A 113975-nucleotide genomic window follows, 5' to 3' on the forward strand; every position below is an offset into this window, starting at 1 on the left:
GTGGGGAGAACCGCCGCGGAGCGGCGGGGAGGGTTGCCGTGCGGCGGCCGAGGGGGCGATCCGGTGCAGGCCCAGGGGCCCGGTTCAGCAGCCGTCGTACCCAGCCGTAGGCATCGACAACCGCCGGTGCACCCGCGCCTTCATCCCCGAGTCGTACGCCGGCTCGGCGAACCCCGCGGTCTCGATCCGCACCCCCCGCCGAGCGCACTCCGCGGTGAACTCGTCGGCGGACCGCAGGGCGAGTTCGAGCACCCGGCGGCAGGGGACGACGAAGAGGTCGACGAGCCCGGCGTCGACGTCGCCCCACAGGACGGCGTGGTCGGCGCGCAGGCCACGGACGACCAGCTCACGGGTCACCACGTACCCCTGGGCGGCAGCCCACTTCGCGCACATGGCGTGCTGGCTGCGCGAGTCCACGAGGAAGGGGTCGGCGTCCAGCTCCTCCAGGGGCGTCAGGCTGGCGATCGCAGCGACCCGCACCGCGCGGGCGGCGCTCCCCCCGCCGGCATCTCCCATGGCGTCCCCCCTCACCTCTGGCGTCAGCCGACGACACTACTCCTGGCCGTAGGCTCGGAGACAGTCACACGAAGGAGGAACGGGTGCGGGCCGACGTCACGGTCACCTGGTGGGGCCATGCCACGTGCACGGTGGAGGACTCGGGCACCCGCGTGCTGACCGATCCGCTGTTCGTGCGCCGTCTCGCGCACCTGCGCCGGCGCAGAGGGGCGCTCCCGCCCGCGCAGGCCGCCGTCGCGGACGTCGTCCTCCTGTCCCACCTGCACGCCGACCATCTGCACGTGCCGTCCCTGGCCCGCCTGGCCCCGGGCACGCGCGTCCTGGTCCCGCGCGGCGCCCCCCGCTCCGTGCCGGGCCTGCGCAAGCTGTCCCACCTGCGCTTCACGGAGGTCGCCCCGGGCGACGAGGTCCCGGTCGAGAGCGGCGGCGGCACGGGCGGCGTCGTCGTACGCGTCGTGCCCGCCCTCCACGACGGCCGCCGCCTCCCCCTCGGCCCGCACCGTTCCCCCGCCCTCGGCTATGTCGTCGAGGGCCGCGCCCGCACGTACTTCGCGGGCGACACGGGCCTGTTCGACGCGATGGCCGACGAGGTGGGCCCCGTCGACGTGGCGCTGCTTCCCGTCGGCGGCTGGGGCCCCTACCTGGGCCACGGCCATCTGGATCCGGCCCGCGCCGCCGAGGCCCTGGCGCGGATCGCGCCGCGCAGCGCGGTGCCGGTGCACTACGGCACGTACTGGCCGATCGGCATGGACGCGGTGCGGCCGCACGAATTCCACGGCCCCGGCGACGAGTTCGTGCGCCAGGCGGCCCGCCGCGCGCCGGACGTCGCCGTGCACCGGCTCGGGCACGGCGAGTCCGTACGGCCGGAGGTCGCTCGATGATCCTGGCCGCCGCGGCGACCGTGACGCCGGAGTCCACACAGCAGGCGGTGGGCTATCCGTCGCTGTTCCTGCTGGTGGTGCTCGGCGCGCTGGTGCCGGTGGTGCCGACGGGCGCGCTGGTGAGTTCGGCGGCGGTGGTGGCTTTCCACCAGACCGACACGTCGCCGTTCGCGCTGCTCATCGTGTTCGGGGTGGCGTCGCTCGCGGCGTTCGCCGGGGACATGGGCCTGTACTGGCTCGGGCAGCGCGGCATGCGGTCGAGGAACGGCTCGCGCTGGCTGGAGGCCATCCGGGACCGGGCTCCGGAGGAGCGGCTCGCCCAGGCCCAGGACAAGCTCCAGGACCACGGCGTGCTGGTGCTCGTCCTGTCGCGCCTGGTCCCCGCGGGCCGCCTCCCGGTGATGCTGGCCTGCCTCCTGGCGAAGCTGCCGCTGCGCCGGTTCGCCCGCGGCAACCTCCCGGCCTGCCTGGCCTGGGCCGTGACGTACCAGCTCATCGGGATTCTCGGCGGCTCCCTGTTCCCGGAACCCTGGCAGGGCGTGGCCCTGGCCGTCGGCCTCACGGTCGTCATCAGCCTGGCCCCGACGGCGTGGCGCCGCCTCCGCAGGACCCGCTCGACGGCCACCTGACCGCACCGGCACCACGGCCGCCTCACCCGCCTCAGCCAGGAAGCACCCGGGACCCGCCCACCGGCAGATCCCACAGCTCCCCCCGCTCCCTCCCGGCCGCCGCCCAGGCGTCCCGTACCCGCGCCAGCGGCTCCAGGACCGGCTCCGCCGACAGCAGGAACGTCCCCCAGTGCATGGGCGCCATCCGCCGCGCCCCCACGTCCAGCGCGGCCCGCACCGCCTCCTCCGGGTCGCAGTGCACGTCCCGCAGCCACCAGCGCGGCTCGTACGCCCCGATGGGAAGCAGCGCCAGGTCGATCCCGGGGTAGCGCTCCCCGATCCGCTCGAACCAGTGCCCGTACCCCGTGTCCCCCGCGAAGTACACCCGCTGCCCGTCCACGTCGGTGAGCACCCAGCCGCCCCACAGGCTCCGGCAGGTGTCCCGCAGCCCCCGCTTGGACCAGTGGTGCGCCGGTACGAAGTCGAAGCGGACCCCGCCGAGTTCGGCGCCCTCCCACCAGTCGAGCTCGACGACCCGGGTGAAGCGGCGGCGCGTGAACCACCGGGCGAGGCCCGCGGGGACGAGGACGGGGGTGTCGCGCGGGAGCCTTCTGAGGGTGGGCGCGTCCAGGTGGTCGTAGTGGTTGTGGCTGATGACCACGGCGTCGACGCGGGGCAGCGCGCTCCAGGGGACACCGACGGGCGTGACCCGGGCGGGGGTGCCGAGGATCCTGCGGGACCAGACGGGGTCGGTGAGGACGGTGAGCCCACCGACGCGCACCACCCAGCTGGCGTGCCCGACCCAGGTCACCGCGACCGTGCGGGAGTCGACGCGGGGCAGCGGACCCGGTTCGTACGGCAGCCGCGGAATGTCGGCGAGCGCCGCGAGCGGCGGCCTCAGCGCCCCCTCGCGGGCGAACCGCGCGAAGGCCCGGAGGCCGGGCAGCGGCGCGGTGAGCCGGTCGGCAAAGGACTTGGGCCACAGCCGGACGGTGCCGGGGGTACGGGGAGCGACCGGGACGGCCCCGGTCCGGACGGCCCGCGCACCCCGCCCGTCCGGCACGCCCCGCGCCTGCGGCCCGCCACCTCCACCCCGCGCCGCGTCCCGCGCCTGCGGCCCGCCCGCGTCGCCCCGTACGTCCTGCGCGACCCGTGTCTCCGTCCGGTCGCGCCCACCTCGTGCGTCCCGGGTCTCCGACCGGCCCCCGCCGCCGTCGAGCCCGCCCCCACCGTCCTGCGCCTCCCGGCCCCGTCGTACCGGCTGTGTCTGCTCCGTCTGTTCGCTGTCCCGTGGCTGCTGCTGCGTCTGCTGCGTCACCGAGGATGCTCCCATCGCTGTGCTTCGGCACGGAGGTCGTCGAAGGCCGCTGCGAACGAGGTCAACGCCCGTTCCACATGCGGCAGTTCCAGGGGGTCGGGGGCGCCGAGCGCGGCCATCCGCTCCCCCGGGTCCGTGCCGAGGAGCGGCCCCGTGGAGAGGCGGACGCGCAGCGCGGCGATGTCGTCGCCGAAGCGGTGGCCGCCGGGGGCGGGCATGCCGAGGCGGTCGCCCAGGAAGTCCTCCAGGTCCTGCGCGTCGCCCACCCCGCGCGCCGCCAGCTCGGAGCGCAGCGGCCCGAGGTCGGCGTACAGGTGCCGCCCCGCGCTCGGCGGCCGGGCGAAGCCGCCCGCCGCGACCACCGCCTGCCGCAGGGCGACGGCAACGCGCGCGTGCAGCCTCGTCGCCGCGGCCAGGCGGGCGGTGATCTCGTCCGGCTCCCCCAGGGCGTACGCGGCCGCGGCGGCGACCGGCGCGGCCGGGGACGCGCCGAGCGCGGTGAGGACGTCGAGGACGCGGGCGCGCAGGGCCGCCGCGGGGCCACCCGCCGGGAACCGGGCGACGGCGGCGGGCAGCGCGGGCGGCAGGAAGGCGCCGGACAGGTCGCAGACGACGGTGACCCGTTCGGGGGCCATCTCGGCGGGGCCGACCAGGACGGTCTCGCGGGGGCGGTGCAGGGTGTCGCGCCAGGTCTCGTCGCTGACGATGTGCAGGCCCTCGCCCGCCGCCGCCTCGACGGCCTCGAGCACGACCTCCGGCGGCGGCACCGTGGCCGTCGGGTCGTCGGCGACCGACATCACGAGCAGGCGCGGCGAGCCGCCCTCGACGCGGACGCGGCGGACGGTTTCGAGGAGGGCGTACGGGTCGGGCACGCCGCCGCACTCGGCGGGCGTCGGCACGTGGTACACCGACCGGCCGAGGAGGCGTACCTGGGGCTCCCACCAGGCGGCGCACGGGCGGGGCAGGAGGACGTCGCCGCCGACGGCCGCGGTGAGCGCGAGCAGCAGCGGCGCGGCTCCGGGCGCGGCGGCGACGTGGTCGCGCTCGGCGGGCAGGCCGCGCCGGGTCCAGTAGCCGCAGGCCGCGTCCAGAAGCGCCGGGCCGCCGCCGGGCGGCTGCGCGTGCGAGCGGCCCGCGGCGGACGCGAGGACGGCGGTCAGCTCCGCGAGGACCGGGAGCCCCGGCTCCGGCAGGGGCGGGCCGTACCGGACGCGGCCGCGGCCCTCGTGGTCCGTCCGCCGCATGGGTACCTCCGTGCGCTCCCGTGACCTCTCGTGTGCCGTCGGGTGTCTCCGTACCCACGGCGGCGCCGCTCCACGTCCCGGTGGTCGGCCGCTTGACCTGACCGGCGGTCAGCGAGCGGACGTCCGGTCGCGGCGCAGCCGGTGCACGGCGGCGCCCAGGGCCCCGCTGACCAGCAGGCCGCCCGCGGCGAGCGCCGCCGGCGAGTCGGTGAAGCCGCCGTCACGGCCGGCGTGGACGCCGTGGGCGGCGGGGGCCGTATGGGTGGGGGTGTGCGTGGGCCGGTGGGTGGGGGTGTGGGCGGTACGGGTGACGGTGAACGTCGCCTTCCACCGGCCGTCGTCGTGGCAGGCGCCGTCCACGGCCCACTGCGACTCGGGGCCGACGGCGTTCGGGCCGCCGCCTTCGAAGGACGCGGCGGCGGCAATGCGGGCTGTGCCCTGGTAGGCGACCCCGGCGCCGCCGCTGTTCGCGCCGTCGTCGTGGTTCCCGGCGTCGTCGCCGTTCGCGCCGTCATCGCCGTTCGCAGCGGCGTCCCCGTTCGCTGCGTTCTCGGCGTCGCCCCTGATCCCGGCCTCGTCCCCCACCCCCGTGTCCGTCCCTGTCCCCGTGCCCGCCCCCATGTCCGTCCCCGACCCCATGTCCGTCCCCGTCCCGGGGTCGAACTCCTCGCCGGGCATGGTCCCCAGGTCGGGCTCCAGGCCGGGCTCGCTGTCGGGTTCGAGTCCCTGCGGGTCCGTTCCCTGCGGGTCGGTGAGGCCGTACGGGTCGGCCTGCTCGTGCTGCCGTTCGTCCGGGAGCCCCTGGCCGGTCTGGACGCGGTGGAGCTGGACGCTGCCCTGCTCGAAGGCCTGGGAGCTCGCGGTCATGGTCTGCGGAGGTGTGCCGCCGGTGTCGGGGCAGGACACGGAGACGGTGATCTGTTCGCCGGGGGCGAGGTGCGTGGGGGTCACTTCGGCGGTGGCGTCTCCCGCGTACGCGGACGGGGCGGCGGCGAGGGTGCAGAGGGCGGCCGTGGTCAGGGTCAGGGCGAGGTGCGGGACGGAAGTGCGCATGAGGTCATTCGAGCGTGGGGGTGCGTCATCCGCGCGGTGTGGCCTCCGGCCGGGTGACCGCGGGCCCGGCCCGCGGCTCACTCGGCCAGTGCCGTCAGCTCGTCCTCAAGACCCCTGCCCCGCGTCTGGACCAGCGCCGCCGCCACTTCGGCGAGTTTGCGGTTGGACTGCTGGGAGATGCGGCGCAGCAGGGTGAAGGCGCGGTCGGCGTCGCAGGTCACGATGTGCATGATGATGCCGCACGCCTGGTCGACGACGGGGCGCGTGCGCAGCGCCTCGCCCAGGTGGTCCAGTTCGGTGAGCGCGGCGCGGTAGTGCCGGTCGCGGACCAGGCCCGCCGCCGCGAGGTCGCCGAGTGCCTGCGCGGGGCCGCAGCCCGCGTCGTCCAGGGTGCCGGGGCGGAAGCTGAACAGCGTGAGGGTGAGGGTGAGCCCCGAGCGCCGGAAAGGCAGCGTGACACTCGCGCGGACCCCGGAGTCCAGGGCGAGCGCGCGGTACTCCGGCCACCGGTCGTCGTGCAGCAGGTCCCCCGCGTCCACCGGCGCGCCCCGCTCCTGGGCCGCGGGGATGGGCCCGTCGCCGGAGCGCAGCTGCGCCGAGACGAGGCCCGACAGGTCGGGGTGGGTGACGGCGGCCGGATGCATCTGGCCGCCCTCGGTGACGGTCACGCCGGCGCCGCAGCACTCCGTGGTGCAGCGCAGCGCCTGTTCGGCCAGTTCTGAGAGCCTGCGCGCCGGCAGGGTGGATTCCGGGCCGTCCGCTCCGGGCAGCATCGGCATCGGGACGCGCCTCCTCGCCTCCTGGTCTCCCTCTTTTCTCTTTTTCGAGTTCCCGGTGACTCCCCCGGGAAACGGCCCCACGCGCTACGTTCATGGCATGGCGGACACCGACCGTTTCGGCGAGGACCTGGCGGATTTCGTGCGCCGGGTCGCGGAGTTGAAGACATCGCGCACGGTCCCCTCCGGCGACCTGCGCACCATGCTCGACGCGGCCCTGTTCGAACTCGACCACGTGGCGGAGCGGCTGTGGCCCGGCTACGAGCGGCTCAACGCGGACGGCCCGGCGATGGGCACGACAGCGGTACGGGACGAACAGCGGCTGCTGCGCGCCGTCTTCCAGCGGTTCCCGCTGCCGGTCGCGCTGGTCGACGGCGAGACGGTGGTGCGGCGCCTGAACGCCGCGGCGGCGGATCTCACGGGTCTGCGCGGCGGGTACGCGACGGGGCGGCCGCTCGCCGGAGTCCTGACGCCGTCCGACCGGACCGCGTTCCGCTCGCAGGCCGCCGCGGTGGCCCGCAGGGAGGGCGACCGCAGCCTGACGGTCCGACTTCAGCACCAGCCGGGGGTCCCGGTGCAGGCGACGCTGACCGCGCTGCACCCCGGCAACGAGCCCCGCACGGTCGTCCTCGTCGTCCTGCAGCCGCCGGGCACCCGGGACCCGATGCCGCGCAGCGTACGGGGGCGCGTCCCCGACCTCGCGGAGGCGACCCGCAACGCCGAACTCCTGGAGCTGACCGACGCCATGACGGTCGCGCTGCTCACCGCGCCGGGCGGGGACCCCGGCCGGGTGCTCGCCCGGGTCCCCGAGGTGCTGCACGGCCGGTTCGCCGACTGGGTGATCGCCGACGAGGACGCCGAGCGGCCGCGGCGGCGCACGGTCCTCGGCCCCGAGGACGGACCGGTCGCCGACGTGCTCGCGCAGGATCCGGCCGACTGTCCGCTGGTCATGGAGACGGCGCGCTGCGGGGCGCCGACGCTGCAGGTGCGGCCGGATCCGCCGGACAGCTTCGGCCGGGACGCGAGCGGCGCCCCGGTCCTGGTGCGCGCGCACGTCACGTCCCTGCTGTGCGTGCCGATCACGCCGGGCCCGGGCGGTCCGGTCGAAGGGGTGCTCAGCCTGTTCAGGACCGGCGCGCGCCTCGCGTTCTCGATGGCGGAGGCGCGCGCCGTGGATGTGATGTCCCGGCACATCGCCCTGGCTATGCGGCGCTCGGGGTGACCCGGGCGGCGCGGGCCCGGTCCTCGTGCCGGGCGGCGGCCGCGTGGTGGGTGGCCTCGCGCAGGACCTCCTCGCGCATCCGCCCGCAGCAGCGGCTGATCAGACGCGACACGTGCATCTGGGAGATGCCCAGGTGCTCGGCGATGCGGCTCTGTGTCATGTCGCGGAAGAACCGCAGGTAGAGGATGGTGCGCTCGCGTTCCGGGAGTTGCGCGAGGCGGGGTTTGACGGCCTCGCGGTCGACGACGACGTCGAGCGCCGGGTCGGGGCCGCCGAGGGTGTCCCGCAGGGCGTAGCCGTCGTCGCTGCCGGGGAGTTCGGCGTCCAGGGACAGCGCGGTGAAGCTGTCGAGCGCTTCGAGTCCGGTCGCCGCGTCCTCCTCGCTCATCCCGGCGCGCTCGGCGATCTCGGCGACGCTGGGGTGGCGTCCGGGGGTGGTCTGGGTCAGGTCCTGGCAGGCGAACCGCACACGGTTGCGCAGGTCCTGGACCCGGCGGGGCACGTGCAGCGTCCACATGTGGTCGCGGAAGTGGCGCTTGATCTCGCCGGTGACGGTCGGCACGGCGTAGCTCTCGAAGGCGTTGCCGCGCTCGGGGTCGTAGCGGTCGACGGCCTTGACCAGGCCGAGGGCGGCGACCTGACGGAGGTCGTCGAGGGCTTCGCCGCGGTTGCGGAAGCGGCCCGCGAGCCGTTCGGCCATGGGCAGCCAGGCCCGCACGAGTTCTTCGCGCAGGGCGTCGCGCTCGGGTCCGTGGGGCAGTTCGCACAGCCGCCGGAAGGCCGCGGCGGTGTCGGGGGCGTCGTCGTGCGGGTGCCGCTTGGACCGCGACCGCTGCGGACGCGGCGGCTGGGGGTGCGGAGGCTGGGGGTGCGGGGTCTTGGAGTGTGCGGGGCGGACCGCGCCGTGGTGACGGGGCGTGTCCTGGAATCGTGCTGCATCGGATCGCATGATGCGTGCAACTCCCTTTGAGCCGGTGCCTGGTGTGGACGGTCACCGTGGGAGGGCGTGCGCTCATCGCACCTGGGCACACCCGGGCGAGCACAACCGCTCCCACGGACGTGCCTCCGGTCCGAAGCACTGCCCTTCCGCCTGCCCCGGGCTCCGCGCGGCAAACGCCCGCACGGGCAGACCGGAGCCGCACCGTCCGGGGGAGGTCGCCTCCGTATCCTGTGCGTCGGGCCGCCGAATCCTGTGCGTCAGACCGCCGACCAGCAGAGGAGCGCACGTGGGGCTGATGCTGTACCCGGCGGGCGCCGAAGCCGAAAGTCCGGACGTCTCCTGGTCGTACACCGGCTTCTCGATGTTCCGGCAGTGGCTGGCGCGGGCCGAGGGTCTCGTGCCGGACCCGATGAGCGGCTTCGGCGGCACCCGCCCCCGGAGCGACGCCGCGACGCCGCGCCCGGGCTCCCCGGGCTCCCCGGTCCGTGGAACCTCGATGTGAGAACCCCCGCCGGATGGGCACCCGGACGGCGGTGGCTCGGACCGCGAGACCGGTCGGACGGAAAAGAGGGGCTCAAGCCATGGAGCGGACGGAGCGGTACGTGAGGGAAGTCATGACACCGGGAGTGGCGGCGGTCAGGCCCGACGCCTCCCTGGTGGAGGCCGCGCAACTGATGCGCGCCGAGGACATCGGCGGTGTCGTCGTGACGGGCGGCGGTCAGGTCCTCGGAGTGCTCACCGACCGGGACATCACCCTGCGTGCCGTGGCCGACGGCGCCGACCCGCTGACGGTCAGCGCGCAGTCCGTGTGCACGCCGAACCCCGTGGTGGTCGCCCCGGACGACGCGGTGTCGGAGGCCCTCGGCCTGATGCGGGCCCACGCGGTGCACCGGCTGCCCGTCGTCGAGGACGGCAGGCCCGTGGGCATGCTGTGCATCGGTGACCTGCCGGTCGAGCGGGGCGCCTGGGACGGACGCTGAGGGACGGGCTCCGAAGGCTCCGGCGTCACCCGGGCGTCACCCGGGCGTCAAGGGGTGCGGCCCAGCAGGTTCAGGAGCGCGGTCTGGGCGTCCGCTCCCGGCGGGGGCTGCACGGCGGGCGCGAACAGGCCGCTCTTGCTCAACTCGGCTGCGTACGGCGTCACTTCGCGTACGGCGTCGGCGACGAGGTCGTCCGGGAGCCGCTCGTCGGCGCCGATCGCCCGGGACAGGTCCCAGGTGTGCACGACGAGGTCGGTGACCATCTGGGCGCAGTAGTCGGTCGCGGGTGTCTCGCCGTACGAGAGGTGCACGGCGCGGTCCAGGGCACCGGGTTCGCCGAACGCGGCGCGGGCCGCGTCGGCCGCGGTGTCCCAGGCGGCGACCGGGTCGGGGCCGAGGACGTCGCCGTCGAAGGCGTCGCCGACGGCCGCGATGGTGGCGCCGTCGCGGACCAGCGGCGGGACCCACAGCTGCTCGAAGACGAGGTGGCCGACAAGGTCCCGCACCGTCCACTCGGCACAGGGCGTCGGCGCGTCCCACTGGTCGGCGCGGACGGCGTGCACCCGGCCGGTGAACAGGTCGACGGCCCGGCCGTGGCGCCGCAGCAGGGGGGTGGTGCCGGTCGTGCTCATGCCGCCTCCGGTGCGTCTGAGGTGCGCGGCACCGCCGCACGCGCACGCACCTTCGAGTGTGGCCCCGGCGGGCGGGCCGGGCAGCGGGAGGCGGCCGGATGGCCGGAAAAGCCGGAAAAGGGAGGCCGGAAGAAGCGGGCCCGATGGCACCGCGTGGGTGCCGAGGGGGAGCGACCGGGCCCGCTGGTCCGAGCCGGCCCGGCGGACTGCGCCGGGCCGGAAGCACCGGGGTTCCGTCCACGGCCGACGCCCCGGAAGAAGGCTAGGGCTCCCGCGACGGCGACCGGTCCATCCGGCACCAGCGACACCCTAGGCGGGCACCCCGGAGCCGACGATCCGCTCGACGCGCCCGGTGTCCGAATAACGCACCGCGACACGCCGTTCCGCGTCACGGACCACGCCGCACCACCCCGCGCGCGGCCGCACACCAGTCGCCCGCGCACCACTCACCCGCGCAGCTCACCGGCACACCGGTCACTCGCGCGACTCACCCGCGCAGCGTCTGCGACGGCAGTTCCCCGAAGCGCGCCCGGTACTGCTCGGCGAACCGCCCGAGGTGCGTGAAGCCCCAGCGGTGGGCGACGGCGCTCACGCACTGCTCCTCGGGCACAGCCGCGCGCAGTTCGTCCCGCACACGCTGGAGGCGCACATCGCGTACGTACGCCATCGGGGACATCCCCACATAGCGGCGGAAGGCCTCCTGGAGCCAGCGCACCCCGACGCGGGCCTCGGCGGCGAGGGTCGCCGCGGTGAAGGGGTGCTCGGGCCGCTCCTGTACGGCGTCCATGGCGCGCTTGACCGGGGCGGGCCGCAGCCGGGCGACGGGGTCGGTGAGCTGGTCGCGCCAGCGGTGTCCGGCGGCGAGCAGGAAGCCGTTCAGGAGCGCCTCCTGGAGGGGGGCGGCCACCAGGGATCCGCTCAGTGTCGCGGACTCGTCGAGGAGGTCGTCCGCGACCGCGCGCACGAGCCGGGTCCAGCTCCGGCCGGGCCCCTGGCCGGTGTCGAAGCCCGGGTCGAACGGGACCGGGCCGCGGGCGGGCCGGTCGAGCAGGGTCTCCAGGCACTCCTCCAGGGCCACCCGGTCCAGCTTCACGGCGAGCACCCGGCAGTCGCCCGACCAGCGGTCGACGACGGTGTCGCCGCACGGCTGGTAGACGGCGGCGCTGTCGGGCGTGGTGAGCACCGGGGCGGCGGAGCCCTGACGCCACGTCATGTGGCCGCTGAGCGGGATGTTGACGTGGTACGCCCCGAGTTCCCCGAGGCGCACCCGCACGTCCGTATTGCAGGTGAGGCCCCCGACAGTGACCGCGCCGAGCCGCCCGATGGCGAACTCGGCCCGGAAGGACCGCTGCCGGTCCAGCACGTCGAGGAAGTTGCTGTAGTAGGCAGCTACCAACACCTCCCGGGCCTCGTCCACATCACTGGTCCGAAAGGGCGTCCTGACAGCCACGGTCTCTCCAACTGCGCAGCGTACGGCGTGGTTTCACCACGCTACCCGGCGCGCTAGCGGGCCCGTTCCACTCTTTGCTCGTCCCATACGGCCTCCGGGGTCTCCCGGACCCGGCCGTCGGCGCCGAAGACCAGGTACCGGTCGAAGGAGCGGGCGAACCAGCGGTCGTGGGTCACGGCGAGCACCGTGCCCTCGTACGCCTCAAGGCCCTCCTGCAGTGCCTCGGCCGACTCCAGGTCGAGGTTGTCGGTGGGCTCGTCGAGCAGCAGGGCGGTGGCGCCCTCCAGCTCCAGGAGCAGGATCTGGAAGCGGGCCTGCTGGCCGCCGGAGAGCTTCTCGAAGCGCTGCTCGGCCTGCCCGGTGAGTTCGTAGCGGCGCAGCCGTGACATCGCCGCGCCCCTGTCCTTGGCGTGCTCGCGCCACAGGATGTCGAGGAGGGTGCGGCCGATCAGCTCCGGGTGGGCGTGGGTCTGCGCGAAGTGTCCCGGCACGACGCGCGCGCCGAGCTTCCACTCCCCCGTGTGGGCCACCGGGTTGTCGGCGTCACCCGCGAGGAGGCGCAGGAAGTGCGACTTTCCGGAGCCGTTGGAGCCGAGGACGGCGACGCGCTCGCCGTAGAAGACCTCCAGGTCGAAGGGTTTCATCAGGCCGGTCAGTTCGAGGTTCTTGCAGGTGACGGCGCGCACTCCGGTGCGGCCGCCGTGCAGGCGCATGGTGATCTCCTGCTTGCGCGGCGGCTCGGGCGGCGGTCCCGCCTCCTCGAACTTGCGCAGCCTGGTCTTGGCCGCCTGGTAGCGCGACGCCATCTCGTCGCTGCGCTTGGCGTACTGCTGCATGTCCAGGACGAGCTTCTTGAGCTGGGCGTGCTTCTCGTCCCAGCGGCGGCGCAGCTCCTCGAAGCGCTCGAAGCGCTCCTGCCGCGCCTCGTGGTACGTCGCGAAGCCCGCGCCGTGCACCCACACCTCCGAGCCGCCGGGGCTCGGCTCCACGCTGACGATCTTCTCGGCGGAGCGGGCGAGGAGCTCCCGGTCGTGGCTGACGAACAGGACGGTCTTGCGGGTCTCCTTCAGGCGCTCCTCCAGCCAGCGCTTGCCGGGGACGTCCAGGTAGTTGTCGGGCTCGTCGAGGAGCAGCACCTCGTCGGTGCCGCGCAGCAGCGCCTCCAGGACCAGGCGCTTCTGCTCGCCGCCGGAGAGCGTGCGCACCTCGCGCCACTGGGCCTTGTCGTACGGGACGCCGAGCGCCGCCGTCGTGCAGATGTCCCAGAGCGTCTCGGCCTCGTACCCTCGGGCCTCCGCCCAGTCGGAGAGTGCCTGTGCGTAGGCCAGCTGGGCCGCCTCGTCGTCGACCGTCATGATCGCGTGCTCGGCGCGGTCGACGGCCCGGGCTGCCTCGCGGATGCGGGGCTGCGCCACGGAGACCAGCAGGTCGCGCACGGTCGTGCCGTCGCGGACCGAGCCGACGAACTGGGGCATCACGCCGAGGCCGCCGCTCACCGTCACGCCGCCGCCGTGCGGCTGCAGCTCCCCCGCGATGAGCCGGAGCAGTGTCGTCTTGCCCGCGCCGTTCGCCCCGACCAGCGCCACCACCGCGCCCTCGCCGACCCGGAACGAGACGTCACCGAGCAGCGCTCGCCCGTCCGGCAGGTAGTACTCGAGGTGCGCGGCTTCCAGATGTCCCATGGGGGCGATTCTCCGGGGCGCCGTTCGGTGGCGGCAAACGGATTGTTGGGAGGGGGCGAGAGGCGGGCCGGCGGAGCGGATTTCGCGGGCGCGGGGGTGCCCGAGCCGCCAGGACGGCGTCAGGGGGCCTCAGAGGGCCTCGGCGGGTCGATCCGTTGCAGAACGCCGTCGGGGGGTACGCGACTCGTATGACCTCAGATGCCGACCGCCCCCTGTCCCCGGCCCGCGGCCCCAGGAGCCGGATGATCGCCCTGGACCGCCGGGTCTTCGAGGCCGTGGCCGCCCGGCACTGGCCGGGAGCCGACCGGCTCCTGCCGCGGCTGAGCCACGCCGCGAACCACGGGCGGCTCTGGTTCGCCGTGGCGGGCACCCTCGCCGCGACCCGGGGCCCCCGGGCCAAGCGCGCCGCCGCCCGTGGCGTGGCCTCCCTCGCGGTGGCGTCCGCGACGATCAACACGCTCGGCAAGCGCTCCGTGCGGCGGACCCGGCCCGCCCTGGACACCGTGCCGCTCGTGCGCAGGCTGAAGCGGCAGCCCATCACCACGTCCTTCCCCTCGGGGCACGCCGCGTCCGCGGCGGCCTTCGCCGTCGGTGTGGCCCTGGAGTCGCCCCGGCTCGGCGCGGCCGTCGCCCCGCTCGCGGGCGCCGTCGCGCTGTCCCGCGTCTACACGGGCGTGCACTTCCCGAGCGACGTCCTCGCCGGTGCCGCCCTGGGCGCGGGCGCCGCGTACGCCGTACGCGGCCTGGTGCCGACCCGGTCCCAGCTGCCGCTGCCCGGCCGTCCGCGCGCCGAGGCCCCCGCCCTGCCCGGCGGGCGCGGCCTCGTCGTGGTCGCCAACAGCGGCGCGAAGACCTCCGACCGGGTGCGCGAGCTGCTCGACGTCCTGCCGCACGCCGAGGTGGTGACGTGCGCGCCGGACGGCCTGGTGGCCGAGCTGGAGAAGGCGGCGGCCCGCGCCCGCGCCCTCGGGGTGTGCGGCGGCGACGGCACGGTCAACGCGGCCGCGTCGGTGGCCCTGCGGCACGGCGTGCCGCTGGCGGTCCTGCCCGGCGGCACGCTCAACCACTTCGCGTACGACCTGGGCGTCGAGGGGCCGCGCGAGCTGGCGCGGGCCGTCGAGGTGGGCGACGCGGTCGCGGTGGACGTGGGCCGCTTCCGCTCCCACTCCGGGTCCGGGTACTTCCTCAACACCTTCAGCCTCGGCGTCTACCCGGAGCTGGTGCGCGAGCGGGAGCGGTGGTCGCCCCGGATCGGCGGCTGGCCCGCGGGCGTGGTCGCCGCCGCGCGGGTCCTGCGCTCCGACCAGCACCCGCTGCGCGCCGAGATCGGCGGCACCGAGCGGGCCCTGTGGCTGCTCTTCGCCGGGAACTGCGCGTACAACCGCCTGGGCCCCGCGCCCACGCGGCGCTTCGACCTCGCCGACGGCCTGCTGGACGTGCGCGTCGTGCACGGCGGCCGCAGGCCCGGATCCCGGCTGCTCGCGGCGGCGCTGACGGCTCCGCTGGAGCGCTCCCCCGTCCAGACCACGGCCCGGCCGCGCCGGCTGCGCGTCGACGGTCTCGCACCCGGTACGAAGATCGCCTATGACGGCGAACTCACCTCTGCCGAGGGTGAGTTGCTGCTCGACAAGCTGCCGGAGGCGCTCGCTGTGTACCGGCCTTCGCTGGCGACGTGACCCGCGCCGCCACCGAGCGCCGTCGAGCGCCGTCGAGCGCCGTCGACAGTGAGCCGCCCACCTGGCTGACCACATCGCGAGACGGGGGTCTCATCATTCGACATGACCGGCTTACAGTGCGGTCATGTCAGCACCCCAGCAGCAGCATGCCGAGACCGCCGTCTACACGCACGGCCACCACGAGTCCGTCCTGCGCTCCCACACCTGGCGCACGGCCGCCAACTCGGCGGCCTACCTCCTCGATTCGCTCCGGCCGCACCTGCGGATCCTGGACGTCGGATGCGGCCCGGGCACCATCACCGCCGACCTGGCCGCGCTGGTCCCCGACGGCCACGTCACCGCCGTCGACCACGCGCCCGGCATCCTCGACCAGGCGCGCGCCACGGCCGCCGACCGCGGCCTGGACAACGTGTCGTTCGGCGTCGCCGACGTGCACGCCCTCGACCACGCCGACGACACCTTCGACGTCGTGCACGCCCACCAGGTGCTCCAGCACGTCGGCGACCCCGTGCGGGCGCTGCGCGAGATGCGCCGGGTGTGCCGCCCTGGGGGGATCGTCGCGGTGCGCGACAGCGACTACGAGGCGATGACCTGGCATCCGCACGTGGCGGGCCTGGACGACTGGCTCGACCTGTACCGGCGGGTCGCCCGCGCAGGCGGCGGCGAGCCGGACGCCGGGCGGCGCCTCAAATCCTGGGCGCTGGCGGCCGGGTTCACCGACATCACGGCGTCGGCGGGCACCTGGTGCTACAGCACGCCCGAGGAGCGGGCCTGGTGGAGCGGGCTGTGGGCGGACCGCACGGTGGTGTCCGCGTACGCGGAGCACGCGACGGCGGGCGGGCACGCGGACCAGGAGCAGCTCGACGCGATCGCGGCGGCCTGGCGGGAGTGGGGACAGGCCGAGGACGGCTGGTTCACGGTGCTGCACGGGGAGTTGCTGTGCCGCGTCTGAGGTGAGCCGCCGAGGCCGGAGGGGGCGCGGGCGGCGGTGGGGTCCGTCCCGGGCGGGCGGCGGGCTCAGTCCCGGGGCAGCAGGGGGCCCAGGGGGCCGAGGTCCAGGTTCAGGTCCTCGGGCCGCAGCCCGTAGCGCTCGCGCAGCCGCGTCATGCGGTCCTCCAGGAGCATCAACGTCATGCCGACCCGCTCTTCCTGATCCTCCGTCAGCTCACCGGACTCGAAGCGGCGGACGGCCTGGCGCTCCATCAGCTCGCGCAGCAGCTCGACGACGGTCAGGACGAGGGCGACGAGGTCGCGCTCCACGGTGTCCGGTTCCAGGTCCATCTTCATGACGCCTCCCGTTCGATCGCTCGCTCCGGCTCCGCACCCCGCCCGCCCGGGTCCCCGCCGCCCTCCCCGGCCGTCGGCCACGGCGAGGGCACCTGTGCGTTGACCGCGCTGATCAGCGCCTTCAGGTCGATACGGACGAGGTCGACGTCCGCGATGCGCAGGGTGATGTCGCCCGTGATGACCACCCCACCGGCGAGCAGCCGGTCGAGCACGTCGACGAGCGCGATCTCCCGCCGCGCGAACGGCTCGGCGAAGCCGGGCCCGGCGTGGCCGTCCGACGCGCTCACGGCGTCCCGCCCGCGTCCTGGCGCGCCGCGCCCTCCCCTCCGTGCGGTTCCTCTCGCGCGTCGGGGTCGTCCGTGAAGGAGTACGCCGCCCACGGCCCGGTCACCTCCACGCGCAGCCCCGGCCGGGTGCCCTCCGTGCGGCCGATCAGCTCCAGGAATTCCTCGGACCACGTACGCGGCACCAGATAGGCGGAGTTGAGGATGTTCCTGCCGGATCCGGCGTCGGTCAGCGGCCCGCTCTGCACGGGGTGCAGCCGCGCGTCGGCCGCGTACCGGCTGAGGTCGCCGTGCAAGCGGCGCGCGAACACGTCGGCCCGCGCCAGGGCCTCCTCGCGCGCGGCGTTCCCGGCCCGGCGGCGGCGCAGATAGTCCCGCCCCGACCTCGGCGCGCGCGAGGACGCCGCGGCGGCGGACCCGCTGTCCCCGCTCCCGTCGCCGTCCGCGGACGCGGCACCCAGCCACACCTTCACGCCCCACTCCACATGGCCGTCGATCCGGTCCAGGATCCGGTGCAGGCGCTCGGACTCGTCCTCCAGCATGGCGCGTACGCCGCTGTCGTCGTGGAAGACCGTGGCGAGCCGCAGCGGCAGCGGACAGGTCACCGTCGCGAGGGCGGCGACGACGTTCTGGTGGGCGCGGGCCGTCTCCGCCAGCCAGCGCAGGTCCTCCAGGTGCGCGCGCAGCGGCTCCCGGCCGAAGTCCCGTTCGGGCACGGGGCTGACGACGGCCACCAGGCCCTCGTGGGTGAGCTGGCGCGGCGGCGCGCCGCCCACGCCGGTGAGGTCGGCGTGCAGCGGCGCGGCCGGCGGGCGGCACACGGCATACACATAGCGCAGGTCATCGTTCACGTTCACGTTCTCCTCGGCCGTCTTGCCCCGTGCCGTCGTCCGTCGTCCCGGCGCCGCGGTCGAGGGCGCCACGGCCCTCCGCTCCCGTGCCCGCCTCCAACTGCTCGACACGGCGCCGCAGTTCCTCGTTCTCCCGCGCGAGCGCGGTCCGGCGCGCGCCGCTGGACAGCGCCGGGTCGTCCTCCCACCAGTCGATGCCCATTTCCTTGGCGCGCTCCACGGACGCGACGACGAGGCGGAGCTTGATGGTGAGGAGTTCGATGTCGAGCAGGTTGATCCGGATGTCCCCCGCGATGACGATGCCCTTGTCCAGGACGCGTTCGAGGATGTCGGCGAGGTTCGCACCGCCCTGCGGATAGGGCTCCGGCAGCCGGCTCGCCGTGGTCATCGGCGGTTCCGGCCGCCGCCGACCGCGACACGCTCTTCATCGGCGTCCGTGTCGTCGACGTAGTCCGCATCGTCGTCGGCGTCGGTCACGTCCTCGCCGTCGTCGGCCGCCTCCGGGGGCATGTCGTCCTCATCGGCCTCCTCGCCCTCGCCTTCCTCCTCGGCGAGCGCGTCCTCGTCGACCTCCTCGTACTCCCCCTCGTCCTCGTCGGCCTCGTCCGGCTCGTCGTAGGACTCCCCCTCGTGACCACCCTGGTCGTCGTCCTCGTACGAACCCTCCTGGTCCGTACGCTCCTCGTCCGCGACCGCCTCCTCGTGGCCGCGCACCACCTCGCCGTCGCGGATCTCGCCGCGCCAGCCGTCGCTCGCCTCGCCGCGCATCGAGAGGTGCCGGGCGAAGTGCTTGAGGTCGAGGCGGACCCGGCGGCCCTGGGCCCGCCAGATGTTGCCGGTCTTCTCGAACAGGCCCTTCGGGTAGTACTCGACGACGAGCAGGACGCGGGTCAGGTGCTCGCCGAGCGGGTGGAAGGTGACCACACCCTTCGTGGTGCCCTTCGCGCCCTCCGACGTCCAGGAGATCCGCTGGTCCGGCACCTGCTCGGTGACGTGGGCCTTCCAGCTGCGGCTCGACCAGAAGATCTTGAGCTGCCAGTCGGAGTCCGTGTCGCCCGCGGCGCTCGCGCTCTTGACGCCCTTGGCGTACGTCGAGAACTCCTGGAACTGCGTCCACTGGTCGTAGGCCTCGCGCACCGGCACGCCGACGTCGACGTACTCCAGGATGACGGTGGGCTTCTGCCCGCCGCCGCCCTTCTTGCGGCGCCCGGTGAGGTTCTTCACGGCGCCCTTGACGGAGTCCTTGAGGTGGCTGCCGCCCAGCTCCAGGGCGCTGCGCACCGGGCCCTTGCCCTGGGCGAGCTTGCGGCCGCCTTCGAGGGCGAGCTTGCCGAAGCCGGGGCTGCGGCCGTCGGCGATGTCGTTGAGCTTGACGGTGGTCTCGCCGAGCTTGCGGCCGACGCCGATCAGGGCGCGCTCGGCCTGCGCCATCGCGTAGGCCTTGGCCTCGTCCTTCAGGCGGTCCGCCGCCGGGCTGTTGGCGGCGGACCGCAGCATGTTCGGGGCGGCGGACCGGCCGCCGTTCCCGGTGTCCTCGCGGGTCTGCTCGCGGGTGTCAGTCATCGCTGCCTCCCCGGGCCCGGGTGGCCTTCTTCGCGGTACGCCGCTGGGTGCCGCGCGCGCTGTCCGTGCCGCGCGTGTCCTGCGCCTTGCGGGCCGGGCCCTTCTTGCGCTCGCCCCGGGCGGCCGACGTGGCCTTCTTCGTCGCCGAACCCGCCTTGCGCGTACCCGACTTGGCCGCTCCGCCCGCACTCTTGCCCGCGTCCCCGGCCTTGTCGGACGCCTCGGCCGCGCCGGGCACGGCATCCGTGGCCCCGGAGAGCCGGTCGCGCACGTCGAGGGTGCGGTCGTGCAGCCGGTCGGCGAGGCCTTCGAGCTGCCGGTCGAGCAGCGATCCCGTCGCCGCCTTGCCGACGCCCCGCAGGTCCTGCTTCAGCTGGTCGCCGATCTCCTTGAACTGCGGGTTGTTCTCCAGTTGCCGGGTCACCGCGCCGACGAGCGCGCCGGGGCTGAGCTGAAGCCTGCGGCCCGCCACCATCGTGCCCACGGCGAAGGCGAGTTTCGCCTTCTTCGTGCGTCCGAGAAGGTACCCCGCGCCCACGGCGAGGCCCACTGCCAGTCGATTCATGACGTTCCTGTCCTCACTGCCCTGACGGTGCCGGCGGTCGGCCGTCCGTCCCTGCCACGCCGCCGACGGGACCGTGGCCGAGACGGGCGAGGAGTTCGTCCTCGCGGCGGTCGAATTCGTCCTCGTCGATCTCACCGGCGTCCAACCGCTCGGTGAGAAGGGCGAGTTCCTGGGTGATGGCCGAGGGGTCGTAGTACTGCCGCTCCGCCTCCGTGACCACCTGGCGGAGCACCCACAGGGTGCCCCGGGCAGGGGCAAGGGGCAGGGCGAGCAGTTCGCCGATGAGTCCCATGGCCGGGCCTCAGCGCCCTCGGCCCACGCTCGCGGCGTCGTCGGCGGGCCGCGCCGGGCCCGGGTCGACGAAGCTGTACGGGGGCAGCGGGCCGTGCACGCGCAGCTCCAGGTGGGGCTGCTCGCGGCGCAGTTCCTCGACGGCGGCGACGAATCCGTCGGCGCTGTCGCGGTTCACCAGGAACGACACGTTGGCGAGCCAGCCGGTGCCCTCGGGGGCGACGCTCACGGAGTCGGCGCACGGCTCGAGGGCACGCAGCACCTCGGCCCCGTCGCCGGCCTCGCGGGCCCGCACGGCCGCGGTCACCTGCTCGCCGAGGTGCAGCTTCTGTTCGTAACTGCCGCCTCCCGCACGCCGGTTGGCCTCGACCAGGGCGCGCAGCTCGGGGTTCTCGGCGAGCACGTGGTGCAGCACGGCCTGCTCGTCGTGTGCGGCCTTCACGTTGTACTCGGCCTTGCCTTCGAGGGCGCGCAGCCGCTCCGCGTAGTGCCCGGCCCGGTCGGCGAGCACCGCGACGACGGCGTCGTCGTCCGGCGCGAGGCTGCCGAAGCGCATCGGGAGGACGGGGCCGCCCGCGCCCGCCTCGTCCAGGACGCTCTGGTGCGCGAGCAGGTCGCGGCGCTTGGGCCGCAGGTCCTCGGGGCTGTCGGAGACGAGTGCGGCGAGGTCGCCGTGCCGGAGCACGCGCACCTTGTGCGCGGGGTCGCCGATGCCGCCCATGCCTTCGGGAAGCGCCGGGTGCGTGGTGGCGGCGATGCCGTAGATGTACGTGGTCACTCCTGCTCCTCCTTCCGGGCGCGGGACGGTGCGCGGCGGGTGCGCGATCGTGCGGGCTCCTCCTCGCCGCGGCCCTCGTCACGGGCCTGCCGGAACGCGTCGGAGATGGTCTCCGCCGCGCCGGAGAGCGCGCCCTTGGACTTGCCGCGCGCGCCGGACTCGGTGATCTCGCCGACGAGGTCGGGCAGGCCGGGGCTCTTGTGCGGGCCCGCCTCCAGGTCGAGGCGGTTGCAGGCCTCGGCGAACCGCAGGTACGTGTCGACGCTCGCGACCACGACCCGCACGTCGATCTTGAGGATCTCGATGCCGACGAGCGAGACACGGACGAAGGCGTCGATCACGAGCCCGCGGTCCAGGATGAGTTCGATGACGTCGTACAGGCCGCTGGTGCCGCCTGCGCCGCCGGATTGCTGTGCCGGGACGACGGTCATGCCGACCGGTCCTCCTTGCGTCGGGGATGTCTGGGGGTTGTCGGGGCGGGCCGGGGTCCGCGGACGCGTGGCCCGGCGAGGGGGATCGGGCACGCCGCGGGGGTCCGGGGCGGGTCTGCCGCCGTCCGGTGGGGCGGGGGTCAGCCGCCGCCCGGCCGGGGCGGGTCGGCCCGCCCTCGTTCGTAGCGCCGCACGCGCCGGTACCCGGTCAGGTCGCCCTGCGGGTCGAGGGTCACGGTGTAGGTCGCGAGCAGGCTCATCGTGTCCGGCACGCGGACCAGTTCGAGCACCTCGACGGCCAGGTCCCAGCCCTCTTCGGTCCGTTCGAAGGACGACACGGACTCGACGGTCTGACCGGTGAGTTCCGCCAGTTGCTCACGCGCGCGGCGCAGCACGGTGACAGGTCCCGGCAGGCCGTCGGTGTCGGCCTTGGTCTTGTTCGTGTTCGCGCTCTGCTTTCTCGACGTCTGGGTCATGGCCACCTCCTGGTCCGAGTGACCCTGTGGGCGCGGGCCAAACGCCGTCCGTCCTCACTCCTCCCCGGTCCGCTCGGCGGCGTCCCGCGTCCGCTCCGGCGCCCCCGCCACCCGCGCGGTCTCCGGCGACGCCGTGTCCAGCGGCACCGACCAGGACCGGACCAGGCCCAACTGCACGCCCTGGCGCGGGAGTACGGCGTCCAGGAGCCAGTCGGCGGCGACCCGGACCCGGTTGCCGGGCATCGCCGCCAGGTGGTAGCCGCGGGTGACGGCCCCGGCGAGGGGGCCGGACAGCGGGACGCCCAGCGGGTTGGCGGCGCCGCTGACGCCGCCGAGGTCGACGGTGAAGCCGAGGTCGTGGTGGCGGTAGGAGCGCCGCCGGCCGAGGCCGAGGGAGGCGGCGACGTTGTTGCCCGCGGTCTTGCCCTGCCGCCAGGCGTGCTGCGCGGTCATCGCCGTGTACTGCCCCTTCGCGGTCAGGTCGGGCACGGCCGCCGCGTCGCCGCACGCGAACACCTCGGGGTGCTCCGGCACGTTCAGGAACGGGTCGACGAGCAGCCGTCCCCGCTCCAGGGCGCTGCCGATCCCGGCGACGAGCGGGTCGGGCCGCACGCCCACGCACCACAGCAGGGTGCGCGTGGGCAGGTGGTCGCCGTCGGAGAGGAGCACGCCCTCGCGGGTCGCCTCCTTCACGGACGTCTCCGTGCGGACCTCCACGCCGCGCCGCCGCAGCACCCGGTCCGCGGTGGCCGAGAGCCGCCGGTCGAGCTCCGGCAGGACCCGCGGCGCGATGTCGAGCAGCACCCAGCGCGGCTCGATCCCGGTCCGCAGCGGCTGCCGCCGCACCAGGGAGCGCGTGAACAGCTCGCCGTGCGCGGCGACCTCGACGCCCGTGTAGCCGGCGCCCGCCACGACGAACGTGCAGCGCGCCCGGCACGCCGACGGGTCGTCCGAGGCCGCGGCCAGCTCGATCTGCCGCGTCACGTGGTCGCGCAGGTACAGGGCCTCGGGAAGCCCGCGGAAGCCGTGCGCGTGCTCGGCGACCCCGGGCACGGGCAGCAGCTTGTTGACGCTGCCGACGGCGAGCACCAGGCGGTCGTAGGAGAGTTCGCCGTCCTGGCCCTCGGGGTCGGCGTAGTGCACGGCGCGCCGCGTCAGGTCGATGCGGTCGGCCTCGCCGAGCACGAGGCGTACGTGGCGCAGTGCGCCGGCGAGCGACACGGTGACGCGGCGCGGTTCGAGCACGCCCGCGGCGACCTGGGGAAGCAGCGGCAGATACAGGAAGTAGTCGGTGGGGTTGAGCAGGGTGATGTCGGCCCGGCCGCGGGTCAGGCGGGACAAGGTGCGGGCGGCCTGGAACCCCGCGAAGCCCGCGCCGACGATGACGACGTGCGGTCGGACGGCGGTTCGGCTCACAGTGTGCCTCCTGCGTGGTCCGGTACGTCCGGTGTGTTCCGGCGGACCTCCCGCGTGCCCTGGCCCGGCCGCGGTGAAACGCCCGCCGTTTGCCGTCGCGCCCCCGGGTTACCCGGCCCGCACACCAGAGCGAAGGGCGTGTGCCCCATGGCCGAGTCCGGATACGTCAGCGTGGAGCCGCCCATGATGTCGGCGTACACGATCCCGGCGGACGCCCCGGAAGCCGACGGCACGTTCGCGTGGGACACGACCACGATCGTCGTCGCGGAGGTCTCCGCGGGCGACGCGACCGGCACCGGCTGGACCTACGCGCCCGCCGCCACCGTCGACCTCGTACGGGAACAGCTCTCGCCCGTCCTCGCGGGCCGCGACGCCCTCGACATCCCCGCCGCGCACGACGCGCTCACCAAGGCGATGCGCGACACCGGCCGCGAGGGGCTCGCCGCCCGCGCGATCTCGGCCCTCGACATCGCCCTGTGGGACCTCAAGGCCCGCCTGTTCGAGGTCCCCCTGGTCCGGCTCGTCGGCGCGGCCCGCGACGACGTGCCGGTCTACGGCAGCGGCGGCTTCACCACGTACCACGACACGCATCTGGCGGCCCAGCTCAACGGCTGGGTGCACGGCCAGCGGATACCGCGCGTCAAGATCAAGGTCGGCGAGGGCTGGGGGCGGGCGGCGGCGCGCGACGTGTCGCGGGTGCGCAGGGCCCGCGATGTCATCGGGCGGCAGGCCGAGCTGTACGTCGACGCGGGTGGCGCGTACACCCGCAAGCAGGCGGTGCGGATCGGCCGGGTGCTCGCCGAGCACGGCGTGGGCTGGTTCGAGGAGCCGGTGTCCGCCGACGACCTGACGGGCCTCGCGCTGGTGCGCGACGCCCTCGTCTGCGACATCGCGGCGGGCGGCTACGGGCACGGCCTCCCCTACTTCGCCCGGATGGTCCCTGCCGTCGACTGCCTCCAGGCCGACGCCACCCGCTGCGGCGGCCTCACCGCGTGGCTGCGCGCCGCCGCGCTCGCCGAGGCCCACGGCCTGGAGGTGTCGGCGCGCGGCGCCCCGCACGCGCACGCGGCGGTCGCGGCGTGCGTGCCGAACCTGCGGCACGTCGAGTGGTTCCACGACCACGTCCGGGTCGAGTCGATCGTCTTCGACGGCGTCCTGGACCCGACCGGCGGCACGGTCCGCCCGGGCGGCGGCACCGGCCACGGGCTGCTCCTGCGCACGCCGGACGTGGAGGAGTACCGGGTCGCGTGAGGGTGCTCGCGCGGCGGGGAACACCGGGTCGGGAATATCGGGTCGCGCGCGGTGGTGGGGCGCGGGCATGCTCGGCGGTCATGGACGCGATGAGGGATACGGGGCCGAGCAGGGATACGGGGCCGAGCCTGGACGTGACGACGGTCGGCGGGGGCGCGGATCCGGCCGCCGGGCCGGAGGTCGTGCTGATCGGAGGGCGTTCGGGGGTGGGAAAGTCGTCCGTCGGCTGGGAGGTCGCGGCCCAGCTGGTGGCCGCGGACATCGGGCACGCCCTGATCGAGGGCGACTTCCTGGACGCGGTCCACCCCGCCCCGGCGGGCGACCCGCACCGCTCCCGGCTCACCTGCCAGAACCTCGCCGCCCTCTGGGCGAACTACGCCGACCTCGGCTGCCGCCGCCTCGTCTACACGAACACGGCCGGCGTCCTGCCCTCCGAGGAGTGGCTGTTCACCGAGGCCATCGGCCGCCCCCGGATCGTCCGGATCCTGCTCACGGCGACCGACGCCACCGCCGAACAGCGCCTCAGGGAGCGGGAGGTGGGCTCCGAGCTGGACCGGCACCTGCGGCGCAGCGCGTTCATGGCCCGGCACCTGGACGACCTGGTGCCGCCGGACACCCACCGTGTGCCGACGGACGGCCGGACGGTGGGTGACATCGCGGCGGACGTGATCAGACGGGCGGGTTGGGCGGCCTGAGGGGCGCGCGGGACGGCGGGACCGTCGGAAAGTCGTCGGTGCCGCCGGTACTGCCGGTGCCGCTCGTGCCGCCCGTGGGGGCGGGCGGGGTCGTCGGGGGTGCGGGTTCCGCAGGGGTCACCGGCGGCGCCGGGGCCGGGGTTGCCGGGGCCGCCGGAGGGTTCGCCGCCGCCGGGGTGCCGGTCGGCGCGGGTGCCTCGGGGACTGCCGGGGCTCCGGGAGCGGCGGCGGCCGCGCGGGCCACGGGCGCCTCCGGGACCACCGGAGCCTTGGAGGCCTCGCGCGCCCCGGGCCTCTTCCCCGGGGAACGGGCCGCGTTGCGCATCACGACGGCGGCCACGGCGAGCAGCGCGGTCACGATCAGCGCGGCCGCCCACCCGGGCAGGCCGAGGGCGATGACCAGGCCGAGGGTGAGCGCGGCGGCGGCGCCCGCGTACAGGGCGGCGGCGCCGGAGGACGCGTACAGCGCGGCCCTTCGGCGCTGCTTGCGCGCCACCGCGGAGGCCTCCGTGCGCAGTTCCTCGCGCAACTCGTGGTGCAGCTCCTCCCGCAGCGACTGCCGCACCGTCTGCCGCAGGGACTCGTCCACCGCGTCGCGGACGACCTGCGACAGGGCGTCGCCCAGGGTGTCCGTCAGCGGTGCGTTCTTGTCCTGGACCGGCATGTTCTCGTCCTTCCTTCCGGAGCGGTCGGGGCGGACGAGTACCCGGCGCCCGCGTCGCGTAACGGCGCGGGGCCGCCGGTGCCCGAGAACCGGAAACGATCTCGTGTCCGCGCGGCGCCAACTAGGCTCGTCCCCATGGAGATCCTGGGAACCGTGCTGCGCGTCTGCGTCAGCGACTTGGAGGCGTCCGTCACGTTCTACGAACGGCTGACGGGCAGCACCGCGATGCGCTTCGAGCGGGGTGGCGTCGCCGTCGCCTCGGTCGGCTGCTTTCTGCTCATGAGCGGCCCCGAGGCGGAGTTGGAGGTGCTGCGCAAGGTCGCGGCGACCATCGCCGTCAAGGACATCGACGAGGCGCTCGCGACCCTCACCGCCTCCGGCGCGCACATCGTCGCGGGCCCCGTGCCCACCCCCGCGGGACGCAACCTCATCGCGATGCACCCCGACGGCGCGGTCTTCGAGTACGTCGACCGGAACGCCCCCGCCCCCCACTGATCCCCACCCGCACCCACGAGCACCCGCCCGTCACCCCCGCCCCGGCACCGCACCGGGGCGGACCAGGGCGGACCGGGACGGCGTGGGCGCGGAAGCGGGCCGACGCGCTCCGGCAGCGGCCGAGGCCCCCGGCTCACCGCACAGGCACCCTCATGGCCGCATCCGGAAGTCGTACCTCTCCGGCAGGGGTTCGTCCGACACCGCCGCCCACACCTCGCCTATGACCTCGTCGGCCTCCCGGAGGTCGGCCACCTCGAAGCCCTCCTCGAAAACGGCGCGAGCAGCGCGGAGTTCGCCCTCCGCAAGGAGCAACTGGGCCTCGATCAGCCGGAATCGGCCCGTCTGGCGCGTGTGCGCGTGCAGGCGGTCCCAGACGCTCCGCGCCGCCTCCGCGCGCCCCGCGGCCACCAGGGCGCCGATGACCTCCCGGCCGAGGGCGGCGGTCGCCGCGGACCACACCACGCCGTCGTCGCGACGCTCGGCGCACAGGTCGTCGAAGGCCTCGGCGTACCGGTCGGCGGCGCGCTCCACATGGCCGGACTCCTGGTCGGCGACGGCGAGGCAGCGCAGCAACGGCCAGCGGGACGGGGCGAGTTCCAGGCCGCGCTCCCAGCTGCGCACCGCCTGGGCCAGGTCCCCGGCGTGCCACTGGGCGACGCCGAGGTGGTACTCGGCGTGCGGCCGCGCGGGCGCGGTCTCCAGCATGTCCCGCCAGTGCGGGGCGACCAGGGTGGGCCCGGGCGGCCCGACCTTCCGGGGCTCCGGCACGGCCCCGCTGTGCAGCAGTTCCAGCCACGGCTCCTGTTCGGGGCCGAGCGTGGCCTCCGCGAAGGGCGTGCCTGGCAGCTTGTACTGCCCGCGCAGGACTTCGAGGGCGCCCCACCCCGACCCGACGGCGAGGGTCTCCTCCGGCTCGGCGTCGGCGCGGGGCCGCCACTGGTCGTAGGCGGCGTCCACGGCCGCGGCGGGCAGCGCCTGTGCGAGCCGTGCCTGCGCCTCGCCGCGCGCGGCCGCCCAGTCGGCGCCGTGCACGACGTCCGGGTCGGCGGTGAGCGGCCCGTACGACTCCAGCCACGCGAACTCGCTCTCCGCGTCGAGGCGTACGTGCTCCAGCTGGGTGCGCGCGAGCCCGGCCTGGATCTCGGCGTAGCCGCCGGTGCCGGGTTCGGTGAGCCAGCGCTGCCAGCGGCGCCCGCCCGTGCCGGTGCCCCACACGAAGAGCTTGCGGCCGCGCAGCGTCGGCGTGGAGGTCTGCGCGAGGCCGTGCCCGTCCTCGTCGAGGGCGGCGATCCAGCGGCGCGCCCCGTCCGGGACGTCGTAGAAGTAGTCGGCGGGGAACTCGGCGCGCGGCGGCCGGGTGCGGTCCACGCCGTCGTGCTCGGGCACCGGCACCTTCCGCAGGGTGCGCGCGTAGCCGTAGTGCCAGGCCTCGTCGGCGGGGGCGAGGACCCTGCGCTCCTCGGGCACGGCGATGTTGGACCACCAGTAGACAGGCACGGGCCGCTCGTGGGGGTTGCGGATCCGCACGCCGACGTGCAGGAAGTCGGAGTCCTCCGGCAGCCACAGGTCGACCTGGAAGGGGATGTCGCGCAGCCGCTCCCACTCCCACAGGCGCACCATCTCGCCGCCGTCGGGCGCGGTCAGGCGGGCGGCGTGCAGGGGCGCGCAGGACAGCGCGGTGTGGCCGGTGGCGCCGATGTTCCACTCGATGCCGCCGGAGTACCAGGCGCCGTTGAGCGCGAAGTCGGCGGGCTGGAACACCGGGTTGCGGTAGAGGAGTTCGCGGCCGGTCGGCTTGTGGAAGAGGGAGTGGATCCGGCCGCCGAGGCCGGGCAGGACCGTGACGCGCAACCGGGTGTTCTCGATGACGAGGGTGTCGAAGGACGTGGGGGTCCGCTCGCGGCCGTAGCCGTCGCGGACGCGCGCGGGCAGCACCGACCGGAGCGGTTCGTAGGTGAGCTGCCGCGCCATGTCGCGCGGCAGCCCCTCGAGGTCCTTGTCGTCGAGGCCGTGCGCCGCGTCGAGCGGCTTGAGCGGCGGCAGCGGGTTCTCCGGTCCCAACTCGGCGGCCGGCAGGGTCGTGGTGTCGCGTCGCACGGTCGTCGCCAAGGCATCCTCCTCAGTTCGAGGACGCTGTGCGCCCCCGGTCCTCCGTTGACCATGGAACACGCTCGGCCCCGCTCCGGCCAGGGCCTTCGCCGGTCAGGATTGCGCACGGATCCCGCAGCGAACGGTCAGGACTCCGCGAAGGCCGCCACGACCACGTCGGTGAGGACGTCGCCCGCGGTGCCGTCCGGGTCCAGGTCGGGGTCGTAGATCGTGACGTTGAGGCCGACGCAGCGCGGGGAGCGGACCAACGGGCGCAGCAGCGCGAGGAGTTCGTCGGGGTGCAGGCCGTCCGCGTCGGGGCTGTCGACAGCCGGCATCACGGCGGGGTCGAGGACGTCGGCGTCGAGGTGCACCCAGAAGCCCTCCAGGGTGTCGTGTTCCAGGCTGCGGACGGCGGAGCGGGCGACGTCGTCGGCGCCCCACTGGCGCAGTTCGCCGACGGTGACGGTGGCTATGCCGAGTTCGCCGAGCTCGGAGCGGTCCTCGTCCTCGTCGCGCATCCCGAAGAGCCGTACGTCCTCGTCGCGCAGATAGGGGCCGAGCCCCTCGATGTCGGAGAGGTCGCGCTGGCCGCGGCCGGTGGCGAGGGCCAGCTCCTCGCCGCCCGCGGCGCCGACGCGGTCGGAGTTGCCCGGGTGGCGGAAGTCCGCGGAGGCGTCGATCGCGGCGAGGCCGAAGCGTCCGATCCGGCGCAGCGCGAGAGACGCGCCGAGCTGGATGGAGCAGTCGCCGCCGAGGACGACGGGCAGGTCACCGGCGCGCACATGCCGCTCGATGCGGTCGGCGAGCTGCGGCGTGTAGGCGGCGATGGCGGCGGCGTTGAAGACGCCGTCGCCCTCCTTCCAGTCGCCGCGGTCGTAGCGCGGCGGTACGACGACGCCGCCCTCCACGGCGTCCAGGCGGCGCAGGATGCCGCGCTCGCGCAGCGCTCCGGCAAGCTTGTAGCAGCCGGGTACGGTGCCCGGGGCGGGCGGACGCAGGCCCAGGTTGGAGGGCGCGTCGATGATCACAACAGTTCGCATGCCGCTCATCCTCCGTGACCGGCACGACCGCTTTCAATGGCCTTTGGCCGCCGTCCTTCGCCGGTCCGCCCGGGCCGCCGCCGACGGCGAGCCCCGCCCAGGTCAGCCGAGGGTTTCGGCGGGCGTCATCTCGGTGGTGAGGGCCCAGCGCTGGTGGTCGCGCCAGGCGCCGTCGATGAACAGGAAGCGGGGGGAGAACCCTTCGAGGCGGAAGCCCGCGCGGCGGGCGAGCGCGATGGAGGCGGCGTTGCGCGGCTGGACGTTGATCTCCAGGCGGTGCAGGCGCAGCTCCCCGAAGGCGTGACGCACGACGAGCCCGAGCGCCTCCCCCATGAACCCGCGCCCCGCCGCGTGCGCGAACGCGCCGTAGCCGAGGGCCCCGCACCGGAAGCCGCCCTCGACGATGTTGTTGATGTTGATGAACCCCGCGAGGGCGCCGTCGGCCCGGTCGTACACGAGGCAACCGGCCTTGGTGGGGTCCTCGATGAGCGTGCGCGCGTACGCCGTGTAGGTCTCGGCCGTCGTCGGCGGGAACAGCCAGGGCCGGTGCAGGGCGCCGCTCTCCCGGGCCCGGGCGGTGAACTCGGCGGCGTCCTCGTACGTGTAGGGGCGTATGCCCACGCGGGGGCCTTCGGCGAGCGGGGCGGGGCGGGTGTGCGGCATCCGGCCACGCTACCCGGCGGCCGGTGAGGTCACCGGGCGCGGTCGCGCCCGCCCGAGGAGCGCGCCCCCGGCGGCCGTCACTTGCGGCGGCTGACGAAGAACGCCCCGCACAGGGCGCCGATCAGGCCGGTGCCGAGCAGTGCCATCCACAGCGGCACGGTGACTTCCGGGATCAGGAGCCGGATCTTGGTGCTGCGGGTGTTCTCGAAGATGAAGACGAGCGTGAGGAGGGCGATCGCCGCGACGGTCACCCTGCCGGGCGTCATCAGCGCGCCCACGCCGCCCTTCGAGGGGCTCGTGGAGCCGCCCGTGGAGCTCTTGGGGCTCATGTCTGGACCCTTCCGTTCCGTCGGAGCGCCGGCCGCTCCCCCGGGTCCAGGATGGGCAGTGGCACCGGATCCCGCGCGGTGGGTGTCGCCGGGGGCGGGACGGGGTGGGCCATTCGGGTGACGGCACAGGCGCGGGAGGGCCCACTCGCGCCGTGCCCGGCCCCTGCACGCCGCGCCCGACCCTCCCCCCCGCCCGGCCTCAGCCCGTGCGCTCACCCAGCGCCGGTGTGTCCAGGCGCAGCGTCCCCGTCTCCGCGTCCAACTCCCCCGGCACCCCGAACGGGATCGTCAGCGCCCCCTCGCGGTGGCCGAATCCGAACTCCTCCACGACCGGCACGCCGAGACCCCCGAGCCGGTCGCGCAGGACCGCGCGCACGGCGTCGTAGGGGCCGCACTCCTCCCAGGAGCCGAGGGCGACGCCCGTGACGCCGTCGAGTTGTCCGGCGCGCAGGAGTTGGGTGAGGTACCGGTCGAGCCGGTAGGGCTCCTCGTCCGTGTCCTCCAGGAACAGCAGCCCGCCCCGCGCCGGCAGGCGCGTCCCCGGCACCCCGAGGTCCGCGGCCAGCAGGGACAGACAGCCGCCGAAGGTGACCCCGCGGGCCCGGCCCCCGACGAGGGGAAGGCCGGTCGAGTCGATGACCTGGACCGCCTCCGGCTCGAAGAGGGTGAGCCGCAGGTGTTCCTGGGCGCGGGCGTTCTTCAGGAAGTCGGACGCGGCCACCATCGGCCCGTGCAGGGTGACGACGCCGAGGCGCCGCGCGATCGCCTCGTGCAGCGTGGTGATGTCGCTGAACCCGAGGAACACCTTGGGCGGGAAGGCACGCAGGGCATTGAAGTCGATCAGCTCCACCATCCGCGCCGCGCCGTAGCCGCCGCGCGCGCAGAACACGCCCGCCACGGACGGATCGCGCCAGGCCCGCTCCAGGTCCCGGGCCCGGTCGGCGTCCTCGCCCGCGAGGTAGTCGAACTCCCGGTGCACGTCTAGGACGTGGGGCGCGACGACGGGCTCCAGGTCCCAGCCGCGCAGGATGTCGAGGCCCGCTTCGAGCCGGTGCTCGGGCACGGGCCCGCTGGGCGCGACGACGGCGACCCGGTCGCCGGGGACGAGGCGGGGCGGGCGGACCAGGGGCGGCAGGGCGACCGCGGGCGCGGGTGGGGGCGGGGACGGGGGCACGGTGAGCTTCGGGCTGCCGGACCGCTCGGACACGGGTACCCCGGACACGGGCCGCTCGGACACGGGCACCTCGGACACGGGCCGCTCGGACAAGGGCTCCTCGGATCCGCTCACTTGGCGAGCTCCAGCGTGGGTGTGCCGCCTGCCGGGTCGAGGCGGAACACCTGTGCGTACAGGGAGAGTTCGGCCTCCAGGGCCCTGATCATGGTGTCCGCGCGCCGGAACCCGTGCCCCTCGCCCTCGAAGGCGATGTACGCGTGCGGCACGCCGCGCCGCTGCATCCGGGTCAGAAGCAGCTCGCACTGCGCGGGCAGGCAGACCACGTCGTCGAGGCCCTGGAGCAGCAGGAACGGCGCGGTGATGCGGTCGGCGTGCCGGGCGGGCGAGCGTTCCTCGTAGCGGCCCGGCACCTCGGCGTAGGGGCCGACGAGGGTCTCCAGATAGCGCGACTCGAAGTCGTGGGTCTGGCCGTCCTGCCAGGAGGCGAGGTCCAGGACGGGGTAGATGATGGTGCCGCAGGCGTACACGTCGGTCGTGGTCAGGGAGGCCGCCGCGGTCCAGCCGCCCGCGCTGCCGCCGCGGATCGCGAGCCGCGCGCGGTCGGCGGTGCCCTCGTCGGCGAGGGCGAGCGCGACGGCCGCGCAGTCGTCGACGTCGGCGATGCCCCACTGCTCGCGCAGCCGGTTGCGGTAGGCCCTGCCGTACCCCGTGGAGCCGCTGTAGTTGACCTCGGCGACGCCTATGCCCCGGGACGTGAAGTAGGCGATGGCGAGGTCGAGGACGAGGGGGGCGCGGGAGGTGGGGCCGCCGTGCGCCCACACCACGTAGGGCGGGAGCTCGCCGCCGGGGGCGACGTGGCCGGGGTGGTGCGGCGGGTAGATGTGGGCGTGGATCTCGCGTCCGGCGGGGCCGAGGAAGGTGCGGATCTGGGGTTCGGGGTAGTACGTGGGGTCGACCGGATCGTCGTGCGCGGCGCCGATGACGCGGGCCCTGCCGGTGCGGGTGTCCAGCTCCACGACCTCGTAGGCGCTGCGGGGGCTCGCGGCGATGCCCGCGACGCGGGTGCCGTGGACGGCGAGCGAGGCCGACCACTCCGACCAGGGGCCCGCCGCGTCGACGACCTCGCCGGTCTCCGGGTCGAGGACGCCGAGCGCGGTGGCGCCGGTGCCGTGCACGACCGCGATCAGGCCGCTGTCCAGGGGCGCGAACCAGTTGAGGCCGAGCTGCCACAGGGGCCCGCCGAACTCCTCCTCGCGCGGACAGAGCGCGCTCGCCGTCCCGTCGGGCTCCGCGCGGTACAGGTTCCACCAGCCGGAGCGGTCGCTGGAGTAGAGCAGCCGCCCGTCGTGCGCCCAGTCGGCCTGCGCGATCGACTCCGTCGGGCCGCCCGCGAGGACCTGGGCTGCGGCGAAGGTGCCGTCCGCGCTGACGTCGGCGACGAGGAGTTCCGTGCCGTCCCACGGCATCCGCGGGTGGTCCCAGGCCAGCCAGGCCGCCCGGGTGCCGTCCGGGGAGAGCCGCGGCCCGGTGACGAAGCGGTGCCGCCCGTCGGACAGTTCCCGCAAGCCCGACCGGTCCTCGGCGGCCGAGCCGTCAAGGGGTACGGCGACCACGACGCGCCGCACGTCGGTGGGCGCGTCGCCGGTGAACTCCTCCAGGACGCACCACACCTCGCCGCGGTCCGCGTGGACGCGCGGGTCGGCGAAGCGCAGCCCGCCGCCGACGCCGGACAGCGGGGTCAGGGGTCTGGGCTCGGCCTCGGGGACGTCGGGCTCGTGGGCGTACAGGCGCTGGTCGGTGAAGTCGGCGAACACCACCAGCGGTCCGCGCGGATCACCGGGCCGCGCGGCGGCGGCCCAGGGCAGGCCGCCGTACTCGATGACGCGGCTGCGGACGTTCCACGGCGCGGGCAGCACCGACTCCTCGGACCCGTCCGGGCGGCGCCGCACCAGCGCCCGCCGCCCGCCCTCGGCGGGCCGTGGCTCGGTCCACCAGACCTCGTCCCCCACGAAGCCGACGAAGGCGGGGTGGCCGTCGTGGGCCGCGGCGAGCGCGGCGTCGATCGGGGACCGCCACGAGCCGTACGGCGTGGTCTTCGCCATGTCGTTCATCTCCCCCAAAGGTCGGTCAGGCCGTGCGCAGGAAGCGGTCGAGCACCCGGGTGCCGAAGTGCAGCGCCTCGACCGGCACCCGCTCGTCCACTCCGTGGAAGAGGGCCTGGTAGTCGAAGCCCTCCGGCGTCCGCAGCGGCGAGAAGCCGTAGCCGCGGATGCCGAGCCGCGAGAACTGCTTGGCGTCCGTGCCTCCCGACATGCAGTACGGAAGGACGCGGCCCTCCGGCGCGAACTCCTCGACGGCCGCCCGCATCCTGGCGTACGTGGGGGTGTCCACCGGCGCCTGCAGCGCCACCTCCCGGTGGTGGAACTCCCAGTCGACGTCCGGTCCGGTGAGCAGGTCAAGGGTGGCGCGGAACTCTTCCTCGCCGCCCGGCACATATCGGCCGTCCACATAGGCCGTGGCCTCACCCGGGACCACGTTGACCTTGTACCCGGACTGGAGCATGGTCGGGTTGGCGCTGTTGCGCACCGTCGGCTCGACGAGGGCGGCGGTGGGGCCGAGCTTCTCCATGAACGCGTCGACGTCGAAGCCGGGGGCGTCCGGGTCGGCCTCCAGGCCGTAGAGCCCGGCGAGTTCGACCAGGGCCGCCCGCACCGTCGGGGTGATCCGCACCGGCCAGCGGTACTCCCCGATGCGGGTGACGGCCGCGGCGAGCCTGCTCACGGCGTTGTCACGGTTGACCTTGGAGCCGTGGCCCGCGGTGCCGCGCGCGGTGAGCTTGAGCCAGCCGGTGCCGCGCTCGCCCGCCGCGATCGGGTAGAGCTGGTTGCCCCGGCCGTCGTGGAACGTGAACGCCCCGGACTCGCTGATGCCCTCCGTGCAGCCCTCGAACAGGCCCGCGTGCTCGTCGGCGAGGAACCCGGAGCCGTCCAGGGCGCTGGCCTCCTCGTCGGCGGTGAACGCGATCACGATGTCCCGGCGCGGCGCCACGCCCGTGCGCGCCCAGCTGCGGACGGCCGCGAGGATCATCGCGTCCATGTTCTTCATGTCGATGGCGCCGCGCCCCCACACGACCCCGTCGACGATCTCGCCGGAGAAAGGGTGCACGCGCCAGTCGGCGGCCTCGGCCGGCACCACGTCCAGATGCCCGTGGACGAGCAGCGCGTCCGCCGACGGGTCGGTGCCCTCGATGCGGGCGACGACGTTGGTGCGGCCCGGCGTGCGCTCCAGGAGCGTGGGCTCGAGGCCCGCCCCGGCCAGCTGCTCGGCGACGTACTCGGCGGCGGGGCGCTCGCGGCAGGCGCCGTCGCCCCGGTTGGTGGTGTCGATGCGGATGAGATCCGAGGTGAACCGGACGACCTCGTCCAGTGCTTGAGGGTCGACCTGGTCAGCCATACTGCTCCTCGACAGCGGCGGAGGCGATCGTGGTGACCGCCTTGAACGTGCGGATGCCTTCGTACATGGTGTCGCTCGTGTAGGCGACCTTCCGTTCCGCCACGCGCCGCACGCCCGGAACGACCGTCGCGGCCATCGACAGGTGTTCCGCGTCGAACTCGACCTCCACCGTGTGCGGTCCTGCCGCCACCGGCTCGTGCCGCACGGCGAGGGCCGCCGCGTCCTTGGCGGCGGACCGGATGTCGGCGGCGGTGCGCGCGGGGGTGCGGCACACCGCCGCGTACCGCGACACATGGTCCTTGACCGCGACCTTCAGCGCGCCGGGGGCGTAGCCGAGTGCGTCCTCGCAGGCCAGGTCGTCGCCGGTGACGAGGACCACCGGGACGCCGTACTCCGCGACGACGTGGGAGTTCAGCAGGCCCTCGCTGGCGCGGACGCCGTCGACCCACACACCGGTGATCTGGTTGGCCAGATAGGTGTGGGCGAGGACGCCCTCCATGCCGGCGCCCGCGTGGTAGCCGATGAAGGCGATGCCGTCGACGTCGCCGTGCTGGACGCCTTCGATCATGGAGAGGGACTTGTGCCTGCCGGTGAGCATCTCGGCCCGCTCGTCGAGCTGTTCGAGGAGCAGGTTGCGCATGGTCCAGTGCGCCTCGTTGACGAGCACCTCGTCGGCGCCGCCGTCGAAGAACCCGAGCACGGCGGCGTTCACGTCCGAGGTGAACATCGACCGGCACCGCTCCCACTGCGGCGTGCCCGGCAGCACGTCGGCGGGCCAGGTGACGCCGGTGGCGCCCTCCATGTCGGCGCTGATGAGGATTTTCATGAGCTCCAGCCTTGGGTGCGTGGCGGTACGTGGGAGGCGTGGGCGCGGGGAGCGGCATCAGCACCGCTCACCCGGCCCACGGGCACCGCCGGTCCGAGGTAAAGATCTTCACACGGCGTCACGCTACGCGGTACGGAACGCCCCGGCCTAGGGCCTGTCTGATGGGGCAGTGACGCGCTTCCGTACGCCCCCAAGATCACCTCTAGGCGCCGAGGCGACTCCTCGAAGACGCCCGTCTTCCAGGACATGCTCGACAACGGATCGTCGGCCGTCGGTCGGCGTCCGTCGAGCAGAGAGAAGTCCCCCTCACGCGTCTTCGCCGCACAGTCGGCGCCGCCCTCGGCGCCCTCGCCCTCGTCCTGACCATCCCCACATCGGCCAGCGCGGTCAAAGGCGACTTCTTCTACCAGTACGGCGACCCCAACAGCCCGACGGCGAGCAAGGTCGAAGAACCGGACGTGGACGTGTGCTTGAACATCCCCGAGGTCGAGGGCAAGAACGAGACCGCCTTCTCGCCTGACAACGCGGTGCCGGACTACGACGTCGGCATCTTCACCCAGGAGGACTGCCAGGGCGAGAAGACGGTGGTCGGGTTCGGGGAGAAGCTCGGGCCCGAGGCCAAGTTCAAGTCGATCATCGTCGCGGCGCACGTCTGAGCCACCCCCTCCGCCCCGGTGCGCGCCGCCACGGCCCGCACCGGGGCGGTGCCGTGTCCCGGCCCGGGCGGCCCCGGCGATCCCCGCACCACACGTCAGCCCCGGTGCGCAAAGCGGGCCCCACCCCTCGGAGGGGTGGGGCCCGCTTTGCGCACCGGGGCTGACGGCCCCTGTCACAAGGGGTCGGCGCCGACCAGGGGAACCCGCGAGGGTCCTACTGGGCGGCGGCGCGGCGGCAGGCGATGCCGGAGCTGCCGTCCGACACCTGCGAGACGTGGCGCAGGCCGACGGGGCACACGACCTCCGACACCACCGGGATCTTCGCGGCGCCCACGAGGCAGAACACGTTGCCGTCGGTGGTGCTCCGCCCCAGCGGGTCGGACAGGAAGGTGGCACAGTCGGGGCCGTCGGCCTGGGCCACCGGCGCGGCGGCCAGCATCCCGCCCGCCACGAGGGCCACGACACCTGCGGAAGCAGCGAGACGGGCCCGGAGATTGCGGTTCACAGAGTTCCTCACCGTAGAGGTTCGAAAAGAGCCGGAGCGCCGGACAGAAAGACGGAACGTCGGCTTCCGACTGGTCGGTCCTGTAACCGGATCATGCGACCTTCGGTTACGGCCACCTGGAGGTGAGCGGCAATGGCGGCTGCCGTTGAGGTGCCGGGCACCCAGGCACCCAGGTACCCAGGCACCCTGATACTGACTGAATTTTCAGCCAAAGACGAGCCGGGCATCACCGGGACACCACCGGGGCGCTACCGCCGCAGCAGCGCCAGTTCGGCGTCGATGGCGCCGCGCATCAGGTCCCGCGCGTGGTCGAGCCGCATCCCGCCGCTGAGCCAGCGCATGCTGAGCCCTTCGAGCAGCGCCGTGAGCCGTTCCCCGGCCGCGGCCAGGGCGGGCGCCGGGGTCATCGGCTGCACCCGGCCGATGAGGGCGGCGACCTCCTGCACCCACACCAGGGTGGCCCGGGCCAGGTCCTCGCGCAGCACCTCGTCGAAGACGGCGCTCGCCCGCAACTCGCCCCAGGCGGAGCTGTTCTCCCTGACCTCGGGGGTGTCCTGCAGTTCGAGGAGGAGGATCTCCTCGAGCTCCTCACGCGGAGCGAGGGGCTCGGCGTCCGGGTCGCGGTCGGTGGTGTAGCGCTCGGCGCGGCCGTTGATGAACTCCAGGGTCTGGCGCAGGATCCCGGTGCGGTCCTTGAAGTGGTAGTAGATCAGCCCGGTGGAGACGCCCGCCTCGGCGGCGAGTTCTTCGACACGCAGGCCGCGGACCCCGCGACGGGCGATCAGCCGTGCGGCCGCTTCGAGGATCTGGGTAGTACGGGGCGCCATGGATCCGAACCCTACCGGGCCGGTCCCGGACACTCCGCATCCGTCTTTGACTGAATTTTCAGTCCGTGCCACAGTGGTCGCACGGCCACCGCGACGGGGCCGCACGGCCGCACCCGCCGTCCCCACCCGCGCTCGTCGAGCACCCCACCCTGCCGACGGCTAGCTTGTGGCCATCACGATGATCGGAGTTCACCGTGTCCCCCCTCACCCCCCTCACCCCCCACGCCCGCCTCGCCTCCCTCGCCCCGGCCTCCCCCCTCGCCTCGATGCGCCCCTCCCGCCGCTCCGCCCTGCGCGCGCTCGCCGGGATCGGCGCCGTCGTCCTCGGCTCCGCGGCCTGCGGGCCCGGCGGATCCGGCGAGACGAAGGCCGCGGGCACCGCCGGGGCGGACACCGAGACCGACGGGCGGCGCCTGGGCGCCGAATGGGAGAGCCACGCGCGCACCTTCATGTCGTGGCCCGCCCTGGAGTCGGTGTGGGAGGAGGACCTGCCCTACGTACGGGAGGACATCGCCCGCATCGCGCGCGCCATCGGCGAGTACGAGTACGTGGTGATGATGGCCCGGCCCGACCAGGTCAAGGCCGCCCAGCGGGCGTGCGGGCGCGACGTCGAGGTCGTCCCCCTGGCCGTCGACGACTTGTGGGCCCGGGACACGGTCCCCGTGTTCGTGGAGGAGGACGGCGAGGTCGTCGGCGTCGACTTCAACTTCAACGGGTGGGGGAACAAGCAGGAGCACACCAACGACGGCCGGGTCGGCCGCACCCTCCTGTCGAAGTACGACATCCCCCGCGAGAAGGCACCCCTGGTCTCCGAGGGCGGCTCCTTCGAGACCGACGGCGAGGGCACGCTCCTGATCACGGAGAGCTCGATCGTCAACGACAACCGCAACCGCGGCAAGAGCCGCGACCGCATCGAGGCCGAGCTGAAGGAGACCCTGGGCGTCGAGAAGGTGATCTGGCTCGCGGGCGTGCGCGGCGAGGACATCACCGACGCGCACGTGGACAGCCTCGTCCGGTTCACGGCGCCCGGCGTGGTGCTCCTGGACCGGGCGTTCCCCGGCATGCCCGCCGACTCCTGGTCCCGCTCCGCCGACCAGGCGAAGTCCGTGCTCAGCAAGGCCACCGACGCCAAGGGCCGCCGCTTCGAGATCATCGACCTGCCGCAGCCCGACCTGGACCGGATCACCGGCGAGGGCGACGACTTCGTGTCGACGTACGCCAACTTCTACGTCGCCAACGACTCCGTGTTCATGCCGAGGTTCGGCGACCGCAAGGCCGACAAGCGCGCCAAGAGCATCCTCCAGGAGCACTTCCCCAAGCGCGACATCGTGCAGGTCCAGATCGACACCATCGCCTCCGGCGGCGGTGGCATCCACTGCGCCACGCACGACCAGCCCGGCGAGCCGGTCGACTGACCGCCGCCTTCTCCTCCCCTGCCATCTCCCCTGCCCCTCTCCCCTGCCCCCTCCCGTCCCCCGGAGCGGCTGTGGTCATCCGACGCCTCCCCCCGTCCCGCCGCAGGGCCCTGCTCGCGGGGCTCGGCCTGCTCGCCGTGGCGGCGGCCGTCGCCTTCGGGGTGTGGCTCCAGTTCGGCGAGCGGCACGCCCTGGACACCCGCTACCGCGCGGGTGACCCGGCTCCCGACCGGGTGGACATCGAGGCGTCGGTCCAGCGGGTCGACGCGGCGGGCCGGGAGCTGGTCCTGCGGCTCCTGGTGACCCCGCGCGGCGGCCTGGCGGAGGCCGGCGGGATCTCCCCCGCCGAGACCCTCACGCTCCAGACGGCGGCCTCTACACGCGGGGACCTCACCTTCCCGGCCCACGGCCGGATCTCGACCGTGGACGTGCCCGTCACCCTGACGGCGGGATCCATCACGGACTATCCGTTCGACGCCTACGACGCCGCCCTCGAGTTCGGCGCCGTGCAGGGCGGCGAGGCCGTCCCGGTCCGGATGACGCTGTCCAACAACGACGCGCTGTTCGCGACCTCGGTCGAGGCGTCCGAGGAGGACGGGGTCGCGGTGTTCGACCTGGGCCTGGAGCGCTCCACCAGCGTGCTCATCTTCGCGGTGTTCATGATGGCCGCCATGTGGGCGCTCGCCGTCGCCGTCCTCATCGGGGCGTGGTTCCTGCTGAGCAGGAAGAAGGGCCTGACGTGGCCCGCGCTCGGCTGGATGGCCGCGACCCTCTTCGCCCTCGCGGCCTTCCGCAACACAGCGCCGGGCGCGCCGCCCATCGGCTCCCTGCTCGACTACATCGCGTTCCTCTGGGCGGAGACGGTCATCGCGTTCTGCGTGATCACCGTGGTGGTCATGGGCATGCGCGCGGAGGCCCGGCTCCCGGAGTCGCCGACTCCCGCGTGAGCGGGCGCCGCTGCCAGGTGACGGCCCCGGCGCCAGGAGGTGGTCCCCGCGCCAGGAGGTGGCCCCCGCGCTACGAGGTGGCCCCGGCGCGGCCCACGACCAGCCACTTCGAGGGCAGTTCGATGCGGGTGCCGTCCGCTCTGTACTCGGTGGTGGTCAGCGGCAGCGAACCGGCGGCAAGCACCGTCAGACCCGCCGAGCGCACCAGCTCCGGGACGGCGGCGTCGGCCACCTCGCCCGGCGCGATGCCGTGCGCGAACACGGGCGCCAGCTTGGGCGGCGGGCCCCCGGCGCCCTGCACCAGGTCGCGCAGCACGGGCCCCGCGGCCTCGGCCAGCTCGATCAGGCAGGCCCGGCCGCGCTCCCCGGTCAGGGCGGCGACGGAGTCGATGAGCGGCTGCCGGTCGGCGGGCTCGCACTGGTGCAGTACGCCGCGCATGTAGATGTTGGCGTCGCCGAGTTCGGCGTGCAGTTGCTCTGCCGTGCTCTTGTCGGCCGCGTCGAGCTGGCGGAACTCGGCCTGGCCCGCGGGGTCCGCGTGCCGGGCGTGGTCGACGGCAGCGGAGGCGAGGTCGACGCCGAGGACGCGCGGGAAGCGGTCGGCGAGGAAGCGGGTCTGGGTGCCGTTGCCGCAGCCGAGGTCCACCATGGGCAGGTCGGGTGCCGTCAAGTGCGGTTCGAACAGGGCCAGGTGGACGCCCGCGGTGAGGGCGGGTTCGGAGTCCCAGAAGACGCCGCCCGCCTCCGGCGGTGCCTCGCTCCAGAAGCCCTCCCAGGCCTCCTGATACCGACTGGTGACGCCCATGCCAGCTCCCCGGGGTGCGAACGGACGCCGCCGAACGCGGCGACAAGATCGGTCTACCGCTCGGGGCGGCGCCCGACAAGCCACACGCGCACACCTTCACGGCGCTTTCGAGGCGTGTTCCCCCCCGCGTGCGCCCGCACACGTCCCCGCGCCCCCGGCGCGTGCGGCTACCGGCGCGGCGGCGACAGCTCGAACCACACGGTCTTGCCCGTGCTCGTCCGGCTGGTGCCCCACTCCTTGGCGAGGCTGGTGACGATGCGCAGGCCGCGCCCGAACTCGTCGGCGGGGCCCGCGCTGAGCAGCGTCGGCAGGGTCGCGTCGTCGTCCTCGACCTCGCACAGGAGCCGGTCGGAGCGGACCAGACGCAGGCCGATGCGGCCGCCGTGCGCGTGCCGCACGGCGTTGGTGACGAGTTCGCTGGCCAGGAGCACGGCGGTGTCGCTGATGGCGTCGAGGCCCCAGCTGCGCAGCTGGCCGCGGACCAGGTCGCGGGCCCTGCTGACCTCGCTGGGGTCGGGCGCGAGCCGCCAGTGCCCGACGTCGGCGGAGGCCACGCCGTTCAGCCGGGCCATCAGCAGGGCGACGTCGTCCTTGCGGCCACCGCGGCCCGCTTCCGAGAAGGTCGCGGCGAGGGCGCGGATGATCGTGTCGCAGGCGTCGTCCATGGCGGCGGCGGGGTGGGCGGCCGACTCGACGAGGGTGGCGAGGCCCACGCCGATGTCCTCGCCGCGCACCTCGACCAGGCCGTCGGTGCACATCAACAGGCGGTCGCCGGGCGCGACCCGGACCCGCACCGACTCGAACGGCACGCCGCCGACGCCGATGGGCGCGCCCGTGGGCAGGTCGAGCAGTTCGCTGCGGCCGTCGAGGGCGCGCACCAGGACGGGCGGGATGTGGCCGGCGTTGGCGAGTTGGAGCTCACCGGCGATCGGGTCGTACACCGCGTACAGGCAGGTGGCGAGATAGTGCTCGCCGAGCCGCTGGGCGAGGTCGTCGAGATTGCGCAGGAGCTGGGCGGGCGGCAGGTCGAGGGCGGCCATGGTCTGCACGGCCGTGCGCAACTGGCCCATCATGGCGGCGGAGTTCAGGCCGTGTCCCATGACGTCGCCGACCACGAGGGCGGTGCGGGCGCCGGGGAGTTTCACGGAGTCGAACCAGTCGCCGCCGACGCGGCCGAGCAGGGTGCCGGGCAGGTAGCGGGTGGCGATGTCGCAGCCGGACATCCGAGGCGGGATGTGCGGCAGCATGCTGTCCTGGAGGGTGTCGGCGACCGACTCCTGGTACGTGTACATGCGGGCGTTGTCCAGGACGAGCCCGGCGCGGGCGGCCAGTTCGGCGCCGGTGACGCGGTCCATGTCGTTGAAGACGGGCCGCTCGCGGTGGCGCAGCAGGATCATGAAGCCGAGGACGACGTTGCGTGCCTTCAGGGGCACGACCAGCATCGAGCGGTGATTGATCAGCGGCCGGATGTCGCGCTTCTCGAACTGGGAGGCGATGGCGTTGCCCATCTCCTCGGTGATGCGCGGTACGAGGACGGGGTCCCCGGACGTCATGCACTGGAAGAACGGGGTGTGCGCGGGGAACGGCATGGACTCGCCGACGGGCACGACGTCGTCCCAGCGGCCCGGCTCGTCCGTGTGCTCCACGGCGACGCGGTGCCACAGGGTAGTCTCGTCGGGCGGGCCCTCGGGGAAGCCCTCGCCCGCGACGACCTGCTCGCGCAGATAGGTGCCGGCGACGTCGGTGAAGCGCGGCACGACGGCCTTGCTGACCTCGACGATGGTGCGGGACAGGTCGAGTGAGGTGCCGATGCGCCCGCTGACCTCGTTCAGGAACTCCAGGCGCTCGCGGACCGCCGCGTATTCGAGGTCCTCGCCGTCCTCGCCGTCGTACCCGTCGGCGGTGTCGCTCCCGGTGGGCGGGGGCGCCTGCCCGGCGGCGGCCGCCGCTTCGGCGCGCTGTCTGCGGGCCCTGCGCTCGGCGCGGCGCGGGACGCCCCAGTCGGGGGTGACGGGCACACGGTCGTGCTGGCTGAACTCCAGGACGGGATAGCCCAGTTCGAGGACCTGGGCGGCGATGCGGGCGCTCTCGCCGACGCTCATGCTCGGCAGGATCTCGGGGAGGCGGCGCGCGAGTTCGTCGGCTCCGGGGAAGTCGGTGTGCAGCGCGAACCCGGGCGCTATGCGCTCCACCCGGTCGGTGTCCGGGTCGCCCGCGACGGCGAGGCGGGTGGCGTCGGCGGCGAGCACGAGCAGCCGCTCCGGTCCAGGGCCGACGAGCGGGTAGGCCCACCACAGGACGTCGATGCGCTCGCGCCCGGGGGTCGGCGCGGTCAGGCGGGCGCGGCCCGCGGCGGGGTAGGAGAGCCGTCCGTCCAGGGAGCTGCCGAGGTCGGGGCCGAGCGCGTCGTACTCCCCGTGGGCGCCGCCGTCCCGCGGCAGGGCGCCGGAGACGGGCAGCAGGTCACCGGCCGGGTGGCCGACGGCTTCCTCCCGCGCGTACCCGAACAGGCGCCGTGCGCCGGTGCTCCAGTGGGAGACGAGGCCGTCCCCGTCGACGACGACCACGGCCAGGGGGACGCGGCCGGACATGCCACCGTGTGTCACCGGCTCGCCGTCCGGGATCTCACGCTCCATGGCCTCGGCTCCCTCCCTCGGCGCGGCAAGATCTGCAGGTCCCCCAACCACCGTACGACCGCATCGGGTCGCGGTGCGGCGCTATCGCCGAATTGGCCCGCCGAGGGGGGCGCCTCCGGAGCGCCGGCCGGGCCTCGCCGGTGCACGCGCTCAGTCCTCGTGGCCCAGTTGCAGGTCCCGCTCCGTGCGCCCGCCGCCTGCGACCTGGAGCACCGTGGCGACCGGCGGGTAGCCGGCGGCGATCACGGTGTACTCGCCGGAGGACAGGTCGACGAAGCGGAACGTGCCGTCGGAGCCCGTGGTCAGCGTGTCGACGACGTTGCCCGCCGCGTCGAGGAGCGTGACGCGGGCGTCCTCCACGGGCCGCCCGCCGCCGGCCCGCACGGTGCCGCGAAGCACCGCTCCCCCGGCCAGCTCGATGTCCTGGCGGGTCTCGCGGGACGCCTGCACGCTGACCGGCAGGGCCGCCGGGCGGAACGCGGGCGCGCTGGCGGCCAGCGTGTACTCCCCCGCGACCAGCTCCGTGATCGCGTACGCGCCCTCGCGGCCGCTGCGGGCGGTGGCGACGACGTCGCCGCGGACGTCGGTGAGGGTGACGGCGGCGTCCCGGACGGGCGAGCCGTCGGCGGTGCGCACGCTCCCGGCGAGGCGGCCCGCGCCGCCGAGGACCACGTCGAGCTCCACGGGGCGCTCGCCGACGGTGACGGTGACGGCCTGCGGCTGGTGACCGCCCGCCGCGGCGATCAGCACGAACGATCCGGCGCCGGGGGTGGCGAGCGCGTACCGTCCGTCGTCGCCGCTCGCGCCGCGCCCGATCTGCTGGCCCGCGACGTCGATGAGGGTCAGGGCGGCGCGCGGCACGACGGTGCCGTCGGGGTGCTGCACGGTGCCGCAGACGGGCACTCCGGCGGCGTACGGGGTGCGGGCCCCGGGGACGGTGGCCTGCTCGCCGAGGGGGGCGGGCGGGGTTTTCGAGGACACGGCGCTGGACACGAGGGGGGTCTCCTTGAGGAAGAAGGCGAGCAGCAGGCCGAGGACGAGGACCGGGACCAGATAGAGGAAGATCCGCGGCATCGCCTCGGCGTACGCCTGGATGTAGCCCTCGCGCAGCGGGGCGGGCATGGCGTGGACGAGCTGGGGGGTGATCGATTCGGCGTCCGGCAGGTCGGCGCCCGCGGGCAGGCTGTCGGCGAGGGCGTCGGTGAGGCGGTCGGCGAAGAGCGTGCCGAAGACGGCGGCGCCCACGCTGCCGCCGATCTGCCGGAAGTAGTTGTTGGCGCTGGTCGCGGTGCCGAGGTCGGCGGGCGGCGCGGCGTTCTGCACGGCGAGGATCAGGACGGGCATGACCAGGCCGACGCCGGCGCCGAGGACGGCCATCCAGATGCTGTAGTGCAGCCGGGGCGTGTCCGCCTCGAGCCGGGAGAGCAGGAACATGCCGACCACGGAGAGGGCGCCGCCGAGGATGGGGTAGATCCGGTAGCGCCCGGTGTGGCTGATGAGTTGACCGGCGACGATGGAGGCGCCGACGACGCCGCCCATCATCGGCAGCATCAGGAGGCCGGACTCCGTGGCGCTCGCGCCGTCGACCATCTGCAGGAACGTCGGCAGGTAACTGGCCGCTCCGAAGAGGGCGATGCCGACGACGAGCCCCACGAGACCCGTGATGTTGAAGACGGAGTCACGGAAGAGGCGCAGGGGGATGATCGGTTCTGCCGCGAACCGCTCGGCGACGAGGAAGAGCACGGTCGACACGACCGCTCCGGCGGCGAGCCCGAGGATGACGCGCGAACCCCAGGCGTACTCCGTGCCGCCCCAACTGGTCAGGAGCACCAGGCAGGTGGAGGCGGCGACGAGCAGGAGCGCGCCGAGCACGTCGAGCCTGCCCCGGGCCGCGGGCTTGGGCAGCTTCAGGACGAGCGCGACCACGAGCAGGGTGACCAGGCCGAACGGCACGTTGAAGTAGAAGCACCAGCGCCAGGAGACATGGTCGGTGAAGAAGCCGCCGAGGAGCGGCCCGGCGACGGAGGCCAGGCCGAAGGAGGCGCCGATGAGGCCCATGTAGCGGGCCCGCGCGCGGGGCGGCACGATGTCGGCGATGATCGCCTGGACGCCGATCATGAGGCCGCCCGCGCCGACGCCCTGGAGCGCGCGGAAGGCGATGAGCTGGTCCATGGTGCGGGAGGCACCCGCGAGCGCGGAGCCGATGACGAAGACGACGATGGCGAACTGGAAGACGCCCTTGCGTCCGAAGAGGTCGCCGAGCTTGCCGTAGATGGGCAGGCCGACCGTGGCGGTCAGCAGGTACGCGGTGATCGCCCAGGACATCTTGTCCAGGCCGTGCAGCTCGCCGACGATCTTCGGCAGGGCGGTGGCGACGATCATCTGCTCCAGCGCGGCGAGCAGCAGCGCGAGCATGAGGCCGACGAAGACCATCCGCACCCGGGCGGGGCTGAGGCCGTGCGGGGGCGTCCCGGTGACGTCCTGGGGCGGTGGCGGCTCCTGTGCCCCGCCCTGGTCCGCGGCGGCCGCGGGGGGCGGTGCCACCGCCCGTTCGCCGTGTCCGGCGCCCATCACCAGCGTCGTACCGCCCACTTGCTGCTCCCCTCGTCGCGCCTGCGCCGCCCATTTCTCGCATTACGCGACAACTGTGAGCAAGCGCGACGAGTTGGCCGCGGGCGCGCACCGGCGCGTGTAAGCGCCGGTGGGAGCCCTACGGCGTACAACCGGGCCGTCGGCGAAACCACTCGAAACGGTGAGGGTGACAACAACCCCGATGGGCTACGGGAGTTGGCGGGACTCGACGCCCGCGCAGCCCCAACCGGCCCGGCGGGCCTACTTCTCGACCTCCGCGGCGAGCTTGTCGAGGACGGCGTCGTAGATCCGCGCGAGGCCCTTGGGGGCGAAGGTCTTCTCGAAGAAGCCGCCGATGCCGCCCGCGCCGTTCCACACGGAGGTGACGACCACGCGCGCGGAGCCCTCGCCCGCGGGGGTCACGCGCCAGGTGGTGACCATGGACGAGTTGCGGTCCTTCTCGACGAGTTCGCCGTCGGTGGGCTCGCTCACCTCGAGCAGGCAGTCGCGGATCCGCTTGCTGGTGGCCTGGAGCTTCCAGTGGACGAGGGTGCCTTCGCCGTCGCCGCCCTCACGCACCTCGTACTCACTGAAGTGCTCCGAGAGGATCTTCGCGCGCGTGCCGCTGTAGTCGGCCAGCGCATCGAAGACGTCCTCCGGCCGCGCCGCGATGATCCGCTCCGTGGTCGCCTCGACCTGCGCCATTGCACTTCCTCCAGCAGTTGGGTGTCTCAGGGGTTGAGCGGTCAGCCAACCACCCCGCGCACCGGCGCCCCAAATCGGGTCCGGGCCACGTTCGCACGATCAAGGGAACATGTGTTCTATTCTGTGGCCAGTGCTACCTAGGAGGCTCCATGCGCTGGGAGAATCTGTCCGACGGGCCGCGAGGGGGCGCCGCGGACGCCGCCCTGTTCGGCGCCGACGCCGTGACCACCCGGACCTTCGACACCCCCGAGTTCCGCGGGATCACCTTCCACGAGGTGCGGGCGAAGTCCATCGTGAACCGGGTGCCGGGGGCGTCCCGCATGCCCTTCGAGTGGACGGTCAACCCCTACCGCGGCTGCACGCACGCGTGCGTGTACTGCTTCGCCCGCAAGACCCACTCCTATCTGGACCTGGACACGGGCCTGGACTTCGACAGCCAGATCGTGGTGAAGGTCAACGCGCCCGAGCTGCTCCGCCGGCACCTGTCGTCCGCGCGCTGGGGCGGCGAGCACATCGCGATGGGCACGAACGTGGACTGCTACCAGCGCGCGGAGGGGCGGTACGCGCTGATGCCGGGCATCATCGCGGCACTCCGCGACCACGCCAACCCGTTCTCGATCCTCACCAAGGGCACGCTGATCCTGCGCGACCTCGACCTGCTGCGGCAGGCCGCCGCCGTCACCGACGTCGGCATCTCGGTGTCCGTGGGCTTCCTCGACGAGCACCTGTGGCGCACGGTCGAGCCGGGCACCCCGGCCCCCGGGCGGCGCCTCGAGGTCGTGCGCACCCTGAGCGGGCACGGCATCGAGTGCGGCGTCCTGATGGCCCCGGTGATCCCGTTCCTCGGCGACCACCCGGACCAGCTGCGCGCCACGGTGCGGGCGATCGCGGCGGCCGGGGCGACGTCGGTGACTCCCCTGACGCTGCATCTGCGGCCCGGCGCGCGGGATTGGTTCATGGCCTGGCTCGGCCATCACCACCCGCATCTGGTGCGGCGGTACGAGCGCCTGTACGCGGACGGCGCGTACGCCCCGAAGTGGTACCAGCGCCGCATCACCCGCCAGGTGCACGACCTGGCGCGGGAGTTCGGCATCGGCCCGTCCCGCGCGGGCGCGGCGCGCCGCATACCCGAGCCACAGCAGACGGCACCCGCCCCCGGCGCCACCCAGCTCACGCTGCTCTGAACCGGGCTGGGCCATCGGCGGCCTTCGTCATGCTCCTTTCAGGTAGTTCGCCCGGAGAAGCACCGCTTCCCGGCGGGGTTTCCGGGACGATGCCGCGGGGGCCGTGGGCCTCGCGGCCCCGAACCCTCCGCTCTGGGAGGCTCGATGAGAGCAACCGCCGTCTCACTGTGCGGCGCCGCCGCGCTGGTGACCGGTCTCGTCGTGGCGGTGCCGTCCGCCGCGGGCACCGACACCCGGGCCGTGCCGCGCACCGCGCACACCCCGCACCCGCTCACCTGGAAGAAGTGCGCCACCAAGGACCACCCGAAGCTCCAGTGCGCGTCCCTGAAGGTCCCGCTCGACCACGACCACCCGCACGGCGAGCAGATCACGCTCGCCCTGTCCCGGATCGCGCACACCGCGAAGCGCTACCAGGGCCCGCTCCTCGTGAACCCCGGCGGCCCCGGCGGCAGCGGCCTGACCATGGCCGGCTTCGTCGCCAAGACGCTCCCGGCGAAGGTTGCCGCGGGCTATGACGTGATCGGCTTCGACCCCCGCGGCGTCGGCAGGAGCAAGCCCGCCCTGACCTGCCGCCCCGGCCACTTCAAGCCCGTACGGCCCGCCACGGTGCCGCACACGGCCGCCCTGGAGAAGGCCAACCTGAACCGCGCGCGGGCCTTCGCCGCGGCGTGCGGCAAGAAGTACGCGGACGTCCTGCCGTTCATCGACACCGTGAGCGCGGTCAAGGACATGGACGCGATCCGCGCGGCGCTGGGCGCCCACAAGATCAACTACTTCGGGTACTCGTACGGCACCTACCTGGGCGCCGTGTACGGGAAGCTGTTCCCCGACCGGGTGCGCCGCATGGCCCTGGACTCCGTGGTCGACCCGCACAACGTCTGGTACGACGCGAACCTCACCCAGGACCACGCCTTCGACAGCCGCCACAAGGCCTTCATGGCCTGGGTCGCGAGGCACCACAAGCAGTACCGGCTCGGCAAGGACCCGGCGAAGATCGAGGCCAGGTGGTACGCCATGCGCGCCGCCCTCGCCAAGAAGCCGGCCGGCAAGAAGGTCGGCGCCGCCGAGCTGGAGGACACCTTCATGCCGGGCGCCTACTTCAACGGCTACTGGCCGTTCCTGGCGGAGGCGTTCTCCTCGTACGCGCGCACCAAGGACACCGACCTCCTGGTCGAGGCGTACGAGAACTTCGGCGCCGTGGACGCCGCGGGCGACAACAGCTACTCGGTGTACACCTCGGTGGGGTGCCGGGACGCGGCCTGGCCGCGGGACTGGGAGCAGTGGCGCCGCGACAACTGGCGTACGCACGCCAAGGCGCCGTTCATGACCTGGAACAACGCCTGGTACAACGCCCCGTGCGCGTTCTGGCCGGTGCGGTCGCTGCACCACCCCGACGTCACCAACACGTCGCTGCCGCCGGTGCTGCTGTTCCAGGCCACCGACGACGCGGCCACGCCGTACGAGGGCGCGATCACGATGCACCGCAAGCTGCGCGGATCGAGCCTGGTGGTGGAGCAGGGCGGCGGCAACCACGGCATCACGCTGAGCGGGAACGCCTGTCTGGACCGGCATCTGGCGGCGTACCTGACGGACGGAAAGGTGCCGCACAGCGGTGGTGAGGTCGACGCGGTGTGCAAGCCGCTGCCCGACCCGAAGCCGAAGGGCGCGGCGCGCGCGGGCGCGGGTGCGGCCACGGGCGGCGCGGCGGGCAGCGGCGCGGAACTCCACCGACTGCTGGGCTTCCGCGGCTGACACGAGGCCGTCCGCGCCCGGGACGCGGGCTCCGGACTCCGCCGGGGGCGCTGTCAGTGCCGTGGTCCACCATGGTGACCATGAGCCGACTGACACACATCAGCGCCCCCGCCGGGGTCGCGCCCGCGACCGCGTACACCCACGTGGTGTCCGGCACGGGCCGCCTCGTCGCGGTCTCCGGTCAACTCGCCCTGGACGAGGAGGGCAAGCTGGTCGGCGCGGGGGACGCGGCGGCGCAGGCCCGTCAGGTCTTCGAGAACCTGCGGCGCTGTCTGGCGGCCGCGGGCGCCGGCTTCGACGACGTGATCAAGCTGACGTACTTCGTCACGGACGTGGCGCACATGCCCGCGGTCCGCGCCGCCCGCGACGCCTTCCTCGACCCGGCCCGGCTGCCCGCCGCGTCGGCGGTGCAGGTGGCAGCCCTCATGGGGCCCGAGTTCCTGATGGAGATAGAGGCGCTCGCGGTGGTCCCGGAGGAGGGCGCGGCGAGCGCCTAGCGACGCCTCGGCGCCCCACGGCTCCCGGACCCCCCGGACCCGCCCCGGGCGCCTAGCCGGGCCCGGGGCCGGGCGCGTCGCCGAGGAGCAACAGCGCGCTCTGCCCCGCGAGGTCCTCCGCGTGCGCGGGCAGCTCCTGGCCGCGGCGCAGGTGGCGGCGGACGATCGTCAGGGGCAGGTCGATCACGGCGAGCGCGACCCGGTCCGCGGCGGGCCCGGCCTCCGCGCCCAGCTCCGCGCACAGCCCCGCCACGGCCTCGCCCACCTGCCGGTGCCCCGCCTCCGCCCGCAGGACGCTCGGCTCGGGCCAGTCGTCCTGGGCGAATTCGGCGGCGCCGTACAGGAGCAGGGCCGCCGCGCGCGGGTGCGCCCTGCTCCACGCGACCACATGGACGGCCGCCGCCCGGGCCGCCGCGCGCGGATCACCGGCGCCCGACCCCAGCGCCGCGAACCACCCCTCCTGGAAGCCCTCGACGGTCCGCAGCCACACCTCGGCGAGCAGCGCCGGACGCCCGGGGAACCGGTGGTAGACCGACCCGCTGGGCGCGCCGACCGCCTTGGCCACGGCCGCCATCGTGACCGCGGACGGGCCCGCGTCCGCGGCGAGTTCGACGGCGGCGTCGAGAAAGTGACTCATGTCGTACCGGGGTGGTCTCGCCATGTATTGGAGAGTACCCTCCAATTAAAGCGAGAGGTCCCTCCAAAACACGCGTGGAGTCCCCATGGCCGTCCTCAACGTCCACGAACGCGCCCTGCCCGTCGAGCCGAACGCGGTCGGCGCGCTCGTCGACGCCCTCGCCACCGCGGACGACCCGCTGTGGCCGACGGCGGACTGGCCGCCCATGCGGCTCGACCGGGGGCTCGCGCCCGGTTCACGCGGCGGCCACGGCCCGGTCCGGTACACCGTGGCGGCGTACGCGCCCCGGCAGTGGGTGCGGTTCGCCTTCACGGGGCCGCGCGGCTTCGAGGGGTTCCACGAGTACACGGTGCACCCCCTGGACGACGGCAGCGGGCACACGGTCCTGCGCCACACCCTGACGATGCGCGCCCGCGGCCCGGCCCGGCTGACCTGGCCGCTGGCGTACCGCGCCTTCCACGACGCCTGCCTGGAGGACAGCCTCGACCGGGCGGAGCTGGCCCTGACGGGCACGGTCCGCCGCCCCGCGCGCTGGAGCCCCTACGTGCGCCTGCTGCGGCGCCTCACACCCGGCTGACCCTCGCGCCCCACGTGAACCTCGCGCCCCGCGTGACCTTCACGCCCTTCGCGCCCCTCATGACCCCTGCGCCCGCACCGACACCCGGGCCAGCGCCGCCGCCGCGGCCGCCGCGAGGCGCGGGTGCGCGCAGGCGGCCGTGAGCACCGGTATGGCCCGCGCGTCCCCGAGCGCCCCGAGCCCTTCGACGCAGGCCAGCGCGACCTTGCTGTAAGGGTCGTTGGGGGTGAGGCGGCGCTGGAGGGTGACGATCAGGGCGGGCGCCGACTCCGGGGCGCGCAGTTCCGTGAGGAGCCGCACCGGGTGCAGGGCGTAGGCGACCCGCAGTTCGTTCGTGGCCAGTGCCGCGGCCGCGCGGGCCGTGCGCCGGTCGCCGAGCCGCGCGAGGGCGTACGCGGCGGCGGCGCAGCGGGGCGGATCTCGGTGGTTCAGGAGCAGCACCAGCGACTCGAAGGCCCGCCTGTCCCCCAGGACCCCGAGCCTGACCGCCGCCAACTCCCGCGCCCACAAAGGCTGTCCGGCCGCGAGCAGCACCCCCGCGAGCTCGTCCGCGGCAGAGGCGGCCAGCAGTCTCTCGTACGCGTCCAGCGCTCCCGACGCGACCGCCTCGCGTCGTAAGCGATCCGTCACCGTCCGCAACTCCGCATCCATGCGCAGAGCCTAGTCGCGACGGACGTCACAGACACCGGGGGCTGGCGCGCTCGTTACTCGCGGGTTAATCTCATGTGAGCGGGGCACACTCCCCGCGTGGAGTTCGTTCGCAGTTCTCGCACTTCGCATTGCAGCTCCTGACGGCCTGGTGACGCAGCCGTCTTGAGTGTTGTCGGTTCGGTACGCACGTACCGCAGGACGGCGTGGCCACGGGACAGGGCCTGCCGGTTCCCCTCTCGCGCAACCTCCGCACGCCGTACGCCACTTCACGCCCGCTCGCGCGGCCGCCACGCACGCTCGCGTGGCCCGTGTCCGGTGCGCCCCCGCCACGCGCCGTGCGCGTGTGCCCCTCAGTCGTCACTCACTTCCTGGAGTCCACCCATGGACGCTCCCTTCAGCACGGTCGCCGTCGTCGGTCTCGGGACGATGGGCACCGGCATCGCCGAGGTCCTCGCCCACGCGGGCCGCGAGGTCATCGGCATCGACATCAGCGAACAGGCCACGGCCCACGCCGTCACCGCCCTGGAGGCCTCCACCGCGCGTGCCGTGCGCCGCGAACGGCTCACCGAGGGCGAGCGCGAGGACATTCTCGCCCGCTTCCGCGCCTTCACCGACCTGCGGGCGGCGGCCGACGCCGATCTGGTGATCGAGGTCGCCCCCGAGTCGTACGAGGTCAAGCAGCAGATCTTCCGTGAGCTCGACGGCATCGTGCGCCCCGACACGGTCCTCGCCACCGGCACGAACGCGCTGTCGGTGACCCGGCTCGCCGCCGAGTCCGCGCACCCGGAGCGGGTGCTCGGCCTGCACTTCTTCAACCCGGCGCCGGCCATGAAGCTCGTCGAGGTCGTCTCGTCGGTGCTCACCGCGCCGGCCGCCGTGGCGGCGGTGACCGACCTCGCCTGCGCGCTCGGCAAGGAGCCCGTCGCCGTCGGCGACCGCCCCGGCTTCGTCGCCGACGGGCTGCTGTTCGGCTACCTCAACCAGGCCGCGGCGATGTACGAGGCCAAGTACGCGAGCCGGGAGGACATCGACGCGGCGATGCGGCTCGGCTGCGGCCTGCCGATGGGGCCGCTCGCGCTGCTCGACCTGATCGGCGTCGACACCGCACGGACCGTCCTCGACGCCATGTACGCCGAGTCGCAGGACCGGCTGCACGCGCCCGCGCCGATCCTCAAGCAGCTCAGCGAGGCGGGCCTGACGGGACGCAAGTCGGGCCGTGGCTTCTACACCTACGCGGCGTCCGGCAGCGAGGAAGTGGTGCGGGACGCGGCGACCCCGCTGGAGGGCACCCGGCAGGCGCGCGGGCGCGAGGTCCGCTCCGTCGGCGTGGCCGGTTCCGGCACCATGGCGTCCGGGATCGCGGAGGTCTTCGCGAAGGCCGGGTACGACGTGGTGCTCGTCGCCCGCAGCGAGGAGAAGGCCGCCGCGGCCAGGGCCCGGGTCGCCAAGTCGCTCTCGCGCTCCGTGGACAAGGGGCGCCTCACGTCCGAGGCGGCGGCGAAGACCCTGGACCGGATCACGCCGAGCGGGACCTACGACGCGTTCGCCGACGTCGACCTCGCCCTGGAGGCGGTCGCCGAGGACCTGGAGATCAAGCAGCAGCTGTTCGCGACGCTCGACAAGGTCTGCAAGCCCGGCGCCGTCCTCGCCACCACCACGTCCTCGCTGCCCGTGGTGGCCTGCGCCCGCGCCGCCTCACGGCCCGGCGACGTGATCGGCCTGCACTTCTTCAACCCGGCGCCCGCCATGAAGCTCGTCGAGGTGGTGCGCACCGTCCTGACCGAGGACGACGTGCACGCCACCGCGCGCGAGGTGTGCGCGTCGATCAAGAAGCACCCGGTGGACTGCGGCGACCGGGCCGGTTTCATCGTGAACGCGCTGCTCTTCCCGTACCTGAACAACGCGATCAAGATGGTCCAGGAGCACTACGCGTCCCTCGACGACATCGACGCGGCCATGAAGCTGGGCGGCGGCTACCCGATGGGGCCCTTCGAGCTCCTCGACGTCGTCGGCCTGGACGTCTCGCTCGCCATCGAGAAGGTGCTGCACCGCGAGTTCCGCGAGCCCGGGCTCGCCCCCGCGCCGCTCCTGGAGCACCTGGTGGCCGCGGGCTGCCTCGGCCGCAAGACGGGCCGGGGTTTCCGCGAATATGCCCGCCGCTGACGGGCGCGCGGATCCCGGGGCCAGAGCACACGAGGCGGTGCGCGCCGAGCGCGCGGACTGGGGCGGGCTGCTCGATCCGTCGGGCAGCCCCCTCCCACAGGCGCACTCAGCTGCGCACATGCAGTACGTTCGGGGCATGCCCAAGGCCGCCAAGTCCTCACGTACGACAGCTACGCCCGACGCTCCGGAGAGCGCCGCGGGCAGCCGCGCCGCCGCACAACGGCTCAAGATGCGCCGCGAGCTGGCGGCCGCCGCCATGGAACTCTTCGCGTCCAAGGGCTACGAGGCGACGACGGTCGACGAGATCGCCGCCGCGGCCGGGGTGGCCCGCCGCACCTTCTTCCGCCACTTCCGGTCCAAGGAAGAGGCGATCTTCCCCGACCACGACGACACCCTGATCCGCGCGGAGGCCGTGCTCAACGCGGCGCCCGCGCACGAGCACCCGCTCGACACGGTGTGCCGCGGGATCAAGGAAGTCATGAAGATGTACGCGGCCTCGCCCGCCGTGTCCGTGGAGCGGTACCGGCTCACGCGTGAGGTGCCCACCCTGCGCGAGCGCGAGATCGCCTCCGTGGCGCGCTACGAACGGCTCTTCACGCGCTATCTGCTCGGGCACTTCGACGAGCACGCGCACCACCACGGCAACGACGATCCGCTGCTCGCTGAGGTCGCCGCGTCCGCCGTCGTCACGGCCCACAACCACGTCCTGCGGCGCTGGTTGCGGGCCGGGGGCCAGGGGGACGTGGAGGGGCAGCTCGACCACGCCTTCGGGATCGTGCGGCGGACCTTCGGCACGGGGATCCCTGCCGGGCGGGACACGGCGCCCTCCTCGGCGGCCACGGTCTCCGACGGGGGCGAGGTCCTGGTCACCGTCGCCCGTACGGACGCGCCCCTCGACGAGGTCATGCGCACCATCGAGAAGGCGCTGCGCACCCGCGCCTGATGGGGCTTCGCCCCTCTCCCCCTTTTCGGCCCTTCGGGCCTCGTCCTCAAACGCCGGACGGGCTATTTCCTGCCCGTCCGGCGTTTGCGTTGCCTTCGGCATGCCGCCTGACCTGCGATGATCGATCATCGCTCAGATGAACCCCCTCGGTGACAACTGAGAGAAATTGTTGGCACTGAGTGTCTTGCCGACTGGCACGCGGTGTCATACGTTGATGTTGTCCGGGCGGCCGACGGGTGGAGAACTTCCCCCACCGGCTGTCCCCGCGAGCCACTGGCGAGCGCGCCCGGACGCCTGCGTCACAGGCACCCCGCGCCCCACCAGGGCGCCGCCGAGCACCACCTCCGCCGAACCGACGGCACCATCCCGCTTTTCAGGCACTACCCCGACGTACCCCTCAGAGCGCTCCCCCTCGAAGCGCCCTTCGCCGGAGGCAACCCATGCAGGAAATCCTGGACGCGATCCAATCGCAGGACACCTCGGCCGCCGACTTCGCCGCGCTGCCGCTGCCCGAGTCGTACCGCGCGGTGACCGTGCACAAGGACGAGACGGAGATGTTCGCCGGGCTCGCCACCCGCGACAAGGACCCGCGCAAGTCGCTGCACCTGGACGAGGTGCCGGTGCCCGAACTCGGCCCGGGCGAGGCCCTGGTGGCCGTGATGGCCTCGTCCGTGAACTACAACTCCGTGTGGACGTCCATCTTCGAGCCGCTGTCGACCTTCGGGTTCCTGGAGCGGTACGGCAAGTTGAGCGACCTCACCAAGCGCCACGACCTGCCGTACCACATCATCGGCTCCGACCTCGCGGGCGTCGTTCTGCGTACCGGACCCGGCGTGAACGCCTGGCACCCCGGTGACGAGGTCGTCGCACACTGCCTGTCCGTGGAGCTGGAGTCCTCCGACGGCCACAACGACACGATGCTCGACCCCGAGCAGCGCATCTGGGGCTTCGAGACCAACTTCGGCGGCCTCGCGGAGATCGCCCTGGTGAAGTCCAACCAGCTGATGCCGAAGCCGGACCACCTGAGCTGGGAGGAGGCGGCGGCGCCCGGCCTGGTGAACTCCACCGCGTACCGCCAGCTCGTCTCCCGCAACGGCGCCGGCATGAAGCAGGGCGACAACGTGCTGATCTGGGGCGCGAGCGGTGGACTCGGGTCGTACGCCACGCAGTTCGCGCTCGCGGGCGGGGCGAACCCCATCTGTGTCGTGTCCAGCCCGCAGAAGGCCGAGATCTGCCGCTCGATGGGCGCCGAGGCGATCATCGACCGCAACGCCGAGGGGTACAAGTTCTGGAAGGACGAGCGCACCCAGGACCCCAAGGAGTGGAAGCGCTTCGGCAAGCGCATCCGCGAGTTCACCGGCGGCGAGGACATCGACATCGTCTTCGAGCACCCCGGCCGCGAGACCTTCGGCGCGTCCGTCTACGTCACGCGCAAGGGCGGCACCATCACCACCTGCGCCTCCACCTCGGGCTATATGCACGAGTACGACAACCGCTACCTGTGGATGTCCCTGAAGCGCATCATCGGATCGCACTTCGCCAACTACCGCGAGGCCTGGGAGGCCAACCGGCTGATCGCCAAGGGCAAGATCCACCCGACGCTCTCCAAGGTGTACTCCCTGGAGGACACCGGGCAGGCCGCCCACGACGTGCACCGGAACCTGCACCAGGGCAAGGTCGGCGTCCTCGCGCTCGCGCCCGAGGAGGGACTCGGCGTGCGCGACGCGGAGAAGCGGGCCCTGCACCTCGACGCCATCAACCGCTTCCGCGACATCTGAGGGGCGAGGGCCCATACATGACTGAGCGCCAGAAAGACCGGCCGTGGCTGATGCGCACCTACGCCGGTCACTCCACGGCCGAGGCGTCGAACGAGCTGTACCGCCGCAACCTCGCCAAGGGTCAGACCGGCCTTTCGGTCGCCTTCGACCTGCCGACGCAGACCGGCTACGACCCGGACCACATCCTCGCGCGCGGGGAGGTGGGCCGGGTCGGCGTCCCGGTGTCCCATCTCGGCGACATGCGGCGGCTGTTCCAGGACATCCCCCTGGAGCAGATGAACACCTCCATGACGATCAACGCGACCGCCATGTGGCTGCTCGCGCTGTACCAGGTCGTCGCCGAGGAGCAGGGCGCCGACATCACCCAGCTCCAGGGGACGACGCAGAACGACATCGTCAAGGAGTACCTGTCGCGCGGCACGCACGTGTTCCCGCCGGGGCCGAGCCTGCGGCTGACCACCGACATGATCACGTACACGGTGGCGAACATCCCGAAGTGGAACCCGATCAACATCTGCAGCTACCACCTGCAGGAAGCCGGGGCCACGCCGGTGCAGGAGATCGCGTACGCGATGAGCACGGCCATCGCGGTGCTCGACGCGGTGCGCGCCTCCGGGCAGGTGCCCGAGGAGAAGTTCGGCGACGTCGTCGCGCGGATCTCGTTCTTCGTGAACGCCGGTGTGCGGTTCATCGAGGAGATGTGCAAGATGCGGGCCTTCGGCCGCATCTGGGACCAGGTCGCGCGCGAGCGGTACGGCATCACCAACCCCAAGCAGCGCCGCTTCCGCTACGGCGTGCAGGTCAACTCGCTCGGCCTGACCGAGGCGCAGCCGGAGAACAACGTCCAGCGCATCGTCCTGGAGATGCTCGCCGTCACGCTGTCCAAGGACGCCCGCGCGCGAGCCGTGCAGCTGCCCGCCTGGAACGAGGCGCTCGGCCTGCCGCGCCCCTGGGACCAGCAGTGGTCGCTGCGCATCCAGCAGGTCCTCGCGCACGAGAGTGACCTTCTGGAGTACGAGGACATCTTCGCGGGGTCGCATGTGATCGAGGCCAAGGTGGACGCCCTGGTCGAGGAGTCCCTCGCGGAGATGGACCGGATCGAGCAGATGGGCGGCGCGATGGCCGCCGTCGAGTCGGGCTATCTGAAGGCGCAGCTGGTGTCCTCGCACGCCGAGCGCCGGGCGCGGATCGAGGCCGGCGAGGACAAGATCATCGGCGTGAACGTCTTCGAGACGACGGAGCCGAACCCGCTCACCGCCGACCTGGACACGGCGATCATGACGGTGGACCCGGCGGTCGAGGCGCGCGTCGTGGACGCCATCGGCGACTGGCGCACCACCCGGCAGGAGTCGTCGGACCGGCAGGGCCTCGGCGACCCGTTCCACTTCCCGACCGTCCAGCAGGCACTCGACCGGCTCAAGGAGGTCGCGGCCGGGACCGGCAACCTGATGGAGGCCACCCTGGAGTGCGCGCGCTCCGGTGTCACGACCGGCGAGTGGGCGGGCGCGCTGCGGGAGGTCTTCGGGGAGTTCCGGGCGCCCACGGGCGTGTCCGGGGCGCCGGTCGCGGTCACCGCGGAGGCGGGCACACCGCTCGCCCTGGTCCGCGAGAAGGTCGAGAAGACGTCCGCCGACCTCGGCAGCGGCAAGCTGCGTTTCCTGGTCGGCAAGCCGGGCCTGGACGGGCACTCCAACGGCGCCGAGCAGATCGCGGTGCGCGCGCGTGACGCCGGGTTCGAGGTCGTCTACCAGGGCATCCGGCTGACCCCCGAGCAGATCGTGGACGCCGCCCTCGCGGAGGACGTGCACGCGGTGGGCCTGTCGATCCTCTCCGGCTCGCACGCCCAGCTCGTGCCGGACGTCCTGACGCGCCTGCGCGCGGCGGGCGCGCACGACATTCCCGTCATCGCCGGGGGCATCATCCCCACCAGTGACGCCGAGGACCTGAAGGCGGCGGGTGTGGCCGCCGTGTTCACCCCCAAGGACTTCGGCATCACGGAGATCATCGGCCGTATCGTCGACGAGATCCGGAAAGCGAACCACCTCGACCCCCTGGAGGTCCCCGCATGACCCCGTCCCAGCCGCAGCCCGGCGCCGTGAACCGGCTCCGCCCGCGTCGCTCCTGCCTGGCCGTGCCGGGCTCGAACCCGCGCTTCCTGGAGAAGGCCCAGGGCCTGCCCGCCGACCAGGTGTTCCTGGACCTGGAGGACGCCTGCGCCCCGCTCGCCAAGCCGGAGGCGCGGCACACCATCGTCAAGTTCCTCAACGAGGGCGACTGGACGGGCAAGACCAGGGTCGTGCGCGTGAACGACTGGACGACGGAGTGGACGTACCGCGACGTCGTCACCGTCGTCGAGGGCGCCGGGCCGAACCTGGACTGCATCATGCTGCCCAAGGTCCAGGACGCCCAGCAGGTGGTCGCCCTGGACCTGCTGCTCACCCAGATCGAGAAGACCATGGGCTTCGAGGTCGGCAAGATCGGCATCGAGGCGCAGATCGAGAACGCCCAGGGCCTCAACAACGTCAACGAGATCGCGACGGCCTCCCAGCGCGTCGAGACGATCATCTTCGGCCCGGCCGACTTCATGGCGTCGATCAACATGAAGTCGCTGGTCGTGGGCGAGCAGCCGCCCGGCTACCCGGCGGACGCCTACCACTACATCCTGATGAAGATCCTGATGGCCGCCCGCGCCAACAACCTCCAGGCGATCGACGGCCCCTACCTGCAGATCAAGAACGTCGACGGCTACCGCGAGGTGGCCAAGCGGGCCGCCGCGCTCGGCTTCGACGGCAAGTGGGTGCTGCACCCGGGCCAGGTCGAGGCGTCCAACGAGATCTTCTCGCCGTCCCAGGAGGACTACGACCACGCCGAGCTGATCCTGGACGCGTACGACTACTACACGTCCGAGGCGGGCGGCAAGAAGGGCTCCGCGATGCTCGGCGACGAGATGATCGACGAGGCGAGCCGCAAGATGGCGCTCGTCATCTCCGGCAAGGGCCGGGCCGCGGGCATGCGGCGCACCAGCACGTTCGAGGCACCGGAGGCGTAGGGATCATGCAATTCGGCCGCACCTACGAGGAGTTCGAAGTCGGCGCCGTGTACAAGCACTGGCCCGGCAAGACGGTCACCGAGTACGACGACCACCTCTTCTGTCTGCTCACCATGAACCATCACCCGCTGCACATGGACAGCAACTACGCGGAGCAGACGACCGACTTCGGCAAGAACGTCGTCGTCGGCAACTACATCTACTCGCTGCTGCTCGGCATGTCCGTTCCGGACGTCTCCGGCAAGGCGATCGCGAACCTGGAGGTCGAGTCGCTCAAGCACGTGGCGCCGACGTTCCACGGGGACACGATCTACGGCGAGACGACCGTCCTGGACAAGACGCCGTCCAAGTCCAAGTCGGACCGCGGCATCGTGTACGTCGAGACCAAGGGCTACAAGCAGGACGGCACGCTGGTCTGCGTGTTCCGCCGCAAGGTGATGGTCCCCACGGAGACGTACATCAAGGAACGCGGCGGCGAGCAGCCCGGCCGCCCGAACCTGAAGAGCCAGGAGAACTAGCCATGACCCGACTCGCCCAGACCGCCGGGCTCACCGACGTCCAGCGGGAAATCCTGTCCACCGTCAGGGAATTCGTCGACAAAGAGATCATCCCGGTCGCGACGGAGCTGGAACACCGTGACGAGTACCCGCAGGCGATCGTCGACGGCCTCAAGGAGTTGGGCCTGTTCGGCCTGATGATTCCGGAGGAGTACGGGGGCCTCGGCGAGTCGCTGCTCACCTACGCGCTGTGCGTGGAGGAGATAGCGCGCGGCTGGATGTCGGTGTCCGGCATCATCAACACCCACTTCATCGTGGCGTACATGCTCAAGCAGCACGGCACCCAGGAGCAGAAGGACCACTTCCTGCCACGGATGGCGACGGGCGAGGTGCGGGGCGCGTTCTCGATGTCGGAGCCGGGTCTCGGCTCGGACGTGTCGGCGATCACGTCGAAGGCGGTCAGGGACGGCGACAACTACGTCCTGAACGGTCAGAAGATGTGGCTGACCAACGGGGGCTCGTCAACGCTGGTCGCCGTACTCGTCAGAAGTGACGAAGGACACCCTGAGGGTACGGCCCCCCACAAGTCGATGACGACCTTCCTGGTGGAGAAGGAACCGGGCTTCGGTGAGGTCCGTCCGGGCCTCACCATCCCCGGGAAGATCGACAAGATGGGTTACAAGGGTGTCGACACCACCGAACTGATCATGGATGGCCTGCGCATTCCGGCCAATCGCGTGCTCGGCGGACAGACCGGGCGAGGCTTTTACCAAATGATGGACGGGGTCGAGGTCGGCCGCGTGAATGTGGCCGCGCGTGGTTGCGGGGTCGCGCAGCGTGCCTTCGAGCTGGGTGTCTCCTATGCCCAGCAACGTCACACTTTCGGAAAGCCGATCGCCCAGCACCAGGCGATTCAGTTCAAGCTGGCCGAGATGGCTACCAAGGTCGAGGCCGCCCATGCGATGATGGTGAACGCAGCACGCAAAAAGGACTCCGGGGAGCGAAACGACCTCGAAGCCGGAATGGCGAAGTATCTGGCGTCCGAATACTGCAAGGAAGTCGTAGAGGACGCGTTCAGGATTCACGGTGGCTACGGCTTCTCGAAGGAGTACGAGATCGAGCGTCTCTACCGTGAGGCACCGATGTTGCTCATCGGTGAAGGTACCGCCGAGATCCAGAAAATGATCATTGGCCGACGACTCCTCGAAGAGTATCGATTCCAGGGATAAATGTCCGACTTGGGGTGATTCCTTCGAGATTTATTCGAGAAGAAGATCACACCCTGTCAGCACGCTCCGGCGGCCGACTCGGCTTCCTGGCTTGCCCAGTTGTGGCTCGCAACCGATACGATCCCGGGAAAGCCGCCGTCCCCCCGTATGCAGTGCGGCATCATCCGCTACGAAGGTCATCCATGCCCCACAGCCAAACCTCTGCACCTCGCGACAGCCTGGCCGGCGTACGCCTCGCGCGCGGAGCATCGCCGTGGCTCCTCCCGACCGTCGCCACCGCGGCACTCAGCCTGGCCAAGGCTCGCCGCTCCAAGGGCGCGGCGGCGGTCGCCGTACCCGCGACCGCCCTCGCGGCCGGAATGCTGTGGTTCTTCCGCGACCCCGAGCGTGAGATCACCCAGGGCCGGGTGATCTCCCCGGCCGACGGTGTGGTGCAGAGCATCATGCCGTGGAAGGACGGACGCACCCGCGTCGCGATCTTCATGAGTCCGTTGAACGTCCATGTCAACCGCGCGCCCCTCGCGGGCACGGTGACCTCCGTGGAGCACATCCCCGGCGGGTTCGTCCCGGCGTTCAACAAGGAGAGCGAGAACAACGAGCGCGTTGTCTGGCACTTCGACACCGAGCTCGGCGACATCGAGATGATCCAGATCGCGGGCGCGGTCGCGCGCCGCATCGTGCCGTACGTGCCGCAGGGCACGAAGGTGGAGCAGGGCGAGCGGATCGGCCTGATCCGCTTCGGCTCGCGCGTCGACATCTACCTGCCCGAGGGCGTCGAGGTGGATGTCGAAGTGGGTCAGAAGACCGTGGCTGGGGTGACTCGCATTGACCGTGACTGATTCGGAGACACCCGCGGGCTGGGTGCCCGAGGCCACTGAGGACGACGCGGACGAGGAGATGCCTCTCTCACTGCGCCTCTCGATAGCGGACACCCTCACGCTCGGCAACGCCACGTGCGGCTTCATGGCGGTGTACTTCACCACCACCGGCATCCTCATCCCGCACCTGTCGGGCGACGAGTCGGGCATGGCCCGCAACAGCGCCGCCACCGCGGTGATCCTGATGCTGTGCGCGGCGGTCTTCGACCTCTTCGACGGCCTCGTGGCCCGCAAGCTGCGGTCGTCGCCGATGGGCGCGGAGCTGGACAACCTCTCCGACCTGATCAGCTTCGGGCTCGCGCCCGCGTACTTCGTGCTCGTGTACGGCATGGTGGCCAGGGACGCGCACGAGCGGGTCGCCGCGGTGGGCGCGATCGTGGTGCTCCTGGCGGTGGTGCTGCGGCTTGCGAGATTCTCCTGCGTGACGCTGCCGGACGGCACGTTCCAGGGCATGCCCTCGCCCTTCGGGGCGCTGACGGTGGTCTCGATCGTGCTCCTGGAGCTGCCCTTCGTGGCCACGCTCCTCGCGATCATCGGCACGGCCTGGCTGATGGTGAGCCGGGTCGAGTACCCGAAGCCGCGGGGACCGCTCGCGGTCGCGATGCTCGCCTGGATCGTCTCCGCGATGGGGCTGCTGGCCGCCTGGGCCTTCGACGCGCCCGGTGGGCAGCTGCTGCTCCAGACGGGGTGCGCGCTGCAGCTCGTCCTCGGCGCGGTGATTCCGCTGTTCGCCACGGCCCGCCGGGTGAACAACTTCCGGGACAACCGGCGTGAGGCCCGGGCGACGCAGTTGCCGTAGCGGCGCTTGTACGTAGCTCTGAGGGGCCCGAACCAGACGGTTCGGGCCCCTCAGCCGTTTCTGCCCCGGGGTGGGCACAGAGTGGAAGGCAGGGCAGGCCAGGCTCAGGTCAGGAAGTCCGTGGCGATCTTGGCCGAGAGGCGCTCCAGGAGGGGCCCCGCCTCGGCCACGCAGCGGGCCACGTCGGGCTCGATGTCGGTGAGGGCATAGGCCCGGCGGATCCCGGCGGTGCCGAGGGCCGTCGGGGCCAGCGCGAGCCGCCCGCAGACGGCGACGACGTCGATCCCGGCGGCCCGGGCCGCCGCCGCCACCCCGGCCGGAGCCTTCCCGTGCAGGGTCTGCTCGTCGAGCGACCCCTCCCCCGTGATGACGAGCGTCGCCCCCGCCAGCGCGGGCGCGAAGCCGAGGACGTCCAGCATGACGTCGATGCCCGGCCGGAACGACGCCCCGAGTCCGACCAGCGCGCCGAAGCCGATGCCGCCCGCCGCGCCGGCGCCAGGCGCGTCCGCGTGCTCCAGGGCCCGCGGCCCCTCGTCCCGCGCCAGGACCCGCGCGAAGTGCGCGAGGGCGGCGTCCAGGGCGGCGACGTCGTCCGGCGTGGCGCCCTTCTGCGGCCCGTACACCGCCGGTGCGCCCTTGGGGCCCGTCAGCGGGTTGTCGACGTCACTGGCGAGCACGATGTCGACGTCCGCGAGCCGCGGGTCGAGGCCGGACAGGTCGGCCGACGCCAGCTCCCGCAGGGGGCCACCGCCGGGCCCGACGGGCTCGCCCGCCGCGTCCAGGAACCGCGCGCCGAGCGCCGCCAGCATGCCCGCGCCGCCGTCGGTCGTCGCGCTGCCGCCGACGCCGAAGACGATGGTGCGCGCGCCCGCGTCGAGCGCCGCGCGGATCAGCTCGCCGCTGCCGTACGTCGTCGCCGTGAGCGGCGCGAACGTGCCCGCGGGCAGCAGCTGAAGGCCGGAGGCCTCCGCCATCTCCACGACGGCCGTGCCCTCGCGCAGCGCGTACGCCGCCACCACCTCGGCGCCGAGCGGCCCGGTGACCCGTGCCTCGCGGCGTTCGAAACCGGCCGCCACGGCAGCGTCGACCGTGCCGTCGCCGCCGTCGGCCACGGGCAGCGCCCGCACCGGGAGGTCCGGCAGCACGCCGTGCAGGCCCGCCGTCACGCGCTCGGCGACCTGCACGGCCGTGAGGGACCCCTTGAACTTGTCCGCGGCGATGAGCACATGGCCCAGGACCGTGCCCCCGGCGCCCTGTGCCGCGCCGACTCCCGCCGTCTCTGCAGCGTCCGCCACCTTGCATTCCCCTTGCTCTTGGGCCTTGCTCGCGTCAAGGCAGTCGCGCCGCTGCGACCATAACCGCAGGAGGGGGCCGCTGCCCATGGCCGACCGGGTCGGGGATTGATCCACTGCCCCGAGATTTCCGCTCATGTCTGGGCAAAACGGTGCGGGAATCGGAAGAGGAATGATCGATCATCCCGTGATCCCGGTCGGCGGCGCGCGGCGCGCCCCCGCCTTCGGGTAGACCGGACGCATGACGTCGACGGCACCGGACATCCCGCTCGCGGACCGCGTCCACGGCGGCTGGCTCGGCCGGGTCGCGGGGAACATGCTCGGCAAGCCCGTCGAGCGCGGCGACCACTGGACGCGCGACCGCATCGACCGCTATCTGCGGCTCACCGACGCGCTGCCCCTCACCGACTACCTGCCGGCGCCGCCGGAGGGCGCCGTGGGCTTCGAGCTGCGCCCGGAGTGGCCCGCCTGCGTGCGCGGGCGCGTCGACGGCAGCTGCCGCGACGACGACGTGGACTACGCGATCCTCGGTCTGGAGCTCCTCGAGTCGCACGGGTTCGGCTTCAGCACCGAGCAGGTGGGCGAGCTGTGGCTGCGGCGGCTGCCCTATCTCCAGACGTACACGGCCGAGCGCGCCGCGTACCGCAATCTCGCGAACGGGCTGAGGCCGCCGCTGACGGCCACGTACGACAATCCGTACCAGGAGTTCATCGGGGCCCTGATCCGCGCCGACGTCTTCGGCTGGACCTGTCCGGGCGACCCGCGCCGGGCGGCGTCCCTCGCCCGCAGGGACGCGGTGCTCTCGCACTCGGGCAACGGCGTGTACGCGGCGATGTGGGCGGCGGCACTGGTCGCGGCCGCGTTCACGGCGGCCGGGCCGCGGGACGCGCTCGACGCCGCGCTCACCGTGATCCCGGCGGGCAGCCGGTTCGCGCGGACGGTGCGCCGCGTGATGTCGCTGTACGAGGCGTCGCTGAGCTGGGAGGAGACCCTGGCGACGGCGGAGGGCGAGACGGCGGGGCTCGGCTGGATCCACGCCGTGCCGAACGCCGCCGTCCTCACGGCCGGGCTCCTGTACGGCGAAGGGGACTTCACCCGCACGATCGCGCTGACCGTCCGCGGCGGCCTGGACACCGACTCGAACGGGGCGACGGCGGGGTCGGTCGCGGGGGTGCTGTGCGGGGCCGCGGCCGTTCCGGCGCAGTGGCGCGATCCGCTGCGGGACCGGGTGCGCAGCGCGGTGTTCGGCTACGACGGGGCGCGGATCAGCGAACTGGCGGAGCGGACGGTGCGGTTGGCGGAGCGGAGGGCCGGGGCGACGGGGGCCGGGGGCGCCGAGGGTGCGGCCCGGTCGCCGGACGTGGAGGAGTAGCGCGAAGCCCTGCCGTCGGCGGGCGGTGATCGGCACAATGTGCTCATGCCCGAGTACCTGGAACTCGACCTGTCCGGCGCCGCGTTGCGCGTGCGGCTCGCCGACGTGGGCGAAGCGCCGCCCGCCGGCGTCTCCGACGAGGGCGGGCTGCCCGCCGAGTTCGGTGTGCCGGGCCCGGTGTCCAGCGGGGGCGGTCGGGCCGCCGCGCTGGCCGCCGACACCCTGCGGGCGACGCTGCGGCCGCTCGGGCCGCTGCTCGACCAGGTGCACGCGTCGGTGGCCGGGGCGGAGCACCCGCCAGACGAGTTCGGCGTCGAGTTCGGCGTCGAGGTGGGCAAGGACCTCAAGCTCGGCATCGTCGGGGTGAAGGGGACGGCCACGATGACGGTGTCGGCGACGTGGCGGCGTCCGCCGGAGACGGAACGTGCGGAGGCGGGGGAGCCGGCGGGGGCGGGGGAGCCGACGGGCGCGGGCGGCGAGGGCGAGGGCTGAGCGTGGTCGGGTGGCAGGGCACGACGGCGGGGGCGCCGCCGGTCGTCGCCGTGCTCGCGCGGGCGGACGACGCGGCCGTCGGCGCGGCCGCCCTGTTGTCCACACACCGCGTCCTGACCTGCGCGCACGTCGTCAACGAAGCGCTCGGTCTGGCGCCCCTGAGCGCGGCGCGGCCCGTCGAGGACGTGCTGCAAGTGGCGTTCGAGCGGCGCACGGTGCGGATCAAGGCGCAGATCGAGGTGTGGCTGCCGCCGCGCCCGGGCGGCGGTGCGGCATGGCAGGGCGACCTGTGCGTGCTCGCGCTGAGCGAGCCCGCGCCGCCCGGGACGGCGCCGGTCGCCTGGACGGAGATGGCACAGGGGCAGCGGCTGCGGGCCTGGCACGGCTGCGGTGATCCGATCACGTTCGCGGACGCGCGCCTGAAGCTGCTCGACGACCGGCTCGGCTACCTCGACGGGGAGCTGTCGGGCGCGCCGATCGGCCCCGGCTTCAGCGGCGGTCCGCTGTGGACGGAGTGCGGGACGGGCGCGACGGGTCTGGTCGTGGGGCGGCTCGCGCACGGCGGGCCTGCGGCCGGGGGCGACGCGGGCCGCGGGGTACGTGCCGAGCAGACGGTGCGGCGCACCTGGGCGGTGCCGTGGCAGGCGATCCGCGAGCAGCTGTACGCCGCCGGGGCCGCCGCCGTCGTCGACTGCTGCCGGACCGCGCGGACGCCGGGGCCCGACGACCCGGTCGCCGCCGAACTCGTGGCCACGCTCCGGTCGTTGCTGGGCGACCCGGCCGCCCGCGCCGACCACGTCCGCAGACTCCACGCCGAGCTGGGCCGCACCACCGCGCACGGCGTGCCCGCCCCGGCCGTCGAGGACCTGGCCGCCGACCTGCTCGCCACGCCGCGGGCGCTGCCCACGCTCAGCGAGTCCCTGGTGACGGCGGGGCCGTACGGAGCGCGGCCCGAGCAGTTGGCGCCGCTGCTCGCCCTCGGCCGGGCCGTCGGCGGGGCCGGGCTGCTGTCGATGGCCGAGTTCGCGTCCCTGGAGCGGGCGTTGGGCGAGGTCGTGGCCGTCGACGCGACGCTGCCCGCGCGGGCGGCGCGGGAGGCGCTGCGGTTCACGCCGCTGCCGCAGCCGCTGTGCGCGGCGCGGCTGCGCGAGACCGACCTGGCGACGGTGATCGGGCAGCTGGAGGGCTACCACGACCCGGTACCGGTCGCGGACTCGCCGCCCGTGCCCCCGCTCGTGCACTTCGTCGAGTTCGTCGCGGCGGCCGCCGACACGGGTCCCGGTGACGCGCTGCGCCGCTGGAGCGAGCGGGTGTGCGCCCGGCTCGGCGTGCACGAGGCGGCCCGCGACCAGCGGCGGGCGGACGCCGCGCGCTGGACGGCGTCCCGGGCCGAGCCCGTCGTCCGGCTCCTCGTGGAACTCACCCGGGACGGCCCGCGGGAACCGGAGCGCTACCGCTGCCGCCTGTGGCAGCGGCTCGCGGACGGCGGCATGCGCCGCGTGGAGACCGGTACGAGCGAAGCGACGCTGACGCCGCGGCAGGTGGGTGCCCTGATCCGGGAGGCCGCCGAGTTGTCCGCCCCGGCCGGTGCCCCGCTCACCGTGGACGTCGCCGTGGACCGCGCGGGCCTGCACCTGCCCGTCGACGAGTGGGACGCGGGCAGCCCCAACGAGTTCGTGCCGAGCCTGCCCCTCGGCGTCTGCTACCCGCTGACGCTGCGCTGCCCGGAGATGAGCCGCCGGGTGCCTCGGCGCGAGGCCGAACACCGCCGTCGCTGGGCCGACGGCCACGGCCGCCCCCTGGTCGTCGACGGCACGCACGCCGACGCCCGGCAGGTCGCCGCCCTCCTGACGGTCGGCCACCACGACGCCAACCAGGTCGTCCTGCACGGCCCGCCCGCCCTGCGCGGCCAGCTCCTGGAGGTCTGCCTCGCGCTCGGCGTACCGGTGGTGCTGTGGGACCGCGACGCCCACGGCGACGGCGACGCGGACCGCCTGGACCCGCTCGCCCCCACCGGGCTCCTGCACCGGCTCCCCGACCGCGTACGCGAGTTCCGCGGCCAGGCACTCGCCGCCGCCCCCGCGACCGGCCCCTCCGGCCGCCCGTCCCTGGTCTGGGAGGAGCCGTCCGCGTGGCAGGACCCGGCGACGTGGGAGCCCACCGCCTGGGAGGCCCCCCGCACCACGCTGACCGACCCCGACGCGGCTCTGGCCCCGGCACCGGCCCCGGAGGGCGACGGCCCGGTAGCGAGTACGTACCCGAAACCCGTCCCCGGCCGAGAAGCAGGAAACGTATGACAGAGCAGTGGGATCAGGACCAGGTGGGAGCGTCCGGCGGCTCAGGGTCCTCCGGCGGCGCGGGCTCGTCCGGTGATTCCGGCTCGCCCGGGGACTGGCGGCTGTTCCGTGGTGACGGCCGGACCCGCCGCGTCGCCTTCCCGGAAGCGCCGCCGTGGCGCCGGTTCACCCCGGCGCCCGGCGCCGACGCGGGCGCGGCCGACGTCGACGGCTCGGACACTCGGGCGCACCGCCCGTACCTCATCGGGCCCGACGAGTCGGAGATCGTCAACGCCGCGCTGCTGCTGCGCCGCCCCCTGCTCGTCACCGGCCACCCCGGCACCGGCAAGTCCTCGCTCGCGCACGCCATCGCGCACGAGCTGAGCCTCGGCCGCGTCCTGACCTGGCCGGTCAACAGCCGCTCCACGCTGCGGGACGCGCTGTACGGGTACGACGCGATCGGGCGGCTGCGGGAGTCCAACCTGCGCAAGGGGCGGGAGGAGGGGGGCGGAGGTGTGCCGACCGGGCCAGGTGCGCCTGGTGCGTTCGGTGCGCCGGGTGCGTTCGGGCCGTCCGGCTCACCCGACCCGTCCGCCTCACCCGACCCGTCCGCCTCACCCGACCCGTCCGGCTCACCCGACCCGTCGGGCTCACCCGGCCCCTCCGGTTCGCCGGGCTCGCCCGGCACCGACATAGGTTCCTACGTCCGGCTCGGCCCCCTCGGCACCGCGCTCGTCCCGGGTGAGCGCCCCCGTGTCCTGCTCGTCGACGAGCTCGACAAGGGGGACGTGGACCTGCCGAACGACCTGCTCACCGTCTTCGAGGAGGGCGAGTTCGAGATCCCGGAGCTGGCGCGGCTGCCGGAGGAGGAGTCGCGGGTGGCCGTGCTCACGGCGGACCCGCAGGTCCGGGCGCCCGTGGTGCGCGGCCGGGTGCGCTGCTCCCAGTTCCCCGTCGTCGTGATCACCAGCAACGGCGAGCGCGAGTTCCCGCCCGCGTTCCTGCGCCGCTGCGTCCGCCTCGACCTGGCGGAGCCGGACGAGCAGCGGCTGCGCGACATCGTCGGGGCGCACCTGGGCGACGAGGCCCTGGTCGGCGTCGACGACCTGCTGCGGACGTTCCTCGCGCGGCGCGCCCCCGGCGAGCTGGCTACGGACCAGCTCCTCAACGCGGTGTTCCTGCGCAAGGGCGGCGTGGACCTGCCGCCCGGCGCCCTCCTGGACGCCGTACTGCACCGGCTCGGCGGGGCGGTGTAGGGAGGGTGGGGGCGGGGCCGCCGGACGACGAGCGGGATGTCGCGCGGGAGGACGAGGACGTCCCCGTGGCGGAGCCGCTGCCTGATCTCGGCCTGCCGCCCGGACACCCCTGGAGCGAGCTGCGGGTGCTCGGGCAGCACCAGCCGGACGAGCCGCGACGGGCGACGGACTCACCTGAGGGCGGCGGCGCGGGTCAGCAGTGGTACAACCCGGAGACCATGCCCGTCGGGGATGTGGCGGACGCCGTCGTCGCCCGGTACGCCCCACAGCCCTCGCCCTCGCAGCCCCTCCGCGACGTCCTCGCCGCCCTCTCCGCCAGCGGCCTCGACCTGTCCCGCGAGGAGCTGCTCGACGCCCTGTGGCTGGCGGACCGGCTGCCCTCTGACGCGTCGGCGCCACTGGCCCGGGCGACCGGCCTCACGCCGCCGCTGCCGCCGTCGGACGACCTCGACGCCCCGATCGCCAGCCCGCCAGCCGAAGCCGTCATCGATGCCGACGTCGACCCGGACGCCGACGCCGACACCGACCCTTGGCACGTCGGCTCGGGCCCCTGGACACCTGGCATAGCAGCGGCACAGCCGCCCGGGCGCGCCCAGCAGCCGCCCCGACGGCGGCCGCCGTCCTCCACGTCCGCCCGCGCCGCGCCCGCCGCCGAAGCCCGCACCGCGGCGCGCGGCACCACACCGCTGTACGCCGGTGCCTCCCTGCCGGGCCTCGCCCCGCGCGCGTCCCGCGCCCTGCCCGTCCGCACCCCCGGCACCACGGCGCTCGGCGCACACCAGCTCCAACTCGGGCGTGCGCTGAGGCCGTTGAAGCAGAGCCGGCCGGACCGGCGGCTGTGGGAGCTGGACGAGATCGCGAGCGCCGACTCGGCGGCCGAGAGCGGGCTCGCGGACGCCGTGCTTCGCCCCGGCCGCGCCCGCTGGCTCGACCTGGCACTGCTCGTGGACGACGGCGTGTCGATGCTGCTCTGGCAGCGGCTCGCCGCCGAGACCCGCCAACTCCTCGAACGCAGCGGTGCGTTCCGTACGGTACGCGTCCTCGGCCTCGACACCCGCGCCGCCGCCGCGCCCCTGCTCGGCCGCGCCTACCACCCCGGCACGGCCGTCCTGTCCCCCGCCACCGTCACCGACCCCAGCGGCAACACCCTGGTCCTCGTCGTCAGCGACGGCGTCGGCGCGGCCTGGCGCGACGGCCGGATGCGGGCGGCGCTCAAGCAGTGGGCGCGGTGCGGCCCGACGGCCGTCCTGCACGCCCTGCCGGAGCACCTGTGGGACGGCTCCGGGCTGCGCGCCGAGCGCTGGCAGGTCACCACGCGGCGGCGCGGCGCGCCCAACCTCACCTGGGACGTGGCCGATCCGGTGCTCCCGCCGGACCTCGCGGTGTTCGACGGCATCCCGGTGCCGGTGCTCGCCCCGGAGCCGGACGCGGTGGGGGCGTGGGCAGCGCTGGTGGCTTCGCCCGGCACCAGCGCGGTACTGCCGCTTCTGGCGGGGCCGGACGCGGGGCCTGATCCGGGGATGGCGCCCCCGCTCCGTACGCGCCCTTCCGCCGGGGGCGGCGGGACCGGAAGCCCCTCCCGCATCGCGTGCGCCGACCGTACGGAAAGCCCCGAGGGCGCCGCCGAGGCCGTCCTCCGCTTCCGCGCCGCGGCATCCCCGCAGGCGTACCGCCTCGCCGCCCAACTGGCCGCGCTCGCACCCCTGTCAGTACCGGTGATGCGGCTGACGCAGGACGCACTCGGCGCGGAGGTGACGACGGGCCACCTGGCGGAGGTGTTCCTCAGCGGACTGATGCGCCGCACGGCGGACTCGGCCGGACTCCCGCCGCAGCACCGGGCGTTCGACTTCACCGACGCGGCCCGCGGCCTGCTCCTGACCGCGGCGCCGACACCGGATCTGGTACGGACCGGCCGCGAGGTGAGCCGACGGCTCGCCGAACTCGCGGGCCGCACCCCGGACTTCCCCGCCTGGATGGCCCATCCGGCGGGCACGGAGTGGGCGGACCCGGGGGCGCGCCCGTTCGGGTGGGTGGACGAGCGGCTGCTGCGGCGGCTGGGGGTGGGCGGCTACCGGCCGCCGCTGTCCGGCGGCGGTGGCGACGCGCCGCGGGTGGCACCCCGCACGCCGTCCGCCGCGGTCCCTTGGACCTCCGGGCCCCCCGAGGTGCCCGCGTACGTCGACGAGCCCGGCTCGGACTGGCGGTCGCTGATGCCGGGGAACCCGCGCTGGGCGGGCCCCTGGCAACTGTTCGCCCGGCATCTCATGGCGCGTACGACAAGTGGCCTTTTCCTCGGCCTGTTGCTCGGCACGGGCAGCGTCGCCTCGGTGCGCCTCACCCGGCCCGGGTCGGTCGCACGGGCGTCGCTGCCCCGCCAGGTGGCGGCGCTGCGCGCCTTGAACGGCAGACACGCCCCGCTCCTGACGGAGGTCGACCCGGCCGACGAGCCCGCGTGGCTCGCGACGGGCGTCATCTGGGAGGGTGACCGCCCCGCGCGTGACCTGCCGCGCCACACGAGCGCGTCGGGGCCCTACGACGACCCTGTCGCGTTCGCCCGGCTCGGGCAGCAGTTGGCGGACGCCCTCGCAGGGGCCCACGCGACCGGCATCGCCCACGGTGACCTCAACGCGGCGCGGGTCCTGCTCGCGGACGGCGACGTGTTCGTGACGGGGTGGTGCGTCGAGGAGCACCCGGACGGATTCGCGCACGACATCAGCCAGTTGGCCTCGGTGCTGGCGTCGGTGATGGGCGAGGGCCTGCCGCTCGCGTTCCACGACCTGCTCCGGCTGTGCGGCAGTCCCCTGCTGCACCTGCGGCCGTCGGCGGCCGAAGTCTCGGACCGGTTCGCGGAGTTCGTCCGCGCCCACACCCACCGAGCCCTGCTCGGCGCGGCCATCGGCCACACGGAGTCGGGCGACGAAGTCGTCCTGGATCTGGCTCGCATGGGCCCGCACGGCGGCGTCCGAGGGCCCGTCGACCAACAGATCGCGGTCCTGGACGCGCTCGTCGCCGGTCTCGTCGCGCACCACTCCCCCGCCGACCTGCAGATCGTCCTTGTGGGCGACGCGGCGGGGCTCGCACGCCCACGGACCACGAGCGGTCTGCCCCATGTCGTACTCGCACCCGACGCCTGCGGCGCGACGCGGGCCCTCGACCTGGAGCTGCGACGCCGGGAGGCCCTCGTCGACCAGGCGCGGGCCACGGGCGCGCCGCCACCCGCCGCATCCCGTCTGGTCGTCGTCCAGGCCTGGGCGTACCAAGAGTCGGACACCTGGCAGGAGCGGCCCCCTGCCGAACTCGGGGTACACATCGTGCTCCTGAACGCCGCGTACAGCGACACCGACTTCGGCTTCGTCATCGACTTCACCAGGAGAACCCCCTCCACCCAGGGCCTTCACACCAAGGGCCACGGCGTCCTGCGGCACGGCGGCGAGGCCACACCCTTCACCGTCCTCCCCGACCCGCCCCTGCCACCGCTCACCGAGACGCCCCCGACCACCACCCCCACCGTCGACCCCACCCGCCAGGCCCAGCTCGTCGTGGAGCACCGCAACGCCGTCGCCGTCGGCCGTGCGGGCCGCCCCGAGCACGCGCTCGCGGACCTGACGCGCGTCGCCGAGAACCAGCGCCTGCTGCTCGGCCCCGACCATCCGGAGACCCTGGACAGCACCTACGAACTCTCGATCGTGTACGCGCAGTTGGGCCGGTACGAAGACGCCCTCACCCTGTGCGCCGACACCGCCGGACGCCGGACGCGCGCCCTGGGCGCACGGGACGTCCACACCCTCGTCGCCCACCAGCAGTGCGCGTTCCTGCTCGGCCGGCTCGGCCGCCACGGAGAGTCGTACTCCGCCTACCGCGCCGTCCTGTCGTCCTGGAACACCACCGTCGGCCCGTACCACCCCGGCACGCTCCTGTGCCGCCACAACCTGGCCGTCGCGCTGATCCTGCTCGGCCGGTACCAGGAGGCCGCCGAGGAGGCCCGCGCGGCGTACAGCGGCCGCGCCCTCGTGCACGGCCCCGACCACCCCGACACGCTCGCCAGCGGACACGAACTCGCCGTCGCCCTGCGGGGAGCGGGGCGCGACACGGACGCCCGTGCCGTGGCGACGGACGTGCACACGGCCCGCGGGCGCGTGCTCGGCCCCGACCACCCGGACACCCTGGCCGCCCTCGGGCTGCTCACGCCACCGAAGCGCCCCGGCGGTTGATCCACCTGCCGCTACGCTGCCTGCCGTGACCACTCTCGACTACGCCACATACATCGCGGGCCTCCCCCGCGTCCTCGCCGGAGCCGCAAGCGTCATCCGCGACCGCGCCGGACGCGTCCTGCTCGTGGAGCCCAACTACCGTGAGGGCTGGGCCCTTCCGGGCGGCACCGTCGAGTCGGACGACGGCGAGAGCCCGCGCCAGGGCGCGCGCCGCGAGACCGTCGAGGAGATCGGCCTGGACATCGCGCCGGGCGGACTGCTCGCCGTGGACTGGGTGCCCGGCACGTCGGCACGGCCTCCGCTGGTGGCCTTCCTGTACGACGGCGGGGTGCTCGCCGACGAGCGGTTCGAGGAGATCCGGATCCAGGAGGAGGAACTGCTCTCGTGGCGCCTCGCCACCCGCGAGGAGCTGCCGGCGTACCTCCCGGCGCCGCTCGCGGGCCGGGTCCTCGCCGCGCTCGACGCACTGGACGCGGGGACGGGCGCGGTGGAGCTGGAGAACGGGCGCAGGATCGGCTGACCTGGGCCTGTCCTCGGCCTTGGCCTCGCCTGCAAGAGCACCCGCCCGGACAAGCGCCCGTCAGAAGAGCACCGCTCCGCTCTCGAAGGCGAGGAGCCGCTGCTTGCGGTCGAGGCCGCCGCCGTAGCCGGTGAGGCCGCCGTTCGCGCCGATGACGCGGTGGCAGGGGACGATGACGCCGATGGGGTTCTTGCCGTTGGCGAGGCCGACGGCACGGGATGCGGCGGGGTTGCCGAGCTCCGCGGCCAGCTCACCGTACGTACGGGTCTCGCCGTAGGGGATCTCCAGGAGCCGCTGCCACACCGAGCGCTGGAACGGGGTGCCGTCCAGGCGCAGCGGCAGGTCGAACTCCGTCAGCTCGGCGGCGAAGTAGGCCGCCAACTGCTCCGTCGCCGGGCCGAAGGGGGAAGGGTCGCGGTCGCCGAAGGTCTCCTCGGCGGGGCGGTGGCGCTGCTCGGTCATGTAGAGGCCGCTGAGGGTGCCGTCGGTGGCGACGAGGGTGAGCGGCCCGTAGGGGCTGTCGACGACGGTGTGCTGTCGGTGCATGGGTCACGTCCCGTTCGGGTCCCCGGGGTGCGGGGACGTGGTGGAAGTCCCTACTGGGGGAGGTAGTTGATGGCGTGGTCCTCGGTGGCCCACAGGTACTGGACGGCGTAGGCGCGCCAGGGGCGCCAGGCGGCGGCGCGCGCGGTGAGGGCGGCGGGGGTGTGCGGCAGGCCGAGCGCCTGGGCGGCGCGCCGGATGCCGAGGTCGGACGGCAGGAACGCGTCCGGGTCACCGAGGGCCCGCATCGCGATGACCTCCGTGGTCCAGGGCCCGAAGCCGGGCAGGGCGGTGAGCTGGGCGCGGGCGCGCTCCCAGTCGTTCTCGACGCCCAGTTGGAGGGTGCCGTCGGCGAGGTGGCGCACCAGGGTCAGCAGGGTGGTGCGGCGGCTGCGGGGCAGCGCGAGCGACTCCGGGTCGAGGTCCGCGAGGGCCTCCGGCGCGGGGAACAGGTGCGTGAGACCGCCCTCGGGGTCGTCGATGGGCTCGCCGTGGGCGGTGACGAGGCGCGCGGCGTGGGTGCGGGCCGCGGCCGTGGACACCTGCTGCCCGAGGACCGCGCGCACGGCGAACTCGGCCTCGTCCACGGTCCGCGGCACCCGCCGCCCCGGCGCCTTCGCGACGAGGGGCGCGAGCAGCGGGTCGTCGGCCAGTTGACCGTCTACCGCGACGGGGTCGGCGTCCAGGTCGAGCAGGCGGCGGCAGCGGCTGATGGCGAGGGTGAGGTCGCGCGGGTCGGTGAGGGTGAGACGGCAGCCGATGTGGTCGGGGTGCGGGGTGAGGGCCACGATGCCGTGTCCGTAGGGCAGGCGCAGGGTGCGGCGGTAGGCGCCGTCGCGCCACTCCTCCACGCCGGGCACGGCGGTGGCGACGAGGTGCCCGAAGAGGTTGTCGGGGTTGAGGGGGGCGCGGAAGGGGAGGCGGAGGGAGATGGTGGCGGGGGCGCCGGCGGAGGCGTCGGTACCGGCGGTGCCTCCGACACCGGCTGTGGCACTGGCACCGGCAGCGCCACCTGCGCCGACCCTGCCCTTGGTACCAGCACCCGCAGCGCCACCTACGCGGACACTGCCCTTGGTACCAGCACCGGCACCGGCGGCCGCCGTCCTGCCTCCGGATCGCTTCGCCGCCCGCGCCCGGAGTTCCCCCGGGGCGAGCGCGAAGACCTCGCGGACGGTGTCGTTGAACGTACGGATCGAGGAGAAGCCCGCGCCGAAGGCGATCTGCGCCATGGGCAGGGCGGTGGTCTCGATGAGCAACCGGGCGGTCTGGGCGCGCTGGGCGCGGGCGAGGGCGAGCGGGCCCGCGCCCAGTTCGGCGAGGAGCTGCCGCTCGACCTGGCGGGTGCTGTAGCCGAGGCGGGTGGCGAGGCCGGGGACGCCCTCGCGGTCGACGATGCCGTCGCCGATGAGGCGCATGGCGCGGGCGACGAGGTCGGCCCGCTGGTTCCACTCGGGCGAGCCGGGGCTGCTGTCGGGGCGGCAGCGCTTGCAGGCGCGGAATCCGGCCTGCTGGCAGGCGGCGGCACTCGGGTAGAAGCTCATGTTCTCGGGCTTGGGCGGCACGACCGGGCAGCTGGGGCGGCAGTAGATGCGGGTCGTCAGGACGGCGGTGAAGAACCACCCGTCGAACCGGGCGTCCTTGGACTGCACGGCCCGCACACAGCGCTCGAAGTCCCCGTACGTCCCTGCGGGCGCGGCGGCGCGGGCGGGGGCGGCGGGGGTCGCGGGGTCCTGTGCGGGGTCGGGGCGGCCGGTGCGGCGCGTCCCTGCGGGGCGAGGGCGGTCGGGGGCGTGCGCTGCCGCGTCGCCGGGGCGCCGCGTGCCGTCCGACCCCGTCGCCGGGTGCGGGCCGGGCGCCGCCGTGGCCTCGGACGGGTCGGCGGCTGCTGTGGCGGCGGTGGCCTCGGGGTCTCGGGGTGCGGTGCGCGTCACGGTCGGCATGGATCAAGCATCGGGCATCCCCACGCCCGGGGCTGGCGAGAATCCGACATCAACCTTCTACGGCCAGGGCCTCCACGAACGCCCGGTACGCGACCTCGTCGAACAGGACGAACCGCACCTCGTCGAAGCGCCACCCCACCGCCCCCGCCCCACCGGGACTCACCTCGCCCGACCCCGCCCCCTCCACGCCGGCCGCCAAGGCCCCCCGTACCGCCCCCACCGCGATCCGCGCCGCGTCGTCCAGCGGCCAGCGGTACACCCCCGTCGAGATCGCCGGAAAGGCGACCGTGCGGGCGCCGAGCCCGGCCGCGACCCGCAATGACTCGCGGTAGCAGGAGGCGAGCAGGGCCGAGCGGTCCTCGGTGGGGGACCACACCGGGCCCACGGTGTGGATGACGTGGGCCGCGTCCAGGCGCCCGGCCGTCGTCGCCACGGCCCGGCCGGTCGGCAGGCCCTTGCCGTAGCGCGAGGCCCGCAGGCGTCGGCAGTCGGCGAGGATGTCGGGACCGCCGCGCCGGTGGATGGCGCCGTCGACGCCTCCGCCGCCGAGCAGCGAGGAGTTCGCCGCGTTCACGAGGGCGTCGGCGCGCTGCCGGGTGAGGTCGCCCTGAACCAGGGTGATGCGGGCGCTCACGCGGGCTCCCGCAGCCTCTTCCAGACGGCCTTCGCGGCGTTGTGTCCCGACATGCCGTGCACACCGGGCCCGGGCGGGGTCGCCGACGAGCAGATGAAGACGGCGGGGTGCCGGGTGCGGTACGGGTGCGCGGTGAGCCGGGGCCGCAGCAGGAGCTGGAGTCCGCTGGCGGCGCCGCAGGCGATGTCGCCGCCGACGTAGTTGGCGTTGCGGGCGGCGAGCTGCGGCGGCCCTGCCGTGGCGCGGGCGAGGACGCGGTCGCGGAAGCCGGGCGCGAAGCGTTCCAGCTGCCGCTCGACGGCGTCGGTGAGGTCGCCCTGCCAGCCGTTCGGGACGTGCCCGTACGCCCAGAAGACCTCCTTGCCCGCAGGCGCCCGGGACGGGTCGACGACGCCGGGCTGCACCGTGATCAGGAACGGCGCGTCCGGCGCCCGGCCCTCGCGGGACGCGGCCCGCAGCGCGGCGCCGATCTCGCGGCTGCTCGCGCCGACCTGGACGGTGCCCGCGGCGCGCGCCTCGGGCGCGGTCCACGGCACGGGCCCGTCGAGCGCGTAGTCGATCTTGAAGGCGGCGGCGCCGTACCGGAAGTCGTCGCAATAGCGCCCGAGTCCGGCGATCCGGGCGAGCGCGGCGGGCGAGGTGTCGAAGACGTACGCGCGGGCGGGCGGCAGGTCGTCGAGCCGCTTGACCTCGTAGTCGGTGTGGATGATGCCGCCGAGGCCGGTGAGGTACGCGGCGAGCGCGTCGGAGATGGACTGCGAGCCGCCGCGGGCGAGCGGCCAGCCGCGGGCGTGCGCGGCGAGGGCGAAGACCATGCCGACGCCGCCCGTGGCGAGGCCGCCGAGCGGCGCGATGACGTGGGCGACGAGCCCGGAGAACAGCGCCCGCGCGGGCTCGTCGCGAAAGCGCCGCATCAGCCACGTCGACGGCGGCAGGCCCACGAGGCCGAACCGGGCGAGCAGCGCCGGGTCGCGGGGCAGCGCGGTCAGCGGCAGCGACATGAAGTCCCGCAGCAGGGTGTCCCAGTGGGGCAGGAAGGGCTCGACGAGCCTGCGGTACGCCCCCGCGTCGCGCGGCCCGAAGGATGCGGCGGTCTCGGCGACGGAGCGCGCGAGGACGGCGGCGCGGCCGTCGAGGAGGGGGTGGGCCATGGGCAGCTCGGGCTGGAGCCACTCCAGGCCGTACCGCTCCAGGGGCATGGCGCGGAACGCGGGTGAGTTGATGCCGAGCGGGTGCGCCGCCGAGCACGGGTCGTGCCGGAAGCCGGGGAGGGTCAGCTCCTCGGTGCGGGCACCGCCCCCGACGCTGCCGCGGGCCTCGAAGACGGCCACGGAGAAGCCGCGGCGGGCCAGCTCCACGGCAGCGGTCAGACCGTTCGGTCCCGCCCCCACGACGACGGCATCGAGCATCGACGGCACCTTCGGACTCCTTCGTCAGCCGATGGCCAGTGCCGCCCAGGATATGCCGGAGCACGGGCGCTTCCCGGGCCCTGACGGTCTGTGGCAGCACGCGGTTCGTACCGCGCCGTCGCGGACGGCCGCGTCCGCCCCGCTCAGGACCCGTCCCGCTCCGGCGCCGGCCCCCTCAGACCTGCTCCGGCCCGCTCAGACCCCGCCCGCGAGCACCCCCGCCACCCGGCGGGCCGTGGCCTCGTCGCGGGCCGCGGTGAACGGCAGGGCGTTGCCGCCGGTGATGGCGAAGGGCACGCCTTCGCGGGTGCGATGGGCGCCGCCCGCCTCCTCCACCAGGAGCAGCCCCGCGGCGTGGTCCCAGGCCAGCTCCCAGCTGAAGGCGACGGCGTCGAGGGCGCCGCGGGCGATGGCCAGATACTCCAGGCCCGCCGAGCCGCAGGGGCGCGCGGCGAAGCCTTCGGCGGTGAGGCCGAGCAGGGCGCGCTTCTGGTCGTCGGTGGTGAAGTCCGGGTGGGACGTGGCGACCGTCAGGGGGCGTCCCGGCTCCGGGGAACCGGCGCGCAGGGGCGTGCCGTTCAGCGTGGCGCCCTTGCCGCGGACCGCCGTCGCGAACTCGTCGAGCGCGGGTGCGTACGTCCACGAGGCCAGCACGACGCCGTCCAGGGCGAGGGCGACGAGCGTGCAGAAACCGGGGTCTCCGTGGACGAACTGGCGTGTCCCGTCGACGGGATCGACGATCCAGACCGGTGCGTCGCCCGCTATCGCGTCGTACCTCGCGGGGTCGGCGTGCACCGCCTCCTCGCCGACGACGACCGAGCCGGGAAGGAGGGCCGTCAGCTCTCGGGTCAGGTGCTCCTCCGCTAGCCGGTCGGCGACGGTCACCAGGTCGTGCGGGCCGCTCTTCTGGACGACGTCGTCCTCGGCGAGCTGGCGGAACCTCGGGGTGATCTCCGCCGCCGCGGCCTCGCGGACCACGCGCTCCACGTCAGCGGTCTGCCGTGCGAGAAAGTCGTCGATGCTTTCCTTGATTGCCTGTGTTTCGATCATGCCTCCATGAGAGCACGTACCACTGACAACGCGGACTCCCGGGGTGAACAGTGGGTGGAATCGGGATGAAAGGGAGTTCCTGAGGCGACTGAGGACCGCCCGGCACCCGTCCCGGCACCTGCCCCGGCGCCCGCCCCGGCACATCCCGGCGCCCGCCCCGGCCCCGGCCGCCCCCGGCCGGCCTCACCGCCCGACCGCGTACCCCTGCATCCCCCGCGGATTCGCCGCCGCCGAGAGCACCCCGGTCCGCGGATCCCGCGCCACCGCGCACAGCCGCCCCTCCGACCAGGGGCCGCCCACGGTCACGTCGTGGCCGCGGCGCCGCAGCTCCGCCACGACCTGCGGGTCGGTGCGGGACTCGACGACGAGGCTGCCCGGCCGCATCCCGCGCGGGTAGAACGACTCGGGGAAGGACTCGGTGTGCCAGTTGGGGGCGTCGACGGCGCCCTGCAGATCGAAGCCGCCGCGCACCGGCGCACGCAGTGCCACCGACAGGAAGAAGTGCACCTGCCACTGGTCCTGCTGGTCCCCGCCCGGCGTGCCGAAGGCCATGACGGGCACGCCGTCCTTGAGGGCGAGCGACGGTGTCAGGGTCGTGCGTGGGCGACGGCCGGGGGTGAGCGAGTTGGGCAGGCCCTCCTCCAGCCAGGTCATCTGCAGCCGGGTGCCGAGCGGGAAGCCGAGTTCCGGCACGACGGGGTTGGACTGGAGCCAGCCGCCGGACGGCGTCGCCGCGACCATGTTCCCCCAGCGGTCGACGACGTCCAGATGACAGGTGTCGCCTCGGGTCCCGCCGTCCGGCGCCACGACCGGCTCACCGCCTCGCGCCACGACCGGCTCACCGCCTCGCGCGACGGTCGGCTCACCGGCCCCCGTCACCGTCGGCTCCCCCGCCCCCACCGCGCCCCCGCGCACGGCCCCCGCCGTCCCCGAAGCGACGGCCCGCGCGTGCGCGGACAGCCTCGGCTCCCGGCCGCCGGGCCGCCCGGGTCGCAGCTCGTGCGATGCCCGCTCGCCGATCAGCTCCCGGCGCCGGGCGTTGTAGGTGTACGAGAGCAGTTCGGCGACCGGCACCTCGGCGGCGTCCCCGTACCAGGCCTCCCGGTCGGCCATGGCGAGCTTGCAGCCCTCGACGAGCAGATGCGTGTAGTCGGCCGAGCCGTATGCGGGCAATTCGTCAGGAAGCAGGGCGAGTTGCTGGAGGAAGGCGGGGCCCTGGCTCCAGGGTCCTGCCTTGCAGAGGGTCCAGCCGTTCCAGTCGTGGCTGACCGGGTCCTCGTACGTGGCCGACCAGTCGGCGAGGTCGGCTGCCGTGAGGGTGCCGGTGTGGCGCTTGCCGCTGGTGTCCAGGGTGGGGCGCGCGGACTGGCGGACCAGGGCCTCGGCGATGAAGCCGGTGCGCCACACCTCGCGGGCGGCGTCGATCTGCGCGTCCCTGTCGGCGCCGCCCGCGGCCTCGGCCTCGGCGAGGAGCCGCCGCCAGGTGGCGGCCAGGCGCGGGTTGCGCAGCAGTTCGCCGGGGGCGGGCGGGGTTCCGCCGGGGAGGTAGACCTCGGCCGACGACGTCCACTCGGTCTCGAACAGGTCCCGCACGGTCTCGATGGTCTCCGTGACGCGTTCCACGGGCGGGTGGCCGTCCTCGGCGTACCCGATGGCGTACTTCAGGACCTCGGCGAGCGGCTTGGTGCCGTGGTCGCGCAGGAGCAGCATCCACGCGTCGAAGGCGCCGGGCACGGCGGCGGCGAGGGGTCCGGTGCCGGGTACGAGGTCGAGGCCGAGGGCGTCCCGGTAGTGGGCGACGCTCGCCCCGGCGGGCGCCACGCCCTGTCCGCACAGGACGCGCACGTCGCCGCCCGCGGGGGCGAGGATGATCGGCACCTCGCCCGCGGGCCCGTTCAGATGCGGCTCGACCACATGCAGCACGAAGCCCGCCGCGACGGCGGCGTCGTAGGCGTTGCCGCCGTCCTCAAGGACGGCCATCGCGGACTGCGAGGCGAGCCAGTGGGTGGACGACACCATGCCGAAGGTGCCCTGGAGCGTGGGGCGCGTCGTGAACATGCCCGCAGGCTAGGCCCTGTCGGCGTCGTGCCGTCCGGCGGCTCCCGTCCCACGTCCCTCCGGCGATCAGGCCGTACGTCTGCGCCCACAGGACGGTGGTGACCCGGTTCGGCGTCCTGGCCGCCCTCCGCCACGGCCCGCAGTCGCGGTTGCTGGGGAACCCTGACGACGTGCCCGCGAGCATCGACGAGATCGCGGCTGGGACAGGCCCTAGGCCGCGTGCTCCCCGAACGGGCTCTCGCTGTCGCCCAGGCAGGCGGCCACGAGTTCGTCCAGGCAGATCTGCTCCGCGCCCGGCGGCACGACCTCGTGGGCGGTGGCGAGGAAGGCGGTGACGTCGGCGGCGGCGATGTGCAGCACGCCGTGGGAGCGGCCCGCGGGGCCCGGCATGCCGAACAGCTCGATGCGCACCCCGGCCCCGCGGCCCTGGTCCGCGGTCGGCTCGACGCGCACGTCGCCCTCACCGGCCGGGCCCCGGCAGCCGTCGCTGAGGAGCTGGCGGTCCAGGCGCCAGCGCGTCACCTCACCGCCCTCGCAGTGGAACGTCATGGTGACCGCGAAGGGATCGGCGGCCGCGTAGGCGAGCTCGGCGGAGAGGGGGGCCCGGCCGCCGGGTGTGTCGGCGGTCTCCAGTTCCATGAACACCGTCACTCTGACCTCGGCCTCCACGGCGTGCCTCCAGGGGGTTTGGGGGGTGGTGGGAACGCGTATGCCCCGACGGGCTCGGGGAATGCAAGGAAAACACTTGATGGGTGACATGTAACAACTGACCGATGACGACGAACAGCTGACAGATGACAGCTGACGCACTCTGTTGGTTCTTTTCCTTGATCAATAGGCTGAGCCGGCCAGGCAGTCGCCCTCCGAAGGAGCACCGTGTCCACTGCTCAGCCCATACCGGACATTCTCTCGCCCGAGTTCGCGGCCGATCCCTACCCTGTCTATCGCGCCCTGCGGGAACAAGCCCCCCTGCTGTGGCACGAGCCCACCAAAAGCTACCTCGTCTCCCGCTACGAGGACGTGGCTCGCGTCTTCAAGGACAAGGAGGCACAGTTCACCACGGAGAACTACGACTGGCAGCTCGAACCCGTGCACGGCCGGACGATACTTCAGCTCAGCGGCCGTGAACACGCGGTGCGCCGGGCCCTGGTCGCCCCGGCCTTCCGCGGCAGCGAGCTGCGGGACGTGTTCCTGCCGGTCATCCGCCGCAACTCCGAGGAGCTGATCGACGCCTTCCGCGACCGGGGCTCCGCGGACCTGGTGGCCGACTACGCCACCCGCTTCCCGGTGAACGTGATCGCCGACATGCTCGGCCTGGACAAGGCCGACCACGCGCGGTTCCACGGCTGGTACACGACCGTCATCGCGTTCCTGGGGAATCTGGCGGGCGACCCCGAGGTGGCGGCGGCGGGCGAGCGGACCCGGGTGGAGTTCGCCGAGTACATGTTCCCGGTCATCACCGAGCGCAGGAAGAACCCGGGGACCGACCTGCTCTCGGCGCTGTGCGCCGCCGAGGTCGACGGGGTGCGGATGAGCGACGAGGACATCAAGGCGTTCTGCAGCCTGCTGCTCGCCGCGGGTGGCGAGACCACCGACAAGGCCATCGCGGGGATCTTCGCGAACCTGCTCACGCACCCCGACCAGCTCGCCGCCGTGCGCGCCGACCGCACCCTGATCGACCGGGCGTTCGCGGAGACCCTGCGCCACAGCCCGCCGGTCCACATGATCATGCGGCAGAGCGCGGTCGACGTGGCGGTGGCCGGCGGCACCATTCCGGCGGGCGCCACCGTGACCTGCCTCATCGGCTCCGCCAACCGGGACGGCGAGCGCTACCGCGAGCCGGACCGCTTCGACATCTTCCGGGACGACCTGACGGCCACCAACGCGTTCTCCGCGGCGGCCGACCATCTCGCGTTCGCCCTCGGCCGGCACTTCTGCGTGGGCGCGCTGCTCGCCCGCGCCGAGGTGGAGACGGGGGTCAACCAACTCCTGGACGCCATGCCGGACATGCGGCTCGCCGACGGCTTCGTACCGTCGGAGCAGGGCGTGTTCACACGGGGCCCCGCCGCCCTGCCGGTGGAGTTCACGCCCGTGCCGCGCTGAGAGCCGTCCCGCCGCGTGCGGCGCGGAGCCTCTCCGCGCCGCCGCCGTCACTGCGCCACGGGCGTGAACTGCACCGGCAGCGCCGTGAGTCCGCGCATCCAGATGGAGGGCCGCCAGGTCAGCTCCGCCGGGTCGACGGCGAGCACCAGGTCCGGAAGGCGCTCCAGGAGCGTCTCGACCGCGGTGCGGGCGATGACGTCGGCGAGCAGCGGCGCCGGGTAGGGGCAGCGGTGTTCGCCGTTGCTGAAGGACAGGTGCGCGGAGTTCTCGGAGCCCACCTGCGCGCCCGGCCAGATCTGCGGGTCGGCGTTGGCGGCGGCGAGGCCGAGGACCAGGCAGTCGCCGGCGCGGATGCGGCGCCCGCCGAGCTGGGTGTCGCGGACCGCCCAGCGGCCGATGAAGTTCTGGGTGGGTGTGTCGAGCCACAGGACCTCGTTGAGTGCCTGGCTGACGCTGAGGCGGCCGCCGGAGACGTTCAGGGCGAACCGCTCGTCGGTCAGGAGCAGCCGCAGGGCGTTGCAGATCCAGTTGGCGGTGGGCTGCTGGGCGGCGGCGATGACGGAGATCAGGTCCTGGACGATCTCCTCGTCGGAGAGGCCCGCCGGGTGCTCCAGCATGCGCGAGGTGACATCGGCCGCCGGGTTCTGTCGCCGCTCCTCGACCAGGTGGTGGACGCGCTCGCCGACCCGGATGTACGCGGCCACGGGGTCGTCGCCCTCGGCGGCGTCCAGGGACATCCGCAGGTCCTCGACGAGGGCCTCGGTGTCGGCGGCGCCGGGCGGCATGCCGACCATGTGGACGGCGGCGCGCATGGCGAGCGGGTGGGTGTAGACGCTCATCAGCTCGGCGCTGCCGCGGCCGGCGAAGGACGCGATGAGCTGGTCGGCGATGTAGGCGCACTCGCGGCCGAGTTCGAACTGGTCGACGCTCTCCAGGGCCTCGGTGATGACGCCCGCGCGGCGGCGGTGCTCGGCGCCCTCGGTGAACAGGACGGAGGGCTGGTAGCCCACGAACGGCATCAGGGGCCAGTCGGCGGGGATGTTGTCCCACTGGTTCCAGCGCCGTGAGTCGCGGGCGAACAGCTCGTCGTGCGCGGTGACGTAGGAGACCTCGGAGTAGCCGAGGACGAGCCAGGCGGGCACGCCGCCGTCGAGCAGGACGGGCGCGACGGAGCCGTGCTTGCTGCGCAGGCTGCGGTACAGGTCGAAGGGCGTCTGCTGGTACTCCAGGCCGCTCAGGGGCACCGCGTCGGGGTGGGCGGTGTGGGCGGGGCAGCCGGGCGGCGGGGTGTTCGGCGCGGCCGCGGGTCCACTCGCTTCGGTCATGCTGTCAGTTCCCGTTCCCGTGCCAGGTGGTGGAGGTGGTCGACGAGCGTGATCAGCACGTCCTTGCCGGACGAGCGGACCCGGGCGTCGCAGTCGATGAGGGGGACGTGGTCCGGCAGCGCGAGCGCGGTGCGGATGTCCGCCAGGGAGTGGCGCGCGGTGTCGTCGTCGAAGCGGTTCACAGCGACGACGAAGGGCGTGCCGTGGTGTTCGAGCCGGTCGATGGCGTACCAGGACTCGTCCATCCTGCGGGTGTCCACGAGGACGACGGCGCCGAGCGTCCCGGAGAAGAGCCGGTCCCACAGGAACCAGAAGCGTTTCTGGCCGGGGGCGCCGAACAGGTAGAGCACCAGGCGGTCGTTGAGGCTGATGCGGCCGAAGTCGAAGGCGACGGTGGTGGTGTTCTTGCCGCTCGACTCGGGCATCCGGTCGACTCCGGCGCCCGCCTGTGTCATCACCTCCTCGGTGTTGAGGGGGCGGATCTCGCTGACGGAGCGGACGAGGGTGGTCTTGCCGACGCCGAAGCCGCCCACCACGACGATCTTCAGGCCGTTTTCGGCCGTGTCGCGCAGCGGTGTCCGGGACGACGGCAGCTCAGAGGTTGCGGAGCCCATGGAGCACCTCCGTGAGAAGAGCGGAATCGGGCAGCGCGGCGGAGGCCGCCACGCGGGGGTGACGAGGGGTGATGCGGCCGGTCGCAAGGAGGTCCTCCAGGAGGATGCGGACGACCGTGATGGGCAGCGAGAGCTCCGCGGCGATCTCGACGACGGCCGTGGGGTGGCGGCACAGTTCGAGGATGCGCGCGTGCTCCGACTGCTGGCCGACGGACGGCTCGCACTCGGCGACGATCAGCGTGACCAGGTCGAAGGAGCTGCCGTCGGAGCGGCTGCGGCCCCCGGTGACCGTGTAGAGCCGGTCGGGTTCGCCCACGTCGACGGGCCTGCGCGTCACGAGGCCGTGCTCCCGGGGCTCCCGGCCCTGTCACTCCCCTGGGCGCGCGGCTCGGCCCGCAGGTGTTCGCCTATCTGGGACACGAGCTGGCTCATCTGGTGGCCCACCACTCCGGGGTCGGCGTCCTCGTCGGCGATGACGGCGAGGTGCGCGCCCTGTCCGGCCTCCACGACGAAGAGCAGTCCGCCGTGGAACTCGGTCATGGAGTGCCGTACGCCGCCGGTGCCGTCGCCGAACTCCATGGAGGCGCCCTGGGCGAGCGCCTGGATGCCGGAGCAGATCGCGGAGAGCTGGTCGGCCTGGTCGAGGCTGAGGCCGGGGCTCCAGCAGAGCTTGAGGCCGTCCCGGGACAGCACGAGGGCGTGCCGGGTGCCGGGGGTGCCGTCGAGGAGGGTGTCCAGAAGCCAGTTCAGGCTGTTGTCGGTGGTCTGCATGGTGAATTCGGGCGATCACCGGGTGCGCGAACGCCCGTGCCTCCCTTTCGGTGCGGGGCGGGGGTGGGGAAGGTGAGAACGGTGGGGCGCGTCGTCGCGGACCCGTGGGGCGGTGCGGGGCGCCGGGTGCGGGCCCGGCGCCGGGGACGCGGTCCGGGCGGACCGGCCCCGGCCGCCGCGGGGGCCGGTCACTCGGCCCGCGGCGGCTCGCTCTCGCGGGCGGAACGCGGGGGTTCGTTCTCCCCGGCGTCCCCGGCGGTCCGTGGTGGCTCGCTCTCCCCGGCGGCCCGCCGGGCGCGGTGGAAGGCGCCGAACCGGGCGCCGAGGTCGCGTGGCGGGCGCGCCGCGGCCGGGTCCGCGCCGTCCGTGCCGGGGGTGCCCGGGTCGGTGTGCCCGTGGGCGTCGGGGGTGGTGGCGCGGCCTCCCGGGGTGGTGTCGGGGCCGCTCCGCGCGGTCTCCCGGGCGGCGGAGTTGGCGGCCTGGCGCTGCTGGAGTTCGGCGTGCGCGGCGGCCATGGTGCGGCCGGGCCGTCGCATCGGGAGGCCGCCGAGGGTGGCGCCCCTGCCGTCGGTGCCGTCGGCGCGGATGCCCCGGCCGTCCGTGCCGTCGCCGCCGCGCGGGCCGCCGGTCGCGATGCCCCGGCCGTCCGTGCCGTGGCCCGAGGCCCGCCCGTACTCGTCGGCCCCGTCGGCGGCGCGCTCGCGCACGGCGGTGTGCTCGGGCGTGTCGGCCCGCTCACCGGGGGCGCCGCCGAGGCCGGCGTCGGCGGGGGCGGTGCGGGGTGCGGCAAGGGTGCCTGCGGGGTCCTCGGCGGCGGGGCGCGGCGTGGGCACGCCTTCCGCTCCGGTCATGGCATCCGTGCCGGTGCCGGGCAGCGCGGGCGCGTCGAGCGCGGGGGCGCGCTCCGGCTGCGGCTGCTGGGCGATCAGCTGCGGGGGCAGCAGGACGACGACGCCGGTGCCGCCGCGCGCCGAGGGGCGGAAGCTGACGTTGATGCCGTACTTCACGGCGAGCCCGCCGACGACGGCGAGCCCGAGCCGGGTGCCCTGGAGGAGCGCGAGGTCGGTCATGCGCCCGGACACCGACTCCTCGGCCCGGCGCTGGGCCGCCTCGGACATCCTGAGGCCGCTGTCCTCGATGGTGATGACGATGCCGGTGCGGGACTCCTCCACGTACACGTGGACCTCGTCGGTGGGCGGCGAGAAGTTCGCGGCGTTGTCGGCGAGTTCGGCGAGCAGGTGCATCACGCCCTCGGCGGCGAAGCCGACGACGGCGACCCGGGTCGAGCAGTGCAGCCGCACCCGCTGGTAGGCGGCGATGCGGCCGACGGCGCCGCGCAGGATGGACTCCATCACGATGGGCTTGTTCCAGGCGCGGCTGGAGCGGCCGCCCATGAGCAGGGCGAGGCGGTCGGTCATGAGGCCGAGCTGTGAGGTGCTGTGGTCGAGCCTGAGGAGGTCGCCGAAGACCTCCTCGCCGTGCCGGTCCTGCATGTCCCGCAGGTCGGCGAGCATGCTCACGGACTTGGCCTGGACGCGGCTGAGGGCCTTGGCGCTCGCGGCCTGCGCGGCGGCCGCGCGGCGCTCGCTCAGGGCGAGTTCGCGGACGGCGGCCTCGGTCAGGGCGCGCAGCGCGGCGTCGTCGGGCCAGCGCGTGCCCGCGAGGGCGCGGTCGACGGAGGCGCCGCCGCGCAGGGTGGCGACCACGTCCGGGAGGGTCTCGCCGGCGAGGAGGCGGACGTCGTCGGTGATGCGGGCCAGGTCGTCGACGGCGCGGCGCTGGTTCGCGGCCGCGGTGGCGGCGCGCTGCTCGGCGTCGGCCAGCGCGCTCACGCACACGCGGAGGAGTTCGCGCTGGGAGGGCAGGGCGGGCGGCCGGGTCTGCCGCAGTACGTCGTCCGGGGCGACGCCCTCGCGCACGAGCCGTGCGACGCCGGGCAGGGTCACCTGCGCGAGGCCCATGTCCTCGGCGGTGCGGGTGTCCAACTGGCTGCGTACGGAGAGCAGTTCGCCCTCGGCGTCGGCGGCCCGCGCGCGCAGCCTGTTCGCCGTCGTGAGGCCGACCAGGACGGCGGTGGTGAGCAGGATCCAGCCCCCGGCGGCCGCGGCGCCCACCCAGGCGCGGGCCTCGTCCGGGGCGAGGGCGGCGACGGCGGCGCCCGCCGCCGCGGCGGCTATGAGGAGACACACAGGCAGCGTGTATGCCGTTCGCCGGCTGCTCGGGGTGCGGTCCGGACGACGATCGGCGGGCTGTGTCATTCCGTGGTCCCTCGGTGTCGGCACGGGTGCGCGGGCCGTCGGCCCGCCCTCGACTGCGTGCCGCCGCGAGGGAAGTCCGCCTGGTGGCGCTGTCTTCCGACGGCACATGTGGTGGTCATGCTAGTCACAAGATCGCACAGTGGAAGCGGGCATTCAGCTCCGGGGGGCTCCGTCCGGAAGGTTCGTCGCGAAAGGACTCATCGGGGCCGCGCGCGTGCTACCCCCGTACGCAACCCGACTCCCCAGGCCGGACGGTGACACACCGTCGCACACGTACATACGTACGGTGCATGGGTCGGCCATCCATCGCGGACAGGAACCTTCCTGCGGCTGGAATCGCACCCCCAAGGTGTCGATTTCAAGCCAACCTGCCCTCAAGCGCGGCGCGTCCCGTGGCACGGAAGGACCCGGGCCGACTCACCCGCCGGTGCCGTCGGGCGCGTCCTTCTTCCAGGCCGTCGTCCCGATGCGGCCGGTGCTGCCGAGGTCGATGCCGCCGTCCGGCGTGACGGTCCGCGCCAGGGCGCCGGGGGCGGGGACGACCCGCAGCCGCGGCGCGTGCACGGCGGGGTTCGCCAGGTCCGTGTGGGTGTTGCGCCACACCACGACCGCCGTCGCCGACTCGCCGCGGCGCAGCGCCACGGGGTGCGGCCCGGGGTCGGGCACGCCGGTGGTGATCCTCCCCGTGCCCCGCAGGGTGCGTACGTCGAGGGGCGCCCCGTCGTCACCGAGCGCGCGCAGGCCGGGGTAGCCGTCGAGCCGGTAGGTGCCGGTGCCGCAGTGCGTCAGGGTCAGCCGCATCGCGCGCAGGCCCATCGCCGCGTCGACGGGGCCGGGTTCGACGAGGGCGCCGCGCTTCCCGGAGCAGTCCCGGGAGGCCTGCCGGGGCTCGGGCGGCGGGGCTCCGTACTGGGGCGCGCTCTCGGCGCCGGAGGGAAGTTCGTCGGGGGTGACGCCGTAGGACGGGGCGGGGTCGCCGTGGGACGGGGTGGGTCCGGCGGCGGACGGGGGCAGCCCGCCCTTGCCCGCGACGCGGGACGCGGCGCTGTCGGTGCCGTCCGCGCCGTCCCGAGCTGATCCCTTCGACTGCCCGCACCCGGCGACGAGTATCGCGAGGGCGCAGAGGGCGGCGGCGCGGCGGGGCGAGAGGAGAGTCACGCCGGGATCATGCCACGCGGCACCCGGCACCGCCCCGGCCCGACCACCCGCGCCCCACCGCCCGCCCGCACCTCGGACCGGCTACGGCTCGTCCCGCCCCGGCTCGTCCCGCCCCCGGCTACGACTCCCCCGCACCCACGCCCCCACCCTCCCCCACGTCCCCGTTCCCCTCGACGTCCCCCTCGACCCGCGCCCGCACCAGCCCCGACTCGTAGGCGAACACGACCAGTTGGGCCCGGTCCCGCGCGCCCAGCTTGGTCATCGCCCGGCTCACGTGCGTCTTGGCGGTGAACGGGCTGATGACCATGTGCGCGGCGATCTCCTCGTTGGTGAGGCCGCGGGCCGCGAGGGCCGTCACCTCGCGTTCGCGGCGCGTGAGACCTTCGAGGCCCGGCGGGGTCGCGCGGTCCGGCGGCCGGGCCACGAACTCGCCGATCAGGCGCCGCGTCACCGCGGGCGAGAGCAGCGCGTCGCCGCGCGCCACGACCTCGATGGCCTGCAACAGGTCGGCGGGTTCGGTGTCCTTGAGCAGGAAGCCGCTGGCCCCGGCGCGCAGCGCCTCGAATACGTACTCGTCGAGGCCGTAGTTGGTGAGGATGACGACGCGCACGTCCGCGAGGCGCGGGTCGGCGGCGATGCGGCGGGTCGCCTCGATGCCCGTCATGACCGGCATCTGTACGTCGACGAGCGCGACGTCGGGCACCAACTCTCCGACGAGCGCCACGCCCTGGGCCCCGTCGGCGGCCTCGCCCACGACCTCGATCCCGTCCTCGGCGTCCATCAGCGCCCGGAACCCGGCCCGCATCAGGGCCTGGTCGTCGACGAGCACGACCCTCACGACCCCGCTCACGCCGTTCACCCGGCCGCCCCCACCGGCAGTTCGGCCCGCACCGAGAAGCCGCCCTCGTCCCGGGCCCCGGCGCGCAGCGCGCCCCCGAGAGCCTCGACCCGCTCGCGCATCCCGATGAGCCCGACCCCCGGTTCCACGGGCAGGTCCGGGCGCGCCGCCCCGTCGTCGTCGACGCGGACCACCACCTGCCGCTCCCCGTAGTCGAGGTGGACGCCGACCTTCGCCGGGCCGCCCGCGTGCCGGGCCGCGTTGGTGAGGCACTCCTGGACGATGCGGTACACGCCCTGTTCCAGGGCCGCGGGCAGGGCCCGCTCGCGGCCGGTCACCGTCAGCTCGACGGGCAGCCCGGCCGAGCGCGCGCGCTCGACGAGCAGGGCGGGGCTGCCGGTGGGCCCGTCGGTGCGCAGGACCTCCAGGGTGGCGCGCAGCTCCCGCATGGCCTCGCCGCCGGCCTCCTGGATGGCGAGCAGCGCGGGCGGCACCTCCTCGCCGCGCTTGCGCGCCAGGTGGACGGCGACTCCCGCCTGGAGCTTGACGATGGAGATCTGGTGGGTGAGGGAGTCGTGCAGTTCGCGGGCGATGCGCAGGCGCTCCTCGCCGGCCCGGCGCAGCGCCACCTCCTCACGGGTCCGCTCGGCCTCCAGGGCGCGCTCCTCGGTCTGGCGCAGATACGCCTGCCAGGTCGTGGCCGCGATGCCGGTGGCGACGGCGCACACGAACCAGCCGGTGAGCAGCAGGGTCCGCTCGACGGCGCCGTCGCGTCCCGGGTCGGCGGCGAAGAACACGGCGAGGAAGGCGAGTCCGGTGCCCGTGGCGAGCAGCCGGTGTCCGCTGTGGGCGGCGGCGTGCACGGCGCCGAGGACGGGGAAGGCCGCCGCGGTGGCCGGTTCCGCGTGCAGGGCGAAGGCGGCCATGGTGGCGGCGCTGACGAGGAGGACGACGCGCGGCGCGCGCCGGTACTCGGCGAGGACGAGCGAGCCGACGCACACGAGGGCGTAGTCGACGGCGTCCGCGCCGCCCTCGTACACCGTGGCGCCCACGACGACCGCGGCGACGGTCGCGGCGAACGCCACGAGCATCGCTCTGGCCCTGCGCTCATCGAGGTGGCCGTGGCCGTCGAGCAGGCCACGGCCACCTGGTCCTCCGCGTTCCCCCATCATGTCCCGCACCCTAGCCCGGGCCTGTGACAGTGGCGTCGCCCGTGCGGACCGCTCCCGCGCTACTCCCGGCGTAGTAGTCGCACGGCCACGCGGCCCCGTCGCCGTAGATCCAACTGCCTTCGCCGGTACGACGACCGGAGGGCACCGGCACAGCGACGATCGGCGGCACGAACACCGCACAGCGCCACCCCACTTCCGTACTTCCGCACCGCACGGCGCCACCCCATGGACGATCCCCGAGGCGAAGGAACCGCCATGACGACGCACACCCGCCCCGAAACCCGCCCCAACGCCCGCCAGGAGGAGCTCTGGAACGGTCCCATCGGCCGGCACTGGGCCGAGCAGCAGGACCGCTACGACGCCATGAGCGGCGACCTCAACGGCCGTCTGTTCGCGGCCGCCCGGATCAGTGGCGGGGCCCGGGTCCTGGACATCGGCTGCGGCGCGGGCACGATCACGCGGATCGCTGCGCGGCTCGCCGGTCCTGACGGGCAGGCGGTCGGCGTCGACATCTCCGCGCCGCTCCTGGAGCGGGCCAGGGCGCGCACCGCGGCCGAGGCGGTCACCAACGTCTCGTACGAACTGGGCGACGCCCAGACGCACGACTTTCCCCCGAGCCGCTTCGACGTGGCGATCAGCCGGGGCGGCGTGATGTTCTTCGCCGACCACGCGGCCGCGTTCCGCAACGTGGCCCGCGCGCTGCGGCCCGGCGGGCGCCTGGTGTTCGTCTGCCCGCAGCCCGCGAGCCCCGACATCGAGGAGTCCCGCGCGCTCGGTCTGCTCGCGGGCCTCCTCGGCGCCCAGGGGGCCGCGCCGTCGCCCGACCACACCGACGCCCGTGCCGCGATGGCCTCTCTCAGCGACCCCGCGCACATCCGCCGCTCCCTCGCCGCCTACACGGACGTGACGGTGACCTCGCTGCCCGTCGAGACGTACTGGGGCCGCGACCCGGCCGACGCCGTCGACTTTCTCCTCTCCCGCACGCCCGACCGCGTGGTGCCGAGGGTCACCCGCAAGGCCCTGGAGGACACGCTCAGCCCGTACGCGGGCGGGCGCGGAGTGCGGATGGAGGCGCGGGTGTGGCTGGTGACGGCGACCCGCCCGAGCTGACGCGCCGCCCGCGGCTCCCCTGCCGCCACCCCTACTTCACTACTTCACGCCCTCCCGGCGCGACCACATCAGCGCGAGGTAGACCACGCACGCCGACCCGAGTCCCACGGCCCACCCGTAGTCGGCCAGCGGCCTCAGGAAGGGGATCATGCCGTCGTCGGGGAAGGGGCCCTTCCCGGGGTCGGAGTGCGAGCCGCCGACGGCGAGCACCCCGCCCACGGCGAAGGCCACGACGGCCCGCCAGTTCCAGCCGCCCGCGTACCAGTAGCGCCCGTCCTGCCGGTAGAGGTCGGCGAGGTCCAGGGCGGTGCGGCGCACGATCCAGTAGTCGGCGATGAGGACGCCCGCCACCGTGCCGAGCAGGCCGCCGACCACGCCGAGCCAGACGAAGATGTACAGCTCGGGCGTCTCGATCAGCTTCCAGGGGAAGATCAGGACACCCACGACGCCCGTGATGAGCGCACCGGTGCGGAAGTTGATGAGGCGCGGCGCGAGGTTCGCCAGGTCGTACGCGGGCGAGACGACGTTCGCCGCGATGTTCACGGAGACCGTCGCGACGAGCACGGTCACCAGCGCGAAGAGCAGCCCGAAGACGTTGTCGGCCTTGGCGGCGAGGTCCACGGGCTCCCAGATGGGCTCGCCGTACACGGCCTGCGAGCCGGAGGTGACGAGGACGGAGAGCAGCGCGAAGGCGGTCATCGTGGTCGGCAGGCCGAGGCTCTGGCCCCACACCTGCGCGCGCTGGCCCTTCCCGAAGCGGGTGAAGTCCGGGATGTTCAGGGACAGGGTGGACCAGAAGCCGATCATCCCCATGAAGGCGGGGAAGAACACCGGCCAGAAGTCGGCGCCCCAGCCGAGCCGCGAGGGCTGGTCGAGGAGCGGTCCGAGGCCGCCCGCCTTGGCGGAGATCCAGACGAGCAGCACGACCGCGCCGACGAGCACGAAGGGCGCCGCCCAGTTCTCGAACCTGCGCAGCGTCTCCATCCCCCGGTGGATGATGGCGAGTTGGAGGGACCAGAACGCCACGAAGCACAGCCACAGCGTCCACGGATGGCCACCGATGGGCGAGGCGTCGGCCCACGCGCCACCGAAGACCTCGTTGAGCAGGACGAAGATGCCCTGCCCGCCGATCCACGTCTGGATGCCGAACCAGCCGCAGGCCACGGCGGCCCGGATCAGCGCGGGCAGGTTCGCGCCGCGCAGCCCGAAGGAGGCGCGCGCGAGCACCGGGAACGGGATGCCGTACTTGGGGCCCGCGTGCCCGGTGAGCAGCATCGGGAGCAGCACGACGACGTTGGCGAGCGCGATGGTGAAGACGGCCTGCTTCCAGTCCATGCCGAGCGCGACCAGGCCGGAGGCGAGCGTCCAGGAGGGAATGTTGTGGGCCATGCCGACCCACAGGGCGGCGAAGTTGTAGGTGGTCCAGTGGCGTTCGGCGAGCGGGATCGGCCTGAGGTCGTCGTTGGCGAAGCGGCTGTCGTCGGGGGAGGCGCCGGGGAGCAGTTCGACGCGGCCGTCGGGGGCGGTGCGCTGGGCGGGGGCGTCCGTGGGTGGACCGGCGGGGATCGGGGGTGGTCCCGGGGGGACGGTGTCGGTCATGGGCAGGCCGTTCGCTGGAGGGGAGGAGGACCAGGGGCCGTGCGGAGGCCAACATGATCCCCGAACGCCGCGTGTGGCGGTACCACTTGTGACCTGTTGGTTCGGCGGCCGAACGGCTGCGACGGCGTCATCCCGAGCGGTTCGCTCAGCGAGTACGAGACCCTGACGTCCGGGGAGCGCGCCCTGGTGGTGCGCGTCACCGTGACGGCGGCAGGCGACGGCGCCCGCGTCATGGCCGGTGTCGGCGCGTACGGCGGCGCCCCGGCTGCCCCTGCCGGGCCCGGCCGAGCAGGCGGTACGCCCCGCCACCGGGAAGGCCGTCGCCGACGGCCACCGCTGAGGGCCCGGACCCGCTTCTTCCCGCCCGCTCAGCTGCGAAAACAACGTGACATTGTACGCTGGTGATCCGCTCGGCCACGAAGGCGCGGGGCGCAGGCACGAAGGGATCACCACCGCCATGGGTCATCTGACGCAGCGCGACCTCATCACCACCCGCGAGCGCCTGCGCGACCAGGTGGCGAACGCACTGCGCGCGGCCCTGATCTCCGGTGAACTCAAGCCGGGCGAGGTCTACTCCGCGCCCGCGCTCGCCGAGGACTTCGGTGTCTCGGCGACGCCGGTGCGCGAGGCGATGCTGGACCTGGCCAGGGAGGGCATGGTCGAGCCGGTCCGCAACAAGGGCTTCCGCGTCACCGAGGTCAACGAGAAGGACCTCGACCAGTACACGGAGATCCGCACCCTGATCGAGGTCCCCACGGTCGGCCGCATCACACGCACCGCCGCCCGCGAGGACCTGGAGGCGCTGCGCGAGGTGGCCGAGGAGATCGTGCGCGCCGCCCGCGCCCACGACCTCATCGGCTACCTGGAGTCGGACCGCCGCTTCCATCTGTCGCTGCTCGCCCTGTCGGGCAACGACCGGCTCGTGGAGGCCGTCGGCGACCTGCGCAAGCGCTCCCGGCTCTACGGCCTGACAGGCCTGGACGAGCGCGGCGAGCTGCTCCCGTCGGCCGAGGAGCACATCGAACTCCTCGACCTGATGCTGGCCGGTGACGCCAAGGGCGCCGAGAAGTGCATGACGCGCCACCTCGGACACGTGCGGACCCTGTGGGCGAAGGGCCGCCAGCCCCAGGAGCCCGCCAAGCGCCCCCGCAGGGGCGGGCTCGGCACCGCCCGCTGACGACGGCCCACCAGAGCCCCTTCACCGCAGCCCTCTCACCAGAGTCCCTTTCACCGCATCCCTCTCGCCAGAGCCCCCGCACCGGAGCGCCGACGCGTCGCGCGGGCGGCGCCACGGCCGCACTGCGCCGCACCGTGCCGCACAACACCCCTCCCCTGCCCCGGTCATGACGCTGCGTCAATCTCTGCCCATGCCCGCAGAGGCCTTCTCTGGCCATGTGATGTGTGCAATATTACATGTCACGCATCCTTCGTGGGCATGACAGTTCAAGGGTTTCCGCAGCTCAGCGCCTCACACCCTTTGTCGCCACGGTTCGCGCACCCCCACGGCCGTGCTCGGGCACGGCCGCCGACCGCCCGGAGGGCACCTTGAAACGCACCTCACGACCACAGAAGTCCCGCGCGCCGAGAACTCCCCTGGCCCGGCTCCTGATATCGGCCCTCGTCATGTGCCTCGGCCTCGGCCTGGTCGCCTTCACCGGCCAGGGCGCCACGGCGGCCGCCGGGGCCAAGCCCCCCGCGCCCCGCCCGGGCACCGCCCCCTCCCCCGCCACCCCCACCTCGACCGAGGACCTGCGGGCCACCGAGGCCGAGCACGCGGCCAAGCCGACCAAGGACCCGTCGAAGCGCCCGCCCGCGCACACCGTCAAGCAGGCCCCCAAGGCGTACCGCAGCGCCCCGAAAGCGGCCTGCAACGTCTCCGACTTCACCTCGAAGACCGGCGGCGCCCTGGTCCAGCAGATCAAGTCGTCGGAGACCAGCTGTATCAACACGCTGTTCGGCGTGACCGGTTCCGACGCCCGGGCCCTGTTCCGCGAGGAGCAGATGGTGACGGTCTCCCACGCACTGCGTGACGCGGCGGTCAACTACCCCGGGAACAACAGCGGTTCGATCACACAGATCGTCCTCTACCTGCGCGCGGGCTACTACGTGCAGTGGGGCCAGCCCGACACCGTCGGCTCCTACGGCCCGGCGCTGAAGAGCGCCGTCCAGGGCGGCCTCGACGCGTTCTTCCGCTCGGCGCGCGCCTTCGACGTCACCTCGGCCAACGGCGAGACCCTCGCCGAGACGGTCACCCTGATCGACAGCTCCGGCGAGAACGCCCGCTTCCTGAACGTCGTCAAGCGGCTCCTCAACGACTACGACTCCTCCTACGACGCCCACTGGTGGATGGTCGCGGCGGTCAACAACACCTACACCGTGCTGTTCCGCGGCCACCAGGTGCCGGAGTTCGTGGCCGCCGTGCAGGCCGACCAGAGCGTCCTCACCACCCTGCGGGACTTCGCCGTCACCCACGACGGCCTGCTCGGCACCGACAAGTCGTACCTCACCGCCAACGCCGGGCGCGAGCTGGGCCGCTTCCTGCGGCACGAGCAGTTCGGCGGCGTGGTGCCGCAGTTGGTCAAGCAGCTCCTCGACCGCAGCCGCATCACGGGCCGCACGGCCCAGCTGTGGGTCGGCCTCGCCGAGATGACGGACGCGTACGACAAGGACAACTGCTCGTACTACGACACCTGCAACCTGCAACAGCGCGTGCGTGACGCCGTCCTGACGGTCAAGCACACCTGCGCCCCGAGCCTGCGGATCATCGCCCAGCAGATGACGTCCACCGAACTGGGCGCCGCCTGTTCCAGCCTGCTCGCCCAGGACTCCTACTTCCACGGCGTGGCCAAGGACAACGGCCCGGTCGCGAACGACAACAACACCACCCTCGAAGTCGTCGCGTTCGACTCCAGCAGCGACTACAAGACGTACGCGGGCATCGTCTTCGGCATCGACACGAACAACGGCGGCATGTACCTGGAGGGCAACCCGGCGCAGGCCGGCAACCTGCCGCGGTTCATCGCGTACGAGGCGGAGTGGCTGCGCCCCGACTTCCAGATCTGGAACCTCAACCACGAGTACACGCACTACCTCGACGGCCGCTTCAACATGTACGGCGACTTCGCGGAGGGCATGAAGACGCCGACCGTGATGTGGGTGGAGGGCTTCGCGGAGTACATCTCGTACTCGTACCGCGGTGTCACCTATGACGACGCGATCGAGCAGGCGGGCAAGAAGACGTACCGGCTCAGCACGCTCTTCGACACCACCTACGACAACGCCGACTCCACGCGCGTCTACAACTGGGGTTATCTGGCCGTGCGTTACCTGATCCAGTCCCACCCCCAGGACGTGACGGCCCTGCTCGGCCACTACCGCAAGGGCGACTGGGCGGCGGCCCGCAACCTGCTCACGAACACCATCGGCACTCGCTACGACGCGGACTTCGCCAATTGGCTGGACAAGTGCTCCGCGGGCGACTGCGGAACCCGTCCGGGCGCGCGGGGCTGACACTCCATCAGCACCGCACGGGTCGGCGCGCAGGCGGACAACAGCGTCCGCCTGCGCGCCGGTCTCTCCCGTGTGCGGCTATGCGCCGAAGGCCGGGATGACCGTGCTGCCGTAGCCGTCGATGACCTTCTCGCGGGCGTCGTGCATCGCGTACACCGCGAACTGGTCGACCCCGAGGTCCCGCAACTGCTCCAGTTTCCGCCGGTGTTGGGCGGCGGTGCCGATGACGCAGAAGCGGTCCACGATCTCGTCGGGCACGAACGCGGTGTCGGGGTTGCCCGCGCGGCCGTGGTGGGCGTAGTCATACCCTTCGCGGGCCTTGATGTAGTCGGTCAGCGCCTCGGGCACCAGGCCCGAGTGCTCCCCGTACTTGGCGACCAGGTCGGCGACGTGGTTGCCCACCATGCCGCCGAACCACCGGCACTCGTCCCGGGCGTGCGCCAGGGACTCGGGCGAGTCGTCGTCGGTGAGGTAGGCGGGCGCCGCCACGCAGATCTTCACGGCCGCCGGATCGCGTCCCGCCTCCACGGCCGCGGCCCGCACCGCCTTGACCATCCACTCCGTCAGGAACGGGTCGGCGAGCTGGAGGATGAACCCGTCGGCCTTCTGCCCGGCGAGGGCAAGGGCCCTCGGGCCGTACGCGGCCATCCACACCGGCAGCCTGCCGTCGCGCACCCACGGGAGGCGCAGCGTCTGCCCGCCGACGTCGGCCTCCCGGCCCTCGGCGAGGTCACGGACGACGTCGATGCACTCGCCGAGGCGGGCCAGGGTGTTGGGCTTGCGGCCGGCGACCCGCATGGCGGAGTCGCCGCGGCCGATGCCGCACACGGTGCGGTTGCCGTACATGTCGTTGAGCGTGGCGAACGTGGAGGCGGTGACCTCCCAGGTCCTGGTGCCCGGGTTGGTCACCATCGGGCCGACCGTCAGGTGTTCGGTGTGCTCAAGGATCCGGCTGTAGATCACGAACGGCTCCTGCCACAGGACCGCCGAGTCGAACGTCCAGCCGTAGCGGAAGCCGCGCTCCTCGGCGCGGCGCATCAGGTCGACCACGGCGGACGCGGGCGGGTCGGTCTGCAGGACAAGTCCGAAATCCACGAGGGACCTCCTTGCTGGTTCAGGTGAGTGAGCGGCGCGCGCGGGCGGCCGGTCAGCCCAGGTACTGGCAGGTGGCGCGCGGGGTGTAGAGGCCGTGCCCGGCGCGTCCGGTGAACTCCCGCTGGTCGATGACGAGTTCGCCGCGCGAAAGGACCGTCTCGACGCGGCCGGTGACCTGCTTTCCCTCGTACGCGGAGTAGTCGACGTTCATGTGGTGGGTGTCGGCGGAGATCACCTGGGTCGCGGCGGGGTCGTAGACGACGACGTCGGCGTCCGCGCCGGGGGCGATGGTGCCCTTCTTCGGGTAGAGGCCGAACATGCGGGCCGGGGTCGCGCAGGCGATCTCGATCCAGCGGCGGCGGGTGATGTGCCCGTCGAGGACGGCCTGGTGCAGCAGGTCCATGCGGTTCTCGACGCCGGGCAGGCCGTTGGGGATCTTCGAGAAGTCGCCGCGGCCCAGCTCCTTCTGGCCGGTGAAGCAGAACGGGCAGTGGTCGGTGGAGACCACCTGGAGGTCGTTGGTCCTCAGGCCCCGCCAGAGCGCCGCCTGGTGCTCGCGGGGCCGCAGGGGCGTCGAGCAGACGTACTTGGCGCCCTCGAAGTCCGGCTCGGCGAGGTTGTCGGTGGACAGGAACAGATACTGCGGGCAGGTCTCCCCGAACACGTCGAGCCCCTTGTCCCGCGCGGCCGCAAGCTCCGCGACGGCCTCCTCGGCGGAGACGTGCACGACGTACAGCGGGGCGCCCGCGACCCGGGCGAGCTGGATCGCGCGGTGCGTGGCCTCGGCCTCCAGGAGGACCTTCCTGACCTCGCCGTGGTAGCGGGGGTCGGTCTCGCCGCGCTGCAGGGCCTGCTCGACGAGGACGTCGATGGCGATGCCGTTCTCGGCGTGCATCATGATCAGCCCGCCGTTGGCGGCGGAGCGCTGCATGGCGCGCAGGATCTGCCCGTCGTCGCTGTAGAAGACGCCGGGGTAGGCCATGAAGAGCTTGAAGGAGGTGATGCCCTCCTCCACGAGCAGGTCCATCTCCTTCAGCGTCCGCTCGTTGACGTCGGACAGGATCATGTGGAAGGCGTAGTCGACGGCGCACTTGCCGTCGGCCTTCGCGTACCAGGCGTCCAGGCCCTCGCGCAGTGACCGGCCGACGGTCTGGACGGCGAAGTCGACGATGGTGGTGGTGCCGCCCCAGGCGGCGGCGCGGGTGCCGCTCTCGAAGGAGTCCGACGCGAAGGTGCCGCCGAACGGCAGCTCCATGTGGGTGTGCGCGTCGACGCCGCCCGGGATGACGTACTTGTCGCTCGCGTCGATGACGCGGTCCGCGCTCCAGGCCTCGGCGGCCTGCGTGCCGCGCGCGGCGAGCGCCGCGATCCGGCCGTCCTCGATCAGGACGTCGGCGTGCAGCTCCTCGGCGGCGGTGATGACGAGGCCGCCGCGGATCAGGGTGCGGGTACTCATGGTGGTGCGCTCCCTTTCGTACGTACGGGGGTACGCGAAGTGCGGTGCGGTGCGCGGACACGGGGCGTGCCCGCGCACGGGGCGGGGCGCGGCCTAGACGCTCCGCAGGGCCCGCTCCAGGATCGCGGCGCCCTCCTCGGCCTCGGCGACGGTCAGCGACAGGGGCGGGGCGATGCGCAGCACGCTGGTGCTGTGCCCGCCGCCCTTGCCGATGAGCAGACCGCCCTCGCGGGCCGCCTCCAGGACGGCCGCGGCCGCCTGCGGGTGGGCCTCGTCGGTGCCGGGCCTGACCAGCTCGATACCGATCATCAGGCCCCGGCCGCGCACCTCGTGGACCACGGGGAGCTGGGCGCAGATGGCCCGCAGCCGTTCGATGAGCAGCCCGCCGACGCGGCGCGCGTTGCCCTGGAGGTCGTGCTCCAGGAGGTACGAGAGGTTGGCGAGGCCCGCGGCCATGGTGACGGGCGAACCGCCGAAGGTGGAGATGGAGTTGGCGTCCAGGGAGTTCATGATCTCGGCGCGGCCGACGACGCCGCCGATGGACATGCCGTTGCCGATGCCCTTGGCGAAGGTGAGCAGGTCCGGCGGTCCGGCGGCGGCGTGCGCCTGCCAGCCCCAGAAGTGGTCGCCGGTGCGGCCCCAGCCGGTCTGCACCTCGTCGGCGATCCACAGGATGCCGTGCTCGGCGAGGACCTCGCGGAAGGCGGCGTACAGGCCGTCGGGCGGCGAGGTGAAACCGCCGACGCCCTGGATCGGCTCGGCGATGAGCGCGGCGACGCCGCCGCGGGACTGGCCGAGCATGTCCCGCAGGTCCGCGACGCACGCCGCGGTGAACTCGGCGTCGCTGAGGCCCGCGTAGGGCCCGCGGGAGCGGACGCCGCCGTGGACGTACAGCGTCTGCAACGGCGACAGGCTCGTGGGCGACCAGGACTGATTGCCGGTGATGCCGACCGCGGTGAAGGAGCGGCCGTGGTAGCTGTTGCGCATCGCCAGGATCTGGTTGGAGCGGCGGTGGGCGGTGGCGAGGAGCAGCGCCGTGTCGTTGGCCTCGGTGCCCGACGTCGTGAAGAACACGCGGGCGTCCGGGATGCCGGACAGGGCCGCGATCCGCTCGGCGAGGTCGACCATCGGGCGGTTCAGATAGAGCGTCGAGCTGTGGATGATCCGGCCCGCCTGCTCGGCGACGGCCTTGGTGACGTCGGGCAGCGCGTGCGCGGTCATCGTGGTGAGGATGCCGCCGAAGAAGTCGAGGTAGCGCCGTCCGGCGGCGTCCCAGACGTGGCGGCCCTCGCCGTGCGTCAGCTCGATCGGCTCGTCGTAGTAGAGCGCGAGCCAGTCCGGCAGGACGGCCCGGTGCCGTGCGTAGAGGTCCTTCACGGGTTGACCAGCCCTTCGTACGCGTCCGGGCGGCGGTCCCGGTAGAACGCCCACTGTTCGCGGACCTCGTCGATCAGGTCGAAGTCGAGGTCGCGCACGACGAGTTCCTCCGCCTTGTCACTCGCCGTCTCGCCGACGAACTGCCCGCGCGGGTCCACGAAGTAACTCGTGCCGTAGAAGTCGTTGTCGCCGTACTCCTCCTGGCCGACGCGGTTGATCGCGGCGATGAAGTACTCGTTGGCGACGGCCGCCGCGGGCTGCTCCAGCTGCCACAGATAGGCGGAGAGGCCGCGGGAGGTGGCCGACGGGTTGTAGACGAGCTGGGCGCCGTTCAGGCCCAACTGGCGCCAGCCCTCGGGGAAGTGGCGGTCGTAGCAGATGTAGACGCCGACGCGGCCGACGGCGGTGTCGAAGACGGGCCAGCCGATGTTGCCCGGCCTGAAGTAGAACTTCTCCCAGAATCCCTTGACTTGGGGGATGTGGTGCTTGCGGTACTTGCCCAGATAGCTGCCGTCGGCGTCGATCACCGCGGCGGTGTTGTAGTAGAAACCGGCCTGCTCGACCTCGAAGACCGGCACGACGATCACCATGCCGGTCTCGCGCGCGAGGTCCTGCATCCGGCGCACCGTGGGCCCGTCCGGCACCGGCTCCGCCCAGCGGTAGTGCTCCTTCTCCTGGACCTGGCAGAAGTAGGGAGCGTTGAAGACCTCTTGGAAACCGATGACCTTGGCACCCTGCCGAGCGGCTTCGCGGGCGTGCTCCTCATGCTTGGCGATCATGGATTCGGTGTCGCCTGTCCAGGTCGCCTGGACCAGTGCGGCGCGTACGACATTGGCCATGAGCTGCTCCTTCGACGGGACGTCAGAGAGCCTCTACGCCCGTAGACTTCTTGCGTAGACAGACGAACGTAAGCCCCATCGACGGCCTTGCCAAGACCATCGTCGTAACGCGGCGGAGTCGATCATGTTTCGCACCCGAGCGGGTGACGGACCCGCGCCGGCCACGGCGTGGCTCAGGTGGTGAAGCCCGCGACGCGCAAGGCGTGCACGAGGTCCCAGTGGCGCTCGTCCGACGCCGCCTTCGCGGCCTCCAGGAGCTGCGGGATGAGCCGGGGCGGGTCGGTGTGCGCGCAGGCCGCGACGTCCTCGGCGCTGCGGACCCGGACGAACGCGTCGAGCAGCGCCCGGGCCTCGCGGGTGCGCCCCGCGTCGGCCAGCGCGATCAGGGACTCGGCGATCTCCGGGGCGGGCCGGGCCACGCCCTGGCGAAGGAGCTTGCGGCAGTCCTCCGCGCGGCCCGCACCGGCGAGCGCGTCCGCGACGGCCACGAGCCGGTCGGGCGGCAGCGACGCGGCCTCCCACAGCAGGGTGGCCCAGTCGGCGGCGAGGCCCGCGTGGTGCAGTTCCTCGGCGAACAGCGGGAGCCTCGCCGCGGGCCATCCCGCGGCCTCGACGAGCACCCCGTGCGCCTCCCCGCTGCGGCCCTCGCCGCGCAGCCGGATCAGGGCCTGCACGGCGTCGACGGTGACGCGCTCGTCCGCGAGGTGCGCCTCGGCGGCGGCACGCGCCTCGGCCGCCTCACGGTCACCGGCGGCCCGGTCCACGGGCCTGGACCGTCTCGGGGCGCGCGGCGCGGCGTCCATGGCCTGGGCGTAGCGCGCGCCGCGGGGCGTCCCCGCGTCGTCGGACGCCCCGTCCGTCACGGGCACGACAGCCTCCCCGTAGGGCTCCACGCCGTCCGCCTCGTCGGCGTCGAGCCCGGCGAAGCGGGCGCCCCGGGGGCGGCGGCGCGAGTGGGACTGGTGCGGGACGCGGGCGGTGCGGCCCGCCGGACCGGCCTGGGCGTGCTCGTCGGGGGCGGGCTCGGCGGCGCGCTCGGGGCGGGGGTGGTCGTCGGGGGCGGTGGTGTCGTACTCGGCGGGGCGGGCCGACTCGGCCGAGCGGGCGTCCGGGGCGCGGCCCGGCTCCGCACTCGGGGGGCCGCCGTCCTGCCCCGGCCCCCCGAAGTCCACCCACTGCGGCGCGCTCGCCCGGTCGAGGCGGTCGATCCGCGCCCGCAGTTCCCCGCAGCGCGCGGCGGCGCGTTCGTGGTCGTCGCGCACCCACGCCAGGTCCAGGTGGATGCGGTCCACCTCGTCGGGCGTGGGGGCGACGGCGAGGGCGCGTGCCAGTTCGTGCTGCCGGTCCAGGGCGAACCGCTGCTCCTGGAGCATCAGGTCGAGCCGGTCGCTGAGGAGTTCGCGGGCGCCGGGCCGGTCGTCGTGGGCGGCCACCGACGCCGCGTGCAGGGCCCGCGCCCGTGCCGTCTCGGCATGCGCGACGCCCACCCCGGCGTCGGCCGCGAGGTCGTGGAGCAGCGCCTGCACCACGTCCCAGGGCGGCACCTCGGCGCCTTCGAGGCAGGCCCGCATGCCGTCGGGGTCCCGGGCCAGGAACACCCCGCACCACCCGCCGTCCCGGTCGATCCGGGCAAGGAGGTCGTTCAAGTACTTTGCGAACTCCCGCACTTCGTCCGGGAGTTGTCCCACTGCCATGGTCGGGCACCGCCCCCTGGGAGCATGGAGTCTGCCGGTCCGGAAGATAACACCAGATGGGTTACGGGACGGCTACACGCGGTTTTCCGAAGGCTTCATTAATTACTTGGACGTGCGGCGACAGACGTGGTTAGTCTGCGCACATGTCCAGTCCCGAGGCGAACAGACGCTAGCCACCGGCGCTCCGGTGGCTGCTCCACGACCTTTCTGAGTCCCGCACGGACTCCGTGAGTTCCTCGTTGTCGCGTGGCAGCGACGCCGACGCCGTGCCGTTCCCCGGCACGACGCCCGGTCTCGCTCCGCGGCTCCTTCGCCACAGGATCGCCGCAGTGCCGTGGTCACGGACTGCTCTCTCCCTCTCTCCCCTTCCCCGCGCGGCAGCCGCGCGGCGCGAGCGCGGCCTTCGCCGCGCCGCCGAGGGCTGCCCGCGGGGCTCGTCGATCCTCTTTCAGTGGTTGCGGAGTCTCGCTGTGCCATTCGTCCTGTATCTGCTCTCTCTCGCCGTGTTCGCCCAGGGCACGTCCGAGTTCATGCTGTCCGGCCTGGTGTCGGACATCGCCGCCGACATGGAGGTGTCGGTCCCGGCCGCCGGTTCGCTGACCTCGGCGTTCGCCGTCGGAATGATCGTGGGGGCGCCCCTGATGGCGGTGCTGAGCCTGCGCTGGCCGCGCCGCCGCGCCCTCCTCGGCTTCCTGGTCACGTTCCTGCTCGTGCACGTGGTCGGCGCCCTGACCACCAGCTACGCCGTACTGCTCGGCACCCGCGTCGTCGGCGCGCTCGCGAACGCCGGTTTCCTCGCCGTGGCCCTCGCCACCGCGACGACCCTGGTCGCGCCGGACGCCAAGGGCCGGGCCACCTCGATCCTGCTCGGCGGCACCACGCTCGCCTGCGTCGTGGGCGTGCCGGGCGGCGCGCTGCTCGGCCAACTCTGGGGCTGGCGCGCCGCGTTCTGGGCGGTGGCACTGATCTCGGTGCCCGCCGTCGTCGCCGTCGCCAAGGCCGTACCCCCGTCCGCACCCGCCCTCGTCACCCCTCGGGCCGTGCCCCCGTCCGCGTCCGCCAGCCCGCGCACCGGGGCCCGCGCGGAGCTGCGAGCCCTGCGCTCCCCCCGGCTCCTGGTGACGCTCCTGCTCGGCGCACTGGTCAACGGCGCCACGTTCTGCGTCTTCACGTACCTGGAACCGCTGGCCACGCACGTCTCCGGCATCGGCGACGCATGGGTGCCCGGACTGCTCGCCCTGTTCGGGCTCGGCTCGTCGGTCGGGGTCGCGCTCGGCGGGCGGCTCGCCGACACGCGGCCGCTGCCGCTCCTGGTGGGCGGCACGGTGGCGCTGCTCGCGGGCTGGGTGGCGTTCGCGCTCGCGGCGGGCAGCCCGGTCGCGGCGGTCGTCCTCGCCTTCACCCAGGGGATGTTGTCGTTCGCGGTCGGCTCCACCCTGATCTCGCAGGCGCTGTACGCGGCGGCGGAAGCGCCCACGCTCGCGGGCGGCTTCGCCACGGCGGCCTTCAACCTCGGCGCGGCGGTGGGCCCTTGGGCGGGCGGCCGGGCCATCGCGTCGGGGCTCGGCTACCGCTCCCCCGTGTGGGTCGGCGCCCTGCTGGTGGCGTCGGCGCTCGCCACCGCGGGGGCGGCGCTGCTCGTACGACAGCGCGGGCAAGGCCGGAAGGCCGCCCTGGACGCCTAGTTGTGGATTTAGTTGTGTCGTTGTAATGATTATAGCGACACAACCACTTTCCCAGGGGCGCTCATGACCCACCTCACCCCTCACGGCCGCTGGAGGGTCCTTGCCGTCTGCTGCCTGAGCCTGTTGATCGTCAGCCTCGACGTCACCGCCCTGAACGTCGCCCTGCCGTCCATCCAGCAGGACCTCGACAGCTCGCTGTCCGGGCTCCAGTGGACGGTCGACGGCTACACCCTCGCGCTCGCGAGCCTGCTGATGCTCTCGGGCTCGCTCGCCGACAAGGTGGGCCGCAGGCGCGTCTTCCAGGTCGGCCTGACGGTCTTCACCACGGCCTCGCTGCTGTGCAGCGCGGCCCCGGGCCTCGGCTGGCTAATCGCCGCACGCGTGCTCCAGGCGATCGGCGGCTCGATGCTCAACCCCGTGGCCCTGTCGATCATCAGCAACGCCTTCCCCGACTCCCGCGAGCGCGCCCGCGCGATCGGCGTCTGGAGCGGCGTCGTCGGGATCAGCATGGCCGCCGGGCCCATCATCGGCGGCGCGCTCGTGGAGTCGGCCGGCTGGCGGGCGATCTTCTGGATCAACGTGCCCATCAGCCTGGCCGCGCTCGCCCTGACCCGGCGGTACGTGCCGGAGTCCCGCGCCGAGCGCCCCCGCCGCGCCGATCCGGTCGGGCAGGTCCTGGTCGTCGCCCTGCTCGCCACGGTGACGTACGCGATCATCGAATCGCCGGTCAGGGGCTGGACGTCACCACTGGTCGCCGGGTGCGCGGGCGCGGCGCTGTGCGCGCTGCTCGGATTGCTGCGGTACGAGACCCGCCGCGTCGACCCCCTAATCGACCTGCGGTTCTTTCGTTCCGTTCCGTTCGCGGGTGCCACTGTCATCGCTGTCGCCGCGTTCTTCTCACTGGGCGGCTTCCTCTTCGTCAGCTCCCTCTACCTGCAGGACGTACGGCGGCTCGACGCGCTGCACGCCGGCCTGTTCCTGCTGCCCATGGCCCTGACGGCCCTGGTCGCCGCGCCGCTGTCCGGGCGGATCCTCGCGGCACGGGGGCCTCGTACGCCTCTGGTGACAGCCGGGGCCGCGCTGTGCGCGAGCGCCGCCCTGCAGGCGTTCACCTACTCCGCACACCTCGCGGTGGCGCCGCTGTTCTGCGCCTACGCGCTGTTCGGGATCGGTTTCGGCATGGTGACCGCCCCCATCTCCCACACCGCCGTGTCCGCGATGCCGCGCTCACAGTCCGGTGTGGCCGCGGCGGTGGCCTCGGCCTGCCGCCAGTTCGGCCAGTCGCTCGGCGTGGCGGTCACCGGCGCGCTCATGGCGACCGGCGCGCACAGGGGCACGGCGGCCTTCCTCCAGGCGAGCCGGACGGCCTGGTGGATCATCGCCGGGTGCGGCGGGGCGGTCCTGCTGCTGGGTACGCTCACCTCTGGCCGCTGGGCGCAGTCCACGGCCCGGCTCACCGCGGAGCGGCTGGCCGCCGAGGAGACCAGGACGACGGTGAGGACTTGACGGAACGCCCGGGCGACGATACGGACCGGCGGGTGGACGACGCCGGCGCGCAGCTGGACGACGCCACCGTGCGCGCGGCCACGCGGGCCTGGCAGGGCCTCAACACCCTCCTGATGGACCGCCACAACCGCCGCAAGGAGGTCGCCGAGGCGCTCGGCATGAGCTTCAGCCGCATCCGGGCCCTGCGCCGGATCGCCCCCGGCCCGCTCACCCTGCGGGAGTTGGCGCAGCGGCTCGGCGCCGACCCGCCGTACACCACCGTGATCGTCGACGACCTCGTGCGGCGCGGCTTCGCCGAACGCGTCCCGCACCCCGTCGACCGGCGCGCCAAGCTGGTCCGCCTCACCGCCGAGGGCGAGGCGGCCGCCGAGCGTGCCGCCGCGATCCTCTCCGCCCCGCCGGCCGACCTGCTCGCCCTGGGCCGCGAGGACATCGAGGCCCTCGACCGCGTGGTGGCCAGACTGCTCCGCTGACCTCGGCCGCCGCGCGCCGGAAGCGGCGACGACATCGGACCCACAGCGCCGCAGCGACCTCAGACGGGGACCAGCGCGCAGGCCCGCGCCACCTCGTCCATCGAGAGCTCCAGGGCCACCGCGAGGGCCGCCACCGTGAAGAAGGCGGGCGTCGGCGCCCGGCCCGTCTCGATCTTGCGCAGCGTCTCCGCCGAGATCCCGGCGCTCGCGGCGACCTCCACCATGCTCCGCTCGCCGCGCGCCGCGCGCAGGAGCAGGCCGAGCCGCTCGCCGCGTTCACGCTCTTCAGGGGTCAAGGGAGTGCGAACCATGTTCCCATCCTACCCCTGGACGCCATTTAAATACCGGTATAGTAATTGGCATGGTCGAACTCAAGACAGACACATCCATCGAAGCGATGCGGGAGGCCGGGCGCGTGGTCGCGCGCGCCCTGACGGCGGTGCGCGACGCGGCGGCCGTCGGCGTGGTGCTCCGGGACCTGGACGAGGTGGCGCACCAGGTCCTGAAGGACGCGGGCGCCACGTCGCCGTTCCTGCACTACCACCCGGCGTTCGCCCCGGTCCCCTTCCCCGCGACGCTCATCACGTCGGTGAACGACGCGATCGTGCACGGCATCCCGGACGGCTATCGCCTGCGGGACGGCGACCTGGTCTCCGCGGACTTCGGCGCCAGCCTGAACGGCTGGGTGGGCGACTCGGCCATCAGCTTCGTCGTCGGCACCCCGCGCCCCGAGGACACGCTGCTCATCAAGACGGCCGAGCAGGCCCTGGAGGCCGGCATCGCCGCGGCCGTCGTGGGCAACCGCATCGGGGACATCGCGCACGCGGTCGGCACGGTCTGCCGGGACGCCGGGTACGGCATTCCGGACGGCTTCGGCGGCCACGGCGTGGGCCGCAGCATGCACGAGGACCCCGGGGTGCCGAACGAGGGCCGCCCGGGCCGCGGCATGCCGCTCAGGCACGGCATGGTGCTCGCCATCGAGCCGATGCTGATCGCCGGCGGCAAGGACGGCTATCACGCCGCGCCGGACGGCTGGACCCTGCGCACGAACGACGGCAGCCGCGCGGCGCACGTGGAGCACACGGTGGCGATCACGGACGCGGGCCCCCGCATCCTCACGGCCCTGTGAGCCACGAGCGGCGGGCCCACCGGTCGCGCCGCGCGTGAACGAAGAGGTCCGTACCGCCCCACAACCAGAGCGGTACGGACCTCGGCGTACCCCTACGTGTCACACGCGGGCCGGACCACGGCCTCGGCCGCCTGCCCCACGCGGGCCGGACTACGACCTCGGCTTCACCACCATCGCCGACCCGCCGCCCCTGCGCTCCTTCTCGGCCGCCGCGAGCCACTGCCCGCCCGCGAGCCGCTGCACGCCGGTCGCGGCGCCGATCTCCGGGTTCTGCCGGAAGGCGTGGCCGATCGCCTCCAGCCTGCGCCGGGTCTCGCTGTTCCACAGGCCCGGTTCGAGCTCCGTCGTGGCCGCGTTGCGCTGGCTGGCACGCGGCGCCGCGATGGCGTCGACCAGCGGCAGGCCCCGGTCGAGGAAGCCGGTCAGGGTCTGCAGGACGGTCGTGATGATGGTCGCGCCGCCGGGCGAGCCGAGCGCGACGACCGGCCGGTCCCGCTCGTCGAGGACGATGGTCGGCGAGAGCGACGAGCGCGGGCGCTTGCCGGGCCCCGGCAGGTTCGGGTCGTGCACGGCCGGGTTGGCGGGCGCGAAGGAGAAGTCGGTCAGCTCGTTGTTGAGCAGGAAGCCGCGCCCGGGCACGGTGATCCCGCTGCCGCCGGTCTGCTCGATGGTGAGGGTGTACGCGACGACGTTGCCCCACTTGTCGGCCGCCGTCAGATGCGTGGTGTTCTCCCCCTCGTACGTCGTCGGGGCCGCCTTGTCCCCGGCGCGGCAGGGCACCGGGTCGCGCGGGTCACCGGGCGCGAGCGGGCTCTTCAGGACAGCGTCGTCCTTGATCAGGCAGGCCCGGGAGTCCGCGTACTTCTGCGAGAGGAGTTCCTTCTTCGGTACGTCCTCGAAGGCCGGGTCGCCCACCCAGCGCCCCCGGTCGGCGAACGCGATGCGGCTGGCCTCGATGAAGCGGTGCAGATAGCGCGTGCGGGAGGCCTCGGAGAGGTCCGTGCGCTCCAGGATGTTCAGGGCCTCGCCGACGGTGGTGCCGCCGGAGGAGGACGGCGCCATGGAGTAGACGTCGAGGCCGCGGTAGGAGGTCTTGGTGGGGGTGCGGCGCTTCACCTCGTAGCCGCGCAGGTCCGTCATGGTCAGGTCGCCGGGGCGGGCGTTGCGCCCGGAGTCCGGGTCCACGGGCGGCTTGTTGACGGTGCGCACCAGATCGCGGCCGAGCTTGCCGTCGTACAGCGCGTCGACGCCCTTGTCGCCCAGCTCCGCGTACGTCCGCGCGAGGTCGGGGTTCTTGAACGTCGAGCCGACGACGGGCAGCTTCCCGCCGGGCAGGAACAGGCGGGCGGTGTCGGGGAAGTCCGCGAACCGCGACTGGTTCGACGCGGTCTGGGAACGGAAGGTCTCATCGACGGTGAAGCCGTGCCGGGCCAGGCGCTCGGCGGGCTTCAGGACCGTGCCGAGCGACCTGCTGCCCCAGGAGTCGAGCGCCTCCTGCCAGGTGGCGGGCGTGCCGGGGGTGCCCACGGCCAGGCCGCTGGTGACGGCGTCCGCGAACGGCAGCGGCTTGCCGTTCTCCAGGAAGAGCCCGGAGTCCGCGGTGCGCGGCGCGGTCTCGCGGCCGTCGAGGGAGCGCACCGTGCGGGACTTCGCGTCGTAGTACACGAAGTAACCGCCGCCGCCGATGCCCGCGGAGTATGGCTCGCTGACGCCGAGCGCCGCGGCCGTGGCGACCGCCGCGTCCACGGCGTTGCCGCCCTTCTTCAGGACCTCGATGCCGGCGGCGGACGCGTCCTGGTCGACGCTCGCCACCGCGCCGCCGTGGCCGACGGCCACGGGTGTCTTCTCCGGAGTCGTGGCACGCGAAGCGCCCGTTCCGGCCGTAGTGGCCGATGCCGGTCTTGCGCCGGGTTCGGCCGCGGTGGCCGATTCGGCGCTCGTGCCCGGTTGCGCTGAGCGCGAAGGCGAAGGGGGCGCCGCCGCACCGACCGTCACCAATACCCCGCCGACCGCACATAGCGTCAGATTCCGTACGAGACAGCGCCGCATTCGTACCTCCAGTCAACAGCCGTCTGCGCAGCGTAACTTCGGGCTCCGCGCCTGGCCATGGACTCTTCGAACGAGGCTCCGAATGGCCGCTAGCATGCGCCCCCATGACTGAAGACGTGCGCTATCTCGTCGTCGGCCTGGTCGCGGCCGTGCTTGGTGCCACCCTGGGCTGGCTCCTGCGCTCGCAGCTGTTCAAGCGCAGGCTCCGCCGCAAGCAGGCCTTCTTCGGGCTGCCCGCGAACGCCGAGTCGCTGCTCGTGGTCAACCGCGAGGCGAGCGGCCCGGAGCTGCTCGTGACCCGGCACGACGTGTTCTCGCTGCTCGAACTGGCCGCGCTGATCAAGGAGTGCGGCGGGCACGCCCAGATCGTCGCGCACGACGCCGCCCAGCAGGGCTTCGGCGAGCGCACCGAGTTCTGCGTCGGCAACCCGGCGATCCACCGCCGCATGGCCGCGCACATGCACTCCCTCCTTCCCGGCGTGCGCGTCAACACCGACCCGGAGCCGGGCCCGGACCGGGGCGCCTTCCAGATCGGCTCCGAGCGCTACCGCATGGAGGGCGGCAGGACCGAGTACGTCATCCTGGCCCGCCTCACCGCCGGGCAGGCGCCGGACGCGCGGCCCGTCTTCCTCTTCTGCGGCCAGCGCGCCATCACCAACCAGGCCGCGACCCGCTATCTGGCCCGCCACCACGAGCGCCTCGCCCGCAAGCACGGCAACCACTCCTTCGCGCTGCTCCTGAAGGTCGTGAACTCACAGGCGTACGGACCGGACGTGGTCGAGCTGGTCGCGGACGTGACCCGCCCCGCCCAGGAGCCGATCCCGACCCCCGCCCCGACCGCGCGCAACTCCCACCGCGCCAAGTGAGCGGCCCGTGAGCACACCCCCACGGAACGTATGCCGCGAATAACGCCTCTATGACGTAGTCGGCAATTTCCGGGCGACGGGCAACCGAAGCGGACCAGGCGCACTCTCACTCCGGGCAGGCCCTGAACATTCGCACGGAGGTACGTTTCCTTGAGGTCCCGGTCCCTGAGCCCGTCGTCCCGCCGACGCTCCATACGCCCCCGCCACGCCGCAGTCGCGGGCGTCGCGGCCCTGGCGGCCACCCTGTCCGCCTGCTCGGACGGCGGCTCCGGCTCCGACGACGCCAAGGCCGTCAAGCCGAAGGTCTCGGTGAACCTCACCGGCGACCAGGCCAAGGCGGGCGCCCCCGTGACCGTGAAGCTGGCCACCAAGGACGTCAAGCTGAAGGACGTCACGGTCGCCGACGCCGAGGGCACGAAGCTCGCGGGCAAGGTCGCCGCCGACGGCCGCAGCTGGACCTCGGCGCGCATGGCCGCGCCCGGCACCAGCTACACCCTGCGGGCCACCACCGACCAGGGCGGCGAGGCGACGAAGTCCTTCAAGACGGCCCCGCCCGAGAAGGTCAACAAGGTCACGATCACGCCGGGCAGCAGCCTCAAGACCGTCGGCGTGGCCCAGCCGCTCTCGATCGTCTTCGACCACCCGGTGAAGAACAAGGCCGAGGTGGAGAAGCACCTCAAGGTCACCACGTCCAACGACACCACCGGGTCCTGGGGCTGGATCAAGAACTACGACGGCAAGGACCGCGTCGACTGGCGGCCGAAGGAGTACTGGAAGTCCGGCACGAAGGTGAAGCTCGACGCCCAGCTCAACGGCGTCGACTCGGGCGCGGACGGCGGCTGGTTCGTGCGCGACTACGACACCGCCGTCACCGTCGGCAGGAACCAGGTCGTCAAGGTGAACCTGGACAGCAAGACGGCGACGCTGACGCGGGACGGCAAGGCCGTCAAGCGGGTCCCGATGTCGGCCGGCACCCCCGGCGGCGAGAAGGCG

At 73.6% G+C, this 113975-nt stretch carries 103 protein-coding genes and 1 pseudogene (1 of these 104 running past the window's edge); 43 read left to right on the plus strand and 61 right to left on the minus strand.

Going from position 1 to position 113975, the window contains the following annotated elements; translation table 11 throughout:
- Positions 1–84: 84 nt before the first annotated feature.
- On the minus strand, positions 85–516 hold the full coding sequence (locus OO63_RS17325) for a hypothetical protein (protein WP_051810967.1): 432 nt from the start codon (positions 514–516) through the stop codon (positions 85–87).
- An 83-nt stretch (positions 517–599) separates the two neighbouring features.
- Between OO63_RS17325 and OO63_RS17330 the strand changes: the two genes are divergently transcribed.
- Together OO63_RS17330 and OO63_RS17335 are read left to right on the plus strand one after the other, a co-directional pair.
- Positions 600–1397 carry an MBL fold metallo-hydrolase gene (locus tag OO63_RS17330; RefSeq protein WP_030361750.1) on the plus strand — a complete coding sequence of 266 codons (798 nt, stop codon included), beginning with the start codon at positions 600–602 and terminating at the stop codon, positions 1395–1397.
- Positions 1394–2026, plus strand: a complete 633-nt coding sequence (locus OO63_RS17335) for a DedA family protein (protein WP_030361751.1) — start codon at positions 1394–1396, stop codon at positions 2024–2026. Before OO63_RS17330 ends, OO63_RS17335 begins: the two co-directional genes overlap by 4 nt.
- Before the next feature lie 31 nt (positions 2027–2057).
- Here the strand turns inward: OO63_RS17335 and OO63_RS17340 are convergent, their stop codons facing one another.
- From OO63_RS17340 to OO63_RS17355, 4 genes are all read right to left on the minus strand, one after another.
- Positions 2058–3323 carry an MBL fold metallo-hydrolase gene (locus OO63_RS17340; protein ID WP_234311359.1) on the minus strand — a complete coding sequence of 422 codons (1266 nt, stop codon included), beginning with the start codon at positions 3321–3323 and terminating at the stop codon, positions 2058–2060.
- A complete protein-coding gene (locus OO63_RS17345; RefSeq protein ID WP_030361753.1) occupies positions 3320–4567 on the minus strand; it encodes an aminotransferase class I/II-fold pyridoxal phosphate-dependent enzyme in 1248 nt (415 codons plus the stop codon). The genes OO63_RS17340 and OO63_RS17345 overlap by 4 nt, the downstream gene beginning before the upstream one ends.
- Positions 4568–4675: 108 nt before the next feature.
- On the minus strand, positions 4676–5620 hold the full coding sequence (locus OO63_RS42265; RefSeq protein ID WP_051810955.1) for a hypothetical protein: 945 nt from the start codon (positions 5618–5620) through the stop codon (positions 4676–4678).
- A 77-nt stretch (positions 5621–5697) separates the two neighbouring features.
- A complete protein-coding gene (locus OO63_RS17355) occupies positions 5698–6399 on the minus strand; it encodes an ANTAR domain-containing response regulator (RefSeq protein ID WP_030361755.1) in 702 nt (233 codons plus the stop codon).
- Between the two features lie 97 nt (positions 6400–6496).
- Between OO63_RS17355 and OO63_RS17360 the strand changes: the two genes are divergently transcribed.
- Complete coding sequence (locus OO63_RS17360; protein ID WP_030361756.1) at positions 6497–7618, plus strand: PAS domain-containing protein; 1122 nt, start codon at positions 6497–6499, stop codon at positions 7616–7618.
- Here the strand turns inward: OO63_RS17360 and OO63_RS17365 are convergent.
- Positions 7599–8567 carry an RNA polymerase sigma factor SigF gene (locus OO63_RS17365; RefSeq protein WP_030361757.1) on the minus strand — a complete coding sequence of 323 codons (969 nt, stop codon included), beginning with the start codon at positions 8565–8567 and terminating at the stop codon, positions 7599–7601. The genes OO63_RS17360 and OO63_RS17365 overlap by 20 nt on opposite strands.
- Before the next feature lie 277 nt (positions 8568–8844).
- Between OO63_RS17365 and OO63_RS17370 the strand changes: the two genes are divergently transcribed.
- Entirely contained in the window at positions 8845–9060 is a 216-nt protein-coding gene (locus OO63_RS17370) for a hypothetical protein (RefSeq protein WP_033264208.1), read from the plus strand.
- A 79-nt stretch (positions 9061–9139) separates the two neighbouring features.
- On the plus strand, positions 9140–9538 hold the full coding sequence (locus tag OO63_RS17375) for a CBS domain-containing protein (protein ID WP_030361758.1): 399 nt from the start codon (positions 9140–9142) through the stop codon (positions 9536–9538).
- A 47-nt stretch (positions 9539–9585) separates the two neighbouring features.
- Here OO63_RS17375 and OO63_RS17380 read toward each other — a convergent pair whose 3' ends face one another.
- The 3 genes from OO63_RS17380 to OO63_RS17390 all read right to left on the minus strand — a co-directional run bounded on the left by OO63_RS17380 (position 9586) and on the right by OO63_RS17390 (position 13302).
- Entirely contained in the window at positions 9586–10170 is a 585-nt protein-coding gene (locus OO63_RS17380) for a TIGR03086 family metal-binding protein (RefSeq protein WP_030361759.1), read from the minus strand.
- 487 nt (positions 10171–10657) lie between these two features.
- Positions 10658–11620 carry an AraC family transcriptional regulator gene (locus OO63_RS17385; protein ID WP_234311360.1) on the minus strand — a complete coding sequence of 321 codons (963 nt, stop codon included), beginning with the start codon at positions 11618–11620 and terminating at the stop codon, positions 10658–10660.
- A gap of 53 nt (positions 11621–11673) precedes the next feature.
- Complete coding sequence (locus OO63_RS17390; protein ID WP_030361761.1) at positions 11674–13302, minus strand: ABC-F family ATP-binding cassette domain-containing protein; 1629 nt, start codon at positions 13300–13302, stop codon at positions 11674–11676.
- Positions 13303–13490: 188 nt separating this feature from the next.
- On the opposite strand from OO63_RS17390, the gene OO63_RS17395 reads away from it, so the two are divergent.
- Both OO63_RS17395 and OO63_RS17400 read left to right on the plus strand, forming a co-directional pair.
- On the plus strand, positions 13491–14978 hold the full coding sequence (locus OO63_RS17395; protein WP_030361762.1) for a bifunctional phosphatase PAP2/diacylglycerol kinase family protein: 1488 nt from the start codon (positions 13491–13493) through the stop codon (positions 14976–14978).
- Positions 14979–15102: 124 nt separating this feature from the next.
- Complete coding sequence (locus OO63_RS17400) at positions 15103–15930, plus strand: class I SAM-dependent methyltransferase (RefSeq protein ID WP_030361763.1); 828 nt, start codon at positions 15103–15105, stop codon at positions 15928–15930.
- Positions 15931–15995: 65 nt separating this feature from the next.
- On the opposite strand, the gene OO63_RS17405 is transcribed toward OO63_RS17400, so the two are convergent.
- The 11 genes from OO63_RS17405 to OO63_RS17455 all read right to left on the minus strand — a co-directional run bounded on the left by OO63_RS17405 (position 15996) and on the right by OO63_RS17455 (position 22920).
- A complete protein-coding gene (locus OO63_RS17405; RefSeq protein ID WP_030361764.1) occupies positions 15996–16265 on the minus strand; it encodes a gas vesicle protein K in 270 nt (89 codons plus the stop codon).
- Complete coding sequence (locus tag OO63_RS17410; RefSeq protein WP_234311361.1) at positions 16262–16552, minus strand: gas vesicle protein; 291 nt, start codon at positions 16550–16552, stop codon at positions 16262–16264. The genes OO63_RS17405 and OO63_RS17410 overlap by 4 nt, the downstream gene beginning before the upstream one ends.
- Positions 16549–17400, minus strand: coding sequence for a GvpL/GvpF family gas vesicle protein (locus OO63_RS17415; RefSeq protein ID WP_030361766.1), 852 nt, complete (start codon positions 17398–17400; stop codon positions 16549–16551). The genes OO63_RS17410 and OO63_RS17415 overlap by 4 nt, the downstream gene beginning before the upstream one ends.
- Positions 17390–17788 (minus strand): gas vesicle protein, encoded by a 399-nt coding sequence (locus tag OO63_RS17420; RefSeq protein WP_030361767.1) that lies wholly within the window; start codon positions 17786–17788, stop codon positions 17390–17392. The genes OO63_RS17415 and OO63_RS17420 overlap by 11 nt, the downstream gene beginning before the upstream one ends.
- Positions 17785–18963: an SRPBCC family protein gene (locus tag OO63_RS17425; RefSeq protein WP_030361768.1), complete on the minus strand. Its 1179-nt coding sequence runs from the start codon at positions 18961–18963 to the stop codon at positions 17785–17787. Before OO63_RS17425 ends, OO63_RS17420 begins: the two co-directional genes overlap by 4 nt.
- On the minus strand, positions 18956–19528 hold the full coding sequence (locus OO63_RS42890) for a hypothetical protein (RefSeq protein WP_030361769.1): 573 nt from the start codon (positions 19526–19528) through the stop codon (positions 18956–18958). The genes OO63_RS17425 and OO63_RS42890 overlap by 8 nt, the downstream gene beginning before the upstream one ends.
- Positions 19529–19541: 13 nt before the next feature.
- Positions 19542–19820, minus strand: a complete 279-nt coding sequence (locus tag OO63_RS17435) for a gas vesicle protein GvpG (protein ID WP_030361770.1) — start codon at positions 19818–19820, stop codon at positions 19542–19544.
- 9 nt (positions 19821–19829) lie between these two features.
- The gene (locus tag OO63_RS17440; protein WP_030361771.1) at positions 19830–20597 is read right to left on the minus strand and encodes a GvpL/GvpF family gas vesicle protein; all 768 of its coding nucleotides are present in this window, start codon (positions 20595–20597) and stop codon (positions 19830–19832) included.
- Entirely contained in the window at positions 20594–21028 is a 435-nt protein-coding gene (locus OO63_RS17445; protein ID WP_030361772.1) for a gas vesicle structural protein GvpA, read from the minus strand. The genes OO63_RS17440 and OO63_RS17445 overlap by 4 nt, the downstream gene beginning before the upstream one ends.
- 140 nt (positions 21029–21168) lie before the next feature.
- Positions 21169–21504: a gas vesicle protein GvpO gene (locus tag OO63_RS17450; RefSeq protein WP_030361773.1), complete on the minus strand. Its 336-nt coding sequence runs from the start codon at positions 21502–21504 to the stop codon at positions 21169–21171.
- 54 nt (positions 21505–21558) lie between these two features.
- Complete coding sequence (locus OO63_RS17455; RefSeq protein ID WP_030361774.1) at positions 21559–22920, minus strand: NAD(P)/FAD-dependent oxidoreductase; 1362 nt, start codon at positions 22918–22920, stop codon at positions 21559–21561.
- Between the two features lie 147 nt (positions 22921–23067).
- On the opposite strand from OO63_RS17455, the gene OO63_RS17460 reads away from it, so the two are divergent.
- The gene (locus tag OO63_RS17460) at positions 23068–24171 is read left to right on the plus strand and encodes an enolase C-terminal domain-like protein (protein ID WP_030361775.1); all 1104 of its coding nucleotides are present in this window, start codon (positions 23068–23070) and stop codon (positions 24169–24171) included.
- An 89-nt stretch (positions 24172–24260) separates the two neighbouring features.
- Entirely contained in the window at positions 24261–24866 is a 606-nt protein-coding gene (locus OO63_RS17465) for a nucleoside/nucleotide kinase family protein (protein WP_397622168.1), read from the plus strand.
- Here OO63_RS17465 and OO63_RS47585 read toward each other — a convergent pair.
- The gene (locus OO63_RS47585) at positions 24841–25530 is read right to left on the minus strand and encodes a phage holin family protein (RefSeq protein WP_051810957.1); all 690 of its coding nucleotides are present in this window, start codon (positions 25528–25530) and stop codon (positions 24841–24843) included. The two genes, OO63_RS17465 and OO63_RS47585, sit on opposite strands and share 26 nt — an antisense overlap.
- A 135-nt stretch (positions 25531–25665) precedes the next feature.
- Between OO63_RS47585 and OO63_RS17475 the strand changes: the two genes are divergently transcribed.
- Positions 25666–26025 (plus strand): VOC family protein, encoded by a 360-nt coding sequence (locus OO63_RS17475; protein ID WP_030361778.1) that lies wholly within the window; start codon positions 25666–25668, stop codon positions 26023–26025.
- 150 nt (positions 26026–26175) lie between these two features.
- On the opposite strand, the gene OO63_RS17480 is transcribed toward OO63_RS17475, so the two are convergent.
- The 8 genes from OO63_RS17480 to OO63_RS17515 form a co-directional block, all read right to left on the minus strand.
- The gene (locus OO63_RS17480; protein WP_031192614.1) at positions 26176–28134 is read right to left on the minus strand and encodes a DUF5107 domain-containing protein; all 1959 of its coding nucleotides are present in this window, start codon (positions 28132–28134) and stop codon (positions 26176–26178) included.
- A 125-nt stretch (positions 28135–28259) separates the two neighbouring features.
- The gene (locus tag OO63_RS17485) at positions 28260–29156 is read right to left on the minus strand and encodes an arginase family protein (RefSeq protein ID WP_030361780.1); all 897 of its coding nucleotides are present in this window, start codon (positions 29154–29156) and stop codon (positions 28260–28262) included.
- Positions 29157–29258: 102 nt separating this feature from the next.
- Positions 29259–29819 (minus strand): GNAT family N-acetyltransferase, encoded by a 561-nt coding sequence (locus OO63_RS17490; RefSeq protein WP_030361781.1) that lies wholly within the window; start codon positions 29817–29819, stop codon positions 29259–29261.
- 77 nt (positions 29820–29896) lie between these two features.
- A complete protein-coding gene (locus OO63_RS17495) occupies positions 29897–30148 on the minus strand; it encodes a LapA family protein (RefSeq protein ID WP_030361782.1) in 252 nt (83 codons plus the stop codon).
- Positions 30149–30347: 199 nt separating this feature from the next.
- Entirely contained in the window at positions 30348–31283 is a 936-nt protein-coding gene (locus OO63_RS17500; protein ID WP_030361783.1) for a S66 peptidase family protein, read from the minus strand.
- A gap of 149 nt (positions 31284–31432) precedes the next feature.
- Positions 31433–33433: a S9 family peptidase gene (locus tag OO63_RS17505; protein ID WP_030361784.1), complete on the minus strand. Its 2001-nt coding sequence runs from the start codon at positions 33431–33433 to the stop codon at positions 31433–31435.
- Between the two features lie 16 nt (positions 33434–33449).
- Positions 33450–34775, minus strand: coding sequence for a M20/M25/M40 family metallo-hydrolase (locus OO63_RS17510; protein WP_030361785.1), 1326 nt, complete (start codon positions 34773–34775; stop codon positions 33450–33452).
- Positions 34768–35601 carry a M55 family metallopeptidase gene (locus OO63_RS17515; RefSeq protein WP_030361786.1) on the minus strand — a complete coding sequence of 278 codons (834 nt, stop codon included), beginning with the start codon at positions 35599–35601 and terminating at the stop codon, positions 34768–34770. The genes OO63_RS17510 and OO63_RS17515 overlap by 8 nt, the downstream gene beginning before the upstream one ends.
- A 458-nt stretch (positions 35602–36059) precedes the next feature.
- Between OO63_RS17515 and OO63_RS17520 the strand changes: the two genes are divergently transcribed.
- Entirely contained in the window at positions 36060–36257 is a 198-nt protein-coding gene (locus OO63_RS17520; protein WP_030361787.1) for a hypothetical protein, read from the plus strand.
- A gap of 214 nt (positions 36258–36471) precedes the next feature.
- Here the strand turns inward: OO63_RS17520 and OO63_RS17525 are convergent, their stop codons facing one another.
- Both OO63_RS17525 and OO63_RS17530 read right to left on the minus strand, forming a co-directional pair.
- Positions 36472–36762: a hypothetical protein gene (locus OO63_RS17525; protein ID WP_157854012.1), complete on the minus strand. Its 291-nt coding sequence runs from the start codon at positions 36760–36762 to the stop codon at positions 36472–36474.
- 248 nt (positions 36763–37010) lie between these two features.
- Entirely contained in the window at positions 37011–37589 is a 579-nt protein-coding gene (locus OO63_RS17530; RefSeq protein ID WP_030361789.1) for a TetR/AcrR family transcriptional regulator, read from the minus strand.
- 266 nt (positions 37590–37855) lie between these two features.
- On the opposite strand from OO63_RS17530, the gene OO63_RS17535 reads away from it, so the two are divergent.
- Both OO63_RS17535 and OO63_RS17540 read left to right on the plus strand, forming a co-directional pair.
- Positions 37856–39004, plus strand: a complete 1149-nt coding sequence (locus OO63_RS17535; RefSeq protein WP_031192615.1) for an agmatine deiminase family protein — start codon at positions 37856–37858, stop codon at positions 39002–39004.
- Between the two features lie 71 nt (positions 39005–39075).
- Complete coding sequence (locus OO63_RS17540; protein ID WP_106983473.1) at positions 39076–39951, plus strand: DUF4436 domain-containing protein; 876 nt, start codon at positions 39076–39078, stop codon at positions 39949–39951.
- 70 nt (positions 39952–40021) lie between these two features.
- Here the strand turns inward: OO63_RS17540 and OO63_RS17545 are convergent, their stop codons facing one another.
- The 4 genes from OO63_RS17545 to OO63_RS17560 form a co-directional block, all read right to left on the minus strand.
- Complete coding sequence (locus OO63_RS17545; RefSeq protein ID WP_030361792.1) at positions 40022–40756, minus strand: class I SAM-dependent methyltransferase; 735 nt, start codon at positions 40754–40756, stop codon at positions 40022–40024.
- A 167-nt stretch (positions 40757–40923) separates the two neighbouring features.
- A complete protein-coding gene (locus OO63_RS17550) occupies positions 40924–43392 on the minus strand; it encodes an ATP-binding SpoIIE family protein phosphatase (protein ID WP_030361793.1) in 2469 nt (822 codons plus the stop codon).
- A gap of 150 nt (positions 43393–43542) precedes the next feature.
- Complete coding sequence (locus tag OO63_RS17555; RefSeq protein ID WP_030361794.1) at positions 43543–45984, minus strand: MFS transporter; 2442 nt, start codon at positions 45982–45984, stop codon at positions 43543–43545.
- A 240-nt stretch (positions 45985–46224) separates the two neighbouring features.
- Positions 46225–46668: an SRPBCC family protein gene (locus tag OO63_RS17560; protein ID WP_030361795.1), complete on the minus strand. Its 444-nt coding sequence runs from the start codon at positions 46666–46668 to the stop codon at positions 46225–46227.
- Between the two features lie 149 nt (positions 46669–46817).
- Between OO63_RS17560 and OO63_RS17565 the strand changes: the two genes are divergently transcribed.
- The 3 genes from OO63_RS17565 (at position 46818) to OO63_RS17575 (ending at position 50101) form a co-directional block, all read left to right on the plus strand.
- Complete coding sequence (locus tag OO63_RS17565; protein WP_030361796.1) at positions 46818–47852, plus strand: Rv2578c family radical SAM protein; 1035 nt, start codon at positions 46818–46820, stop codon at positions 47850–47852.
- Positions 47853–47996: 144 nt separating this feature from the next.
- Entirely contained in the window at positions 47997–49604 is a 1608-nt protein-coding gene (locus OO63_RS17570) for an alpha/beta hydrolase (protein WP_030361797.1), read from the plus strand.
- An 80-nt stretch (positions 49605–49684) separates the two neighbouring features.
- Positions 49685–50101, plus strand: coding sequence for a RidA family protein (locus tag OO63_RS17575; RefSeq protein ID WP_030361798.1), 417 nt, complete (start codon positions 49685–49687; stop codon positions 50099–50101).
- Between the two features lie 52 nt (positions 50102–50153).
- Here OO63_RS17575 and OO63_RS17580 read toward each other — a convergent pair whose 3' ends face one another.
- On the minus strand, positions 50154–50762 hold the full coding sequence (locus OO63_RS17580; RefSeq protein ID WP_030361799.1) for a TetR/AcrR family transcriptional regulator: 609 nt from the start codon (positions 50760–50762) through the stop codon (positions 50154–50156).
- A gap of 61 nt (positions 50763–50823) precedes the next feature.
- On the opposite strand from OO63_RS17580, the gene OO63_RS17585 reads away from it, so the two are divergent.
- Positions 50824–51315, plus strand: coding sequence for a hypothetical protein (locus OO63_RS17585; protein WP_030361800.1), 492 nt, complete (start codon positions 50824–50826; stop codon positions 51313–51315).
- Positions 51316–51372: 57 nt separating this feature from the next.
- Here the strand turns inward: OO63_RS17585 and OO63_RS17590 are convergent, their stop codons facing one another.
- Positions 51373–51966: a HEAT repeat domain-containing protein gene (locus OO63_RS17590; RefSeq protein ID WP_030361801.1), complete on the minus strand. Its 594-nt coding sequence runs from the start codon at positions 51964–51966 to the stop codon at positions 51373–51375.
- 381 nt (positions 51967–52347) lie between these two features.
- Between OO63_RS17590 and OO63_RS17595 the strand changes: the two genes are divergently transcribed.
- From OO63_RS17595 to pssA, 9 genes are all read left to right on the plus strand, one after another.
- Positions 52348–54129, plus strand: a complete 1782-nt coding sequence (locus OO63_RS17595; RefSeq protein WP_030361802.1) for a 3-hydroxyacyl-CoA dehydrogenase family protein — start codon at positions 52348–52350, stop codon at positions 54127–54129.
- Between the two features lie 118 nt (positions 54130–54247).
- On the plus strand, positions 54248–55072 hold the full coding sequence (locus tag OO63_RS17600; protein ID WP_030361803.1) for a TetR family transcriptional regulator: 825 nt from the start codon (positions 54248–54250) through the stop codon (positions 55070–55072).
- A gap of 440 nt (positions 55073–55512) precedes the next feature.
- Positions 55513–56850, plus strand: a complete 1338-nt coding sequence (gene ccrA, locus OO63_RS17605) for a crotonyl-CoA carboxylase/reductase (protein WP_030361804.1) — start codon at positions 55513–55515, stop codon at positions 56848–56850.
- A gap of 17 nt (positions 56851–56867) precedes the next feature.
- The gene (locus tag OO63_RS17610; RefSeq protein WP_030361805.1) at positions 56868–58919 is read left to right on the plus strand and encodes a protein meaA; all 2052 of its coding nucleotides are present in this window, start codon (positions 56868–56870) and stop codon (positions 58917–58919) included.
- Positions 58916–59899: an HpcH/HpaI aldolase/citrate lyase family protein gene (locus OO63_RS17615; protein WP_030361806.1), complete on the plus strand. Its 984-nt coding sequence runs from the start codon at positions 58916–58918 to the stop codon at positions 59897–59899. Before OO63_RS17610 ends, OO63_RS17615 begins: the two co-directional genes overlap by 4 nt.
- 5 nt (positions 59900–59904) lie before the next feature.
- Entirely contained in the window at positions 59905–60417 is a 513-nt protein-coding gene (locus OO63_RS17620; RefSeq protein ID WP_030361807.1) for a MaoC family dehydratase, read from the plus strand.
- 2 nt (positions 60418–60419) lie between these two features.
- Positions 60420–61625: an acyl-CoA dehydrogenase family protein gene (locus OO63_RS17625; RefSeq protein ID WP_030361808.1), complete on the plus strand. Its 1206-nt coding sequence runs from the start codon at positions 60420–60422 to the stop codon at positions 61623–61625.
- Between the two features lie 182 nt (positions 61626–61807).
- On the plus strand, positions 61808–62464 hold the full coding sequence (locus tag OO63_RS17630; RefSeq protein WP_030361809.1) for a phosphatidylserine decarboxylase: 657 nt from the start codon (positions 61808–61810) through the stop codon (positions 62462–62464).
- Positions 62465–62486: 22 nt separating this feature from the next.
- Positions 62487–63302, plus strand: coding sequence for a CDP-diacylglycerol--serine O-phosphatidyltransferase (gene pssA, locus OO63_RS17635; RefSeq protein ID WP_030361810.1), 816 nt, complete (start codon positions 62487–62489; stop codon positions 63300–63302).
- A 104-nt stretch (positions 63303–63406) separates the two neighbouring features.
- On the opposite strand, the gene OO63_RS17640 is transcribed toward pssA, so the two are convergent.
- Positions 63407–64597, minus strand: coding sequence for a glycerate kinase (locus OO63_RS17640; RefSeq protein WP_380833930.1), 1191 nt, complete (start codon positions 64595–64597; stop codon positions 63407–63409).
- Between the two features lie 238 nt (positions 64598–64835).
- Here OO63_RS17640 and OO63_RS17645 point away from each other — a divergent pair, with 238 nt between their 5' ends.
- Genes OO63_RS17645 through OO63_RS17670 form a run of 6 tightly spaced genes read left to right on the plus strand, consistent with a single transcriptional unit; the run spans position 64836 to position 74721 of the window.
- Positions 64836–65966, plus strand: a complete 1131-nt coding sequence (locus tag OO63_RS17645) for an ADP-ribosylglycohydrolase family protein (protein WP_030361812.1) — start codon at positions 64836–64838, stop codon at positions 65964–65966.
- A gap of 45 nt (positions 65967–66011) precedes the next feature.
- Entirely contained in the window at positions 66012–66458 is a 447-nt protein-coding gene (locus OO63_RS17650; RefSeq protein WP_033264210.1) for a CU044_2847 family protein, read from the plus strand.
- 2 nt (positions 66459–66460) lie between these two features.
- On the plus strand, positions 66461–68755 hold the full coding sequence (locus tag OO63_RS17655) for a VMAP-C domain-containing protein (RefSeq protein ID WP_051810958.1): 2295 nt from the start codon (positions 66461–66463) through the stop codon (positions 68753–68755).
- Entirely contained in the window at positions 68752–69990 is a 1239-nt protein-coding gene (locus OO63_RS46815; protein ID WP_234311363.1) for a MoxR family ATPase, read from the plus strand. The genes OO63_RS17655 and OO63_RS46815 overlap by 4 nt, the downstream gene beginning before the upstream one ends.
- Positions 69991–69995: 5 nt before the next feature.
- Positions 69996–74201, plus strand: a complete 4206-nt coding sequence (locus OO63_RS42280; protein WP_051810959.1) for an SAV_2336 N-terminal domain-related protein — start codon at positions 69996–69998, stop codon at positions 74199–74201.
- Positions 74202–74226: 25 nt separating this feature from the next.
- Positions 74227–74721, plus strand: a complete 495-nt coding sequence (locus OO63_RS17670; protein WP_030361817.1) for an NUDIX domain-containing protein — start codon at positions 74227–74229, stop codon at positions 74719–74721.
- A 60-nt stretch (positions 74722–74781) separates the two neighbouring features.
- On the opposite strand, the gene OO63_RS17675 is transcribed toward OO63_RS17670, so the two are convergent.
- The 7 genes from OO63_RS17675 to OO63_RS17705 all read right to left on the minus strand — a co-directional run bounded on the left by OO63_RS17675 (position 74782) and on the right by OO63_RS17705 (position 83024).
- Positions 74782–75267 (minus strand): methylated-DNA--[protein]-cysteine S-methyltransferase, encoded by a 486-nt coding sequence (locus OO63_RS17675; protein WP_030361818.1) that lies wholly within the window; start codon positions 75265–75267, stop codon positions 74782–74784.
- A gap of 50 nt (positions 75268–75317) precedes the next feature.
- A complete protein-coding gene (locus tag OO63_RS17680; protein ID WP_234311364.1) occupies positions 75318–77204 on the minus strand; it encodes an AlkA N-terminal domain-containing protein in 1887 nt (628 codons plus the stop codon).
- A gap of 49 nt (positions 77205–77253) precedes the next feature.
- Entirely contained in the window at positions 77254–77838 is a 585-nt protein-coding gene (locus OO63_RS17685) for an O-acetyl-ADP-ribose deacetylase (RefSeq protein WP_030361819.1), read from the minus strand.
- Entirely contained in the window at positions 77835–79247 is a 1413-nt protein-coding gene (locus tag OO63_RS17690; protein ID WP_030361820.1) for a phytoene desaturase family protein, read from the minus strand. Before OO63_RS17690 ends, OO63_RS17685 begins: the two co-directional genes overlap by 4 nt.
- Before the next feature lie 195 nt (positions 79248–79442).
- Positions 79443–80297, minus strand: a complete 855-nt coding sequence (locus OO63_RS17695) for an inositol monophosphatase family protein (protein ID WP_030361821.1) — start codon at positions 80295–80297, stop codon at positions 79443–79445.
- Between the two features lie 183 nt (positions 80298–80480).
- The gene (locus tag OO63_RS17700) at positions 80481–82355 is read right to left on the minus strand and encodes a gamma-glutamyltransferase family protein (RefSeq protein WP_030361822.1); all 1875 of its coding nucleotides are present in this window, start codon (positions 82353–82355) and stop codon (positions 80481–80483) included.
- A 210-nt stretch (positions 82356–82565) separates the two neighbouring features.
- On the minus strand, positions 82566–83024 hold the full coding sequence (locus OO63_RS17705) for an SsgA family sporulation/cell division regulator (RefSeq protein WP_030361823.1): 459 nt from the start codon (positions 83022–83024) through the stop codon (positions 82566–82568).
- Between the two features lie 207 nt (positions 83025–83231).
- Between OO63_RS17705 and OO63_RS17710 the strand changes: the two genes are divergently transcribed.
- The gene (locus tag OO63_RS17710; RefSeq protein ID WP_030361824.1) at positions 83232–84458 is read left to right on the plus strand and encodes a cytochrome P450; all 1227 of its coding nucleotides are present in this window, start codon (positions 83232–83234) and stop codon (positions 84456–84458) included.
- Between the two features lie 47 nt (positions 84459–84505).
- On the opposite strand, the gene OO63_RS17715 is transcribed toward OO63_RS17710, so the two are convergent.
- From OO63_RS17715 to OO63_RS17750, 8 genes are all read right to left on the minus strand, one after another.
- Positions 84506–85783, minus strand: coding sequence for a cytochrome P450 (locus OO63_RS17715; RefSeq protein WP_030361825.1), 1278 nt, complete (start codon positions 85781–85783; stop codon positions 84506–84508).
- Positions 85780–86397, minus strand: a complete 618-nt coding sequence (locus tag OO63_RS17720; protein ID WP_030361826.1) for a GTP-binding protein — start codon at positions 86395–86397, stop codon at positions 85780–85782. The genes OO63_RS17715 and OO63_RS17720 overlap by 4 nt, the downstream gene beginning before the upstream one ends.
- Positions 86378–86734: a DUF742 domain-containing protein gene (locus OO63_RS17725; RefSeq protein ID WP_030361827.1), complete on the minus strand. Its 357-nt coding sequence runs from the start codon at positions 86732–86734 to the stop codon at positions 86378–86380. Before OO63_RS17725 ends, OO63_RS17720 begins: the two co-directional genes overlap by 20 nt.
- Positions 86731–87168 (minus strand): roadblock/LC7 domain-containing protein, encoded by a 438-nt coding sequence (locus tag OO63_RS17730; protein WP_030361828.1) that lies wholly within the window; start codon positions 87166–87168, stop codon positions 86731–86733. The genes OO63_RS17725 and OO63_RS17730 overlap by 4 nt, the downstream gene beginning before the upstream one ends.
- A 188-nt stretch (positions 87169–87356) precedes the next feature.
- Positions 87357–89357 (minus strand): ATP-binding protein, encoded by a 2001-nt coding sequence (locus OO63_RS17735; protein WP_063750418.1) that lies wholly within the window; start codon positions 89355–89357, stop codon positions 87357–87359.
- Between the two features lie 486 nt (positions 89358–89843).
- A complete protein-coding gene (locus tag OO63_RS17740; RefSeq protein ID WP_033264211.1) occupies positions 89844–90584 on the minus strand; it encodes a DUF4232 domain-containing protein in 741 nt (246 codons plus the stop codon).
- A gap of 118 nt (positions 90585–90702) precedes the next feature.
- Positions 90703–91434 carry a response regulator gene (locus OO63_RS17745; protein ID WP_267885489.1) on the minus strand — a complete coding sequence of 244 codons (732 nt, stop codon included), beginning with the start codon at positions 91432–91434 and terminating at the stop codon, positions 90703–90705.
- 5 nt (positions 91435–91439) lie between these two features.
- Complete coding sequence (locus OO63_RS17750; protein WP_030361832.1) at positions 91440–92513, minus strand: sensor histidine kinase; 1074 nt, start codon at positions 92511–92513, stop codon at positions 91440–91442.
- A 336-nt stretch (positions 92514–92849) separates the two neighbouring features.
- Here OO63_RS17750 and OO63_RS17755 point away from each other — a divergent pair, with 336 nt between their 5' ends.
- Positions 92850–93704, plus strand: coding sequence for a class I SAM-dependent methyltransferase (locus tag OO63_RS17755; protein ID WP_030361833.1), 855 nt, complete (start codon positions 92850–92852; stop codon positions 93702–93704).
- 39 nt (positions 93705–93743) lie between these two features.
- Here OO63_RS17755 and OO63_RS17760 read toward each other — a convergent pair whose 3' ends face one another.
- Positions 93744–95303 (minus strand): NCS1 family nucleobase:cation symporter-1, encoded by a 1560-nt coding sequence (locus OO63_RS17760; RefSeq protein WP_030361834.1) that lies wholly within the window; start codon positions 95301–95303, stop codon positions 93744–93746.
- A 111-nt stretch (positions 95304–95414) separates the two neighbouring features.
- On the opposite strand from OO63_RS17760, the pseudogene OO63_RS46820 reads away from it, so the two are divergent.
- The 3 genes and pseudogenes from OO63_RS46820 to OO63_RS17770 form a co-directional block, all read left to right on the plus strand.
- A pseudogene (locus tag OO63_RS46820) lies at positions 95415–95570 on the plus strand (dihydrodipicolinate synthase family protein); the annotation flags it as partial.
- A 190-nt stretch (positions 95571–95760) separates the two neighbouring features.
- Positions 95761–96480 carry a GntR family transcriptional regulator gene (locus OO63_RS17765; protein WP_051810960.1) on the plus strand — a complete coding sequence of 240 codons (720 nt, stop codon included), beginning with the start codon at positions 95761–95763 and terminating at the stop codon, positions 96478–96480.
- Between the two features lie 446 nt (positions 96481–96926).
- On the plus strand, positions 96927–98813 hold the full coding sequence (locus tag OO63_RS17770) for a collagenase (protein ID WP_051810961.1): 1887 nt from the start codon (positions 96927–96929) through the stop codon (positions 98811–98813).
- Positions 98814–98891: 78 nt separating this feature from the next.
- Here the strand turns inward: OO63_RS17770 and OO63_RS17775 are convergent, their stop codons facing one another.
- The 5 genes from OO63_RS17775 to OO63_RS17795 form a co-directional block, all read right to left on the minus strand.
- The gene (locus tag OO63_RS17775; RefSeq protein ID WP_030361837.1) at positions 98892–99908 is read right to left on the minus strand and encodes a TIGR03842 family LLM class F420-dependent oxidoreductase; all 1017 of its coding nucleotides are present in this window, start codon (positions 99906–99908) and stop codon (positions 98892–98894) included.
- Between the two features lie 52 nt (positions 99909–99960).
- Complete coding sequence (hydA, locus tag OO63_RS17780; RefSeq protein ID WP_030361838.1) at positions 99961–101364, minus strand: dihydropyrimidinase; 1404 nt, start codon at positions 101362–101364, stop codon at positions 99961–99963.
- Between the two features lie 93 nt (positions 101365–101457).
- The gene (locus OO63_RS17785; RefSeq protein ID WP_030361839.1) at positions 101458–102741 is read right to left on the minus strand and encodes an aspartate aminotransferase family protein; all 1284 of its coding nucleotides are present in this window, start codon (positions 102739–102741) and stop codon (positions 101458–101460) included.
- Positions 102738–103580, minus strand: coding sequence for a nitrilase-related carbon-nitrogen hydrolase (locus OO63_RS17790; RefSeq protein ID WP_030361840.1), 843 nt, complete (start codon positions 103578–103580; stop codon positions 102738–102740). Before OO63_RS17790 ends, OO63_RS17785 begins: the two co-directional genes overlap by 4 nt.
- Positions 103581–103753: 173 nt before the next feature.
- Positions 103754–105274, minus strand: a complete 1521-nt coding sequence (locus tag OO63_RS17795) for a hypothetical protein (RefSeq protein WP_030361841.1) — start codon at positions 105272–105274, stop codon at positions 103754–103756.
- 470 nt (positions 105275–105744) lie between these two features.
- On the opposite strand from OO63_RS17795, the gene OO63_RS17800 reads away from it, so the two are divergent.
- The 3 genes from OO63_RS17800 to OO63_RS17810 all read left to right on the plus strand — a co-directional run bounded on the left by OO63_RS17800 (position 105745) and on the right by OO63_RS17810 (position 108938).
- On the plus strand, positions 105745–106959 hold the full coding sequence (locus OO63_RS17800; protein WP_033264212.1) for a Cmx/CmrA family chloramphenicol efflux MFS transporter: 1215 nt from the start codon (positions 105745–105747) through the stop codon (positions 106957–106959).
- 63 nt (positions 106960–107022) lie between these two features.
- Positions 107023–108465: an MFS transporter gene (locus OO63_RS17805; protein ID WP_030361843.1), complete on the plus strand. Its 1443-nt coding sequence runs from the start codon at positions 107023–107025 to the stop codon at positions 108463–108465.
- Positions 108462–108938 carry a MarR family winged helix-turn-helix transcriptional regulator gene (locus tag OO63_RS17810; protein ID WP_234311365.1) on the plus strand — a complete coding sequence of 159 codons (477 nt, stop codon included), beginning with the start codon at positions 108462–108464 and terminating at the stop codon, positions 108936–108938. The genes OO63_RS17805 and OO63_RS17810 overlap by 4 nt, the downstream gene beginning before the upstream one ends.
- A 59-nt stretch (positions 108939–108997) precedes the next feature.
- On the opposite strand, the gene OO63_RS17815 is transcribed toward OO63_RS17810, so the two are convergent.
- Positions 108998–109249 carry a helix-turn-helix domain-containing protein gene (locus tag OO63_RS17815; RefSeq protein ID WP_030361845.1) on the minus strand — a complete coding sequence of 84 codons (252 nt, stop codon included), beginning with the start codon at positions 109247–109249 and terminating at the stop codon, positions 108998–109000.
- Between the two features lie 50 nt (positions 109250–109299).
- Here OO63_RS17815 and map point away from each other — a divergent pair, with 50 nt between their 5' ends.
- Positions 109300–110067 carry a type I methionyl aminopeptidase gene (map, locus tag OO63_RS17820; protein WP_030361846.1) on the plus strand — a complete coding sequence of 256 codons (768 nt, stop codon included), beginning with the start codon at positions 109300–109302 and terminating at the stop codon, positions 110065–110067.
- A 150-nt stretch (positions 110068–110217) separates the two neighbouring features.
- Here map and ggt read toward each other — a convergent pair whose 3' ends face one another.
- Positions 110218–112116, minus strand: a complete 1899-nt coding sequence (gene ggt, locus OO63_RS17825) for a gamma-glutamyltransferase (protein WP_030361847.1) — start codon at positions 112114–112116, stop codon at positions 110218–110220.
- A 104-nt stretch (positions 112117–112220) separates the two neighbouring features.
- Here ggt and OO63_RS17830 point away from each other — a divergent pair, with 104 nt between their 5' ends.
- Together OO63_RS17830 and OO63_RS17835 are read left to right on the plus strand one after the other, a co-directional pair.
- Positions 112221–112982: a hypothetical protein gene (locus OO63_RS17830; protein ID WP_030361848.1), complete on the plus strand. Its 762-nt coding sequence runs from the start codon at positions 112221–112223 to the stop codon at positions 112980–112982.
- Between the two features lie 150 nt (positions 112983–113132).
- Positions 113133–113975: the 5' portion of a L,D-transpeptidase gene (locus OO63_RS17835; RefSeq protein ID WP_030361849.1), read on the plus strand. Its footprint extends 369 nt past the window's final position; only the first 843 of its 1212 coding nucleotides appear in the window; it begins with the start codon at positions 113133–113135; the stop codon falls past the right edge of the window.

It is taken from the genome of Streptomyces alboflavus, from assembly GCF_000716675.1.
Lineage (GTDB): Bacteria > Actinomycetota > Actinomycetes > Streptomycetales > Streptomycetaceae > Streptomyces > Streptomyces alboflavus.

Bases quoted from the DNA above. Each gene is read 5' to 3' on its own strand.
- OO63_RS17355 (WP_030361755.1), bottom strand. From the start codon at position 6,399: ATGCCGATGCTGCCCGGAGCGGACGGCCCGGAATCCACCCTGCCGGCG.
- OO63_RS17730 (WP_030361828.1), bottom strand. From the start codon at position 87,168: ATGCAGACCACCGACAACAGCCTGAACTGGCTTCTGGACACCCTCCTC.
- OO63_RS17575 (WP_030361798.1), top strand. From the start codon at position 49,685: ATGAGCCGACTGACACACATCAGCGCCCCCGCCGGGGTCGCGCCCGCG.
- OO63_RS17365 (WP_030361757.1), bottom strand. From the start codon at position 8,567: ATGCGATCCGATGCAGCACGATTCCAGGACACGCCCCGTCACCACGGC.
- OO63_RS17495 (WP_030361782.1), bottom strand. From the start codon at position 30,148: ATGAGCCCCAAGAGCTCCACGGGCGGCTCCACGAGCCCCTCGAAGGGC.
- OO63_RS17590 (WP_030361801.1), bottom strand. From the start codon at position 51,966: ATGGATGCGGAGTTGCGGACGGTGACGGATCGCTTACGACGCGAGGCG.
- OO63_RS17585 (WP_030361800.1), top strand. From the start codon at position 50,824: ATGGCCGTCCTCAACGTCCACGAACGCGCCCTGCCCGTCGAGCCGAAC.
- OO63_RS17395 (WP_030361762.1), top strand. From the start codon at position 13,491: ATGACCTCAGATGCCGACCGCCCCCTGTCCCCGGCCCGCGGCCCCAGG.
- OO63_RS17405 (WP_030361764.1), bottom strand. From the start codon at position 16,265: ATGAAGATGGACCTGGAACCGGACACCGTGGAGCGCGACCTCGTCGCC.
- OO63_RS17805 (WP_030361843.1), top strand. From the start codon at position 107,023: ATGACCCACCTCACCCCTCACGGCCGCTGGAGGGTCCTTGCCGTCTGC.
- OO63_RS17345 (WP_030361753.1), bottom strand. From the start codon at position 4,567: ATGCGGCGGACGGACCACGAGGGCCGCGGCCGCGTCCGGTACGGCCCG.
- OO63_RS17790 (WP_030361840.1), bottom strand. From the start codon at position 103,580: ATGGCCAATGTCGTACGCGCCGCACTGGTCCAGGCGACCTGGACAGGC.
- OO63_RS17435 (WP_030361770.1), bottom strand. From the start codon at position 19,820: ATGGGACTCATCGGCGAACTGCTCGCCCTGCCCCTTGCCCCTGCCCGG.
- hydA (WP_030361838.1), bottom strand. From the start codon at position 101,364: ATGAGTACCCGCACCCTGATCCGCGGCGGCCTCGTCATCACCGCCGCC.
- OO63_RS17445 (WP_030361772.1), bottom strand. From the start codon at position 21,028: ATGACCGTCGTCCCGGCACAGCAATCCGGCGGCGCAGGCGGCACCAGC.
- OO63_RS17475 (WP_030361778.1), top strand. From the start codon at position 25,666: ATGGAGATCCTGGGAACCGTGCTGCGCGTCTGCGTCAGCGACTTGGAG.
- OO63_RS17515 (WP_030361786.1), bottom strand. From the start codon at position 35,601: ATGAAAATCCTCATCAGCGCCGACATGGAGGGCGCCACCGGCGTCACC.
- OO63_RS17570 (WP_030361797.1), top strand. From the start codon at position 47,997: ATGAGAGCAACCGCCGTCTCACTGTGCGGCGCCGCCGCGCTGGTGACC.
- OO63_RS17680 (WP_234311364.1), bottom strand. From the start codon at position 77,204: ATGCCGACCGTGACGCGCACCGCACCCCGAGACCCCGAGGCCACCGCC.
- OO63_RS17580 (WP_030361799.1), bottom strand. From the start codon at position 50,762: ATGGCGAGACCACCCCGGTACGACATGAGTCACTTTCTCGACGCCGCC.
- OO63_RS17460 (WP_030361775.1), top strand. From the start codon at position 23,068: ATGGCCGAGTCCGGATACGTCAGCGTGGAGCCGCCCATGATGTCGGCG.
- OO63_RS17650 (WP_033264210.1), top strand. From the start codon at position 66,012: ATGCCCGAGTACCTGGAACTCGACCTGTCCGGCGCCGCGTTGCGCGTG.
- OO63_RS17795 (WP_030361841.1), bottom strand. From the start codon at position 105,274: ATGGCAGTGGGACAACTCCCGGACGAAGTGCGGGAGTTCGCAAAGTAC.
- OO63_RS17400 (WP_030361763.1), top strand. From the start codon at position 15,103: ATGTCAGCACCCCAGCAGCAGCATGCCGAGACCGCCGTCTACACGCAC.
- OO63_RS42265 (WP_051810955.1), bottom strand. From the start codon at position 5,620: ATGCGCACTTCCGTCCCGCACCTCGCCCTGACCCTGACCACGGCCGCC.
- OO63_RS17755 (WP_030361833.1), top strand. From the start codon at position 92,850: ATGACGACGCACACCCGCCCCGAAACCCGCCCCAACGCCCGCCAGGAG.
- OO63_RS17720 (WP_030361826.1), bottom strand. From the start codon at position 86,397: ATGGGCTCCGCAACCTCTGAGCTGCCGTCGTCCCGGACACCGCTGCGC.
- map (WP_030361846.1), top strand. From the start codon at position 109,300: ATGGTCGAACTCAAGACAGACACATCCATCGAAGCGATGCGGGAGGCC.
- OO63_RS17715 (WP_030361825.1), bottom strand. From the start codon at position 85,783: ATGACCGAAGCGAGTGGACCCGCGGCCGCGCCGAACACCCCGCCGCCC.
- OO63_RS17325 (WP_051810967.1), bottom strand. From the start codon at position 516: ATGGGAGATGCCGGCGGGGGGAGCGCCGCCCGCGCGGTGCGGGTCGCT.
- OO63_RS17615 (WP_030361806.1), top strand. From the start codon at position 58,916: ATGACCCCGTCCCAGCCGCAGCCCGGCGCCGTGAACCGGCTCCGCCCG.
- ggt (WP_030361847.1), bottom strand. From the start codon at position 112,116: ATGCGGCGCTGTCTCGTACGGAATCTGACGCTATGTGCGGTCGGCGGG.
- OO63_RS17360 (WP_030361756.1), top strand. From the start codon at position 6,497: ATGGCGGACACCGACCGTTTCGGCGAGGACCTGGCGGATTTCGTGCGC.
- OO63_RS17610 (WP_030361805.1), top strand. From the start codon at position 56,868: ATGACTGAGCGCCAGAAAGACCGGCCGTGGCTGATGCGCACCTACGCC.
- OO63_RS17545 (WP_030361792.1), bottom strand. From the start codon at position 40,756: ATGGGCGTCACCAGTCGGTATCAGGAGGCCTGGGAGGGCTTCTGGAGC.
- OO63_RS17380 (WP_030361759.1), bottom strand. From the start codon at position 10,170: ATGAGCACGACCGGCACCACCCCCCTGCTGCGGCGCCACGGCCGGGCC.
- OO63_RS17600 (WP_030361803.1), top strand. From the start codon at position 54,248: ATGCAGTACGTTCGGGGCATGCCCAAGGCCGCCAAGTCCTCACGTACG.
- OO63_RS17550 (WP_030361793.1), bottom strand. From the start codon at position 43,392: ATGGAGCGTGAGATCCCGGACGGCGAGCCGGTGACACACGGTGGCATG.
- OO63_RS17625 (WP_030361808.1), top strand. From the start codon at position 60,420: ATGACCCGACTCGCCCAGACCGCCGGGCTCACCGACGTCCAGCGGGAA.
- OO63_RS17620 (WP_030361807.1), top strand. From the start codon at position 59,905: ATGCAATTCGGCCGCACCTACGAGGAGTTCGAAGTCGGCGCCGTGTAC.
- OO63_RS17815 (WP_030361845.1), bottom strand. From the start codon at position 109,249: ATGGTTCGCACTCCCTTGACCCCTGAAGAGCGTGAACGCGGCGAGCGG.
- OO63_RS17425 (WP_030361768.1), bottom strand. From the start codon at position 18,963: ATGACTGACACCCGCGAGCAGACCCGCGAGGACACCGGGAACGGCGGC.
- OO63_RS17565 (WP_030361796.1), top strand. From the start codon at position 46,818: ATGCGCTGGGAGAATCTGTCCGACGGGCCGCGAGGGGGCGCCGCGGAC.
- OO63_RS17375 (WP_030361758.1), top strand. From the start codon at position 9,140: ATGGAGCGGACGGAGCGGTACGTGAGGGAAGTCATGACACCGGGAGTG.
- OO63_RS42890 (WP_030361769.1), bottom strand. From the start codon at position 19,528: ATGAATCGACTGGCAGTGGGCCTCGCCGTGGGCGCGGGGTACCTTCTC.
- OO63_RS17505 (WP_030361784.1), bottom strand. From the start codon at position 33,433: ATGAACGACATGGCGAAGACCACGCCGTACGGCTCGTGGCGGTCCCCG.
- OO63_RS17830 (WP_030361848.1), top strand. From the start codon at position 112,221: ATGACTGAAGACGTGCGCTATCTCGTCGTCGGCCTGGTCGCGGCCGTG.
- OO63_RS47585 (WP_051810957.1), bottom strand. From the start codon at position 25,530: ATGCCGGTCCAGGACAAGAACGCACCGCTGACGGACACCCTGGGCGAC.
- OO63_RS17675 (WP_030361818.1), bottom strand. From the start codon at position 75,267: ATGCACCGACAGCACACCGTCGTCGACAGCCCCTACGGGCCGCTCACC.
- OO63_RS17450 (WP_030361773.1), bottom strand. From the start codon at position 21,504: ATGACCCAGACGTCGAGAAAGCAGAGCGCGAACACGAACAAGACCAAG.
- OO63_RS17560 (WP_030361795.1), bottom strand. From the start codon at position 46,668: ATGGCGCAGGTCGAGGCGACCACGGAGCGGATCATCGCGGCGCGGCCG.
- OO63_RS17335 (WP_030361751.1), top strand. From the start codon at position 1,394: ATGATCCTGGCCGCCGCGGCGACCGTGACGCCGGAGTCCACACAGCAG.
- OO63_RS17390 (WP_030361761.1), bottom strand. From the start codon at position 13,302: ATGGGACATCTGGAAGCCGCGCACCTCGAGTACTACCTGCCGGACGGG.
- OO63_RS17420 (WP_030361767.1), bottom strand. From the start codon at position 17,788: ATGACCACGGCGAGCCGGCTGCCGGAGCCCTATCCGCAGGGCGGTGCG.
- ccrA (WP_030361804.1), top strand. From the start codon at position 55,513: ATGCAGGAAATCCTGGACGCGATCCAATCGCAGGACACCTCGGCCGCC.
- OO63_RS17765 (WP_051810960.1), top strand. From the start codon at position 95,761: ATGGGTCATCTGACGCAGCGCGACCTCATCACCACCCGCGAGCGCCTG.
- OO63_RS17490 (WP_030361781.1), bottom strand. From the start codon at position 29,819: ATGCCGCACACCCGCCCCGCCCCGCTCGCCGAAGGCCCCCGCGTGGGC.
- OO63_RS17465 (WP_397622168.1), top strand. From the start codon at position 24,261: ATGAGGGATACGGGGCCGAGCAGGGATACGGGGCCGAGCCTGGACGTG.
- OO63_RS17700 (WP_030361822.1), bottom strand. From the start codon at position 82,355: ATGTTCACGACGCGCCCCACGCTCCAGGGCACCTTCGGCATGGTGTCG.
- OO63_RS17595 (WP_030361802.1), top strand. From the start codon at position 52,348: ATGGACGCTCCCTTCAGCACGGTCGCCGTCGTCGGTCTCGGGACGATG.
- OO63_RS17485 (WP_030361780.1), bottom strand. From the start codon at position 29,156: ATGCGAACTGTTGTGATCATCGACGCGCCCTCCAACCTGGGCCTGCGT.
- OO63_RS17535 (WP_031192615.1), top strand. From the start codon at position 37,856: ATGCGCCCCTCCCGCCGCTCCGCCCTGCGCGCGCTCGCCGGGATCGGC.
- OO63_RS17695 (WP_030361821.1), bottom strand. From the start codon at position 80,297: ATGATCGAAACACAGGCAATCAAGGAAAGCATCGACGACTTTCTCGCA.
- OO63_RS46815 (WP_234311363.1), top strand. From the start codon at position 68,752: ATGACAGAGCAGTGGGATCAGGACCAGGTGGGAGCGTCCGGCGGCTCA.
- OO63_RS17750 (WP_030361832.1), bottom strand. From the start codon at position 92,513: ATGCTCGTGGCGTTCGCCGCGACCGTCGCCGCGGTCGTCGTGGGCGCC.
- OO63_RS17630 (WP_030361809.1), top strand. From the start codon at position 61,808: ATGCCCCACAGCCAAACCTCTGCACCTCGCGACAGCCTGGCCGGCGTA.
- OO63_RS17770 (WP_051810961.1), top strand. From the start codon at position 96,927: ATGTGCCTCGGCCTCGGCCTGGTCGCCTTCACCGGCCAGGGCGCCACG.
- OO63_RS17645 (WP_030361812.1), top strand. From the start codon at position 64,836: ATGACGTCGACGGCACCGGACATCCCGCTCGCGGACCGCGTCCACGGC.
- OO63_RS17760 (WP_030361834.1), bottom strand. From the start codon at position 95,303: ATGACCGACACCGTCCCCCCGGGACCACCCCCGATCCCCGCCGGTCCA.
- OO63_RS17530 (WP_030361789.1), bottom strand. From the start codon at position 37,589: ATGGCGCCCCGTACTACCCAGATCCTCGAAGCGGCCGCACGGCTGATC.
- OO63_RS17510 (WP_030361785.1), bottom strand. From the start codon at position 34,775: ATGGCTGACCAGGTCGACCCTCAAGCACTGGACGAGGTCGTCCGGTTC.
- OO63_RS17690 (WP_030361820.1), bottom strand. From the start codon at position 79,247: ATGCTCGATGCCGTCGTCGTGGGGGCGGGACCGAACGGTCTGACCGCT.